This is a genomic window from Sphingobium sp. Ant17 (assembly GCF_000588875.1).
GTDB lineage: Bacteria > Pseudomonadota > Alphaproteobacteria > Sphingomonadales > Sphingomonadaceae > Sphingobium.
The window spans coordinates 1-89,563 of record NZ_JEMV01000015.1; the positions used below are offsets into that span (position 1 = coordinate 1).

The window sequence follows — 89,563 nt, forward strand, 5'->3', positions numbered from 1 at the left end:
CCGATGCGACCGCATCGCTGACGCAGATGTTCGGGCGATGTGTGGGAATGGACCGGCAGCGCCTATCACGCCCCCATCCAGGTTCAAGGCAGCGCCGGCGCGATCGGCGAATATAATGGCAAGTTCATGTCGGGCCAGTTCGTGCTGAAGGGCGGCAGTTGCGCTACGCCGCGCGGGCATGTGCGGGCGAGCTACCGCAATTTCTTTTACCCCCATCAACGCTGGCAGTTCACCGGACTGCGCTTGGCGAAGGATCTGTAACGACCATGCTGCTGACAGACGACGCACCGACCGCAACCCAAGCGGTCGATCCAGCCTTTCGCCGCGACATCGTCGATGGCCTGTCTCGCCAGCCCAGCGACGCCACCCATCTGTCTATGACCGGCATGGGTCGGAATTGTTCGAGGCGATCACCGACCTGCCCGAATATTATCCCACACGCACCGAAACGGCGCTGCTGGAGCAGCATGGCCCGGACTTTTGCCGAGGGCATGGGGAGAAGGCCGCGCGGTCGTGGAGTTCGCGCGGGGCAGTTCGCGCAAGACCCCGCATCTGCTGCGCGCCATCGCGCCGGGGGCCTATGTGCCGATCGACATCAGTGGCGATTTCCTGCGGGCGAGCAGCGCGACCCTGGCGCAGGCTTTCCCCAATCTGCCGGTGATCCCGCTGGAAGGCGATTTCAACCAGCCGCTGACGTTGCCCCAAAAGCGATCGGGGGCGATGCCCCCGGCTTGGCTTTTTTCCCCCGGATCGACCATCGGCAATATGGAGCCGGACGCGGCGGTCGATCTGCTGCGCGCGATGCGCCGTGTGCTGGACGATGCGTCGGTCGCCGATGGCGCGATGCTGCTGATCGGGATGGACCGGATCAAGGATCAAGACCGGCTGATCGCCGCCTATGACGATGCTGCGGGCGTGACAGCGGCGTTCAACCTCAACCTGATTACGCGGATCAACCGCGAGTTGGAAGGCGACCTGCCCATTGATGGCTTCGCCCACCGCGCGCGTTGGAACGATGCCAAGGCGCGGGTCGAGATGCATCTGGAAGCGGTGCGGCCGCTGCACTTCCATGTTGCGGGCCAAGCGTTCCGCATGGCGCGGGGCGAGACGATTCACACGGAAAGCAGCCATAAATATGGCGTTCGCGACGGGCGGCTGTTGCTGCGGTCGGGCGGTTGGGAGCCGGTGCGGGAGTGGACCGACGCCGATGGACTGTTTTCGCTGATTCTGGCGCGGGCGGGGTAGTGGTCGGCCTGGCGGGCGAAAAAGATCGCATATTTGGTAGCAAAGAGAAAAGACTTCGACAGGCTCAGCCCGGACGGATGTAGGATTGATGCGTCGGGTAGAGTTTTAGCGAGGAAACTGTCTCAATCGGCAACCTGGGCCGTCCAGGTCGGAATCCAGTGCCATACCCCCCGACATTCGCCCATGCTGGTAGCTTCGACCAGGCGGAAACGGGTGCCGTCCCAGACATAGGCTTCGCTGCCGCCACAATCGCCAATGCCGCGCCCTTTGGCGAAACTGTCGAGGCGGGATTTTTCAGGCGTCCAGCCGACATTGACCAGGGTGGGATGCGTGTCATCGCCAAGCCAGCCGGGCGCAGCGTCGAAGGGAGCGAAGCGGAAGCTACGGCGACCGGCTATGCCGCTGGCGATGACCGGAACCGAGGTGGCGTTATAGGCACCTGATCCGCAGGGGACGAGAACCAGCGTTTCGGTCTTGCTGAGGCGATGCAACTGCGGGCTTTGGTCGCTGCGTATCTCCCCAGTGCATCGGGTAAAGGTCAGAAGTTTGGCCAGTTCCTCACGCCAGAGGGGTGCTGGCGCTGCGCCGTTCGGCACGGGTGCGCGGCGGATGCGTGGGGCGGCAGGCGCGGGCTTGACCGCAGCCGGACCCAAAGGGCCAGTTGCGACCAGGGCGGTCATGGTGCCCGCCCTACCCTGGCGCGCATCCATATAGCGCAGCGCCGCGGCCGATCCGGCGAGCGAGGGCGTGCCCCATGATTTGCTGCCGGCGCGGACTGTCATCGTCGATCCGCGTGCCATCGCAATGGCGAGGGCTGCGGCCTGTGGTCCCCGAACCTTTGCTTCGCCATCGCTTGCGCGGGCCGTCGCGATCGTGCGCCATCAATCTGGAAGCTGACATCGGTCAGGCCCCTGCCTTCCCGGCTGATCCAGATTTCGGCGGAAGCCTCCGGTCCGGCATCGCGCGCAACGCCGATCATCAGCGGGACGTCCGGCCAGTCGGCCCGTTCGGGCATCAGCGCGACCGCTTCGCATCGGTTGCGATTGTCGCAGCCGATGGTCCAGTCCTTGTAGGTTTCAAGCGACCCCGGCTTTGGTGCCTGCGCCAGAACAGGCGGTGATGCCAACAGGGCCGTCAGCGCTGCCGCGAAAACTGTCTTTGCTTCCATGGGTTAACCATAACCGACTTGCGGACTCGGCGGTAGTATTTTCGTTACGATAGCAAAAGGACCGGCATCAGCGCAGACTGAGCATCAGTCCGGCGAGCGCCGCGCTCATGAGGTTGGCGAGACTGCCTGCGACGAGCGCTTTCAGCCCCAACCGTGCAATCATCGGTCGTTGGTTGGGGGCCAGGTTGCCAGTCACCGCCATCTGGATCGCGATCGAACTGAAATTGGCGAAGCCGCACAGCGCGAAGGTGACGATGGCGATCGTCGCGGGCGACAAGGCGTCCTGCACCTGTCCAAGGTTGATATAGGCGACGAATTCGTTGAGCACGACCTTCGTTCCGAACAGGCCGCCAGCCACCTGTGCTTCTTCCCAAGGGATGTTGAGCAGATACATGATCGGCGAGAAGACATAGCCAAGCAGCATCTGGAAGCTGAGATCGGGATAGCCGAACCAGCCACCGATACCGCCCAATATGCCGTTGGCGAGCGCGACCAACGCGACGAAGGCCAGCACCATCGCACCGACCGCGACGGCGAGCTTCACCCCGGTCTGCGCGCCCTGGGCGGCGGCCATGATGAGGTTGGCGGGTTTTTCTTCGTCATGGCTGGCGACGGGCATGGGTTCACCCGGCGTACCTTCGGGCAGCAGCGCGGCCGGGCCGACGCCGCTGATCCGCATTTCGGGCAAGGGGACGTCGGGCGTGTCGCCCAGTGGCAATTCGCCCTGCACCGGCACATGCGGGTCGGGCATCATGATCTTGGCCATCAATAGCCCACCAGGCGCGGCCATGAAGCTGGCGGCGAGCAGATAGTCGATGCGGATACCCATGGACGCATAGGCAGCAAGGATGGTGCCTGCGACCCCGGCCATGCCGCTGGTCATCACGGTGAAGAGTTGCGAGGGGGTGAGCGCGGCCAGATAGGGGCGGATCACCAGCGGACTTTCGCTTTGTCCCACGAAGATATTGGCCGCCGCGCAGAGGCTTTCGACCTTCGACACGCCCGTCACCGCCTCGATCGCGCCGCCGACCCAACGGACGATGAATTGCATCACGCCCAGATAATAGAGGATCGACACCAGGCTGGCGAAGAAGATGATGACTGGCAACGCGGCGATGGCGAAGCTGGCACCGCCGATTTCGGGGCTGGCAAGCGGGCCGAAGATGAAATCGGTCCCCGCCTGCGCATAGCCCAGCAGGTTTGACACCCCCTTCGACATGCCAGCGATGATCGTGCGCCCGGCGGGCACATAGAGCACCAACAGCGCGATCCCCGCCTGCAACAGGAACGCCGCGCCGACGACGCGCGGTTGATAGCGCGGCGATCGGACGAGAGGGCGAGAGCAACGGCGAGAATGAGCAGGATGCCGGCAAGGCCGATGAGAAGATGCATGAGGCGCTTTCGGCAGGTGGAGGATGGTCGGGGCGACTATATGAGCGGGGCAGCGGCATGGCCAGCCGCTTTGCCAGGCAACGCGATCAGGGGAACTGCGCGCCTATTTGGCCTTGCTGGCGTCCTGCTTCGCCTTGTGCGCGGCCAGCAGCGCGTCGATTTCGACGATGCGCAAGCGTTGGGGGGTATCCTTGGCCAGCCCCTTGAGGCGGCATTCGGCCCAGAGGGCGCGGCGTTCGGCGGTCAGCGCCTTGAGGTAGAGGTCGGCCATATGGGATTCCTTTCAATAGGAAAAGGGCGGGAGCGCTGTAACGCCCCTGCCCCTCCACCATCGGCTTTGCCGATGGTCCCCCTCCCCGAGCTTGCTCGGGGAGGATTGATCAGGCCGCCTTCGAGCGGCTCATGCGCTTGCGCTCGTTCGGGTCGAGCCAGCGCTTGCGCAGACGGATGGTCTTGGGCGTGACTTCGACGAGCTCATCATCGTCGATATAGGCGATGGCCTGTTCCAGCGTCAGCTTCCATGGCGGGGTCAAACGAACGGCGTCGTCCTTGCCGCTGGCACGGAAGTTGGTCAGCGCCTTCGACTTCATCGGGTTGACTTCGAGGTCATCGGGCTTGGCGTTCTGGCCGATGATCATGCCTTCATACAGCGCTTCGCCCACGCCGACCATCAGGATGCCGCGTTCTTCGAGCGGACCCAGCGCATAGGCATTGGCTTCGCCCGACCCGTTGGAGATGAGGACGCCATTCTTGCGGCCTTCGATCGTGCCCTTGTGCGGGCCGTATTTCTCAAACAGGCGGTTCATGATGCCGGTGCCGCGCGTGTCGGACAGGAATTCGCCATGATAGCCGATCAGGCCGCGCGAAGGCGCGGAGAAGGTGATGCGGGTCTTGCCACCGCCCGAGGGACGCATGTCGGTCATCTCGGCCTTGCGCAGGTTCATCTTCTCGACGACCGTGCCGGAAAATTCATCATCGACGTCGATCATGACGGTTTCATACGGCTCGGTCTTGTTGCCGTCCTCGTCGGTGCCGAACAGCACGCGCGGGCGGCTGATCGACAGTTCGAAGCCTTCGCGGCGCATCGTTTCGATGAGCACGCCCAGCTGCAATTCGCCGCGACCCGCGACTTCGAAGCTGTCCTTGTCGGCGCTCTCGGTCACTTTGACTGCGACGTTCGATTCGGCTTCGCGGGCGAGGCGATCGCGGATCATGCGGCTGGTGACCTTGGTGCCTTCACGGCCGGCCATCGGCGAATCGTTGACGGCAAAGCGCATCGAGAGCGTTGGCGGATCGATCGGCTGCGCCTGGATCGGTTCGGTCACCGAAATGTCGCAGATGGTGTTGGCAACGGTCGCGACGGCAAGCCCCGCGAGCGAGATGATGTCGCCAGCCTTGGCTTCATCGACGGGCACGCGATCGAGACCCTGGAAGGACATGATCTTCGACGCACGACCGGTTTCGATGACCTTGCCGTCCATGTCGAGTGCGTGGATCGCCTGGTTCACCTTGACCGAACCGCTGGTCACGCGGCCGGTGAGGATGCGGCCGAGGAAATTGTCGCGGTCGAGCAGCGTCACCAGGAAGGTGAAGGGCACGCCGTCGACTTCCACGGCGGGCGCGGGCACGTGATCGACGATCTTCTGGAACATCGGACGCAGTGTGCCCTCACGACGGGTCGGGTCTTCGCTGGCATAGCCGTTGCGGCCCGAGGCGTAGAGGACGGGGAAGTCGAGCTGTTCGTCGGTGGCTTCAAGGCTCACGAACAGGTCGAACACTTCGTCCAGCACTTCCTGGATACGTTCGTCGGGGCGATCGACCTTGTTGACGACGACGATGGGCTTCAAACCCAGCGCCAGCGCCTTGCCGGTCACGAACTTCGTCTGCGGCATCGCGCCTTCGGACGAATCGACCAGCAGGATCACGCCATCGACCATCGAGAGAATGCGTTCGACTTCGCCGCCGAAATCGGCGTGGCCCGGTGTATCGACGATATTGATGCGAGTGCCTTCCCACTCGACCGAGGTCGGCTTGGCGAGGATGGTGATGCCGCGCTCTTTTTCAAGATCGTTGCTGTCCATCGCGCGCTCTTCGATGCGCTGATTCTCGCGGAAGGTGCCGGACTGGCGGAAAAGCTGGTCGACGAGGGTGGTTTTGCCGTGATCGACGTGCGCGATGATGGCGATATTACGCAGGGACATGTCTTGCCTTCGGGATATGTGTTGGCCCACGCCGACACAAGGTCACGCAGAGGCTTCGGCCGCGCCCCTACAGGAAATGACGCGTTGCGGCAAGAGCGGGGCAGTAGCCAAGCCAACGGGCCGGTGCCTTCGCGCTTCCCATCGTGGGGCGCGGCCCCTATCATTACGACGACGATTGCGCCTTGAAGCGCAGGTGTTCTATATCAATATAACACCCAAGGAGATAGCATGGCTACCACTGCGCCCACCGCGACCCAGACCGCGACTGCCGATATGTTGAACCTGACTGCGCCCGATCCGGTGCCCGTCGTCGCGGCCGACAAGGCGGCGGGGCTGGTGCCGATCGACGAGGCGAAGAAGTCGAAGCTGGACGAGAAGGTCGATGCCTTCATCGACGATCTGGTGGCGCAGGATGCCAACAGCCCGGAATTCGGGGTGCGGGTCGACCAGCTGACCAATATGGGACGCAAGGAAATCGCCGAGGCGGCGGGGCATAGCAATCGCTTCCTCGACCGGCCCGTGCGCGCAATGGACAGCGACACCAAGGTCGGCGCGGACCTCGCCGAACTGCGCCGCACGGTCGAGGATCTGGACCCCGGCAAGCGCGGCAATCTGCTCGCGCCCAAGAAGCTGTTCGGCATCATCCCGTTTGGCAACAAGATGCGCGACTATTTCGACGGCTATAAAAGCGCGCAGGGGCATATCAACGCGATCCTGGGGTCGCTGGCCAGCGGCAAGGACACGCTGATCAAGGATAATGCCGCGATCGACGTCGAGCGGCAGAATATGTGGCAGACCATGGGTCGGCTGGAACAGATGATCCATATCAGCAAGACGATGGATGCGCGGCTGGAGGCCAAGGCGCTGGAGCTGGATTCGAACGATCCGGCCAAGGCCAAGGCGATCCGCGAAAGCGCGCTCTTCTACATCCGCCAGCGGACGCAGGATCTGCTGACCCAGATGGCGGTGACGGTGCAGGGCTATCTCGCGCTCGATCTGGTGAAGAAGAATAATATCGAATTGGTCAAGGGCGTGGACCGCGCCAGCACGACCACGGTCGCGGCCCTGCGGACGGCGGTGACGGTGGCGCAGGCGCTGGCCGGGCAGCGGCTGGTACTGGAACAGATCAGCGCGCTCAACACCACGACCGCCAACATGATCGATCGCACCGGCGAATTGCTGAAAAGCCAGACCGCACAGATCCACGAACAGGCCGCGTCCAGCACGATCCCGATCGAAACGCTGCAACGGGCGTTCCAGAATATCTATGACACGATGGACAATATCGACGCATTCAAGATGAAGGCGCTGGAGAATATGAAAACGACGGTGACCACGCTGTCGGGCGAGGTGGAGAAGTCCAAGGGCTATATCGCGCGGGCGCAGGGCCAGGCCGAGGCAGCGCGCGACGTGCGGGTGGACAATTCGCTGTTGAGCGCGATCGAGGGGTGAGGATGATCCGCCTCCGTCTCCATTCGCTTCGAGCGTGTCGAGAAGCGGCTCGTGCAATGCCTGTGTTTCTCGACTTCGCTCGAAACGAACGGAGGTTGCCGCTATGAGCCGGTCCGATCGCGTCTTAGCCGATGCCGAAGCCGTGCTGCGCCGCCATAGCGAGCGCGGGCAGAGCCTGACTGCGCGGGCGCGGCAGCGGCGCAATGCGGGGCTGATGCGCAAGGTCAAATATGCGTTCTGGGCTGTGCTGGCGGTGGTGCTGGGCAGCGCGGTCGCGGGATTCGTGCTGCCGCTTGGCATAACGGGCGTCATGATCGCGTTGGGCGTGATGATCGCTGCGCTGCTGCTGATCGCCCTGTTGCCGACGGAAACACGGGTCAAGTCCGAAGCGCTGGCGCAGACACCGCTCACCGCCCTGCCCCTCCAGACCGAAATCTGGCTGGAGAATCAGCGCAAGGCATTGCCTGCGCCCGCCATCACGCTGGTTGACAGTATCGGCGTCAAGCTGGAGACGCTGGCACCGCAGTTGGAACGGCTCGACCCGCAAGACCCGGCCGCGCAGGATGTGCGTCGCTTGCTGGCCGACCATCTGCCCGAGCTTGTGACCGGCTATCAATCCATCCCCCAGCCGATGCGGCGCGCAGAGCGAAACGGGCGGGTGCCCGAACAGCAGTTGGTCGACGGGCTAGGCGTGATCGACGCGGAAATCGCGCGGATGAGCGAACAGTTGGCGAGTGGCGACCTCAACAAGCTGGCGACGCAGAACCGGTTTCTGGAACTGAAATATCAGGAGGCGAAGGAATTGGGGGCGTAAGGCCCCTGTCCTTCCCCCATGATCCACCTTACCCTTATCATCGTCGATTTTCTGACGGGCCTGATCGCGGCCGGGGCATGGGCACTGGCATCGGCGGGTGGCGCGATCGCGGCGGTGGTCGCTAGTGGGGTGTTGGGGGTATCTTTGTTCCGGCGTTGGCGGCGAAGGGGCTAGTCCCCGCGCACCACGCGATCGACGGTGAGCTGCGGCAGGGGCAGGTCGAAATGGATGCCGAAGCGTTTGGCGCGCACCCACATGACCCGGGCCGCGACACCCAATGTGCTGGCTTCGATCAGGACATGGTCGCCCACGCATGGCGGGCTGTCGCAATGCGCCAGCGCGCCGGTTGCCGACAAGTCGAGCAAATGCGCCCGTACCGCGTGCCCTTGGATACGCAGCAGAACAGGTTCAAACAATTTGAGCCGCGTCGCACGACGCGCCGCGCCGAGATGATGATTTTCCAGCAATCCTATGCCTCCCGGTGGGGGACACAACCAAAGCATCGGCCATCCGTTCCCTCGCAATCAGCGTCAGGAGAGCATTAACCCTCTTTACCCCTCATTGAGGGCGCAGGGGACGATGCTCGCCGGATCGGGGCGCGCGGCAATACGGCGGAAACGGGCGAAATAACCACCCGCAGTTGGCTTGGGAATCAATTCTTCCATGCGGAACCCCATGGCCGCCAGTTCGCAGGCGAGCAGGCGGGGCGGTGTCCCATGCTGGTCGGTCGGCCGATTGGCATCAACGACGATCAGTTCGCCATCGTTTTTGAGCGCCGGAGACAGGTGCCACAGGAAGGCATAGGGCTCGGCGATCTCATGATACATATGCACCATGAAGATGCGGTCGAAGCTGTTTTCGGGCAGGCGCGGATCTTCGGGCGCGCCGAGTTTGACGCTGACATTATCCCATTTTTCGCGGGTGATACGGCGCGACAGCGCCTCGATCACTTCAGGCATGATGTCTTCGGCCAACACGCGGCCTTCCGCCCCCACGCGCGCCGCGAGGCGCACGGTATAATAGCCCTCCCCGGCGCCAATGTCGGCTACGGTCATGCCGGGGCGGATGCCCGCCCGGTCCATGATATCGTCCGCCTCATGCACGCGGTCGCGCGCTTCCTCGCTGGACCAGCGGGTCGAAACGATCGGCGCAACCGGCCGATCGGCCTGGGGAAAGGGTTGGGCGGCGGCGGCCCGCTTGGTCCCGTCGCCCGGCGACAGCATGTCGCAGGCGGCCAGCAGGACGGAAATGCCCACCAGCGCCAGGCGCATCATCAGTCGACATCCTCCACATCGACCGTCTCGCCTGTCACCTTTTGCGACAAAGCGGCAGCCATGAAGGGATCGAGCGCGCCGTCCAGAACATCGTCGGGCGCGGTCGATGTGACCCCGGTGCGCAGATCCTTCACCAGCTGATAGGGTTGCAGGACATAGGAACGGATCTGATGACCCCAGCCAATTTCCGTCTTGGCCGCATATTCACCCGCCGTGACGGCTTCGCGCTTGGCCAGTTCAGCCTCGTAAAGGCGCGCCTTGAGCATGTTCATCGCGGTGGCGCGGTTCTTGTGCTGCGACCGGTCATTTTGCGACGCGACGATGATGCCCGACGGGACGTGGGTGATGCGGACGGCCGAATCGGTGGTGTTGACGTGCTGACCACCTGCGCCCGATGCGCGATAGGTGTCGATCTTGAGGTCGCTTTCCTTGACCTCGATATCGATATCGTCGTCGATCACCGGATAGACCCACACCGACGAGAAACTGGTGTGGCGGCGCGCGGCGCTGTCATAAGGGCTGATGCGGACCAGGCGGTGGACGCCGCTTTCGGTCTTGGCATAGCCATAGGCATTTTCGCCCTTGATCAGGAAGGTCGCGGACTTGATGCCCGCCTGATCGCCGGCCTGATAATCGACCAGTTCGACCTTATAGCCGCGCCGTTCCGCCCAGCGGCGATACATGCGCGAGAGGATTTCGGCCCAGTCCTGGCTTTCGGTGCCGCCAGCGCCGGCGTGAATTTCGAGATAGGTGTCGCTGGCGTCGGCTTCGCCCGCCAACAAGGCCTTGATCTTGTCCACATCGGCGCGGTCGGCCAGCGCCTTTAGCGAGGCGATGGCTTCGCTCACCATATCCTCATCACCCTCGGCCTCGGCCATTTCGATGAGTTCGGCATTGTCGGACTTTTCAGAAGCGATCGCGCGGGTCGCGCCGATCGCGCTGTCCAGCCGGGTGCGTTCGCGCATGACTTCCTGCGCCAGCTTCGCATTGTCCCACAGCGTCGGATCTTCGACGCGGGCGTTCAACTCGTCAAGGCGGCGCAACGCGCGGTCCCAGTCGAGGAAGCGGCGCAACAGGTCCAGCGCGGCGTCGATACGATCGATATATTGCTGCGCTTCGGCGCGCATAGTCTCATCTCCAAGTGACGGCGGCCCGGCCGACGCTGCACGCTCCTTAGCGCGTCGCGGCGGGCTTGTCGAAGCGCGCTTCCTTCCCGATGCCGGGCCGGTTCGTCAAGCACTTAGCCCTGGGTCACGCTCTCCAGCACGGCGGCGCGCAATTCGGGGATGCCCATGCCCTTTTCCGCCGACGTCGCGATGATGTCAGGATGGGCGGCGGGACGCTTGCGGATCGCGGCGGCCGTATCGACGAACACCTGTTCCAGTTCGCTCGCCTTGATCTTGTCCGCCTTGGTCAGGATGATGCGGTAGCTAACCGCAGCACCATCGAGCATGTCGAGCATGTCGGTATCGACCTCCTTGATGCCGTGACGGCTGTCGATCAGGACCAGGGTGCGCTTGAGCGCGGCGCGACCACGCAGATAGTCGTTCACCAGGAACTTCCATTTGCGCACCACGTCCTTGGGTGCCTTGGCATAGCCATAGCCCGGCATGTCGACAAGGCGGAAGCGCAGCGGTTCGCCGACGTCGAAGAAGTTGAGTTCCTGGGTGCGGCCCGGCGTATTCGATGTGCGCGCCAATGTGTTGCGGTTGGTCAGCGCGTTGAGCAACGAGGATTTGCCGACATTGGAGCGGCCCGCAAAAGCGACTTCGTTCACCGCCATGTCGGGTAGGAATTCCAGGGCAGGCGCGGATTTGAGGAAGGCGATCGGGCCGGAAAAGACCTTGCGCGCTTCTTCGATGATGTCGGCGTTATCCATATCAGTCATCTTTCATTCCTCCCCCGCAAGGGGAGGGGGACCGGCGAAGCCGGTGGAGGGATGTCCCGCTATCGAGAGGGCGACACCCCTCCGTCTGGCCTGCGGCCAGCCACCTCCCCTGCCAGGGGAGGATGGGCGTCATGGTCACTTCGCGACTGCCACGCTCAGCGCGGGGTGGCGTTTGTAGAGCCACCATTGTTGCGCCATCGACAGACAGTTGTTGGTGATCCAGTAGACCAGCAGGCCTGCCGCGAAGGGGGCCATGATGAACATCATCATCCAGGGCATGATCGAGAAGATCTGCTGCTGCATCGGGTCCATCTGGGCCGGGTTGAGCTTGAACTGCAACCACATCGAAATGCCGAGCAGCACCGCCAGCACTCCGATCGCCAGGAAGGACGGCGGGGTGAAGGGCAGCAGGCCGAACAGGTTGAGGATGTGCAGCGGATCAGGCGCGGACAGATCCTTGATCCACAGCACGAAGGGCTGGTGCCGCATTTCGATCGTCAGCATCAGCACCTTGTAGAGGGCGAAGAAGATCGGGATCTGAATGAAGATGGGCAGGCAGCCCGCGAGCGGGTTGACCTTCTCCGTCTTGTAGAGCGCCATCATCTCCTGCTGGAGCTTGGGCTTGTCGTCCTTATACTTCTCTTGCAGCAGCTTCATCTTGGGCTGCACCGCGCGCATCGCGGCCATGCTGGCGAACTGACGCTGGGCGACGGGGAACATCAGCGCCCGGACCACGAAGGTCAGGCAGATGATGGCGACGCCGAAATTGCCGAGCGTTTCGAACAGCCAGTGGAGCAGCGCGAAGATCGGCTGTTCGAACCAATAGAACCAGCCCCAGTCGATCGCACGGTCGAACAGCTTCACGCCATCGCGCTCATAGGCCTGGAGCGTTTTGACTTCCTTGGCCCCGACGAACAGGCGCTGGGTCTGCGTGACGGCCTTGCCGGGCGCGAGCATGGTCGAGCCGAGCGCGACATCGGCCTGATATTGGGTGCCAGCCCCTTTACGGAACTGGCCCGCGAAATCGGCATCCTTGCCCGGCACGAGCGCGGAGAGCCAATATTTGTCGGTAAAGCCGATCCAGCCACCCTTCGACTGGAACTCGCGGGTCGAGGGGCCTTCGTCGAGATCGCTATAGTTGACGTCGTAATTGGCAGCGTTGTTGAACACGCCCATCGGCCCGATATGGATGGTCCAGGTGTCGGGATCCTTGGGCACGCCGGTGCGGCTGATATAGCCATAGGCTTCACGCCAACCGTGCCGGCACCGCTGTTCGACACTTTCTGCGCGGCGGTGATCATGTAATTTTCATCGACCGACAGACGGATTTCGAAAAGCTGGCCCGCACCATTGTTCCACGTCAGGGTGACGGGGCTGGTGGGCGTCAGCGCGCTACCCTGGGCGGTCCAGACCGTATCCTTGTTCGGGGTCTTGAGCCCCTCCCCCTGCCAGCCGAAGCCAGCGAAATAGGCATCCTGCGTTCCGGCCGGGCTGTAGAGACGGACGTCGGCGGAATCCTTGGCGATCGTTTCCTTGTAGGTCGGCAACACGATGTCATCGATGCGCGCGCCCTTGAGGTTGATCGAGCCAACCAGCTTGGGCGTGCGGATGGGGACGCGCGGGCCTTCCTTCAGCACGACGGCGCGGTCGCGAATCGCGGCGGGGCTGTCGGCGGCCGGGTCCGCAGCGGGGTTGGCGACCGGGGTGGTCTTGCCCCCTTCGATCCGGGTGACCGGCGGATTGGCGGTCGGAAAGAAATAGCCCGATACATAGGGCCAGCCAAACAGGATCGCTGCGGTCAGCAAAACCGCGAGAATGATATTCTTCTTGTCGTCCACGCTATTCGGCTCCGCCGTCTCTTGTGTCTTGGGTCAAGGAACCGGGTCATAGCCCGACCCGCCCCATGGGTGGCATCGCATTAGCCGCTTGCCCGCCAGCCAGCTACCCTTGATCGCGCCATATTTGCGGATCGCGAGAATCGCATATTCCGAGCAGGAGGGCGCGAAGCGGCAGGAGGGCGGCAGGATGCGCGACGGGCCAAGTTGCCAGGCGCGCGCGATCAGGATGAGCAGGCGGCCGATCACGGGACTTTGCCCCGGTCGCCGCCCTCGCCCCCGCCCTTGCCCCGGCCATGCCCCGCCCGCGCGCCATGGCGCGGCGGGCTGTCACCCGCTTCCGGGGCGCGCGCGATCTTGCCCAGCGCCTTTTGCAATTCGGTACGCAGCAGGGTGAAATCGCGCTCGATCCCGCCATCGCGGCCGATCAGCACATGGTCTGCTCCAGCAAAGCCATGGAGCGGCAATAATTCGCGCGCGAGAACGCGAAAGCGGCGCTTCATCCGGTTACGGATGACGGCGCCGCCCACTTTTTTCGTGACCGTGATGCCGAATCGCATCGCCGGATCGCCATCGGCACGGTCGCGCACCAGCAGGACGAAGCCCGGCATCGGTGCGCGCTTGCCGCGATTGGCCGCCAGAAAATCGGCCCGCCTGCCCATAATGGCAGGCGCGGTCGACGGCGGCCGCTCGATCAGGCGCTCAGGCTCTTGCGACCGCGCGCACGACGGGCGCGGATGATGTTGCGGCCGCCGGGGGTCGCCATGCGGGCGCGATAACCGTGACGGCGCTTCCGAACCAGATTGCTCGGCTGAAAAGTGCGCTTCATCGTTCATTCCTCAAAAAACAACTAGAGAATCGGGCGTGACAAAAAAGGGCCGCCAAAGCAGCGGCCGCAAGTCAGGGTGCGTCCGATAGGCAAAGGAGGGGTGGAAGTCAATGGTGGAGCTTGGTGCCGGTTACCGTTCGGTTCGAGCTTGTCGAGAACTCTGGCGCCAGAGTTCTCGACAAGCTCGAACCGAACGGAGACACGATTATTTCCCGCGCGCGGCTGCGACGCCGTTCTTGAGCGCGTCATAGCCGACCGCACCGTTCAGCACCTGGCCGCCGATCACGAAGGTCGGCGTGCCGCTCGCCTGCAGTTTCTGGGCAAGCGCGATGTTGGACTGGATTTCGGCGTCATATTTGCTCGATGCGATGGCGGCTTCGGCGTCGGCCTTGCTGATCTCCGCCTTGCCCGCTGCATTGATGATGCTGTCACGCGTCACCCGGCCCGCGCCATACAGCGCCTTATGATAAGCCATATATTGGCCGCGTTCGGCGGCGAGCAGCGAGACCTTGGCCGCGTCGCTGCTTTCTTCCGACAGGATGGGGAGTTCGCGATAGACGACCTTCACCTTGGGGTCGGCGGCGACCAGTTTGGCAAGGTCGGGCAGCGAGGCACGGCAATAGCCGCAGGCATAGTCGAAAAATTCGACCACGGTGACGTCGGCATTGGCCGCACCTTCCCACGCCCCGGCATAGGGTTTTTCAAGCGCGGCGCGGTTGTCGGTGATGGTGGTCGACATCCGGTTGGCCTGCAATTTTTCGATCGCCTGCGGAATGATTTCGGGATGGTCGAGAATATAGTCGTGGACGATCTTTTCGATCGCTGCCTTATCCGTAGCGGCAACGGTCGCGGGTGCCTGCACAGCGAGCGCGGTGCCGGCGGCCGCCGCGATAAAGGCAAAAGCGCCAAGGGTCATCTGGATCGTCCTGTTGGAAAGGGCCGCGCGAAAGCTGGGCCGGGGCTGGTCTGTCATCTTTATCTTTTCTTCCGCTGCTGCTCGATCACCGCGCGCGAGGTCATGGCGATATCCTGCGCCCGCAGATAGTCAACCGTGCCCTGCTGCAACCCCTGCATCGCCGCGTCGGCGCTGCGCAGCGCCATGGGATGCTGGCCCATCATCGCATAGCGTTCCGCCGTCGCCAGCGCAGCGCGCGGCGTATCACCACGGCGGGCATAGACCACGCCCAGCTGATACCAGGCGAAGGGATTTTCCCGGTCGCGCGCCACCGCAATGCGGAGCACATCTTCGGCTTCGGCGAAATTGGCTTCATCTTCCGTCGCGATCAGCGCATGGGCGAGCAGGACGGAGATAAGCGGCTGGTTGGTGAGCTTCACCGCTTCGCGCAAGGGGCCTACCGCGTCCTTTGGACGACCGCTTTCAAGCAATATCTGGCCCTTGAGCTCCAGAAAATAGGGGTCGTTCGGCGCAGCGGCGAGCAGCGCATCGGCCTCGTACAAGGCGCGCTGTGGGTAGGCGCTTTTGTGCCAGGCATAGGCCCTGGCATAATGGGCCGGGATCGACTGGTCGCTTTCGGGATATTTGATCAATGTCTGCGTCGGTTCGGACACGAAGCCGACCAGCTTGGCCTTGATCCGTTCGAACCGGGCTTCAAGCTGCGGGTCGATCGGCTTGTCCCAGGCGGGATCGACGGTATAGACTTCGCGCAGCACATTGATGCGCTCGCCCGACAGCGGATGGGTGCGGCCGTAGCTATTGTCCTGCGGAATCGCGAGGCGATATTCCTGATTTTGCAGCTTCTTGAAGAATTCCAGGCTGCCTTTGCCACTGACACCCGCAGCGCTCAGATAGCGGGCGCCCGCCAGATCGGCCGAGCTTTCCTGCCCGCGCGAAAAGGCCAGAAACTTGCTCATCGCCGCCTGCTGGCCAAGGCCCATGATGCCCAACCCTGCTTCCGCGCCGCCCGCCGCGATCGCGGCCGCGCCCAGCACGAGGCTAAGCAGCGTCACGCCAGTGGCTTCGCGCATGCCTTCGCCGAAGCGGACGATATGCCCGCCCTCGATATGGCCCAGTTCGTGCGCGACCACGCCCTGCACCTGGTTCACATTGTCCGCCTGCGCGATCAGTCCGCTATGCACCCAGACATATTGGCCGCCCGCGACGAAGGCGTTAATTTCGGGGTCGTTGATGACCATGATCTCGACATTGCGCGGCTGCATGCCTGCCGCCTTGACCAACGGAGCGGACATATCCGCCATGAAGGCTTCGGTTTCGGCATCGCGCAATATGCTTTGCGCCAACGCGGGACGCGCGACGCTGGCAAGGGCCAAGGCCGCGAGCGCGACGAGTTTCAACCGGCCCCGCATCAGCAGTGACCGTGGCATGTGGGAGAGCAGACCATCACCGCCGCGCGGTGCCATGGTCGCCCTGAACGGCGCGTGAAGCGGGGCGAAATGAAAAGCGCCGCTGCGCTCCGGTCGGGACCGGCAGGGCAGCGGCGCTTGTTCATGGCTGTGGCGTCCCGTCCGGCTTATTGGCCGAAAGTGCGCTGCCACCAGCCGCGACGGGGCGTACCGTCTTCATTCTGGCCGTCTTCATTCTGGCCGCCTTCATTCTGGCCGTTGTCCCCATCGCCTGCAGCGGCGACGGGTTCGGCAGCGGGTGCCGGTTCGGCCGGCGTCGACTCGACAGGCGCAGGCGTTTCAACTGCGGCATCGGGTGCCGCATCCTGCGCGACGGTGTCCGCCTTCTTACGGCGGGTGCGCTTGGGCTTGGCCGGCGCTTCCTCGGCAGCAGGGGCCTCGACGGCGGCAGCCGCTTCGATCTGCGCTTTGGTGCGGCGGGTGCGCTTGGGCTTAGCCGGGGCTTCGGCTTCGACAGGCGCTTCCTCGGCAACAGCCGGTTCGGCCGGTGCTGCGACGGTCTCCGCAACCGCTTCGACCTCAGCCTTGGGCTTGCGGGCGCGCGGGCGACGGCGGGTCTTGGGGGCTTCCTCTGCGGCAACCTCCTCGACGGGCGCTGCCTCGACCGGCGCATCTTCCGCAACCGGCTCGGCATCGGCCGATTCGGTGGCTTCCGCGCTCACCGCTTCTTCACCGCCTTCGCGACGGCGACGACCGCCACGACGACCGCGACGACCGCGACGACGTGCGCCGCCTTCCTCTTCGTTGCCGTCATTGGCTTCGACGGGCTCGGCTTCGGCTTCACCCTCTGCGTCGGCATCGGCTTCGCTATCGCTATCGACAGCATTTTCGTCCTCGGCAGCGCCTTCGGTCTGGCCATCTTCGCGCGATCCACCACGACGGCGACGACGGCGGCGGCGGCGGCGGCCGCCGTCGCGATCCTCACCCCGATCCGCGCGATCGGTCGCTTCAGCCGGGGTTTCGGCTTCCTCGGCCTCTTCTTCCTCGACTTCGGCTTCTTCCTCGTCCTCGACAACATCGAAATCATCTTCGTCTTCGGGAAGCGGGGCGTAGCTTACGACGCGCTCGGGCCGCGGGCCGCTCGCCTCGACCGACATGCGCGCACCTTCGACTTCGCCATCGGGCAGGATTTCGATCCGCACGCCATAGCGCTGCTCGATCTCGTCCAGTTCGCGACGCTTGTTGTTAAGAACGTAGAAGGCCGCTTCCTGGCTGGCACGCAGCGTGATGCAATTGCCGCGACCACGGGCCGCTTCCTCTTCCAACATGCGCAGCGCCGACAGGCCTGCCGACGAGGCGGTGCGGACAAGGCCAGTGCCTTCGCAATGCGGGCATTGGCGGGTCGAGGCTTCCAACACGCCGGTGCGCAGACGCTGGCGGCTCATTTCCATGAGGCCGAAGCCCGAAATGCGGCCGACCTGGATGCGGGCGCGATCGTCGCGCAGCGCTTCCTTCATCGCCTTCTCGACCTTACGGATGTTGGAGTTATTCTCCATATCGATAAAGTCGATGACGACGAGGCCCGCCATGTCGCGCAGGCGCAACTGGCGCGCAATTTCGCGCGCGGCTTCCAGGTTGGTGGCGACGGCGGTCTGTTCGATGCCATGTTCGCGGGTCGAGCGGCCCGAGTTGATGTCGATCGACACCAAAGCTTCGGTCGGGTTGATGACCAGATAGCCGCCCGATTTCAGCTGGACGACTGGATTATACATGGCGGCCAACTGATCTTCGACGCTGGCGCGCTGGAACAGCGAAACAGGGTCGGCATATTGCTTCACCCGGCGCACATGGCTCGGCATCAGCAGGCGCATGAAGTCCTTGGCGGCGCGATAGCCTTCCTCGCCTTCGACGATGACTTCCTCGATATCCTTATTGTAGATATCGCGGATCGCCCGCTTGATGAGGTCGCTGTCATTGTGGATCAGTTCAGGCGCAGCGGCCTGCAGCGTCTTTTCGCGGATCTCGTCCCACAGGCGGGCAAGGTAATCGAAGTCGCGCTTGATTTCCGGCTTGGTGCGCTGAAGTCCGGCGGTGCGGACGATGCAGCCCATGGACGACGGCAGTGCCATTTCGGCGATGATCGTCTTCAACCGCTTGCGATCGGCCGCGTTGCTGATCTTGCGCGAAATACCGCCGCCATGGCTGGTGTTCGGCATCAGCACGCAATAGCGGCCGGCCAGCGACAAATAGGTGGTCAGGGCCGCGCCCTTGTTGCCGCGTTCTTCCTTGACGACCTGGACCAGCAGCACCTGACGGCGCTTGATGACGTCCTGAATCTTGTAACGGCGGCGCAGCGCCATGCGCTTGCGGCGCAGTTCTTCGGCAGCGTCATCGCCGGGCTTGCCGCGACGGCCCCGGTTCGGGCGACCGCCTTCGGACGCCTCGCCCTCAGCGGCGTCACCCTCGGGTGCGCTGTCTTCATCATCGTCATGATGATGGGTCGCCTCGACGATCTCGACGCCCTCGCCATCCTCGTCCTCATCGTCGAAGTCGGCGCGCAGCGCGGCCTCTTCTTCGGCATGCTCACGCTCTTCGCGCAGCAGGGCTTCGCGATCTTCGCGCGGGATCTGGTAATAGTCGGGGTGGATTTCGCTGAAAGCGAGAAAGCCGTGGCGGTTGCCGCCATAATCGACAAACGCTGCCTGGAGCGAGGGTTCGACCCGCGTCACCTTGGCCAGATAGATATTGCCCTTGAGCTGCTTGTGCTCGGAGGATTCGAAGTCGAATTCTTCGATCCGGTTACCTTTGACGACCGCGACACGGGTTTCTTCCCGGTGGCGCGCGTCGATCAGCATACGCATTGTCATTTATGATTCTCCGGCGATGGCGGTCGACGGCGCTGGGCCGGGCCACCATGCGATAGTGAAGGGACGGCCGCCTGCGCGCCGGTGAGGGCGCGGATGTCGGCATCGTCCGGGTTAGATGGAAAAATTGCGCGTCTGCTGCGTCGGCAGGGCCGGACATGGCACCGGGCCGAACCAACCACGCCGCGACGCCCGTTGCCGGGGTCAGCGTGGATGGAAATTCATGCCTCATGCAGCGTCAACCTGTTCATAACATCGGCGCGGCGGCGCGGATCGCGCCAACCAGCCGTCTTCTTGGGCCTGCGCTGCGCCGTATCGAAACGGCGGACATTGCAGGAATGTGAATGGGTAGCAGCCAAAGCGGTAGGGAGCAACGGTTGCGGGAAATATTATGTCGTGGAACCAGCCCGCCAGCCGCCTTCTGCCTCACCATGGTGAAAATCGCGTTAACCTTGTCATTTTACCGGGCCACAAGACGTCAATGCTTAATCGGATGTTTAGCGTGGGGACGCTGGACGGATATGAGCAGCATGAAATTTGGCTGGACGGCTGACCGGGCGGCGTTGCACAAGCGGCGCATGTCCCTGAGCTTTGCCCTGGCGAGTATGATCGCCCTGTCGGCTCCCGGTATCGCCGGTGGTATTGCCGGTGTGATCGTGCAGGATGATCGGGTCGTCGTCCGCTTCGACGATCGGGTGAACGGCGCGTCGGCCTTCCTGCTGGATACGCCGCGTCGGATCGCGCTGGATATCGACGGCGCGCAGGTGGGACGCAACCAGTTCGCCCCCGGCGGCAGCGCGGTTGCGGCCGTGCGGCAGGGCCAGTTGAACGACGACACCGCCCGCGTGGTGCTCGACCTCGTCGGCCCTGCCACGGTGGGTCAGCCACAGATCGCGGCAGACGGCAAATCTTTGAGCTTCGCGCTTCAGGGCGTGACCGATAGCCGCTTCCGCAGCGAAGTCGGCAGGGGCCGGATGCGGTTCGGCGCGCCTGCCGCCATGGCGGCGCGCCCGCAAAAGCGCCTCCATTCGATCACCGTACCCATCCCGCCATCGGCGCGGGGCGTCGCCCTGCCCCCGGTCGAAGGATCGCGCGATGGCGCGCGACCGCTGGTGGTGATCGATGCGGGTCATGGCGGTCATGATCCGGGTGCCGTCAACAAGGAACAGGGCAAGCGCGAGAAGGATGTGACGCTGGCGATCGCACAGGCGATCCGTGATCAGCTCGTTAAATCGGGCCGGGTGCGCGTGGCACTGACGCGCGACGATGACAAATATCTGATCCTGCAGGAACGCTATGGCATTGCGCGCAAGCTGGGCGCGGACCTGTTCATCTCCATCCACGCCGACGCGGCGGAGAATACGCAAGCGCAGGGCGCGACCGTCTATACCCTGTCGGAAACCGCATCCGACCGCGAGGCGGCACGACTGGCGGCGCGGGAAAACAAGGCCGACATCCTCAACGGCGTCAATCTGGGCGGACAGTCGGGCGATGTCTCCTCGATCCTCATCGACCTGACCCAGCGCGAATCGCTCAACATTTCGGCCAGCTTCGCCCGACTGCTCCAGCGCGAAGCAGCGCCCTATGTGCCGTTCCGCAGCAGCTATCACCGCTTTGCGTCGCTAATGGTGCTCAAGGCCCCGGACACGCCATCGATCCTGTTCGAGACCGGCTATATCAGCAATGCCGACGACGCGGCGTTTCTATCATCGCGCGAGGGCCAGTCGCAGATCGCGCGCGGTGTGGCCCGCGCGATCGAGGTCCATTTCGCCCGCAAGCTGGCGATGCGCGGCGGGACGGCGGGTGGGTAAGACCATCGCGCGTCGATCCATACTGGCGTTGCCCGCGATTTGACCCTAGAGCCTCGTACCCATGGAAGAGGCCAGCCCCGATACCGCCCCGTCATCCTTTGCCTATCGCCTGCGCCGCGACGCCAGTGGCGTGACGGACGTGTTGCGTAGCCTGTGGCAGCGCCGCCTGGTCCGCTGGGGCGCGATAGTGCTCGGCGCGTTTCTGACCGCCTGCCTGTTATTCTGGCTGATCTTCGCACGCGGTCTGCCCGATGCGGCGACGCTGCTGGAATATGAGCCGCCGCTGCCGACCATCGTGCGCGACATTAATGGCCAGCCGGTCCACAGCTATGCCCGCGAACGGCGCGTCCAGCTGCAATATAGCGATTATCCGCCGCTGCTGATCCGCGCCTATCTGGCGGCGGAAGACAAGACCTTCTTCGAACATCATGGCGTCGATATTCCGGGCTTTGCGGGCGCGGTGGTCGATTATGCGAGCAAGCTCGGCTCCGGCCAGCGCGCGCGCGGCGGTTCGACGATCACCCAGCAGGTCGCCAAGAATCTGCTGATCGGCGATGAATATTCGCCCACGCGCAAGGTGAAGGAGATGATCCTCGCCTACCGCATGGAAAATGTCCTGAGCAAGCAGCAGATCCTGGAACTCTATTTCAATCAGATCTTCCTTGGCCGGAACGCTTACGGCGTGCAGGCGGCGGCGCGCGCCTATTTCAACAAGGATGTCGCCGACCTCGCCCTGCATGAAATGGCGTATCTGTCGATCCTGCCCAAGGGTCCGGCCAATTATCGCCCCGAGAGCGAAAGCGGCATGGCGCGCGCGCTCGACCGGCGCAATTGGGCGCTGGGCGAGATGGTGAAAAGCGGCTGGATCACGCCTGCGCAACGCGATGCGGCGGCGGCGCTGCCGCTGGGTACCGTCGCCACGCATAGTTCGAGCTTTGATGCGCGCGCGGGCGGCTATTATATGGAGGAAGTGCGTCGCCGCCTGATCGGCCTGTTCGGCGAGAAGGCGGAGGATGGCCCCAACAGCGTCTATGCCGGTGGCCTGTGGGTACGCAGCCCCTATGATCCAGTGGTACAGGACAGCACCGCCAGCGCCCTGCGCAACGGCCTGCTGCGCTTCGATGCCGGGCGGGGCTGGTCCGGGCCGGTAGCCAAGATCAAGATCGACAATGGCTGGGAACGCGAATTGGCGGCGAGCTATATCGACGTCGATTATGCCGAATGGCGCGTCGCCGTCATCATCAGTCGCACGTCGTCGGAAGCGCAGATCGGCTTTGCCGACGGCAGCACCGGCACGTTGCCCGCCGCCCAAGCGCAAATGGCTTATCGCAAGAGCGGTGGCCCCGCCTTTTCCGCGATGAAGCCCGGCGACCTGATCGTGGTGGCGCGTAACGGTGCCAACTGGGCGCTGCGCAACATTCCCGAAGTGTCGGGCGGCATGGTCGTGGAAGAAGTTCATTCGGGTCGTATTCGCGCGATGCAGGGCGGGTTCGACGCGCGCCTCTCTTCCTACAACCGCGCGACGCAGGCAATGCGCCAGCCCGGATCTACGATCAAACCCTTCGTCTATGCCGCCGCGCTGGACAGCGGAATGACCCCCGCCTCCATCATCGTCGATGGCCCCTTATGCGTCTATCAGGGCGCGGGCTGGGGCAAAAATGCTTCCGCAACTTTTCGGGCGGCAGCGCCGGGCCGCAGACGATGCGCTGGGGCGTGGAGCAATCGCGCAACCTGATGACCGTGCGCGCCGCAAGCCAGACCGGCATGGAAAAGGTCGTGCGCACCATCAAGGGGATGGGGATCGGCGATTATCAGCCTATCTCTCCTTCGCGCTCGGCGCGGGCGACACGACGGTGGAGAAAATGGTCAACGCCTATGCCGCACTCGCCAATCAGGGTCGGCAATTCCCGTCCAAGGTCATGGATTATGTGCAGGACCGGCGGGGCAAGGTGATCTGGCCCGAGCGCTGGCGGCCGTGCGACGGGTGCAACATGGCGAACTGGGACGGCAAGCCGATGCCGCGCTTCGGCATGGAGGGCAAGCAGGTGATGAACCCCATGACGGCCTACCAGGTCGTCCACATCACTGAAGGCGTGGTCCAGCGTGGCACCGCGACGGTGCTGGCGGATTTGAAGCGCCCGCTATTTGGGAAGACCGGCACCACCAACGGCCCGACCAATGTGTGGTTCGTCGGCGGATCGCCAGACCTCGTCGCGGGGGTCTATATCGGCTATGATCAGCCGCGCAGCTTGGGCGGTTGGGCGCAGGGCGGCCGCATCGCCGCGCCGATCTGGAAAGCGGCGATGGCCCCGATCTTGGAGACGATGCCCAAGACGCCCTTCGTGGCACCGGCGGGCATCCGCATGGTGCCTATCGACCGGCGGTCGGGCAAGCGCGTCTATGGCGCCTGGCCGACCAGCGAGCCGAAAGCCGCCGTCATCTGGGAAGCCTTCAAGCCCGAATCGGAACCGCGCCGCACCATCCGCAAGGAAGAGGCCGAGGCGCAGGCCAAGGTCGCCGCTGCCAAGGCCGCGTCCAGCCAGCGCCGCCACCGGACCGACAGCGACTTTTTGCAGGATCAAGGCGGGATTTACTAAGGGTGCAGCGGGACAGCCGCGCCCGGCAGATTGCCCGCATCGTCCTGGCGCTGGCCTATTTCGTGGCAGGCGTGGCGCATTTGCGGTCACCGGATGGCTTCATCGCGATCACGCCCGATTGGGTGCCCTTCCCCGCCACCATCATCTGGCTGACCGGGATGGCGGAAATTGCCGGCGCAGTGGGCTTGATGCTGCCGCCGCTGCGCCGAGCCGCCGGTATCGGGCTGGCGCTCTATGCCTTGTGCGTGTGGCCGGCCAACATCCACCATGCGCTGAGCGACATTCCGCTGGGCGGGGTGCATCTGAGCTGGTGGTATCATGGGCCGCGTTTGGCGTTGCAACCGGTGTTGATCTGGTGGGCCTTGTGGGTTGGCGGCGTCACCGATTGGCCGTTCGCGCGGCGGCGCTGACCTCCTACTATCAGGCGATTGTCTTTTGAGGGCAGCGCCCTACTGTGCGCTCCCCTGACCGACGATCATAAGAGAGAGCGATGACCCGGCACCTCCCCTGGATAGCAATGGCGATCATCGGCGCGGTAGCGCTGAGCGTGGTGGCGGTGTCGCGGGGCGAGGCCGTCAATGCGCTGTGGATCGTGGTCGCGGCGGTCAGCAGTTTCCTGGTCGCCTATCGCTATTATGCGCTGTTCATCGCACGCCATGTGATGCGGCTCGATCCGTCGCGGCCGACGCCCGCCGTGCGCCGCGCCGATGGGCTCGATTATGTCGCAACCGACCGCAGCGTGTTGTTCGGCCATCATTTCGCGGCGATCGCGGGCGCGGGACCGCTCGTCGGCCCAGTGCTGGCGGCGCAGATGGGCTATCTGCCCGGCACACTGTGGATCATCGTCGGCGTCGTGCTGGCGGGCGCGGTGCAGGATTTCATGGTGTTGTTCATCTCCATGCGCCGCGACGGCAAGTCGCTGGGCGAACTGATCCGCATGGAAATGGGCCAATGGGCCGGGACGATCGCGCTGATCGGCGCGTTTATGATCATGGTCATCATCCTCGCGGTGCTGGCGCTGATCGTCGTCAAGGCGCTGGCCGAGAGTCCTTGGGGCATGTTCACGGTCGCGGCGACCGTGCCGCTGGCGATGTTCATGGGCGTCTATACGCGCTGGATCCGGCCGGGCAGGATCGGCGAAGTGTCGCTGCTGGGCCTTGTCGGGCTGCTCGCCGCGATCGTCTATGGGCAGGCGATTGCCGCCTCGCCGGTCTGGGGGCCGATCTTCACCTTTACGCCGGTGCAACTGTGTTGGATTTTGATCGGCTATGGCGCGGTGGCATCGGTGCTGCCGGTGTGGCTGTTGCTGGCGCCGCGCGATTATCTCTCGACTTTCCTTAAGATCGGGGCGATCGCGGCGCTGGCCATCGGCATCGTCATCATGGCCCCGCCGCTCAAAATGCCCGCGCTGACGCAGTTCGTCGACGGCGGCGGGCCGGTGTGGTCGGGCGGCCTCTTCCCCTTCCTGTTCATCACCATCGCCTGCGGCGCGGTGTCCGGTTTCCATGCGCTGATTTCCAGCGGCACCACGCCCAAGCTGATCGCCAGCGAAGCCCATGCGCCGATCATCGGCTATGGCGCGATGCTGATGGAGGCGTTCGTAGCGATCATGGCGCTGGTCGGCGCGTCGATTTTGGACCCCGGCATCTATTTCACGATGAACAGCCCCGGTGCGATCATCGGCACTGATGCGGCGAGCGCATCGGCCGCCGTCACCGCCATGGGCTTCCCGATCTCGGCCGACCTCATCACCCAGACGGCGAAGGATGTCGGCGAGCATAGCATCATTTCGCGCACAGGCGGCGCGCCGACGCTGGCGGTGGCGATGGCGGAAATTTTCAGCCATGTCGTCGGCGGCCCAGCGATGAAGGCCTTCTGGTATCATTTCGCCATCCTATTCGAGGCGCTGTTCATCCTGACCGCGGTGGATGCGGGCACGCGCGCCGGGCGCTTCATGCTGCAGGATTTGATCGCGCTGGCGGTGCCGTCGTTCAAGGAGAGCAAGAGTCATGTGCCGGGCATCGTCGCGACCGCGATGACGGTCGCGGCCTGGGGCTTCTTCCTCTATCAGGGGGTCACCGATCCGCTGGGCGGGGTGAATACGCTGTGGCCGGTCTTCGGTATTTCGAACCAGATGCTGGCGGCAATCGCGCTGATGCTGGCGACGGCCGTGCTGTTCCGCATGAAGCGCGACCGCTTCGCCTGGGTCACGATGATCCCGACCGCCTGGCTGCTGGTCTGCACCCTGTCGGCAGGATGGCTCAAGCTCTTCTCGCCTGACCCTAAGCTCGGCTTCCTGGCCCATGCAGCCAAGTTCGGCGCGGCGGCGGACAAGGGCGAGGTGTTGGCCCCGGCCAAATCGATGGCGGAGATGGAGCGCATCATCTTCAACGACCGGATCGACGCGGCGCTGGTCGCGCTATTCCTCGCGGTGGTCTTGTCGCTGCTGGTCTTCACGATCCGCACCTGCCTCGCCGCGCGCCGCAGCACGGAGCCGACCGCGCAGGAAATCCCCGCGCAACTGGCGCCGACGGCATGAGCGGGTTGCTCGACACGCTGCGCCAGACCGCACGGCTGATGGTGGGGATGCCCGACTATGACGCCTATCTGCGGCATCGCGAGGCGCATCATCCGGGGCAGCCGGTGATGGACCGAACGGCGTTTTTCCGGGACCGGCAGGAAGCGCGCTATGGCGGGAAGAATGGGGGGCGGTGTTGTTAGGGGGGTGAAGCGCCGAATTGCAGACGTTATATTGTTACAGTTTCAGGAGGTAAGGCCCGAGATGCATATCAACGCGAAGGCTCCTGCCAAAAAACAATAGAAGCCAATCGCGAACCAAAAGGCAAAGGGCCGCGCATCACGGTAGATCCAAGGCGTATCTATGAAATTGCGCCAATAAACCTTGCGCTCTTTGACGGCTATACATGCATAAATCGCGAGAGCGATAGACACGCCTGCCCCAAATATGAAGGCGACGATATGTTCTAACGGTTCAGACACATCCGCATGATTAGCATCAAATTCGCTCTTGGTCGAGCGTCGGCTTCCCACCACTTGCAGCCATGCCGGGCTTGACCCGGCATCCATTGGCTCTTGGGTCCGGCGTAATCGAGGGGTCGAGGCTAATGGACCCCTGTGAGTTCACAAACGAAGTGCAACACCTCACACAGGTGCTGCCATGTCGAACTACAGCCAGTTATCGATTGAGGAGCGATGTTCGATTGCCCGGCTTCGCGAAGCCGGGCAATCGATCCGCAAAATCGCTGCAACTCTGGATCGCCAGCCGTCGACCATCGCGCGGGAGTTGAAGCGCAATGCCGGTTCCAAGGTCGGCTACCAACCTGCCTACGCGCAAGCGCAGGCAAATGCCCGGCGCTGGTCAGGGACCAGGCTGGAGCGCGACGATGCCTTGCGCGAGACAATCCTTGATCGCCTCGCCCAAGGCTGGTCACCCGAGCAGGTCGCCGGGCGCCTTGCTCATGAAGCAGGGCGCAAAGTCATCAGTCACGAGACAATCTACCGCTTCGTCTACGCCCAGCTCAAACGCACCAATGACCGGCGATGGCGCTTCTATTTGCCGCGCGCCAAGTACAAGCGCGGCTGGAGAACCAAGGGCGGCTGGCCCCGCTACGCTGACCGCCCATCCATTCACGACCGCGATGAAAACATCGCAAGCAGGCTGGAGGCGGGTCATTGGGAAGCCGATGCCATGCTCTTCTCGATAGCTGGGCAGGCCATTCTCGTCGCCCACGAGAGACATTCACGCCTCACCATCGCCGTGCAGCAGAACAGCCTGAAAGCCGATCCTGTGGCAGCTACCCTTGTCCGGATGCTCCGCCCCATGCCCGCCGATCTGCGACAATCGATCACCTTCGACAACGGAACTGAGTTCAGCCGCCACCAGTTCATTGCTAGCCAACTCGGCCTCAACGCCTACTTCTGCGATCCCCGCGCACCTTGGCAGAAAGGCGGCGTCGAAAACGCCATAGGTCGCCTGCGACGAAATCTACCCCGCAAAACAAACCTCGAAACCTTGCCTGGCAAAGCCATCGACGCCATCATCGCAAACTACAATAACACACCCAGAAAATGCCTCGGCTTCAAAACTCCAGCCGAAACATTCATCCCGTTGCACTTCCAATGTGAATCCACAGCCGGGTCAAGCCCGGCATGACGGCGTGCGGGGAGGCCTCCTTCGCGCCCCTCATCGCATCCGATTGAACCCCGCCACCATGCCGGCCGTGATCGATAGCGCAATCTCCGCGGCGCCGATCGCGCCGATGTCGAGGCCTGCGGGGCCGTCGATGCGGACCAGATCGTTTGGACCGAAGCCTTGTCCCGCCAATCGCTCCAGCCTTGCCGCATGACTTTTGCGCGAGCCGAGCGCCGCGATGTAGCCGGTCGGCGCGCGCAGGGCGGCGGCCAGCGCGGGGTCGTCGATCTTGATGTCGTGGCTGAGCGTGACCACGGCGGTCGATTCGCCGGGGAAGCGCGCGACGATGGCGTCGTCGGGCCAGCGGTCGTCCAGTTCGACGCCAGGGAAGCGTTCGGCGGTCAGGAAGCGGCCGCGCGGGTCAATCAGCACCGGGGCCACGCCGATCGCCTGCGCCAGCGGCACGAGCGACTGGGCGATCTGCACCGCGCCGACGATCAGCAGGCGGCGGGGCGGATCGTAGCGGTTGAGGAACAGTCCCTCCCCGCTCCCTTCCTGCGTCGCGCCGGTCGCCAGGTCGGTCACCAGCGTGACCGCGCGGCCGCGCGCGCTGGCCGTGTCGATCCGGTCGAACAGGTCGGGGGGAAAGCCACCCTCCCCCACCGGCTGGACCAGCACCGCGATCTCGCCGCCGCAGGGCAGGCCGACATCCCACGCATCGCCATCGGCCACGCCATAGGTTTCGACATGCGCCGCGCGGCCTGCGATGACTTCGGCGGCGCGCTGGAGCACGTCGGTTTCGACGCAACCGCCGGAAATGCTGCCTTCGAACCGGCCGTCTTCATGGACGATCATATGGCTGCCGCGCGGGCGCGGGGCCGATCCCCAGGTCGATACCACTGTCGCCAGCGCCAGCCGCGCGCCGTGCCATTCCAAGCCCTTGCGGATCACCGCGCCATTGTCGTTCACACCGATACTCCTTTGGCGCACAGATAGGGTGGCCTCACCACCTACACCAGACGCCTGCCGGTCCAGACGACGCGGCCGACGATGTCCACCAGCGCCGGGTCGATATCGGCCCAGTCGGGATAATGGACATTGTCGCTGACCACGCTGAACCGGCCCCGCAGCGGTCCGATGGCGATCCGCTTGACCATCAGAACGCCGTCGAGCCGCAGCACATAGACGCCATCGCGCAACCGCAGCGCGTCATCATCATGATCGACCATGATGTCATCGCCATCGCTGAGCGTCGGGGCCATCGATTCGCCATCGACGCGGATGATGGACACGCGCTGCGGCCGCACGCCCAGATGCCGCAGCCACTGCGCGTCGAACGCCATGACACCCGCTGCGCGCTCATCCTCATCCAGCGTACCACCGCCCGCCGACGCGCCCAGCGCCAGCCGGGGCACGGCGACCACGGCAGGCAGACTGCGCATCCGAGCGGCGGCGGCTATGGGCACGGCCGCGCCGCCCAGCATCTGTTCGGAGACGCCGAAATAGCGGGCGAGCACACGGCGATCATCCTCGTCCAGTTTGCGCGGTGTCCCGCGCTTGATGAACTGCTGGATATAGGCGGGATTGCGGCCGATCAGGCGGGACAGATCGGCATAATTCTCCCCCCGATCGGCGATCAGCCGTTCCAGCGCGGTGCGAGCGTCCTGCGAGTCATCCATGGACCATCCATTACTGATAAGATTTTTCCTAGACAAGTAGGAAATTGCCTTTGAAATAGGAATATACCTAGCGGTTCGCGAGGGGTGAGTCGCCATGACAGGGGAGATTGAGGCGAATGTTGTTGCGTATGATCGAGAAATTCCTTCGCCAGCACGAGATGCCGCCCACGACCTTCGGGCGGGCGAGCGTGCGCGATCCACGGCTGGTCTTCGACCTGCGTGGCGGTCGCGAGCCGGGCGATCGGATCAAGAGACGGATAGAACATTTCATGAACACGTATCGCAGGAGCGTCGGTCAATGACAAGTATCGATCCGCATTTCGGCGCGGCAAAGCTGGTGCGAAATCAAGCGATAGAAAAAGGTGCGGCCGACCCGCTGCCGCGCCTGCTGGCGCAACTGCTCGCGCGGGCGGGTGACGGTGCGCGCGTCGAGCGGGCAACGAGCCGCCCCTGGGCCAGTGCCTTGTTCGAAGGGCGACGCCATGTCGTGCGGCTGGCAATCGGCGGGGCGGACGCGGCGGCGGACAAGGCGCGCCTGCTCGATGGGCTTAGCGAAGCGCAATGGGTGCTGCCCCGCCATTTCGTCGCCGATATCTGCGTCGATGAGGCGGGCGAGCGCGCCGACGGCCTTTGGGTGGAACTGTCGGCGCTGACGATCGAGGAGTGGTAGGTTTCCTAGCGCGCCCGACCCGTCATGCTGCGCAGGGTGCAGAGCGCCGCGCGCAATGCGGCGTCAGTGTCGGTGTCGGGCGTCGCGCGCACCGGCACCGGCGTGGCGGGCGGCATATCGGCGAGCACCCGGATGCCATCATTGGGCACGGCGCGGCGACGGTGCGTCAGCCCCCGTTCCAGCCGCTCGGTCAGTTGGCCGACCGTAAGGCCATGGGTCGAGGGCAGCGGTGCGGGACTTGGCGCGGGCGCAGGGGACGCTTTGGCTTCGACGATCGGCGCGGGCTCCCCAGTTTCCGGCTCGGCCGCTGGTGCGGGAGGGCGCAGAAAGGCGGGTTGCGGCAGATCGGCCTCCGCGCCCGCCAATGGCGCAGCAGGCAAAGGAAAATCGGGCATTGGCCGGATTGCAGGCGCGTCCACCGCCCCATGCGCCATCATTCCGCGCGTCCCGATTCGGGCCGCGCGAAAATATCGACGCCGTTCAGATCGCGACTGGCAAAGATCGGCGCACGCGCCGGGGCGTCGGGGTGGGCGTCGGCACGGCGTAGCGTCGGCGGCGCGCCGTCGATCGATTCAATGGAACGGCCCCGTGCCAAAGCGGCCCATTTGGAAAATGCGAAACCCATTTTACGTGCTCCCTTGGCGCGTTTGACGCGCGGCTTCTCTTCAATTGCTTCGGCCGCCACGGTTACGTCGCGCCGCATCGTCAATATGATCCCCACCACCATTATAGCGGCGAACAGGGCGATCAGCAGGCGGGCCTTGAGGCCCAGTGGCGGCGCGGCGGCGGGCAGCGCTTCGCTCAGCCCACTCGATGCCACCAGCATTTCGATCAGGCCCACCGGGGTCAGAATCACGGCCAGCGCAGCGACGATGCCGCCCAGCGCCGCCATGACCATGGTCCGATCAGGTCTTGACCGTTCCGTCTTCATGGCCGGTCAGGCCGCCGCTCGCGCGCCAACGGGGCACGCCAACAGCCGTTGATAGACGGGTTCATACCGCAGGATATTCGCCGACCAGTTGCGTTCGCGCTCGACAAAGGCGCGCGCCACGACGCGGCGCTCGTCCCACGGCGCGCGATCGGCAAGCAGGTCTGCCAGAGCGCGGGCGATGCTTGCCGGATCGTCGGGTGCAAAGAGCGTGCCGGTGACGCCATCCTCGATCAGTTCGCGATGCCCCCCGACGCTCGACGCGGCGACGAGTCGTCCCTGCGCCATCGCTTCCAAAGGCTTGAGCGGCGTCACCAGGTCGGTAAGCCGCATCGCCTTGCGCGGGTAGGCGAGGATGTCGACCTGCGCATAATAATGTTCGACCTTGTCGTGCGGCACGCGGCCGACGAAGACGATATGATCGGCAAAGGGCGACGCCATCGCTTGTTCGCGCAACGCCGATTCGCGCGGGCCACCGCCCACCAGCAACAGCTTCGCCCTGGGCCGGGCGCGCACGAGTCGCGGCATTGCGGCGATCAGGTCGTCCAAACCTTCATAATCGTAGAAGCTGCCAATGAAGCCGATCACATCGGCTCCCTGCAGTCCCAGCTTCGCCGCCAGCGCGGGATCGCGCGGGACGGGGTCGCCGAACTGTTCCATGTCGACGCCATTGGGCGACACGATGATCTTGGCCGGATCGATGCCGCGCGCGATCAAGTCGCCCCGCAGTCCGTCGCAGATCACCGCGACCGCATCGGCGGCGCGCACGGCATGGGTTTCTAGCTGGCGGGTGAGCCAATAACGCGGACTGCCCTCCGTTCCGGTTCCGTTGCCGACTGCAGCATCTTCCCAAAAAGCGCGGATTTCATAGATTATCGGGATGCCATGCCGCTTGGCGACGCGCTGCGCCGCGATGGCGTTGAGCACTGGCGAATGGGCGTGGATGATGTCGGGTCGCCAGTCGCGCACCAGCGATTCAATCGCGTCGGCATGGGCGGCGATATCGCGCCATTCGCGAATCAGCGCGTTGCCGGTCGCGGGTTGCCCCGGCGTGCGGTGGAAATGGAGGCCATCTACCTCCTCTTCCAGCAGCGCCGTGCCGTCCAGCGGCTTTGGCGCGACATGGCGATGGCCGGTGATGCCACGCACCGCCCAGCCCTTCGCCATCTGCGCGCGCAGGATCGCACGGGTCCGAAAGGTGTAGCCGCTGTGGAGCGGGAGGCTGTGGTCCAGCACATGAAGGATGCGAGTCATAGCCAGCCCTGTTTGCCGGAAAAGGTTTAACGCCCCGTCAACTCTGTCTTGCTAGGAGAATCACGCGACTACCGGGAACCTTAAAAACGCCATGATCGACACTTTATCCCTGCTGGTCAGTCATGGCGTTATCCTGCTGGCGGCATGGCGGCTCTTGTCGCGCCCGGACCTCGACCGCGATCCTGCGCCGGAGAGCGAGACGGGCGATGCGTGACCTGTTCTTCCTCGCCTTTCTGGGCGTATTCTTTCTGATGGGGTTTCGGCGGCCGTTCCTGCTGGTTGCGGTCTATGCCTATATCGATATCGTCTCACCCCAGCGTTTGTCCTATTTCCTGCTTAATTCTATTCCCATCTCCTTCATTGCCTTTGGCGCGATGGTGGGTGCCTGGCTGGTGATGGACGACAAGAAGGATTGCCGATTCTCGGCGCGACAGGCGCTGATGCTCGTGCTGCTCGCCTGGTGCGGCTACACGACCATGACCGCCGATTTCCCGGTCGAGGCGCTGACCAAATGGAATTGGGTATGGAAGGCGATCATCGCGGGCGTGTTCCTGCCGCTGGTGCTGCGCACCCGGTTGCGAATCGAGGCGATGACCGTCTTCATGATCCTGTGCGCCAGTACGATCATCATCAATGGCGGCCTTAAGACCGCCTTGTCGGGCGGCGGCTATGGCGTGCTCAACCTGATGGTCGACAATAATAGCGGTCTGTATGAAGGCTCCATCATCAGTTGCGTCGCCATCTCGCTGATCCCGCTGATCCTGTGGCTGACCAAACATGGCACCATCTTTCCACCTGACTGGAAAGTGAAGGCATTCTGCTATTGCCTGTGCCTTGCCTGCCTGTTGATGCCGATCGGCACCGAAGCGCGCACCGGGCTGGTCTGTATCGTGGTCCTTGCGGGGCTGATGCTGATGCGCTCGCCCCGGCGCTTCGTCTATGGGCCGCTGATGCTGCTGGCGGCGTTGGTATCCATCCCCTTCCTGCCCGCCAGCTTCACGCAGCGGATGCAGACGATCGAAAATCATCAGGGCGACGAAAGCGCCTCCACCCGCGTCGCGGTGTGGATGTGGACGCTCGACTATATAAAGGATCATCCAGGCGGCGGCGGCTTCGACAATTATCTGCAGAACAGCTTCACCTATGTCGCGCGCAGTACGGTCAGCGACAGCGGCGGCAGTCGGTTGGAAACCCGCATCGTCACCGACAAGGGTCGGGCCTATCATAGTGCCTATTTCGAACTGCTGGGCGAGCAGGGCTATTTCGGCTTTGCGGTCTGGGCGTTGATCCACCTCATCTGCTTCATCCGCACCGAATCGATCCGCCGCTTCTACCGCAAGCGTGACGGGCCGCAGGAGGCGTGGATTTCGCCCTTCGCGCTCGCGCTGCAACAGGGGCATATCATCTACATGATCGGATCGCTGTTCGTCGGAATCGCTTATCAGCCCTTCATCTTCATGATGCTGGCGCTTCAAATCGGCCTCGACACCTATCTGACCCGCAAGCGCAAGACGGCGGCTCAGGAGAATTTGGCCGCAGCACTGGTCGCGCGACAGGGCGTTCCGGCGTGAGCGGAGAATTGCGGGCACTCGGTCTGGTGCATGGGTTGATGCTGGGGCTGCTGCTGGCGTCGCCGATGATTGCGCCGGGGCTTTTTTCGGCGGGTGTCGGCGCGCTGTTCGTCATGGGCGGGTTTCAGTTGCGGCTGGCGGATCGACGCGGCGACAGGCGCGGCGGCGTGGGACATTGGGTCAGCCATATTCGCATGGCCCCGCGACGGCTGATCCCCTGGGGCGCGACGGCGACCGTGGCGCTGATCGCGCGGCGGCCGGACCAGGCGCAGGCAATCGTGCTGGCAGCGTTGATATGCGAACTACTACTCTATCCACTGATCGCCCCAGCGATGGCGCGGCTCACGCGCGGCGGGGTCGTGGCGTTCGTGGCGCTGATGTTGCCATTATGCGGGGCGGACGATGGCACATTGCGGTATGCGAGCGCTTTCCTGATCGGCGTGGGTGGATGCGTCTTCTGGCTGCGCGGACCCGATGGCGATGGCCGGGCCTTGGGATGGGCGGTCGCCGGGCTAGGTAGCGCCATGCTGATCGCCATCCCCTTGCCTCAAGCGCGTCCCTTCGCGCTGATTGGCGGGACGTTATGCGCGACGCTAGCGCTCGCGCATTTGTCGGTGCTGCGCCGCCGCCCGGTGCCGTGGCACGGCGGCGGCGACGCATCGGTCAGGCCGCTACGCTGGCACCTTCGGTCACGGCCTTCGTAAAGGCGTCGACAAAGGCGGGGATATCGTCGGGATTGCGGCTGGTGATGATGTTGCCGTCGATCGCGACGGGCCGGTCGACGACGGTGCCCCCGGCGTTGGTCAAATCGGTGCGCAATGAGGGCCAGGACGTCACGGTACGCCCATCGACAACGCCTGCCTCAATGAGCAGCCAGGGACCATGGCATATGGCGGCGACGGGCTTGCCCGCCTCGGCAAAGGCGCGGATGAGGGCGATCGCTTTGTCATTCACCCGCAATGTATCAGGATTGGCAACGCCGCCGGGCAGGATCAGCCCGTCATAATCGTCCATGGACACGGCATCGAGCGTGATGTCGGGGGTGATGGTGTCGCCCTTCTCGTCATGCTTCATACCCTGGATCGGATCACTCTCGGGCGAGGCCAGGGTCACCTTGGCACCGGCTTTCATCAGTATGTCGCGCGGATCGAACAGTTCGGATTGTTCGAAGCCGTCAGTCGCGATGATGAGAATATGGCTGTTTTCGATGGTCGACATGGTCGTCTCCTTCATGGGGGAATGGTCGCTGAACGGGTCGGAGCCACCATGGTTGCGGAACGAAGCGACGAACGACGGGTTTGGGGAGACGAGAAGGACGATATGCCCCATTCCTCTATAGTTCACGCCAATGACAGCACCCCCGGTATCACGCGGCGCGCGCTGAAACGGGGTTGGGCCTATCGCGATGTCGATGGCGCGCGGATCACCGACCGGAACGAGATCGACCGGCTGAACGCAATCGCCCTGCCGCCTGCCTATCGCGACTGCTGGTTCTGCCCCTCCCCCTATGGCCATATCCAAGCGACTGGCTATGACGATAAGGGGCGCAAACAATATCGCTATCACCTCGATTTCCGGGCCGCGCGCGAAGCGGAGAAATATGCAGGATGCCCCAATTTCGGTCGCGCCCTGCCCAAATTGCGCGCCCGGCTGGAGGCGGACCTGTCGAAGCGCGGATTGCGCAAGGATCGCACCATCGCTGCGGTCATCCGCCTGCTCGACCTCGCCAAGTTGCGCGTCGGCAATGAACATTATGCCACGACCAACAAGAGTTTCGGCGCGACAACGCTCCGCCGCCGTCACCTTGACCTTAGCGGCAAGTCGCTGACGCTGCGCTATCGCGCCAAGTCGGGCAAGCAGCAGCAATTGACCGTGACCGACAGCCGCCTGCTGCGCTTCGTGCGGCAGGTGCAGGATCTGCCAGGCCAGCACCTGTTCCAATATCTGCATGAGGAGGGCGAGGCACGGCCGATCACGTCGGGCGACGTCAACGCCTATATCGCCGATGCCATGGGCGGGCCGTTCACCGCCAAGCATTTCCGCACCTGGGGTGCGTCGACTATTGCCTTTGAAACGCTGGCGGCCGGGCATGTGTCATTGAAGGAAATGATCGACCCGGTAGCGCTGGCGTTGGGGAATACCCCCGCGATCAGCCGTAAATCCTATATCCATCCCGCGCTTATCGCCCTATGTAAGGAGGGGCAGGATGATTGGCGCGAGGGGCTTCGCCTTCCACGCCGCACCCGCTATCTTTCGCGAGAGGAACGCGGCCTGATCGCTTTTCTCGATGCCTTGGAGGCTTGCGCCCCGCTTGCGGCGGCCGCCTGAACCACGCTCACCAAGACTATAGGACAGCATGGCTATTATCAAAAACTCCGCCGTTTCGACCATAACCGTGCCTGCGCCCAATTTAGGCGCGATGTGGCGATCGACCAGCGACTGGCTGGCGATGCATTATATTCAGATATTGATCGCGCTCGGTGTGGGCATTGCGATCTATCTGACGCTGACCGCGCTGCGGGGTATCGGGAAACGGCACAAAGGGAATCGCGGCGATCCGCTGGGGTACACCAATGTACTGGGTAGGGCCGCTGCGCGCACGACCCATTTCTTCATGGTTATGGTTTCGGCACGGCTGGTCGTTGGCTATGCCGATGCGCCTGCCCCCCTCTACAAGACGATTGCCTTCCTCTTCACCATCGCTGCCGTACTGCAATCCGCCTTGTGGGCGCGCGAAATCATATTGGGGCTGATCGAGCGCAAGACGCTGGCGGAGGATGGCGGCGGCGAAACGCTGGCCAATGCGATGGGCCTTATCCGCATCTTGGTGAGCTTTGCCCTGTTCGCCGTGGCCACGATCGTCGTGCTCGATAATCTGGGGGTCAACGTCACCGGTCTGGTCGCCGGTCTGGGCATTGGCGGCATCGCCATCGGCTTGGCGGCGCAAGGCATATTCTCCGACCTGTTCGCAGCGCTGTCGATCATCTTCGACAAGCCGTTTCGCCGGGGGGAGACGATCAATTATGACCAGACGACCGCCACGGTGGAAAAGATCGGCCTCAAATCCACCCGGCTGCGCGCACTGACGGGCGAGAAGAAGGTTATTTCCAACGCCAATCTGCTGCAAAAGGAAATTACCAGCTATTTCACGCTGGACCATCGCCGGATCAAGTTCGCGATCGGCGTCATCTATCAGACCCCACCGGATGTGGCCGAGCAGATCCCGGATATATTGAAAGCGATCATCACCGATCTGGGCGGGAATTTCGTGCGATCCGGCTTCATCGGATTCGGCGCGTCCAGTCTGGATTTCGAGGTCGAGTTCGACGTCTATCTGCCCGACTGGGACTCTATTTACGTCATTCGCCACAAAGTGGGCCTTGCCATCCTGCGCCAGTTCAACGAGCGCGGGATTGAATTCGCCTACCCGACCCAGACCAGCTTCACGGCTGCGCCGGACGGACGGATGGTTTTACCCTATCCAGATGTTCAGACCGTGCGGCAGGTCGAGACGGGATAAAGCCGACAGGGCGGATCAGCCCAAACCCCATAGCGTGCCGGGTTGTAGCAGTCCTTCCTGCAAGACGCAGGCGCCAGGGCGATCACGGGCGAGCAGCAACGCCCCGTCCAGGTCGATCCAGTCTGCCCCCTGCGCCACCAGCGCGGCGGGTGCGATGCCCAGTGACGTACCGAGCATGCAGCCGACCATCAGCCGGAAGCCGCGCTCTTTCGCCTCGCGCGCCAGAGCGAGGGCTTCGGTCAGCCCACCCGCCTTGTCGAGCTTGATATTCACCGCGTCGAAATCGCCCAGTCGGTCGAGATCGGCACGGGTGTGACAGCTTTCGTCGGCGCACAACGGCAGGGGGGCGTGAACACCCGCGAGCCGTGTTTCCTCACCATGGACCACTGGCTGTTCGACCATCTCCACCCCCAGAGCGGCCAGAGCGGCCGCTTCGGCAGCGATATCGCGATCATGCCAGCTTTCATTGGCATCGACGATCAGCCGCGCGGTGGGTGCGCCGCGTCGCACGGCAGCGACCCGGTCGCGGTCCCCCTCGCCCGTCAGCTTGCATTTGAGTAGCGCGAAGCCGCGTGCCGCCGCCGACCGCGCATCGGCCTCCATCTGATCGGGATCACCCAGACTGATGGTGAAGGCTGTCGGCAAAGGCGCAGGCGCAGGCGCTGCCAGTCCCGCCAGTTGCCAAACCGGGACGCCCGCCTGCTTCGCCGCCAAGTCCCACAAGGCGCAGTCGAGCGCATTGCGCGCCGCGCCGCGTGGCATGGCGGTCAGCAAGGCTTCGCGGTCCAGCGGTCCGGTATAGGCTCGCAAGGCCGCGACGCAGCCTTCCGCGCTTTCGCCCTCATAATAGATGGCCGTGCCTTCGCCTTGGCCGAAATGGGTGCCGTCGCCCACGGTGCAAACAACGACATCAACATGGGTCTTTGCCCCCCGACTGATGACGAACGCCCCGGCCACAGGCCAGCGTTCAGCGGTCGCGGACACTATACGGATCATCGTGCTTTCCTGCGTCATCGGTTGACCATGAACGAGACCGTCATATGAGCGAAACATAAAGTCCGGCATAGTCCTGCGATTCAACAAGGAGCCTATTTTCCGTGACATCCCGCGACCTGACCGGTTTCCTGCCTCTGAACGAAGCCAACACGGCACACAGCGACTGGCCCCGCCGCCTGTCGGACATGGCATGGCGCATCGGCTTTGGCGCCATCGGCTGGCCTTGGCTGCTTGCCAGCCTGTCTGGCGGACGCCCGGCGGACAAGCGCGCGTTGCTGGACGAGTTGGGCCTGCCCCATGATGCGCTGCCACATCTGGGCAGTTGGAAGGCCGATGTCGGCTTTCTGCGGCATATCGTGCGGGAGATTGCCCGGGTGCGGCCCGCCCATGTGGTGGAACTGGGTGCGGGCGCTTCCTCGCTGATCGCGGCGCGGGCGTTGCAATTGCATGGTGGTGGGCGCTTGCACAGTTTCGACCAACATGGCGGCTTCGTCGACGCGACGCGGCAATGGCTGGGCGATCATGCGATCGATGCCGACATCCGCCATGCGCCACTGACGCATGAAAGCGCGGATTGGCCCGGTCGCTGGTATGCGCTGGAGGATGTGCCCGAGCGCATCGACCTGATCATCATCGACGGTCCACCGTGGAGTGTGCATCCACTGGTGCGGGGCGCGGCGGACAGCCTGTTCGCACGATTGTCGCCCAATGGCGTGGTGTTGCTGGACGATGCCGCGCGCCCCGGCGAACGGATCGTCGCGCGGCGCTGGCGCGAGCGCTGGCCGCATATCGACTTTCGCCTGATGCATGACGGGACGAAAGGCACCCTGGTCGGCCGCCGCCGCGACCTGACAGCGCCGGTTGCCAATGATAATGACGATGGACGGTCGTGGCGGCACATGCGCCGTGCGGCGGCGATCGCCGCGCTCCTGGGCATCGGCTGGATCGCGCGGGGCGAATTGGGGGAATTTCCCCAGAGCGCGCAGGCGAGCAGTTTTCTCGATGAAGCGGCGGCTTCGCGCCGCGCCGGGCTGTTGCGACAGGACATGGCTTCCCAGGTCGAAAGCGCGACCTTCGACCCGGCGGAAATCGAGCGGTCGACCGGGATTGTCCTGCCCCTTTTGCCCGGCGACTGGCGCGTGACCGACGTGCAGCTTTTCCCTACGAGCGACAGCCCCGCCATAGCGATGACGATCGTGACGCCCAAGGACGAAACGCTATCGCTCTTTGCCGATCGGGCCGAGACGCCCGCCGAAGCCACGCCGCTGGTCGCACGCCGCGCCGATGAAGTGGTCGCCTATTGGGAAGTCGGCACCATGGCCTATGCATTGACGGGCCGGGGCGATACACGCCGCGTCCTGCAACTGGCTGGCACCATCGCACCCATGGGCCGGACGCCCCATTGAGGCTTTAGGGGCAGCCTGCTAAGCGCCGCGCATGGAGGATGCCCCGCACACCACCGCCCGCGCCGACGCGCGCCCCGCCCTTGGCAGCCTGGCGATGCTGTGGCGGTTTGCGCGCCATTATCCAGGACGGATCGCCGGGGCATTGGCCGCCTTGATCGTGTCGTCAGCGGCGACCTTGGGTATCCCAAGCGGCTTTCGCCTGGTGATCGACAAGGGGTTCATGGGCGGCGGGGACATCAGTCGCTGGTTCGAATATCTGCTGCTGATCGTGATCATCCTCGCGCTGGCGAGCGCGCTGCGCTTCTATTTCGTGTCCTGGCTGGGCGAACGGGTCGTCGCCGATATTCGCAGCGCCACGCAAGCCAATCTGCTGCGGCAGGCACCACGCTTCTTCGAGGAAAATCGTCCGTCCGAAATCGCATCGCGCATGACCGCGGACACCGCCATCGTCGAGCAGGTGGTCGGATCGACCGTCTCGGTCGCACTGCGCAATCTGGTGACGGGCGTGGGTGGCCTCCTGTATCTATTCGCTCTGGCCCCCAAGCTCGCCGCATTGCTGTTGCTGGGTATTCCGGTCATCCTGGCGGTGCTCATAGGCCTGGGCCGCAAGGTGCGCGGCCTGTCGCGCGCGAGCCAGGACCGGTTGGCCGATGTCGGCAGCGTCACCAGCGAAGTGCTGGGCGCGATGAAGATCGTCCAGGCCTTTGGCCAGGAAGCGCGCGAGGCGATGCGCTTCGACGCCACCGTCCAGGCGGGTTTTGCGACCGCGCGCCGCCGGATCGCCCTGCGCGCGATCATGACGCAGTGGTGATCGCTTTGGTGTTCGGATCGATCACCGCCGTCATGTGGCAGGGCGCGTTGGACGTGGCGGCGGGGCGGCTGTCGGGCGGAAGCATCGCGGCGTTCGTGCTGACCGGCGGGCTGGTCGCCGGTGCGTTCGGGTCGTTGTCGGAAAGCTGGGGCGACCTGCTGCGCGGCGCGGGGGCAGCAAGCCGCCTGCATGAGCTAATGAGCGCCACGCCGGATATTCTGCCGCCTGCCGTGCCCCTGCCCATCCCGGTGACCAGCAATGGCGCGCGCCTGACCTTCACCGACGTCCATTTCCATTATCCGACCCGGCCCGACCAGGCTGCGCTGAATGGAGTGTCGCTGGACATTGCGCCGGGGGAAACCGTGGCGGTCGTAGGTCCGTCGGGCGCAGGCAAGACGACGTTGATCCAATTGGCGCAGCGCTTCTACGATCCCGACCAGGGCGTCGTTCGGTTGAATGGCGTGGCCCTGCCCGATGCCGACCCCGCCGCTGCCCGCGCGATGATGGCGATAGTGCCGCAGGACAGCGTGATCTTCGCCGCCTCCGCCCGCGATAATCTACGCTACGGCCATTGGGACGCGAGCGACGCGCAGATATGGGACGCCGCCCGCGCCGCCAATGCGGAGAGCTTCCTGCGCGCCTTGCCGCAGGGGCTCGACACATTCATGGGCGAAGGCGGCGCGCGCCTGTCGGGCGGACAGCGTCAACGGCTCTCGATCGCCCGTGCGCTGCTGCGCGATGCGCCGATCCTGTTGCTGGACGAAGCGACATCGGCGCTCGACGCGGAGTCCGAACGGCTGGTGCAGGACGCGTTGGGACGGCTGATCCAGGGACGGACGACGATCGTCATTGCCCATCGCCTTGCCACTATCCGGGCGGCCGACCGGATCATCGTGATGGATGAGGGCCGGATCGTCGAACAGGGCGATCACGCCGCGCTGGTGGCGCAAGACGGGCTTTATGCGCGCCTCGCCAGCCTGCAATTTCAAGATACGCCCGCGGCCTGACCAGGCAACACGGCCATCGCTTCACGTTCGGACGCTGGCCTCGTGCAGCTTCACGACATGATCCAATATGGCGGGATGGAGCGGCTGTTCGAAAGCGCACCCCGCCTCGTGGCCGCGCGTCCAGAGTATCCGCGCACGACGCCCCTCGAAACTTGGCAGCATGATCCACAATTCGCCGCCGGGCAGGAGTTTCATGAAGCTTTGCAGGCGAAATCCGGAGACGGACAGATCCGCAATTGCGCTTTTGACCCAGGTTTCACCGGGACGTCGGACCTTCACGCTGATCCGCACATGACGGCGTTCGGCGGCGCGTGCCTTCTGGCTGGCTTGATTTGGTCGGTCGATACCCATGGTGTGCGCTTCATTCCATCCAGACACCATTGTCGTGGATTGAGGTAAGGAAACGGTTAAATTCTCGATCTTCTGAGCGTAGGCACTCCGCCTTGACGGCCGTATAGGAACAAAAAAGGGGCCGCCCAACGGCGACCCCTTGATAGTCCGGCATAGTCATAAAGCCTGTCCTCAATCCCCGGCCCGCCAAAACGGGAAGCCCTGATCCAGGCAAGGAAAGAAGGATCAGCCTTTAGAAATTGCCATATTGTTCATTGCCGACGAAACCCAATTTGGTGACGCCCGCCCGCTTGATCTCCGCCAGCACTTCATCAACGGTCACATAGCGGGTCTGCGCATTCGGCTGGAACTGAAGTTCCGGCTCGACGGGCAGACGCAGCGACTGTTGCAGATACTGGCGCAAGGTCAGCAGGTCGATAGGCGCGCCGTTCCAAGTGATGATCCCGGCTGCGTCGATCGCAACCTTGTTCTTCACCGGATCAACCATGGGGGCGTCGCTTGTCGAATTCTGCGGCAGGTCGATCTTCACCGCATGGGTTTGGATCGGGATGGTGATGATGAACATGATGAGGAGCACGAGCATGACGTCGATCAACGGCGTCGTGTTCATTTCCATCATCGGTTCGCCATCGTCGTTACCGGCGCTCATTGCCATGGGGCGTACTCCTAGAAATCACTTGCCTGTCGATATTACGAGCGACAGTTACATACGAACATTGTTCTGGCCCGGTTCAGGCTCGGAAATGAAGCCCACCCGCGGGAAACCAGCGCGCTGCATCGTGTAGATCGTACCACCAATGCACCGATAAGGCGTATTGATGTCGCCGCGGATATGCACTTCGGGCAGATCCTCAGGCGTCATATTTTCGATGCCGCCCACCTTCTTGATGTCCGCTTCCAGCTTGGCAACGGCACGGTTGAGCAGGTCTTCGGAATTGACCTTCGTCATATTCCAATACACCGCACAGCTGCCGTCTTCTGCTGGCATGATGGACAGCGAAACGTTTTCCGGCTTGGTCGTCGTCGGTTCGAACCGGACCTTGGGAAGATCGAGATCGACCGTCTGAAGCACGACAGGGACGGCGATCAGGAAGATGATGAGAAGCACCAGCATGACGTCGACGAGCGGCGTCGTGTTGATATCTGTGATCGGCTTTTCTTCGCCGGAGCCACCAACGCTCATTGCCATTGATCAGTATCCTAACATGTCTGTCATTTTAGACCGCAAACGACGAGCGGGCGGTCTTGGGAGCCGAAGATGCGCGATGCATTCCCGGCTCCCATCCTTGATCAGGCCTTGGTGGCGGTCGCAGGAACCGGCTTGCCAACCTGGGCAGGAGCAGGCGAACCGACAACCGGCTTCACCGCACCGTTCGAGACCATGTAACCCAGCAGATCGGTCGAGAAGGACGAGAGATCCTCGGCGATCGCCTTGTTGCGGCGCTGCAGGAAGTTGTAGGCGAGAACGGCAGGAACCGCGACGACCAGACCCAGAGCGGTCATGATCAGCGCTTCACCAACGGGACCGGCGACGGCGTCGATCGATGCCTGACCCGAAGCACCGATCTTGATCAGCGCGCGGTAGATACCGATAACCGTACCGAACAGACCGACGAACGGCGAGGTCGAACCAACGGTCGCGAGGAAAGCGAGACCGCCGCCCAGCTTCCAGTTGATGGCGTTTTCCGAACGCGCCAGCGAACCGTGCAGCCAGTCATGGGCTTCAACGGGATCGGTCAGCTTGCTGTGCTGTTCCTGCGCGGCGATGCCATCATCGACGAGCTGCTTGTAGGCGCTGTTCTTTTCCAGCTTGGCGACGCCTTCCTTGAGGCTGTTCGAACGCCAGAAAGTCGTACGGACCTTCTTATACTGGTTGATGACCTTCTGCTGTTCGATCAGCTTCGTGAACAGAACATAGAAGGTGCCGACCGACATGCCGACCAGGATGATGAACACGGTCCAGGCGATGATGCCGCCCTGTTCGAGGGCTTCCATAAGGCCATAGGGGTTCGCGGCTTCCGCAGCGGGTGCGGCAGCGGCCGCAATGATGGAGTTCAACATGATCAAGACTTCCCTCTCAATGAGATCAAGCGAGGAGAAGGCGGCGCGGTGCGCCCACCTTCCCGTTCTGAATTATTCCGGCAAACGCCAAGTGATACGACCATTGTACGTGTCAGGCATTGCGTTGCATCCGAACCCTTGGCCGGGCTGAACCGCGCACGGCGGGGCAGCAGGCGGCAGGTCGCCTCGTCGAGATCGGAATGACCGGTCGATGAGGTGATGGTGCAATCCGTGACGCGGCCATCAGGCCCGATCTGCAGACGGAACCCAGCCGTACCCGAACGTTCTTCGCGCTGCGCACGGCTCGGATAGTCGGAGTCCGTCAACCAACCGCCTGGGTTACCGCGCGGCTTGGCCCGCGACGCAGCCTGAGGCGGCGGCGGCGGTGCAGCAGGCGGCGGCGGCGGTGCAGCAACCGGAACGGGATTGAACACCGGTGGGGGCGTCCGAACCGTCTGGATTGGTGGCGCAGGCGCCGGGGTGCGCACGATCGGCGGCGGAGCAACGACCGGCGGCGGCTCGATCGGCTGATCTGGCGGCGGCGGTGGCGGCTCTTCGTCCGGTGGTGGCGGTTCTTCCTTCACGTCGATCACGTTCAGCTGTTCTGCCGCTTGTTTGACATATTTCATGCCAAGGCCGGAGACGAAGGCATAGCCAAGAACAGCGTGAATCAGGCGACGATGATGATCGATATCGTGCGACTCGATCCTTCCGAGTGGTCAGCATAGGCCATTCAGCAACGACACTCCTTAACTCATCTTACCAATGGGTTCTACAAATCAGCCAAAAACGACCCCAACCGTCCGGGCTCCCCCCGGTCAGCTTTGGCCCCTGTCCTTCTATTTGCTACCGAATGAACTCCTATCGCGGTGCAACGCGCCACGCAAACGCTTTATCGATATGTTCATTTGCGGTTACCACTTCATATAGGAATGACTTGCCTGTGACATCCTTGCCACGGGCCAATAACACAGGACGAAGCTGACCATGAAACCCGCCACCCTGATCCGCAGCCTGCTGTCGCCATGCCTCATTTTGGCCGCAAACAGCGCCATTTTTCCGGCGTCGGCGCAGCAACGTCCTGTGATAGCGCAACCAGTTGGAGCCGCCGCCGGACTCACTTACGCCGACATCGTGGACCTGGCCGACGCGGCGCCGATGGTCGCAATTGTGCGAATCCGCAACATCATCGCCTTGAAGCCCGACCAGGCCACCGGGGTGGCGCCGGGTCATAAACGGCTCTTTGTAGAAGCCGATGTGACGAGTCTGATTCGGGGCGAGGCGGGAATCAGTCCGCTTGTGACCTATCTTTACGACGTCCGGCTCGACGCGCGAGGCAAGATACCCAAGCTCAAGAAAGCGCAGGTCATTCTGTTCGCGCGCCCAGCCGCCCGCCCTGGCGAGGTGCAGTTGATCGCCCCCGACGCCCAAATCCCTGCAACGCCGGTTCAGATCGACAGGGTCAAGTCCGTCCTGTCAGCGCTGGTCGCCCCCAATACGCCGCCGCGCATATTAGGCCTGGGCGACGCCTTCCATGTCGCGGGCACGATTGCCGGGGAAGGCGAGACTCAGATTTTCCTGCGAACCGAAAATGGCGACCCGGTATCGCTGTCGGTACTGCGCCGCCCCGGCCAGCCGCCGCGTTGGGCCGTTGCACTTGGCGAAATCGTCGATGAAGCCGCGCGGGCACCTGAACCCGGTACGCTGCTATGGCATCGACTGGCGTGCAGCCTGCCCCCTGCCCTGCCCCCACGCGCGGTTCGGACCTTGGCCGTCGCCGACGCCGAGGCCGCGCGCGCCGATTATCGCCTGGTGATCGACGCGCTGGGGCCATGCGAACGGACCCGCGCCTCTTCCTGAGCCACAGACGGCAGCTTTTACTTGGACGCATGAGCACAGGCCGCTATCAGCCCGGCATTCATCATCTTCGCCAAGAAAGTGACGCCACCATGACTAATCTGCACCGCCATGCCCCGTTGCGCGTCGCGCTCGTCGGTCTCGGCACGGTGGGCGGCGGGGTCATTCGGTTGCTCAACACCAATGGCGACCTGATTGCCCGGCGCGCGGGGTGCCCGATCCAGATCGTCGCCATTTCAGCGCGGGACCGGAACAAGGATCGTGGTGTGGACCTGTCGCCCTATGAATGGGTGGACGATATGAACAGCCTCGCCACCCGCGACGATGTGGATGTGGTGGTGGAACTGATCGGCGGGTCGGATGGCCCTGCCCTCACCCTGGCGCGCCAGTGCCTGATCGCGGGCAAGCCGTTCGTCACCGCGAACAAGGCGATGCTGGCGCATCACGGCCTGGACCTCGCGCGTCTTGCGGAAAAGGGCGGCATTGCGCTGAAATATGAAGCGGCGGTCGCGGGTGGCATCCCGGTCATCAAGGGGATGCGCGAAGGGGCTGCCGCCAACGAGATCGCCCGTGTCTATGGCATTCTCAACGGCACCTGCAATTATATCCTGACCACGATGGAGAAGGAAGGCCGGGGCTTCGACGAGGTTTTGAAGGAAGCACAGGATTTGGGCTATGCCGAGGCGGATCCTGGCGTTGATATCGATGGGGTGGACGCCGCCCATAAGCTGACCATCCTCGCCAGCCTGGCGTTCGGCACTGAACTGGATTTCGACGCGGTCGCCACCACGGGCATCCGCCACGTTATCGCTGCAGACATCGCCGAAGCCGCAGCGCTAGGCTTCCGCATCCGGCTGGTAGGCATAGCGCAAAATGGTGCCGATGGATTGTTCCAGCGGGTCCACCCGATGCTGGTATCGCTCGACCATCCGCTCGCGCATGTGGACGGGTCGCTGAACGCCGTCGTGGCTGAAGGGAATTTCGTCGGACGCCTCTTCTTCCAGGGACGGGGCGCGGGCGATGGGCCGACCGCTTCGGCCGTGGTCGCCGACCTGATCGATGTGGCGCGCGACGAATATGGCGATGCCTTTGCCATGCCCGTGGCGGCCCTGACCCCGCAAAACACAGCCGACGCGGGCGCGCGCATCGGCCGCACCTATCTCCGCTTCATGGTCAAGGATCGTCCGGGCGTGCTGGCGGAGATCGCCGCGGCCACGCGCGACGCGGGCGTGTCGATCGAAAGCATGATCCAGCGCGGCGCGCATCAGGATGACGGCGTGCTGGTCGCCATCGTCACCCATGCGGGCGAGGAACGCTGCATCCGCGATACGCTCGAACGGCTCGCCGGGTCGGATAGCCTGCTCGGCACACCGATGGTGATGCATATTCTCGACTGATTGCCGCTCAATGTTGCCCGGCGCCCTTGAAGCGATCGAGCAATGGTGGTGGCGGGGCGAGGTCGGCATCGGGGTCGACGATGGCTGTGATGCTCTTCCCGATTATGTTGGCGGCTTTGAGGACGGACAGGCCACCCACGCAGCCGGCACCCTGCCCACCGGATACGCCGCAACTGCCCTGCTTCACCGGCGCGGCGGAGGCGCGTGGCGTGTCGCCGCGCATTGATGCGCCGCTGTCCGCCTCTTCACGCGGGAGTGGCAGCCGCTCGCGCGCGTTGCGGTCCGCCTGGCTCTCGCCGCAGACCACGATGGCGTCGCCGCTTCGGTCGCATCGCCGAATCGCCTGCGTCTTGGTGCGATACATCGCCATCAGCGATTCGGTGTCACGCGCCAGCGCTACGCCGGGGTAGCCAGCGACAAGCAAGGTAGCGGAGAGGGTCAGGCGGACCATGACGATAGAAGAGCAAGCAATCATGGCGGCATCATGGCCGGTGTTGCTCGACAAGATTGGGGCGACCGCCTATCGCCTGCGCCCATAAGAAAAGGCAGAGGAATGATGATGGTGCAGGCAAGTTCGCCCCTTGATCGGGTATTGGTGTTGGAAATGGTCCGCGTCACCGAAGCAGCCGCGATCGCCGCGTCGAAGCTGATCGGCCGGGGCGATGAAAAGGCCGCCGATGCCGCCGCCGTCGAAGCCATGCGCCTGGCCTTCAATGACCTGTATATGGACGGCACCGTCGTCATCGGCGAGGGCGAACGCGATGAGGCGCCGATGCTTTATATCGGCGAAAAGGTCGGCAATGCGATCGGCACGGGTCCGCGAATCGACATCGCGCTCGATCCGTTGGAAGGCACCACTATCACCGCCAAGGCCGGGCCGAACGCGTTGGCCGTCCTCGCCATTGCCGAGGAAGGCGGCCTACTCAATGCACCCGACGTTTATATGGAGAAGCTGGCGGTCGGCCCCGGCTATCCCGACGGCGTCATCGATCTTAATCGGTCGGCCAAGGAGAATGTCGAGGCTGTCGCCGCCGCCAAGGGTGTTGAACCAAGCGACATCATCGTGTGCGTCCTCGACCGGCCGCGCCATGAGAAGCTGATCGGCCAGCTGCGCGCCATTGGCTGCGGCATCATGCTGATCCCCGATGGCGACGTGGCGGGCGTGATCGCCACCACCGACCCGGAAACGACGATCGACCTCTATATGGGGTCAGGCGGCGCACCCGAAGGCGTGTTGGCCTGCGCGGCGCTGCGCTGTGTCGGTGGTCAGTTCAAGGGTCGGCTGCTGTTCCGCAACGAAGATGAAAAGCAGCGCGCGCGCAAATGGGGCATCACCGACCTCGACAAGATTTATGACCTGAAGGAATTGGCCAAGGGCGATTGCATCTTCGCTGCCACAGGAGTCACTGACGGATCGCTGCTCGATGGGGTCAAGCGCTTGTCCGGCGGCAGGCTGACCACAGAAAGCGTAGTGATGCGCGCCAGCACCGGGACGGTACGCTGGGTGAAGGGCGAACATCGCAATAACCAAAAACCGCTCTAAGTGCAGCGGTTCAGTGAGGGTGGCCCGGTCTTCTAACGCCCGGCGCGGTGATTGAGATCATGGCCCAGCGCGAGGATGGCGACGCCCACTAGCGTATAGATGCTTTCCTGCCAGCCATGGTCCATCGTCATCGCACCCGCCATGACGCCAAGCCCAAGCGAACCGATCGCGGCGGGCATCATGAAGCGGTGGACCATGGCACCATGGCCAAGCGCGATCGCGCCCAACAGGATCGCCAGCACCAAGCCCACTTCATGGAACAGCGGGCTTTCGAAAATGCCGCCCGCGCTGGCCAGTACGCCGAGTACGACGGCGGTCAAGAAGCAGTGGGCCACACAAAGCCCAGACAGCGCCATCGCAATGCGATCGACGCGACCGGTCAGAAGGGATTGGCGGAGGGTCGAGGACATGCTCTCCACATAGGCCAAGCCAGCGTAGGTTACAACATTACATTGATATTTTTTACGCGACGATGATGGCGCCCTTAGGCAGCGAGACGGAAACAGTTTCGACCGCTATGTTTGGCGCGATACAAAGCCTTGTCCGCCGCTTCCAACATGGCCGACCGAGTAGAGCTGCCGTCCAATTCGACCAGCCCAGCGCTGAAGGTGATGACGACATGCTTGCCGCCCGATACCGGGATTGGGTCGGCCAGTCGCGCGCGCAGCTGTTCGCACAACTGGCTCGCGCCATTGATGTCGCGGTCGGGCAGCAGGATAGCGAATTCTTCGCCCCCCAGTCGTCCGATACTGTCCCCGGCATGCAGGCCAGGCTTCAACCGATCGACAAAGGCGGTCAGCACCTCGTCGCCCACACCATGACCATGTTGGTCGTTGACCGCCTTGAAATGGTCGATGTCGATCAGCAGCAGGCTGGACCGCACACCCGTACCCGCGCGCAGGATTTCCGCTTCCAGCTTTTCCAGAAAGGCGCGGCGGCTGTCGGCACCGGTGAGCGAATCGCGGGCGGCGACCTGTTGCAGTGCGCGCTGTCGTGCCTTGTGACGCGACATATCGCGGATCGTGCTGATGACGCCGCTCGGTTGGCCCCGTTCATCGACAACCGCGCGTGTCACCATCTCACACCATTCCATCGCACCGATGGATAGGAGCGGTCGAAACTCCACCGTGTGGATCGACCCCGGCCGTGTCAGCGCCCGACGGTGTGCGGCGACCACCTGGGGCCGGTCCTGCGGGTCCACCAGCTTGGCGGCCAATTGCCCCACCAGCAATTCCGGTGCGCACCCGATCTGTTCCATCGCTGAGGGCGAAGCATATTCGATCGTCCCGGTGACGCCGATATTGAGAACCACGTCGCCACTATGTTCGGCAATGGCGCGATACCGCGCTTCGCTGTCCCGCAACAATTGGTACAGCCGCCGTCGCCCGTTCAATTCAGCGGCGACCGGCATCGACAACAGGAAACTGAACGCCAAATAAAATTGAAATGCCTGCACACGTTCGCCCATATCCGCGGATATAATCGTCAATGGCCCAACACCGGACAGCGTCGCCATACCACCGATCAACGCCAAGATGACGATGGAGGCGGCCGCACCCATATGCCCGATGCGAAAGGCGATCAGTACCAGCGGCAAAAGCGGCGCAAAAAGCATCGGATACCGTGCCCAATAGAAGATATGCACGGTGACCAGCGTGAACAGTGCGAGCGTGCCGATCGCCTCAATCTTTTCCGCCCTGGACTTGTCGCGGCGCCAGCGGCGAAACTCCCCCTGCATCAACATCACCAATATCGGCGCACAGATCAGTCCGCCCAATGCATGGCCCGTGTACCATTGCAGCCACGCCGCGCCGAACGACACTGGAGTCAACAGCGATGCCACTGCTGCCGCAGGCACGCCCGTCACCACATCGGCAACGACGCACAATGCCAGGATGAAAACCATCAGCGGTCGGGTTGCCCCGATTGCCGGGCGGCCTGATAGGAAATGACGGCAGATCAGCGCTACGATCAGTGCTTCGGCCATGTTGATGATGGCCATTGGAATCGCCGCGAGCGGCCCCATGCCAAACAGGCTGGTGGACAGGGCACTCGCCGTCGCGCACGCCAGGACTATAGCGGGCCAGCGCCGGACCCTGGTGGTCAACAGCTTGGCCATCAAATAGGCGTTGGCGCCCCAAATGAAGGCCAACCCACCCTCGAAGCGCGAGAGCAACAAAGCAGAAGTTGCTGCGACAAAGTAAAGGCAACCGGTCGAAACCAGTGAAAACAAGGTCAGGGAAAGTCGAGAAGTGGAACGTTGCATGTTCCAACCTCTGATAGAGCGAGATTGTTAAAATTTACTCTCGGTTCGTCGCACGCCCTGAATGGTCAAAGAAAACCCCCGGCGCAGATGCACCGGGGGTCAGGCTTGTGTCCGCGATCCAGGTGTCAGGCGGACGCGTCGGCCATGGTCTGATCGGTCGGGGCCGAAATGGCGGGATTACGATTCTTGATCGCCACCCGCGCCGACCGCACACCCGCACCATAGTCCGGGTGAACCTGGTCAAACAGTGCGCACTGACGCTCTTCGATGAAGTCGGGGATGTCGCCCATCGCAGCAGCGATGTTGGCGAACAGACGTTCTTTCTGTCCGTCGTCAAACAGATTGAACAGCGCGCGGGGCTGGCCGAAATCGTCATTGCCCTCGCGGTGGTTCCATCGATCCGCATCGCCGGAGATTTTAAGCGGCGGCTCGTCGAAGCGATGATCCTCGACCGGCCCGCCAAAGCTGTTGGGCTCATAATAGGCGGCCGGGTTGGGATTATTGGCGAAGAAACGCATCGCCCCATCCTTGTGATAATGATTCACCGGACAGTGCGGGGCGTTGATCGGCAATGCTTCATAATGGGTGCCGATGCGATGGCGATGCGCGTCGGCATAAGCGAAGATCCGCGCTTGCAGCATCTTGTCGGGCGAAAAGCCGATGCCGGGCACGATGTTGGACGGGCTGAACGCCGCCTGCTCGATTTCAGCGAAATAATTGTCCGGGTTGCGGTTCAATTCCATCACGCCAATGTCGATCGGCGGATAGTCGGCATGCGGCCACACCTTCGTCAGGTCGAACGGGTTATAGGGCGTCTTGTCGGCGTCCGCTTCTGGCATGATCTGGACCTGCATTTTCCATTTGGGAAAATTGCCGGTCTCGATCGCCTCGAACAGATCCTCCTGCGTCGATTCGCGGGTACGGCCGACGACCTGCGCCGCTTCCTCATTGGTCCAATGCCGATGGCCTTGCATCGTCTTGAAGTGGAATTTGACCCAGAAGCGTTCACCCGCGTCGTTGATGAGCGCGAACGTATGGCTGCCATATCCGTTGATGTGGCGAATATCGGTCGGCAGGCCACGGTCGGACATCAGGATCGTCACCTGGTGCAACGATTCGGGCGACAGCGACCAGAAATCCCACATTGCCGTGGGGGAGCGCAAATTGGTGCGCGGATGGCGCTTCTGCGTATGGATGAAGTCCGGGAATTTCAGCGGATCGCGCACGAAAAACACAGGCGTGTTGTTGCCAACGAGATCCCAATTGCCTTCCGGCGTATAGAATTTGAGCGCAAAGCCACGGACGTCACGCTCAGCGTCGGCAGCGCCCGCTTCGCCTGCCACCGTGGAGCAACGCAGGATCATCGGTGTCTGCGCGCCAGGCTGCAGCACCTTGGCTTTGGTATATTGAGAGATATCGCCGGTGATGGTCAACGTGCCATGCGCGCCCCATCCCTTGGCATGCACGACTCGCTCCGGCACCCGTTCGCGATTCTGGTGGGCCAGCTTCTCGATCAGCTGATAATCCTGCAACAGCAAGGGGCCGCGCGGCCCTGCGGACAGGCTGTTCTGATTGTCGGCAATCGGCGCACCAGCGCTCGTCGTCATGGTCGGCTTGTCGGCCATAGTCATCCTCCTCGTCTTGGATGAGGAGAAGGATACGCCGTCAGGCAGTTCTGGCAAAACAGTATAAAGTGCGATGAATGATCGATTTTATCGATCAATAGACAGCAACTGATCAACCACCAAGATGGCGGCAGACGTCAGGCCTTTTCCAGCGTACATTGCAATGGATGCTGGTTCTGCCGGGCGAAATCCATCACCTGGTTCACCTTCGTCTCGGCCACTTCATAGCTGAAGATACCGCAGACGCCGACGCCCCGCTGGTGGACATGCAGCATGACGCGCGTGGCCTGCTCCATATCCATGCGGAAGAAATGCTGAAGCACATGGACGACGAATTCCATCGGCGTGTAATCGTCGTTGAGCATCAGTACCTTGTAAAGCGAAGGCTTTTTTGTGCGCGTACGGGTACGGGTGGCGATACCGACGTTTGGACCACCTGGACCTTCGCCCTGGTCGTCCTGGTCCTGGCCCGCCATCGTCGCAGGGTCCGCATGGGCTGAGATGATGCTGTTCATGATGTAAGGGAATATGGCGATTTGTCCGGCCATGGCAAGGGGCCGATGGGGCAGGACGGGTGAGCCGCCCAGATTAGGGCATCAACGCGAAAGGGCACCCTTCTCATGAGAGAAGAGCGCCCTTTGCATTATAGGCGGAAAAACGCGGGCGCTTAGGCGGCCAGCGACTTCACCTTGTCGGTGACGAGCGTCACGCGCGCGGTCAGCGGTTGGGCGATGTCGCCAGCAACCTTCATCATCGCTTCGCTGTTCTTCGCGGCTTCCTTGGTGAACTCGTCGAAGCTGCTGGAGAGCATCTGGCTCTGGAGCTGGAAGAATTCGGTCGGCGTCTTGACGGTCGCGAAGCTCTTGAGCGCGGCGGTGGCCTTCTCGAAGTTCTTGCGGCTGTAGTCGACGGCTTCCTGGCTCATCGTTTCCATCGCCTTGGCGGCGATCTTGCTCGATTCGACCATGGCTTCGACATTGCCCTTGGCGATGTCGCTCATTTCTTCGATCGCCTTGGTCGACTTCTCGACGCTGGCCTTGGCCTTCTCGTTCATGTCGGCATAGGCGGTTTCGAACTTGGCCTTGGTGTCCTCGGCGAACTTCTTACCGTTTTCCATCACGTCATTCATGATCTTCGTTCCTTCTACAGCCGGCAGCGGCTTGGTTGCGGTCGTCTTGGCCTTTTTGTCGAGGCTCTGTGATGTATCAGCTTTGGGGGCAGCATCAGCGACACCCTCAATCTCCGGCTCCGGCATGGCATCCGCCGCCGTCGTCGCAGCGACGATCGCTGCCGGACTGGCTTCCTTAGCCTTCACGGATTTCGCGGATGGATTGGCATCCATTGCAGGCACCGACTTCGCGGGGTTGGCGTCCATCGCCGGAACGCTCGATACAGCCTTGCGCGGCGGGGCAGGCTTCCGGGCAGCGGGCGTGGGCTCGATAGCCGCTTCAGCCGCCTTCAACGCTTCGCTCGCCGACAATGTCGCCGATCCGCTTTTACCGGGCTTGGCAGCGGCTCCAGTCTTTGGTGTAACAGCCATGACCATCCTCCGTTTGTTGCACTGCACAATAAGCCCGCATATATGAAAATGCAAGAATTATTGTGCAGTGCAACAAAAGCGACATCTGCCGCCTGTCGCAGGAAAGGACCGCCTCACCGTGGGTTGTACAGGAAGCGGCTTATCCGCCCTTCACATAGCGCCCCGGCGCATCCTCGATGGCCTTGAGCCGCCCTTTGCCAGGCTGCCGCGCGCCCTTGACCGGCACGGTGCGCGAATCGATCGTTTCGAGCCAGCCGCGCCAGTCCGGCCACCAGCTTCCCTTCGTTTCCCTGGCCTGCGCGATGAAGGCGTGCAGGGTGGGCTGAGTATCGTCGCAGACCCAATATTGATATTTATTGGCGGCGGGCGGATTGATGACCCCGGCAATATGCCCCGATCCCGCCAGCACGAAACGGATCGGACCGGACAGATTTTCGGTCAGCTTCCACACGCTTTCGAGCGGCGCGATATGATCTTCCTTGCCTGCCTGGACATAAGCGGGCGTTTGGACCGTCTTGAGGTCGATCGGTGTGCCATCGACACTGATCGCGCCCGGCGTGACCAGCAGGTTATCGCGGTAGAGCTGGGTCAAATAATCGCGATGCCAGCGCGCCGGCAGGTTGGTCGTGTCGCCATTCCAGTAGAGCAGGTCGAACGGAGGATAATCCTGCCCCAGCAGGTAATTGTTGACGACATAGTTCCAGATGAGGTCGCGCCCGCGCAGCAGGTTAAAGGTCAGCGCCATATAGCGCCCATCAAGAAAACCGCCGGTCGATAGCTTGTCCACCAGCTTCATCTGTTCATCGTCCACGAACAGGGTGAGGTCGCCTGCCTTGCTGAAATCGACCTGCGCGGTGAAGAAGGTCGCGCTTGCCACCTTGTCCGCTTCGCCGCGTGCCGCAAGCAGCGCCAGCGTTGCCGCCAGCGTGGTCCCCGCCACGCAATAACCGATCGTGTGGACGCTCTTGACCTTGAGCAGATCACGCACGGTATCGATCGCATCGACTTGGCCGCGCAGGATATAATCGTCCCAGATCAGATCCTTCATGTCGGCGTCAGCGGATTTCCAGGATACCAGGAAGACGCTGATCCCCTGATCGACCGCCCATTTGACGAAGCTTTTTTCCGGGCTGAGATCAAGAATGTAGAAGCGGTTGATCCACGGCGGGAAGATGATGAGCGGCGTTTCCAGCACCGTGTCCGTCGACGGCGCATAATGGATCAGCTGGTAGAGCGGGGTTTCATGGATGACCTTGCCCGGCGTCGCGGCGATGTTGCGCCCCAGTTCGAACTGGGTGCCATCAGTATGGGTCAACTGCCCCTTTTCCATGTCGGCCAGCATATGCTGCAAGCCCTTGACCAGATTCTCGCCGCCGCTTTCGATCGTCTTTTGCACGACGGCTGGATTGGTCAGCGGGAAATTGGAAGGCGACAGAGCGTCCAGCATGCCACCCGTCGCAAAGCGCAGCTTGGCCTTCTGCTTGGGGTCCACGCCATCCACGGCATCGGCCAACCGGGTCATATAGTCAGACACCAGCAGATAGCTTTGGCGGATGATGTCGTAGAAGGGATTTTGCGTCCAGGCCGGGTCGGCGAAGCGGCGATCCTTGCGTGCGGCGGGGCTGTCGGCCGGGACGGGCACGGGTTCATCGCGCCACATGCCGCCCGAATCGAGAAAGCGCTGCCACATTGCCAGCCCTTCGTCGGCGAAACCGGACTGGATACGCGCCACGGCTTGCGGGTCGAAGGGCAGCGTCATGCCGGATGCACCCGCCGCCTGCTCCAGCATCAATTGCTGGGCGCGGCCGATCGCGTGCGTCCATTGCTGCATCTGGTCCAGCGTCGGCAGATGCGGCTCCATGATATCGACTTTATCCATGGCCACTCTCCTCTTACCTGGTATCATTGCGTCGCACCGCTTTTTCTGGCGTGGCGCAGATTGCCCGGTTATAGCCAGATTGTGACGCGACAACGGCGTGCGCCGCACTATTCCCTACCGAGAGCTTTCAGGAAAGCCCCTATAATGTCCGAAGAATTCTACCGCATGAAGCGCCTGCCCCCTTATGTCATCGCCGAAGTGAATGCGATGCGGGCAGCGGCGCGCGCGGCGGGCGAGGATATTATCGACCTGGGCATGGGCAATCCCGACCTGCCGCCGCCGCCGCATGTCATCGACAAACTGATCGAGGTGGTGCGCAAGCCCGACGCCCATGGCTATTCCCAGTCCAAGGGCATCCCCGGCCTTCGCAAGGCGCAGGCCAATTATTATGGTCGCCGCTTCGGCGTTGATGTCCACCCAGAAACCGAGGTCGTCGTGACCATGGGGTCGAAGGAAGGATTGGCGAGCCTCGCCACGGCGATCACGGCTCCGGGCGATGTCGTGCTGGCCCCCAACCCCAGCTATCCGATCCACATGTTCGGCTTCATCCTGGCAGGCGCCACGATCCGATCTGTGCCGACGACGCCGGACGAGAATTATTTTCGTTCGCTCGACCGGGCGATGGCTTTCACCGTGCCGCGCCCGTCGATCCTGGTGGTGAATTATCCGTCGAACCCGACGGCCGAGACGGTGGACCTGGCCTTTTACGAACGGCTCGTCGCCTGGGCGAAGGAGAACAAGGTCTGGGTCTTGTCCGACCTTGCCTATTCGGAGCTCTATTATGACGGCAAGCCGACGCCTTCGATCCTCCAGGTGCCCGGCGCGAAGGACATCGCGGTCGAGTTCACCTCGCTCAGCAAGACCTATTCGATGGCGGGCTGGCGGATCGGTTTCGCGGTCGGCAACAAGCAGCTGATCGCGGCGATGAGCCGGGTGAAATCCTATCTGGATTATGGCGCATTCACGCCGATCCAGGCGGCAGCCTGCGCGGCGCTCAATGGGCCGCAGGACATCGTGCAGAAGAACCGCGAATTGTATCACAAGCGCCGCGACGTACTGGTCGAAAGCTTCGGCCGCGCCGGGTGGGACATTCCTGCCCCGCCCGCGTCCATGTTCGCCTGGGCACCGTTACCACCTGCGCTCAAGGAGATGGGGAGTTTGGAATTTTCCAAGCAATTGCTCACCCATGCCAAGGTCGCTGTCGCGCCAGGCGTGGGCTATGGCGAGGATGGCGAAGGCTATGTCCGGATCGCCTGGTGGAAAATGAGCAACGGCTGCGTCAGGCGGCCAGAAATGTGAAAAAATACCTCCAGTCGATGGGCATCAACACCCCGGCCAAGGGCGCAGCCTGATAAGCAGGCGGACAGGATCGTGATGAACGGCTTTATCTCCCTGCCCCAGGTTTCGCAGGTCGCCCAGACGATCCAGCTAGCGGTGGCACCCGTCTTTCTGCTCGCCGGGATCGGCGCGTTCCTCAATGTCTGTGCCGCGCGTCTGGCGCGGGTCATCGATCGCGCCCGCGTCATTGAAAAAGCCGTCATGGTGTCGCGTGGCGAGGAGCATGACCGCTTGGTCGGCGAAATCCGTGTGCTCGATCGGCGGATGAGCGTGGTCAATGGCGCGATCTTCCTGTGCGTGGCGTCAGGCTGCGCTATCTGCCTGGTCGTGATCTTGCTATTCGCCTCCGAACTGGTCGATGCGCACCTCGGCACGGCGATCGCGATCCTGTTCATCCTGGCCATGTTGTTACAGGCAGCGGCATTCGGCACCTTCATTCAGGAAATCCGGCTGGCCGCCCGCACCATCCATATCCGCAATGAAGTTCTCTATCACAAGGCAGAGGCGGAGGAGGAAAGCGGGGCATGACCCGCTTCACCGTCAATGATCGGCCGGTGCAATATCGCATGGACCCGGAAACCCCACTTCTGTGGGCATTACGCGATGCGTCGAACCTGACCGGCACCAAATATGGCTGCGGCACGGGCGATTGCGGTGCCTGCACGGTGGATATCGATGGTGAAGCGGTCCGATCCTGCCAGGTGACTATCGGCAAGACCGAGGGCCGGTTCGTCACCACGATCGAGGCGTTATCGCCCGATCGCGGCCATCCGCTGCAACAGGCCTTCGCTGCCGACAATGTGTCGCAATGCGGCTATTGCATCCCTGGTATGATCATGGCGGCGTCGGTGCTGCTGCGCCGGACCAGTGATCCGGGCGACGAGGAGATCGATGCGGCGATCACCAATATCTGTCGGTGCGGCATCTATCCCCGGTTGCGCGGCGCGATCAAAAGGGCGGGACGGATCATGCGCGGGGAAGAGCGGGTCGCCGCTACACCGCCCCCTGGCATCACGCCGGAAAATGCTTCAAAGACAGTGCCAGCGCTCGGCAAACCCTGAATGTTTAGTCGGACGCCGCGATCATCGGTCCCAAAGCCTGGGCGAGCGTCGTGCCCGAATAGGGTTTCTTGACCAGCACGATGTGCGCGAAGCGTTCGGGCAATTCCAGTCCGTCGCCATAGCCGGTGGCAAAGAGGAAGGGGATGCCCTTCTGTGTCAGCAAATCCGCCACCGGCAAGCTGGTTTCATGACCCAGGTTGAAGTCCAGTACGGCCAGATCGATCGACTGAACCAGGATCGCTTCATGCGCGCGACCGACGCTGGCGACGGTTGAGACGTCGGCTCCCAGATCGCGCAACGCATCCTCGCCGTCCATGGCGATAATCATATTATCCTCGACCAGCAGGACATTGCGTCCCCGCAGCAAGCCGGGCGTCACGGCAGTTACCGGCTTGGCCCGGTCCCGCGTCACGGCTTCGGGCAGGACCGAGACGATATGGCGCGCCGGAATGCAGAAATGCGCTTCGATCCCCGCCAGCCGATAATTGATGTCGGCATGGCCCTCCAGATCATAGGGGATGGAACGTTCGATGACGGTCGAGCCGAAGCCCCGGCGTGTCGGCGCGACCACCGCCGGGCCACCGCTTTCGGTCCAGTCGAGCAGCAGGCTGCCATCTTCATCCACGCGCCAGTCGATCGTCACCGTGCCACTATCCGACAGCGCACCATATTTGGCGGCATTGGTCAGCATTTCATGGATGACCAGCGCCATGACCGTGAAACAGCCGGGCGTCAGCAACACATTGGGACCGGACAATTGCACCCGATCGCGGCGCTCGCCGAGATAGGCGCCCGCTTCCACCTCTATGAGGTCGTATAGACGCGCGGGACTCCAGCGATCGGCGGTGATCTGGTCATGCGCACGCGCCAGCGCATGGACGCGGCTTTCGAGCGTTCCGATAAATTCCTCGACCGTCGCTGCACTGTCGCGGGTCTGCGACAGCAGCCCGCGGATCAGAGAAAGGATGTTGCGGACGCGGTGGTTGAGTTCCGCGATCAGCAGTTCCTGCTTCTCGTTCGCGCGCTGCCTTTCCTGATCGGCTGAGTCAGAGAGGCGCAGAACGACTTCGAGCAAGGCAGTGCGCAGCGCTTCGGCCACGCGCAATTCGGCAGGCGCAAAAGGCAGCGCTACGCCCTTGACCAGTTGCGACCAGCTTTCGAAGCTCTTGCGGGGGGACAGGCGAGGGCCGTTGGGGCCATATTCAATATGCTTGTCCGGCTGCCCGGCCCAGCGCACCGAGCGCAGTTGTTCAGCCCGGAACAGCACGACATAATCGCGCGGGCGACGCGATAGCGGAATCGCCAGCAGCCCGGCAGCGCGATCCGCATAAGCCGCCGCCTCTGGTAGCACCGAAGAGAGATTATCGGTGGTATAGACCTGACTGGCGGCGACCCTGTTCATCATCGTGACGATCGCCGAAAAATCCGCAGGTTCGGGTGCCAGCCCGGAAAAAGTCATCTGCCCGTCGATATAAACACCAACCCCATCTGCAGGGATGGTGTCGAAGATAATGTCGCCAAGCCAGCGGGCATTGGACAACAGGTCATGATCCTGCGCGACGGCCGCCATAAGCCGGTCGGCGACCTGCCGCGCCTTACCCTCGTAACTGGCGGTTTCGGCGCGTTCGCGGCTTTCGAGCATCATCGAGAAGATCTGGCCGAACAATTCGGCCGCGCTGCGCTGAGCGAAGGTCGGCAGGCGCGGGGCATAATGGTGGCAGGCGAACAGCCCCCATAGCTTGCCTTCGACGATGATCGAGATGGAGAGTGATGCCCCTACCCCCATATTACCCAGATATTCGATATGGATCGGCGACACGGCGCGGGTGAGGCAAAGGGACATGTCGAGCGCCGCACCAGTCGGATCAAGCGCTGGTACGACCGGGACCGGGACCGCTTTCACGTCGGCGATCACGCGGAAGATGTTGCGCAGATAGAGCGCGCGCGCCTGCACCGGAATGTCCGATGCAGGGTAATGGAGACCATAGAAACTATCGACGCCCAAACGCAGCGCTTCGGCTACGACCTCGCCGTCTCCGCCCTCGGCAAAGCGATAGACCATGACCCGATCAAAGCCAGTCAGCGCCCGCACCTGCCGCGCACCATCGCGCAGGAACGGGGCCATGCCTTCCACCTGGGACAGCCGAGAGACCATCGAGCGGACGATGCTGCTCGCCTCCATCTCATCGTGGGCGGCAGGCTCGCCCTCGATCACGACCAACTGGCCGGAAAAATGCACGGCGATGTCGAACGCCGGGCCGCCGTCCATCAGGGACAGCGCGAAGATGCGCTCAACCGAATCGGGTCCGCGCAGCAGGGTGATGCGGTTGCGCAACGTGTGGATCGCGTCGGCGGAAAAGATGGTGCTGATCGGCCGACCCAGCATGCCGTCGGGTTCATGGCCGATAAAGGCAGCGCTGTTGGCCGACACGCGCGACACCAGCCAGTCGGCGGTCAGCGCGATCAGGAAGCCGAACGGCTGGATCGCGCCGAGCACATGGATCGGCTCGCGGTCGCAATTGGTGAGATCGACGGCGAAGCCGGTCGCGGCATCGGCGTCAGCCATGCACAGCCGCCTGCTCTGGTGCACCGGCCCGCGCGAAGATGGAAAAGGCTGCCCTCGCGCCCTCCACGGCGTCGTCCAGCCAAGCGTCGTCGCCTTGTGGCGCGGCACTGTCGAGCGCCTGCTGGAACGCGATCCACTCGCCCTTGCCATGGACGGCGGAGAGATAGGCTGTCGGCAGGCCTGGCGCGACCTTTCGCGCCAACATCGCGCCGCCTAACCGCGATCCTTCGAGCGCATAGAGCAGCCCCCAGCGATAGCCCTCGCCCGAGCGATCCTCCAGCGGCAGGGGTTCGGGCATGGCTTGTCCCAGCGCAGCAATGTCCGATGCCAGCAGCGGCAGGCGCGGTGCAGCGGGACATGCAACCGGTTCCAGCGCACCCAAAGCGCGGGCATGGGCGGTCAGGAAGGCGCGATAGCCATCGGGCGAGTCAAGCGAATGGTCGGCGAACAGCCCATCGACCTGTCGATGATTGCCCGCCGTCGCATCGCGCAGGGCCAGGCGGATGTGGCCGACATGGGGAGATTTCTTCACGCGGCAGTCCTAGTGGGAGTTCATGACCGCTGCACTGATCTGGATCAGCTTTTTGGCCGATGCAGCACTAAACGCATGTACGGCGCAGGATAATGTGGATGATAGCAAGATGAACCATTGTGCATGGTTGCGTGCGTCCGATTCTTTCAAATGGCTGACGAACGGGTTCAGACACGCGACACACCGAACCGCCTAATCATAAGTCATCAGGGCGCAGTTTGTGCCCCCATAAAGAAAGTCGGGACGATGTTCAGGAAGATGATGCTGGCGGGGTTGATGAGTGCGACATTGCTGAGCGGCATCGCGCCCGCCTATGCCCAAAATGAGCAACGCGAGCGCGGCAATCGCAGCGAGCGGATGCAACGTCCCGATCGTGGTGGTGGCGAGATGCGTGGCAACCGCATGGCACAGCAGCGCCAGATGGTCGAACAACAGGCGCAGCGACCGCGCCGTGACATGGCCCGCCCGACCATGGCGCAACGAGCCCAGCAGCAGCGCGATCAACAGGCCGCCTCGCCGCGCACGGCCAATGCGATGGAACCCTATCGTCAGGATAGGCGAGAACAACGGCGCGCAGACCCAAGGGTTCGGGCCATGCCTGACCGCAATCTTCCTAACAGGGCCGTGACAGTTGGCCAACGCGAAGGCTGGCAGGATCGGCGCGAGGAAAGACGCGACGTGCGCCGGGACGTCCGCGATGACCGGCGCGTCGATCGCCGCGACGTCCGTGACGACCGCCGCGATGATCGCTGGGACGGGCGCGACGACCGCCGAAACGACCGACGCTGGGATAATAATCGCGGCTGGGTCGGCGGCGTTGGCAACAGCAACTGGAATAATGGCCGCCGCTATGATGACCGCACCCGTTGGAGCAACCAACGCCGTTGGGACAATGGCTGGCGGCAGGACCGGCGCTACGACTGGAACAATTATCGCAGCCGCAACGGCAACCAGTTCCGCATGGGCCGCTACGCCGCACCGCGGGGATGGGATTATGGCTATCGGCGCTTTTCGGTCGGGATCACCCTGTCCAGTCTGCTCTATGCCAATAATTACTGGCTGAACGATCCCTATGCCTACCGCCTGCCGCCCGCTTACGGCACGCTGCGCTGGGTGCGCTATTATGACGACGCCATGCTGGTGGATGTCCGCGACGGCTATGTCGTCGACGTGATCCACGGTTTTTTCTGGTGACGTGACGAGACTTCCTGATATGGCCTTCAGGAACCCCTGACCCCGGAGCGGCGACGCTTCGGGGTCTTTTCATGTGCCTGCGCTCTGTGGCAGGAGGCGGGCATGACGGACATATTGGATGATGGCGGCATTCCCTCCCCTGCCCGCGCGCAGATCGGCGCAGGGGTGCGCGCGCGGTTGGAGCGCAATCCCATGGTCAGCCGGATCGACAGCGACCGGCTCGACATTTTTGGACGACAGGGGTTTTTGAGCCGCGAGGAATGCGCGGGCCTGCGCGCCATCATCGATGCGGGCGCGCAGCCATCGACATTGTTTTCCGGGAGTGCGAGTGCGGATTATCGCACGAGCCATAGTTGCAACCTTGATCCGTTCGATAACCTGGTGCGGACGGTGAGCGATCGGATCTGCGCGCTGACCGGGCTATCAAGCGACCATGGCGAAACCTTGCAAGGGCAGCGCTATGCGGCCGGGCAGGAGTATAAGGTTCATTGCGACTATTTCCCGGTCACCGCCGATTATTGGCAGCGTATGCGCACCAGTGGCGGGCAGCGTAGCTGGACTGCGATGATCTATCTATCGACCGTGGAAGCTGGCGGCGAAACGCATTTCCCGCATTGCGAATTCATGGTGCCACCGGTTGAAGGCATGCTGCTGGCGTGGGACAATATGGACCGCACGGGCGCGCCCAACGCCATGAGCCTGCATGCGGCACGGCCAGTCGAGCAGGGCACCAAATATGTCGTCACGAAATGGTTTCGCGAACATCGTTGGGGCGCATGATCGCCGTTACAGTTTGCGACATAAATGACTGAAAACTGACAGTCTCATTCTCACATCGTTCAGGCGCGGAGCGGCATATCTCTGTGTGTTGGCAGCGGAACTGGAGCTTCCCCCTTCGGTTCAGCCGCCAGGCAAAATGGAGACGAGATATGCGTAAATTGATCATTCTGGGCCTGTTGGCCGCAACGGTTGCGCCGGGCGTTGCATCGGCGCAGTCCGCCCGCGAAGTCCGCCAAAGCCAGCGCGACCTGCGCGAAGAACAGCGCGACCTGCGTCAGGCGCAACGCTATGGCGACCGCCGCGACGTGCGGGACGAACGGCGCGACGTGCGCGAGGCACGCCGTGAAGTACGTGAGGATTGGCGCGATTACCGCCGCAGCCATCGCAGCGTCTATCGTGCCGGCAACTGGCGGGCGCCCTTCCGCTACAATCAATGGAATGCGGGTGCCCAGCTTCGCCCGGCCTATTACAACTCACGCTATTATATCAGCGACCCTTATCGTTACCGCCTGCCCCGTCCGGGCATGAACCAGCGCTGGGTGCGGCATTATAATGACGTGATGCTGGTGAATGTGCGCAACGGCCGCGTGATCCAGGTACATCGCGGCTTCTTCTGGTAAGACGCTAACCAAATGGAATACGGCCCCTAACGCCAGGCGTTGGGGCCGTATTTCCGTGCTACCCCCTTGGCCGCGCCGCTCGTTGCCGGGCGGGCGCGGCCGATGGCGCGCAAGGCGCACCATCAGTCCGAAAGGGGGAACGGACTGACCCGCAAACCACCGGTTCGGGTAAATGTTCCAGCATCCTGAGGCTGTGCCCTCTCAGGTCGCGAGGGCCTCCGCGATCAGCGCCCGACTGTTGGCGATGCCGTAGAGCGCGATGAAGCTACCCATGCGTGGCCCTTGGTCCGCGCCAAGCAGCGTCTGGTAGAGCGCCTTGAACCAGTCGCGCAGTTCGGCGAAACCAAAGGCCTCATCCTTGCCGATGGCATAGACGATATTCTGGATATCCTCCGCCGATGCGCCTTCGGGTAGCGCGGCAAGTTCGGCGTCCAGTCTCTCAAGCGCCGCCGCTTCATTGGCTTCAGGTGCCCGGCGCTGCAGCGTGGGAGCAACGAAATCCCGATGATAGGCCAGTGCGTGGCCGATCAGCGCGTCGAGTTCCGGGTAGGTTTCCGCATTGGCGTCGGCGACGTAATTTTTGAGATACGCCCAGACCTGATCGCGGCTGGCGTCGCCCATTACGCCGACAAGGTTCAGCAACAGACCGAACGTGACCGGCAGCGTGCCATCGGGCAGCTTGCCATCATGCACATGATGGACCGGATTGCCGAGTTGCTGCTCGATCGCCTGCTTCGCGTAATTGCCGCGAAACTGCCAATATTCATCGACCGCGCGCGGGATGACGCCCATGTGCAGCTGCTTCGCCTTCTTGGGCTCGCGATAGGCGTAGAAAGCCAGGCTTTCCTGCGGACCATAGGTCAGCCATTGTTCGAGGCTGAGGCCATTGCCCTTCGACTTGGAGATTTTCTCGCCCTTTTCGTCGAGGAACATCTCATAATTAAAGCCTTCGGGCGGCCGTGCGCCCAGTGCGCGGCAGATTTTGGACGATTGGGTCACCGAATCGATCAGATCCTTGCCCGCCATCTCATAATCGACGCCCAGCGCGACCCAGCGCATCGCCCAATCGACCTTCCATTGCAGCTTGGCCGCGCCCGACAGGATCGATTGTTCGATCATCTCGCCCTCATCCTCGAAACGGATGAGGCCCGCGTCCGCATCGATCACTTCGACCGGGACTTGCAGGACGATGCCGCTCTTGGGACTGATCGGCAGGACGGGCGAATAGGTCGCCTGCCGCTCCTTGCGCAGGGTCGGCAGCATGATGTCCATGATGGCCTGATAATGGCGCAGGACATTCTTGAGCGCATCGTCGAACGCGCCCGCCTGATAGCGGTCGGTGGCGGACACGAATTCATAATCGAATCCGAAACGGTCCAGAAACTCGCGCAGCATCGCATTATTGTGATGCGCGAAACTTTCGAACTTTTCGAACGGATCAGGCACTTGCGTCAGGGGCTTGCCAAGATGTTCGGTCAACATCGCCTGGTTGGGCACATTATCAGGCACCTTGCGCAGGCCGTCCATATCGTCGCTGAACGCGATCAAGCGGGTCGGGACATCGGACAGCGCATGCCAGGCATTGCGGACCATCGTGGTGCGCAGCACTTCGTTGAACGTACCGATATGCGGCAGGCCCGATGGACCATAGCCGGTTTCAAACAGGATGTGCCCCTTGGCCGGGACGCCGCCGTCCGGCCCATGGGGCGGATAGCGTTTGAGCAGCTTGCGCGCTTCTTCATAGGGCCAGGCCTTGGCCGCTTGCGCAGCGGTACGGAGCGTGTCGGATACGGTCATGCCCGGCCTCTACCGTCCCGCACTGCGAAAGGGAACGGCTTTTGCTGACAATGGCTGTTAGCTTTTGGTCGCCTTTAGCGTTCATTAACCCTGATTAGGGATAAGGATGGGGGTGATTGGAGGCGATATGCAGGTTCAGCGCAGCCGTGAGCGCATCTCCGTCGAGATTCCCATCGTCGTCACGACGGTGCTCGACAGTCTACAAGGTGTAATCGTCGATCTGAGCGAAGGTGGCGCGCAGGTGACGGGTTGCACGCTGCCGCCCAAATCGCAGTGCCAGATTGACCTGGATGGTTATAGCGTATTCGGCACGGTGCGCTGGTCCGAGCAGGACCGGATGGGCATCCGCTTTCCCTACGAGCTTACCGAGGGGCCGCTATTCGACAAGCTCGCCAAGGCCAAGGCCGCACGCCGCACGCCCGTCACCTTTCAGCCACGCCCGCGAGCCATGGCGGTGGGAGGCGGCGGATTTGGCCGCCGCGCGGGTTGATAGCCGCCTGAAACAGGTTTTCCTTTTGTTCCTGTTCGCCTAAGCCGGGTCTGTGATCGACCCCGCCGACCTTCCCGCCCTTCACGCCAGCCATGGCGGCATCTGGTTACGCGATGGCGGCCGCACCCAAGGGCTGGCCAAAGGGCGGGCAATCGCCCGCGCGGCTGAAACCCCGGTGCTCCTGCTTAACGCCCCCCTGACTGGGCAGCGGCTTGGCTATCCCGAGTTAAACGGCCTCGATCTGCTGGAATTATGGGCATTTCTTCATCCCGCCCGCTTTCTGGTGCCCACGCCCAAGGGGCTGGCGGCCGCGTTAAACCTGTCGGTTCCGGCGAGCGAAGGCGATATTCCCGGCCTGCTGCAACAGGCGGCGCAGGTGATGCTCGACCGGCTGGGATCGACCGAATGGACCGAGCGCGAAGGCGGCTGGACGTCGGCGCAATCGTTGCACCGGCTGCGCTGGACCTGGGCACCTTTGGTTGCCCCGCGCATCGCCAAGCCCAAGGAGGCGGAGCGTTGGCTCTTTTCCAAATTGCCCGAATGGGAGGAAGCGCAGCCCCGCCCCGCCCCGCGCACGATCGCACTGGATGAAGGGCAAGTACTGGCCCGGCTCGACGCGCTGACCGGCGCGGGGGCCGAACCGCGCCCCGGCCAGCGCGCCTATGCCGCCGCCGCCAGCGCCGCCTTCCTACCGCGCCGTCATCGCGACCAGCCCAATATGCTGCTGGCGGAAGCGGGAACGGGCATCGGCAAGACGCTGGGCTATCTCGCGCCCGCTTCGCTCTGGGCCGGACAGGCGCAGGGGACGGTCTGGGTATCGACCTATACCAAGGCGCTACAGCGCCAGCTCGATCGCGAATCACTGCGGCTCTTTCCCGACCCCACGATCGCTGCCAAACGAGTCGTTGTGCGCAAGGGGCGCGAAAACTATCTCTGCCTGCTCAATCTGGAAGACGCGTTGCAAGGCGGCTTTACCGGGCGTGCGGCGATATTGGCGCAACTGGTCGCGCGCTGGGCCGCGTTCAGCAAGGATGGTGACATGGTGGGCGGCGACCTGCCCGGCTGGTTGCCAACCCTGTTCCGGCGCAACGGATCGACCGCGCTGACCGACCGGCGGGGCGAGTGCATCTATGCGGGCTGCCCCCATTATCGCAAATGCTTCATCGAGCGGTCGAGCCGTGCGAGCGCGGACGCAGACATCGTCATCGCCAACCATGCGCTCGTGATGATCAACGCCGCGCGCGGGCGGGAAACCGGCCAGCGACCACAGCGGATCATCTTCGACGAGGGCCATCATCTGTTCGATGCCGCCGATTCGACTTTTTCGGTTGCGCTGTCGGGGCAGGAGGCAATCGAACTGCGCCGCTGGATCATGGGCCCGGAGGGTGGATCACGCGGGCGGCGGCGCGGGCTGGCGGCACGCCTGTCCGACCTTGCCAGCTATGACGAGGAAGGCGGGCAGGCGATCCGCGCGGCGATCGATGCGGCGCAGGCGTTGCCTGCCGACGAATGGCTGAAACGTGTCGTCGCGGGTGAGCCGTTCGGAGCGCTGGAAGCCTTGCTGACTGCCGTGCGTTCCACCGTCTATACCCGCGCCGCCGATGCCGGTGAAGCAGACGCGGGCTATGGCATGGAAACCGAACTGGCCGAACCAGATGGCGCGCTGGTCGAGGCGGCGCAGGAAGCGGCGCTGGCGCTCGACGCCCTGATCAAGCCGCTGGTACGGCTGGGACGGCGACTAGAAGCGGTGGTCGAAGATGCGCCCGATTGGCTGGACAGCGCGGCACGGGCGCGGATCGAAGGCGCGGTGGCTTCGCTTGGCTGGCGGCGCGACCTGATCGCGGCCTGGCTGGCGCTGCTGACGCGGATCGGCGGCCCGGCGGATCCTGATTATGTCGACTGGCTGGCGGTCGACCGGATTGAGGGGCGCGAGTTCGACATCGGCATTCACCGTCACTGGCTCGACCCCAGCCGCCCACTCGCCGAAGCCGTGCTGAAACCTGCGCAAGGGGTGATCGTCACCAGCGCGACGCTGAAAGGCGGCGGCGAATGGAGCAATGCGGAGGGACGCAGCGGCGCGGTCCACCTGCCCCATGGCGCGGAACGGTTCGAGGCGGCGAGCCCCTTCGACTATCCGGGACGCGCCGAAGTCCTGATCGTCACCGATATCAAGCGGGGCGACATCGCCGCCTTGTCCGGTGCCTATGGCCGATTGATCGAGGCGGCGGGCGGCGGCACGTTGGGCCTGTTCACCGCGATCCGGCGGCTGCGTGGCGTTCATGCGCGCATTGCCGACCGGCTGGCGCGGGCGGGCCTCCCGCTTTACGCGCAGCATGTCGACCCGATAGACACCGGCACCCTGGTCGATATTTTCCGCGATGATCCGCGCGCCTCATTGCTCGGCACAGATGCCTTGCGCGATGGCGTGGACGTGCCGGGCCATTCGCTGCGGCTGGTGGTGATGGAGGGGGTGCCCTGGTCCAAGCCCACCGTGCTGCACGCGGCGCGCAGGCTGGCGGGCGGCGGCAATGCCTATGACGATCGGCTGATCCGCGCGCGGCTGGCGCAGGCGTTCGGGCGGCTCATCCGCCGGGCCGAGGACAAGGGCAGTTTCGTCATCCTGTCGGCCGCCATGCCCAGCCGGTTGTTGAGCGCCTTTCCGCCCGGAACGCCGATCCGCCGCCTGACGCTGGACGAAGCGATCCTGGCGGTCAACGCTAGCGCCCGAGCCGAAACGCTTGGCGAAGCGGTCGCTTTGGGGCATCAGGGGGCCGAATCCGGCATGCCCCCCCAGGAGACAGAATGAAACGGCTGACCCTGTTGCGCCACGCCAAGTCGGACTGGGACGATCCGGTGGCTCGGGATTTCGACCGGCCGCTGAACCGTCGTGGTGAAAAGGCTGCCATCCTGATGGGCCAGTTCGCCGCGCGCCGCGCCATGCAGTTCGACATGCTGGTCGCCTCCCCCGCCGTCCGGGTGGTGGAAACGCTGGACGTCTTCTTCACCGGCTATGGCCAGATACTCGACGCGCATTGGGACCGGCGCATCTACCTCGCCTCCTCCCCCATCCTGTTCGATGTCGTCCGCGACCTGCCCGACAAGGCCGACAGCGTGTTGATGGCCGGGCATAATCCGGGCTTGGAGGAATTGATCCTCGACCTCGTCCCCGATGATGGCAGCAATGACTTGCGCGAAGATGTGGAAGCGAAATTCCCGACCGCCAGCATCGCGGTGCTGGACCTGGCCATCGACCGCTGGCGCGATGCGAAGGAGAATGTCGGGACGCTGACCAGCTTCACCCGGCCGCGCGACCTCGATCCTGCGCTGGGGCCAGGGTCGCGGTGACGCCGATCGCGTGGCGCAGGGCGGAGGCGCGCGACGCCCCCGCCCTCTCCATATTGGGCGGGGCGACCTTCCTCACCAGCTTTGCCCATGATCATCCGGGCGCGGCACTGACCGCCCATATCCGCACCGCGCACGGAGAGGCCTATTATGCAGCGGCCCTCGCCGATCCGACGCAGACCGTGATGATCGGCGAAACTCCGCTTGGCGCAGCGGTGGGCTATGCGATGATCACGCCGCCCGACCTGCCGATCGCGACCGACCCGGCGCATGATGTGGAGTTGAAGCGCATCTACCTGCTGCATGGCTGGCAGGGCGGCGGGCATGGCGATGCGATCATGGCGCTGGTGGTCGAGGAAGCACGCCGGCGCGGAGCGTGCCGGTTGCTGCTCGCAGTCTATCCACAAAATGAACGGGCGCGGCGCTTCTATGCGCGGCATGGTTTTGGCGAAATCGGCGAATTGACCTTCATGGTCGGGGACGTGCCGTTCCGCGACCTCATCTACGCCCGGACGCTATGAGGCGATCGCGCGGGCCAGTGTGGCACGGATGGTTTCGAGGCGCGTCAGCAGGTCTTCTTCGGCCTGCTGCGGCGAAACCGCAAGAGCAGCGCTATCGCCCTCTTCCAGCGCCTTTTGCGCGCCCTTGACGGTGAAACCTTCGACATTGAGCAGATGATGGATGCGGCGGGCAAGATCGACGTCGGCAGGGCGATAATAGCGCCGATTGCCCGCGCGTTGCAGCGGTCGTAACTGAGGAAAGCGGGTTTCCCAATAACGCAAGATATGCTGGGCCAAACCCAATTCACCGGCCAGTTCGCCGATGGTCAAAAATGCCCCCTCCGTCTTGTTCATGACAATGATGTTGCACCCATAGCCGGGCGCAGGTCAACCATCGCAAATGACGGAGAAAGAAGAAAAAGCCTTGCTGCTGGCAGCGGTGTCAGGCGACCCGATCGCGCATCGTCTGGCTGGCGCGGAACGTCAACACCCGGCGCGGCTGGATCGGCACTTCGACGCCGGTCTTGGGATTGCGGCCCATGCGCTGGGTCTTGTCGCGCAGGACGAAGGTGCCGAAGCTGGAAATCTTCACATTCTCGCCGCGCTCCAGCGCAACCGACATATGGTCGAGGATCGATTCGACCAACGCGGCGGCTTCCGCCCGCGACAAGCCGACATGGCGATTGAGGCTTTCCGCCAGATCCGCGCGTGTCAAAGTGCCCATGCCGCTCATATCCCGTCTCCCCGATGACAGAAAGCGAGGCTGACGGATTCGCGGCGATTATGCAAGCATTGCCTGCCGTTACGTCACAGGCGAATGACGCAGGCGCCCCAGGTGAAGCCGCCGCCCATCGCTTCCAGCACGATCAGTTCACCCGGCTTGATCCGCCCGTCGCGCACGGCGAGGTCGAGCGCCAGTGGCACCGAAGCGGCCGACGTGTTGGCGTGGCGGTCAACGGTGACCACCACCCGGTCGGGCGAGAGCTTCAATTTACGCGCGGTGGCGTCGAGGATGCGGGCATTGGCCTGATGCGGGACCAGCCAGTCGATGTCGGCATTGGTCAGACCCGCCATCGCCATGACTTCGTTGAGGACTGACGCAAGATTGACGACCGCATGACGGAACACTTCCTGCCCGCGCATGCGCAGTTTGCCCACAGTCTGCGTGGTCGATGGCCCACCATCGACATAGAGAAGCTGGTTGTGGCGGCCATCGGCGTGGAGCTTCGACGCCAGGATGCCACGCGTGCCATCGGCACTTTCCTCCGCACCCAGCACCACAGCGCCTGCGCCATCGCCGAACAGCACGCAGGTAGCGCGGTCTTCCCAGTCGAGAAGGCGGCTGAAGGTTTCCGCGCCGATCACCAGCGCGCGTTTCGCGACGCCCGACCGGATCATGCTGTCAGCCACGGTGATGGCGTAGAGAAAGCCCGAGCAGACGGCCGCGACGTCGAAGGCGACGCAATCGTCGATGCCAAGCGCTGCCTGGACGGTCGTGGCGGTGGCAGGAAAAGTCTGGTCCGGCGTTGCCGTTGCCAAGATGATGAGATCGATATCCTGCGGCGCGACACCCGCCGCGTCGAGCGCGGCGCGGGCGGCATCGGTCGCCAGCGTCGATGTCGTCTCACCCTCACCCGCAATATGGCGGTTGCGGATGCCGGTGCGCTCGACGATCCATTCGTCGCTGGTATCGACGGTCTCGGCCAGTTCGGCATTGCTGACCGCGCGAACGGGCAGGGCCGAGCCAGTGCCCAGCAATATCGATCGACGGATCACTTGACGGGCAGCTCCAACTTGGCGGCAGCGGCAGCCGACAGGCCCGCAACGCCTGCCATATCGGCGGCGATGCGGCGGGTAATGTCTTCTTCCAACAGCCGCGCGGCGACATGGACCGCGTTGGCCACGCCCTTGGCATCGGCACTGCCATGGCTTTTCACGACAACACCGTTGAGGCCCAGGAAGACCGCGCCATTATGGTTGTTGGGGTCGAGATGATGTTTGAGCAGATGCATGGCAGGCTTGGATATCAGGAAGCCGATCTTCGAACGGATCGAACTGGTGAACGCCTTGCGGAGCACGTCGGTGACGAAGCGGGCAGTCCCCTCCGCCGTCTTGAGCGCGACATTGCCCGAAAAACCGTCGCACACGATCACGTCGGTATCGCCGCGGCTTATCTTGTCGCCTTCGGTAAAGCCGTCGAAGCGCAGCGGCAGCGTGTCGGCGGCGCGCAAGATGGCGGCGGCGTCGCGAATCTCGTCGGTGCCCTTAAGATCCTCGGTCCCGATGTTGAGCAGACGCACGCGCGGCCGTTCAAGGTCGAAGGCGATGCGCGAATAGGCCGCACCCATCACGGCGAACTGGACGAGGTTGCGGGCGTCACATTCGGTATTGGCGCCCAGGTCCAGCATGATGACGTCATTATCGCCCAGCGTCGGCAACATCGCGGCCAGCGCAGGGCGATCGACGCCCGGCATGGTGCGCAGAGCGACCTTCGCCATCGCCATCAGCGCACCGGTATTGCCCGCCGATACGGCGGCCCCGGCCTGGCCCGATTTCACGGCCGCAATGGCCATGCTCATCGAGCTGTCTTTCTTGCGGATGGCAACGCCGGGCTTATCGGCTCCGTCGACCACCGAAGCGGCGTGGACCACATCCGACGCTGCGCGCAAATTGGGATGCTGGTCGAGCGCGGATTTGATCTGCGCTTCGTCACCGAACAGGGTGAAAAGGAGTCCGTCGTGCCGGTGACGGGCGAGCGCAACGCCCGCCATCATCACGCGCACGCCCTCATCCCCGCCCATCGCGTCGATTGCGATTCGCGGTTGGCTGGACACGCTGATCACCCCTTTGCGGAGATCGAGACTGGCTTACGCCCCGACAGCGACGATTTCGCGACCGTTATAATGGCCACAGGCACCGCACAGATTGTGCGGGCGCTTGAGTTCGCCACAGTTGGAACATTCCTGGAATGCTTCAACGCGCAGCGAATCGTGGCTACGGCGCATGCCGCGCTTGGAGGGGGACGTTTTCCTTTTGGGGACAGCCATGTCGGCACCTTGTTCCGTAAATTATCTGGTTGTGCGACTGGCCGGTTTCCGATGGAGACGCGGACGCCACAAGGCGCCGCAGACCCATGCGGCCCGGGTGATCGCGAAGCCCTGCGCCTATAGCGGTTTTTGTTCGGGGTGCAAGTCCTTCCTTGCCGATCCCGCCTCGCACCCTAGACTGGCACCTTACCGCAAACGGGGGAATTTCCATGCTGTTGCCTATTACGCTGACCTTTGCCGCAACCTGTGCGCTGCTCAACTTGTGGCTGGCGATTCGGTGCGTCAGGCTGCGCGCAAAGGACAAGGTACTGCATGGCGATGGCGGCGACACGCTGTTGGCGCGGCGGATTCGCGCCCAGGCCAATTTCATCGAATATACGCCGATTGTGCTGATCCTGTTCGCCCTCGTCGAACTGGCGGTGGGCGGATCGCTATGGCTGTCCATCGCGGCGCTCGTCTATGTGCTGGCGCGGGTATCGCACGGCTTCGGGATGGACGCGGACAAGCCTAGCCTATGGCGGGCCGCTGGGGCATTGGTCACCTGGCTGGTGATGGTCGGCCTCGCCATTGCCGCGCTGACGATCGCCTACAGCGGCACGCGCGAAATGCCTGTGCCGCCCGCACTGGCGGCGCAGGTGTAGGCTCTACCCCGCCAGCACCGAATCGGCGACGAAGGGGTTGGTGCGGCGTTCATGGGCAAAGTTGCTCATGGCGCCGTGACCGGGCACGAAGGCGGTATCGCCCCCGAGCGGCCAGAGCTTGCCGGTGATCGCGTCGATCAGATCCTGATGATTGCCGCGCGGGAAGTCGGTGCGGCCGATCGATCCCTGGAACAAGACGTCGCCGACGATGGCAAGCTTGCTCGGCGCATGGTGGAACACGACATGGCCCGGCGTATGGCCGGGGCAATGGAGGACGTCAAACGTCAGGTTACCAACGGTCACCTGTTCCCCATCCTGCAACCAGCGGTCCGGCTCGAAACTCTCGCCCGGCACGCCCCAGCGTTCGCCATCTTGCGCCAATCGATCGATCCAGAAACGATCATCCTCATGCGGCCCCTCGATCGGCACGCCAAGGTCGCGGGCGAGAACGCCCGCCTGGCCGCAATGGTCGATATGGCCATGGGTGACGAGCAGCTTCTCGATCGTGACGCCCTGCTCCGCCGCCGCGCGTTTCAGCACCGGCAGGTCACCGCCCGGATCCACGAAGGCGCCGCGCATGGTCTGGGTACACCAGAGGAGGGTGCAATTCTGCTGGAGCGGGGTGACCGGGATCAGCATGGCTTTGAGCGGAGGTGTCGTCATGCCCCCGATGTGGCGAAGCGACGCGGCGGGCGCAAGGCTCTAGACCGCCTCATCCAGCGCGGCGAAGGGCTCGGCCAGGCTGATGCTGTCGAGCACCTTGGCGGTTTCATCGCGAACGCGCAGCATGACGCGGTGCAGGCGGCATTCCGATTCGGGCAGGCAGTTGGTACAGCTTTCATGCGCGAAGCGGCTCGCGCAGGGGGTCAGCGCCAGCGATCCGCGCGTCATCCGCACAATGTCGCCATAGCTGATGTCGACCGGTGCCAGCGCCAGCCAATAGCCCCCATCCCGCCCGCGCTGGGTCGCCACCAGCCCCTCGCGCGACAATTCGGAGAGGATGACGGTCAGAAATTTCGCCGGGATATTTTGGCGTGTGGAAATCTCGCTGAGCGGCACTGGACCCTGGCGGTAGCGATCGGCAAGATGTTGCAGCGCGCGGATGGCGTAACGGGTCTTCTGGGACAACATAGCGTCGTTATTCGCCCCCGCGGCCGATTTTACAACCCGCTCAACGCGCGGGCGTCAGTGCCGCCCGCGCCTGGCCCGGAAAGTCGCTGAACAGGCCGTCTACCCCGGTGGCTGCGATGGCGCGGACATAGCCCGTGAAATCACCCAGCCCCTGCAGATCGTCGAGCCGCTGATATTGCGGCGGCAGGAAGCTGTTTTCCATCCGCATCGTCCAGACATGGACCTGCAAGCCCGCGTCATGTGCGCGACCGACCAGCGCAGTCGCCCCTTCGGGTGCGATGACGAGCGCGGCGGACGGCCCGATCCCATCGGCATAGGTCGCGATATCAGTCAGCCCCTGGACGGTGAGCATCTCGGCATAGCTGGTGCCGGGCAGGTCGGCAGGGCCGCCTTCAGCATCCACCAGCTGGATGAGGCGCAGGCGCGAGGTTGCGCGGATCGCTTTCAGATTGCCGACCTCGAACGACTGGATGAAGACCGGATCGACCTCGGTCTGATAGCCATAGCGGCTCAGCAGATCGAGCAGCGCGGCCTGGTGTGGCAGGCCCAACCCCGCAAAATAGCTCGGATGCTTGGTTTCAGGATACAGGCCGATGCGGCGGCTGCTCTCGGCCTCCTTCGCGCGCACCAGTTGCACTATCTCTTCGAAAGTGGGAATCGGATAAAGGCCGTCGAACCGCTTGTTGGCGGTGCGCAGGTCCGGTAGCCGCTCACGCGCGCGCAGCGTGCGCAGCTCGGCGAGGGTGAAATCCTCGGTGAACCAGCCCGACATTTCGATGCCGTCGATCGTCTTGCTCGTCTTGCGATCGGCAAATTCGGGATGATCAGCAACATCGGTGGTGCCGCCAATCTCATTTTCATGCCGGGCGACGAGGACGCCGTCCCTGGTCAGGACCAGGTCGGGCTCGATATAGTCCGCACCCTGGTCGATCGCCCGTTCATAGCTGGCTAACGTATGTTCGGGCCGCTCCCCACTGGCACCGCGATGGGCGATGATGAGCGGATCGGCCCGCGCGGCGGAAAGGGGGATGAGGCTCATCAGCAACAGCAGGCCGATCCGCACCACATCCCCGCCCCTCAAGCCGAAACGCCTTGCAGCGCGTTTTCGTAGGTCGTGGCCTTAAACCCGATGATCGTGCCTTTGCCCGTGTCGAGGATCGGCCGCTTGATCAGCGAGGGGTTGGTGATCATCAAGAGGATCGCCTTGTCCGCGTCGATATGCGCTTTATCCCCGGCGTCGAGCGCGCGGAAGCTGGTGCCGGAACGGTTGAAGATGGTTTCCCACCCATGTTCCATCACCCATTCCTCCAGCTTGGCCTTATCCACGCCCGAAACCTTATAGTCGTGGAAGCTGTAGGGAACACGCTCATTATCCAGCCAGTTACGGGCCTTCTTGATCGTGTCGCAATTTTTGATGCCGTACATGGTGATCATGGCGACTTATCCTTTGAAGGCGGTGACTTCGATTTCGATCTTCATTTCCGGCTTGATGAGCCGGCGACGACGCAGCTGGCGGCGGGGCGAATGGTGCCGAAGACCGGCGCGGTCGCCTGGCCCAGATCGTCCCAATAAGCCGGGTCGGTGATATAATAAGTGACGCGCACGACGTCAGCAAACGAGAAGCCTGCGTCATGCAGTGCCTTGCCGATGACCTTGAGCGCATTGGCGGCCTGATCGGCCACGCTGTCGGGCATCACCTTCGTTTCGGGGTCCGTCCCGGTGGTTCCAGCGACGAAGCACCAGTCGCCCTGGACGACGGCGCGCGAATAGCCGACCTGCGCCTCAAAGGGCGAGCCGGACGAAATGAGCTGGCGAGGCATGAGGATTCCTGTTGCAGTGCGAAAAGGATCGCCTGGGCCTTTGGCCTTTTGGCCCCGCCCTGTCCAGTGGTTTCCGGGGCCAGTGGTTTCCGGGGAACGGGCCGCGATGCCGACCGTTGAAGAGCAATCGATCCTCAAAAGGAGACCGGCCATGGACCGCCCTACCCCCGACACTGCAATGCCCGACACCGACACGGAAGAAAATAGCGAGCAGGCCGAGGTCGGCACGCAGGCGCAGGATGTCGCCGCCGACGCGCGGGTGCGCACCACCGACCTATCGGAAGATAGCGACCGCGGCGGTCACGCCAACCCGGCGCAGATCATCCCGGACGATGTGCCGGATCTGGTCGAGCGGATGAATGAAATGAACCGGTCGGGCCGGATCGACATGGACGCCTATGCGGGCGAACCGCAGATGGATGATGAGGATGACGCGTTCGGCGTAACCGAAGACGACGAATAACCGGTCAGGCGGCGGCGCTGCCCGGCAGCCCGAAATTGATCATGCCCCGCGCCATATGGCCAAGCGCCTGCGTCATCGAATCGGCGATGACGGGGTCGATATCCTCCTGCGCGGCGATGGCACAGGTCATCGCCAACGCCCATTGATCCGCCAGCGCCGGGGTGATTGGAAAGGCGCGGTGCAGCGACATGATGCACGGCCCGCGCTCGAACCAGTCGCGCGGACCGCCGAGCCAGCCGGTCAGGAAGCGGGTCAAGCCATGCCGTACAGGATCGAGGTCCGCCGCATGGACGGCGCGCAGGTCGGCGTAGCGCGCCTCCTGCTCCAGCAAGTCATAGAAGCGTGTGACGATGGCACGAACCGCCGGTTCACCGCCGATACGGGCATAATGAATGGGTGGCGCGGCGGCGTTCATGGGAGATGGCTCCGTTTCGGATAACCCTTCCAGCATGGCGTTGGCGCGCGCCCTGTCCTTGATCCCGGTCAAATCGCGCCGGATCGGTGCGAAGATGGCGGCGCTTTAACCCGCTGTTTGCGACTGGCCGCTTAGGCTCACCCCATGGCAAGACAAGTATATAGACGCGGCAAGCCGCGCGGCGGGGGTATTGGCGGACCGGCCCTCGTCTATACTTTATGCTTGGGGCTGCTGCTGGGCTGGTATGGGCCGGGTTTGATCAACCGGCCGACGCTGCCGACAATCTCAGCAACAGAGCAAAGTCCGAGCGGCGACACGCTATCGGCGCAGTTCGGCTTTTGCCACAGCGGCGGCGGGATCGATTGCGTCGTGGATGGCGATACATTCTGGTTCAGTGGCGCAAAATATCGGATCGCCGACATCGACACGCCCGAAACCCACGGGCCGCGCTGCGCCGCCGAGGGCGCATTGGGCGCGCAGGCAACCCAGCGGCTGCAAGTCTTGCTCAATGCCGGCCCCTTCACGCTGGAAAGCGTGGATCGCGATGAGGACCGCTATGGCCGGTCGTTGCGGGTCGTGACGCGCCGCGGCAGTTCGATTGGCGGAATGCTGGTGGCCGAGGGGCTGGCGCGGGAATGGGGCGGGGCGCGCCGTCCCTGGTGCTGAAAGAGGCGGGTGCCGAGCGCCCGCCCCTCTCTCGTTCACATCAGCGGCAGTTCAAGCCGCCACGGTCGATTTCGCGGCCCAGCAGCGCGCCCGCGCCGCCGCCGATCAGGATGCCCGCGATATTCGACTGGCCCCGGTCGATCTGGCCGCCGAGCAATCCGCCCAGCGCCGCGCCGACGATCAGGCCAGTGGTGCCGTCCGAACGGCGGCAATAATAGCGATCGTCATAACCCCGATAGATACGGGTGCGGCGATCGACGCGGATCGGCTGGTAGCCGCCACGATAATAGCGGTCGGGCCGATAGCTGCGGCCATAGCGCGGATCAGGACGGTTCCAGTCATAGCTATAGACCGGACGGCCGGGGCGGCGATAGGTGACGCGCTGGTCGTTCCGGCGATCCTGACGCCAGTCGCGGCGATCATCCCGACGATCCCCCCGGCGGTCCTGGCGATCATCGCGCCGGTCGGCCCGGCGATCCTGACGGTTGTCGCGACGGTCATCCTTGCGATCGGCACGGCGCTCCTGCCGGTCATCACGGCGATCCTCGCGCCGCTCGCGATTGTCGCGGCCCGGCTGCGCAAAAGCGGGCGTCGCGGCAAGCCCCGTCAGCGTCATCGCGCCGAGCGACAAGGCGGCAATGACCTGTTTGAAGGTGAATGTCATGGGCGGGTCCTTCCCTGGGGTCGTGTCTCTGCTGTCAGAACCCCAGGGCGTACAGGATGTTGCATGAACGGAACAAAACACGCCGTTCATCTTGGGTTTGGTCGATGGGGAATGGCTGCGGTAGCGAGAACAGGTTTATTGCAGGATCATCACGACACTGGCGCGTCGCGTCGCAATCAGGCAGCGACTTTGCGCGCATGGGTCTGGTCGCCCCGGCCTGCCAGCAGGCCCGCGATCGAAATATCCTCGTCCAATTCTTCCCAATGCAGGCCCGCACGGCTGAGTTCGACCTGCGCGCGTTGCTCCATCGTCGCATGCAACAGACGCGGAAACCAGGCGAGGGGCACGCCCAGCGTACGACCATCATCAAGCTCGACCCAGAAACTGTCCGCATCGAACCGGACGGCGAGGGGTTCAGGGGAAAAAGTCATTCCAGGCGCTCTCTATTTCTTCGCGTCTTGCCTCTATAACATGGGAAAGCTGCGAAAGCATATGGGCAGGAAAACCTCGGCTTTCAGCTACGACCACTTCGGGCCAGAGCCAGAATTTCGCATTGTCCCGTCCCTTGCGAACATGGACATGCACCGGCTCACGCGGATCGCCTTCGTTAGCGAAGAAGTGGAAGCGATAGCCGTTCCAGTCGAAGACTTTGGGCATTGGTCAAGACTTTGCGCACATTGGGACGTCGGTATCCGAAGCAAATTGCACACAGAAATCTGGATACGGCATACTCATTGTTTATCCGAACTGGTTGGGCAGGCGACAAAATCGCCTGCCCTCACAGCCGGATTTTAAGTGAAAGTAATGGAACAACGGATCAAGCAAGTTCGCTCGTCACAATCGTCACGGGCATCGCACTTGTGCGCGAAGCGTCGCTCTGACCGCAGATAGACATCCTTGCCGTCCATAATGACCCAATGCCAATCGCCAATCCGATCTGGATAAATAATGCCTTGCATCATTGTCCATATCCTTAGGACGAATTTATTAAATCCGATTCAATCTTAATAACCGCCAAGGGCTGTGGGATATAAGGTTGCAATAAAGGAACCCAATAAGAACCAAACAATTGTAACGGCACTTGTCTCCACGGATCATGATTAACACATTTCAACAACTACGGCCCCATCTTGACCTCCCTATGCTTTAGAAAAATTACTCCGCCGCGATCCCCGCAGCCCTGAACATGTCCGGGTCCACTTCATCCGCATTGGCGGGCACGGCGCGGGTCTTGCGGCGGTCGAAGGCGTCCCACACGTCGTTCCATTGGCCGCGTGTCGCGCCCTTTGAATATTCGGTGGCGCGGGTTTCGAAGAAATTGGCATGCTCCACGCCGTTGAGCAGCGGGCTGAGCCAAGGGAGCGGATGCTCTTCGATCATGTAGATGGGCTTGAAGCCAAGCTGGCCCAGCCGCCAGTCGGCGATGTAGCGGACATATTTCTTGATGTCCTTCGCCGTCATGCCCGGAACCGGCCCCATTTCGAAGACCAGATCGATGAACGCATCCTCGATCCGTACCGTCTTCTGGCACATGTCCATGATATCTTCCCTGACCGCGGGGGTCAGGCAGCCGCGTTCGGCGCAGAAGGCGTGGAACAGCTTGATGATGCCCTCGCAATGCAGCGTCTCGTCGCGGATCGACCAGGTGACGATCTGGCCCATGCCCTTCATCTTGTTGAAGCGCGGGAAGTTCATCAGCATCGCGAAGGACGCAAAGAGCTGCAAGCCTTCGGTAAAGCCGCCGAACATCGCCAGGGTGCGGGCAATATCCTCGTCGGTATCGACGCCGAACTGCTGCAGATAGTCATGCTTGTCCTTCATCTCCTTATATTGGAGGAAGGCGCTATATTCGCTTTCGGGCATGCCGATCGTGTCGAGCAGATGCGAATAAGCCGCGATATGCACGGTTTCCATGTTGCTGAACGCGGTCAGCATCATCTTGACTTCCGTGGGCTTGAACACGCGGCCATATTTTTCGTGGTAGCAATCCTGCACTTCCACGTCCGCCTGGGTGAAGAAGCGGAAGATCTGCGTCAGCAGGTTGCGCTCATGATCGGACAGTTTCTGCGCCCAATCGCGGCAATCCTCGCCCAGAGGCACTTCTTCGGGCAGCCAGTGCAGCTGTTGCTGGCGCTTCCAGAAGTCGTAGGCCCAGGGATATTCGAACGGCTTATATTGCTTGGAGGCTTGAAGAAGAGACATAGGGTAACTCCGGGAAATCTATATTGGCCTTTCTCTCCTCTTTGGGAGAGAGGCTCACAAAATCACTGACAGGCCAGACACTCGTCATAGTCGGTGCTTTCGATCTCGAACTTGGGTGCGTCGATCGTGTTGTCGGCTTCCACGCCGCCCGCAAAACCGGCGCGCTGCACGCTCTTCGACCGCAGATAATAAAGCGACTTGATGCCCAGTTCCCAGGCACGGAAGTGGAGCATGAGCAGATCCCATTTTTCCACATCAGCCGGGATGAACAGGTTCAGCGACTGCGCCTGATCGATATAGGGGGTGCGGTCGGCCGCGAGTTCGAGCAGCCAGCGCTGGTCGATTTCGAAGCTGGTCTTGAACGTGTCCTTTTCTTCCTGGCTCAGGAAGTCGAGATGCTGGACGCTGCCGCCATGTTCGAGGATCGAGTTCCAGACATTGTTGCTGTCCTTCGCCTTCTCGATCAACAGCTTTTCGAGATAGGGATTCTTGATCGAGAAGCTGCCCGACAGAGTCTTGTGCGTATAGATATTGGCCGGGATCGGCTCGATGCAGGCGGATGTGCCGCCGCAGATGATGGAAATCGACGCGGTCGGCGCGATCGCCATCTTGCAGCTGAAACGTTCCATCACGCCCTGGTCGGCGGCGTCCGGGCAAGGGCCACGCTCGATGGCGAGTTGCATCGAGGCTTCGTCCACCTGACCCTTGATATGCTTGAACATGCGCAGGTTCCACGACTTGGCCATCGCACCCTCGAACGGGATGCCGCGCGCCTGGAGGAAGCTGTGGAAGCCCATGACGCCAAGCCCGACCGAACGTTCGCGGCTGGCGCTGTACTTGGCGCGCGCCATTTCGGGCGGGGCGCGATCGATATAATCCTGCAGCACATTGTCGAGGAAGCGCATAATGTCTTCGGCGAAGAGCTTCTCGTCCTTCCACTCGTCCCAGGTCTCCAGGTTCATCGACGACAGGCAGCAGACCGCCGTGCGATCATTGCCGAGGTGATCGCGCCCGGTCGCAGGGTGATTTCCGAGCAGAGGTTCGACGTCGAGACCTTCAGCCCCAGGTCGCGATGATGTTTGGGCATCATGCGGTTCACCGTGTCGTTGAACACGATATAGGGCTCGCCGGTCGCCAGACGGGTTTCGACCAGCTTCTGGAACAGCGCGCGCGCGTCGATGGTGGACCGGATCGACTGGTCCTTGGGGCTGCGCAGATGGAATTCGCGGCCGTCGCGCACCGCTTCCATGAACTCGTCGGTCAAAAGGACGCCGTGATGCAGGTTCAGCGCCTTGCGGTTGAAGTCGCCGCTCGGCTTGCGGATTTCGAGGAACTCCTCGATTTCCGGGTGCGACACGTCGAGATAGCAGGCGGCCGAACCGCGACGCAGGCTGCCCTGGCTGATCGCCAGCGTCAGGCTGTCCATCACGCGGACGAAAGGAATGATACCTGAGGTCTTGCCGTTGAGGCCTACCGGCTCGCCGATGCCGCGCACACTGCCCCAATAGGTGCCGATGCCGCCGCCACGCGAAGCGAGCCAGACATTCTCGTTCCAGGTGTTGACGATGCCTTCCAGGCTGTCGTCCACCGAATTGAGATAGCAGCTGATCGGCAGGCCGCGCCCGGTGCCGCCATTGGACAGGACCGGGGTGGCGGGCATGAACCAGAGTTTCGAGATATAGTCATAGACGCGCTGGGCATGAGCCTGATCGTCGCAATAGGCCGACGCGACGCGCGCGAACAGATCCTGATAGGATTCGCCGGGCAGCAAATAGCGGTCGTTCAGCGTATCCTTGCCGAATTCGGTCAGCAGCGCATCGCGCGACGCATCGGTCACGATGTCGAAACGACGCTCCACCACGGTCGATGACGTCAGGGGTGCCGCCTCTTTAACCGGGGCCGCTTTGTTCGTTGCCGCCACCGCGTCCAACACTTCATCCATCACAGTCGCCACGTCGCCGGTTCCACCTTGTCCACTATCTCGAAAGTCCATCTAAGCCCCCGAATGTTCCTGTTCCGTTCGATTCGGTCAAGCCCCGCTTCGTCCAGTCGCGCATCAGCCGCAAACCGTGTCGTACCGGGACCGGAACGAGGCCCACCAAACCGTAATCGCACGGACATAAAGCCCTTCAAGCCGAACCAAGGTTCCGCGACGCAATCACAATCTGTTGGGTGACCCCCGTTAACCCGATACAAGGGATAGTGCCATAGCCCCTATTTCACGCAAGAGGATAAATGACCGTTTGGAGACTCCATTCGTCGCTCATCCGATTCATTTCGTCGCCGCTTTTGGGTCTCGCCATGCAGCGACGCATGGACTTCCCTGGCCCTTGCAAAAGGCAAGAGGGACCAGAGGGCCAAAAAAAATATATAGGGGCTTGCCACGCAAATACGTCGATGACCGGAGTCGCGCTTCGCACCTATGTACCTGTGTGCCTACACTGGACTTGAGAACGGGGATGCGTATAGCCCCAGCGCATGCAGAAACCCGCCGTGCAGGGCCGGGCCGCAGATATGGGGACATAGGGTAAGATGACGCTCATCAAAACCGCCGACCTGATCGACAGCGTAGCCGACGCGCTCCAGTTCATCAGCTATTATCATCCGATGGATTATATCCGCGCGCTCGGCAAAGCCTATGAGGCAGAGCAGAGCCCGGCGGCCAAGGACGCCATCGCCCAGATCCTGACCAACAGCCGCATGTGCGCGGAGGGGCATCGCCCGATCTGCCAGGACACCGGCATCGTCAACGTCTTCGTCAAATGGGGCATGGAATGCCGGTTGGACGATAATAGCCGGTCGATGCAGGACGTGATCGATGAAGGCGTGCGGCGCGCTTACCTCAACCCCGAAAACCGCCTGCGTGCCTCGATCCTGCGCGATCCCGCCTTCACCCGCCAGAATACCAAGGACAACACGCCTTGCGTCCTGTCGGTCGAGATGGTGCCGGGGAACAAGGTCGTCATCGACGTCGCGGCCAAGGGCGGCGGATCGGAAAACAAGACCAAGTTCAAGATGATGAACCCCAGCGATTCGATCGTCGATTGGGTGCTGGACATGATCCCGCAAATGGGTGCCGGCTGGTGCCCGCCCGGCATGCTGGGCATCGGCATTGGCGGGACCGCGGAAAAGGCGGTGGCTCTGGCCAAGGAAAGCCTGATGGAGCCCATCGACATGGGCGAACTCAAGGCGCGCGGGCCGCAGACCGAAATCGAGAAGATGCGCGTCGAGATTTTCGACAAGGTCAATGCGTTGGGCATCGGCGCGCAGGGTCTGGGCGGCCTGTCCACCATCCTCGACGTCAAGATTTACGACTATCCCTGCCATGCGGCGGGCAAGCCCGTGGCGATGATCCCCAATTGCGCCGCGACGCGCCACGCGCATTTCACGCTCGACGGCTCCGGCCCCGCCTATCTGGAAGCGCCCAAGCTGTCCGAATGGCCCGACGTCAACTGGACGCCCAGCAAGGAGGCGATCCACGTCGATCTCAACACGCTGACGCCGGAGATCGTCCAGAGCTGGAAGCATGGCGACCGGCTGCTCTTGAACGGCAAGATGCTGACCGGTCGTGACGCCGCGCATAAGCGGATCAAGGATATGCTGAGCCGGGGCGAGCAGCTGCCGGTCGATTTCAAGGGCCGCGTCATCTATTATGTCGGCCCGGTCGATCCGGTCGGCGACGAAGTGGTCGGCCCCGCCGGTCCCACCACCGCGACCCGGATGGACAGCTTCATGGACATGATGCTGGAACAGGGATTGCTCGGCTGCGTCGGCAAGGCGGAGCGCGGCGTCGCGGCGACCGCCGCCATCGCCAAGCATAAGAGCGCCTATCTGATGGCGGTCGGCGGCGCGGCCTATCTGGTCGCGCGCGCGATCAAGGGCGCGAAGGTCGTCGGCTTCGAAGACCTCGGCATGGAAGCGATCTACGAATTCGACGTGCAGGACATGCCGGTAACTGTCGCCGTGGATAGCGACGGCCAGAATGTCCACCACCTCGCCCCGCTGGTCTGGCAGGAGAAGATCAAGCGCGAAAAGTTGCTGGAGGGGGTGTGACCTCTATCTCGTGACGGGGATGAACGGGGTGCTTGCTTCGCGCGCACCCTGTTCTTCGCCATGCTGCTGATGATGGGGTGACGGAAACGCGCCAAAGCCTATAGCAGCGCGATGATTACATCTCCGATATGGTTGCCCGCGACCCTGCTGGCGGGTGGGGTGCAGGCGTGGCGCACGGCCGTCCAGCGGCGGGTGAGCCAGTCGCTGTCGCTCAATGCGGCGGGGCTGGTGCGCTATCTCTATGGCGTTCCGTTCACGCTGATGCTGCTGGGCGGATATCGGCTGGTCTTTCCCGCCCCCCTGCCCTCGGTCGGGCCGCTATTCCTGCTCTTTTGCGCGGCGGGCGGGCTGGCACAGATCATCGCGACCAATTTGCTGATCCTGGCCTTTACCCATCGCAATTTCGTCGTCGGCACTGCCTATTCCAAGACCGAGGCAGCGCAGGGCGCGGTCCTTTCCTTCCTGTTGCTGGGCGAACGATTATCGGCTCTGCCTGGGCGGGGATAAGCTGCGGCGTTGCAGGGGTCATGCTGTTGTCGACCGGGGGTAAGCGGATGGGGCCGGGGGATTTTCTCCGGGCGCTGGGCCAGCCTGCCGCGCGGGCGGGCATCGCATCGGGCTTCTTCTTTGCACTCACCGCGATCGGCATTCGCCGCGCGACGCAGACGGTGGAGACGGATGACGCCGTGCTGGCGGCGCTGATGGTGCTGGCAGTGACGGTCCTGCTTCAGACTATGATGCAGGGCACCTATCTGCTGCTGCGCGAGCCGGGCGAGATGCGGCGGGTCTTTGCCAGTTGGCGGGTGTCGGGCCAGGTCGGGCTGCTCTCCGCGCTGGGCTCGGCCTGCTGGTTCACCGGCTTTGCCACAGCGCCGGTCGCGCTAGTGCGGATCGTGGGGCAGATCGAGGTCGCCTTCACCATGGCGTTCGGCCATTTCTACTTGAAGGAAGCGATGCGGCGGAGCGAGTTGGTCGGGCTGCTGCTGGTGGTCGGCGGCGTCGTGCTGGCGCTGGCGGGGGCCTTGTGACGGCGCGCTAACGCTTCCTTTACTATGGCGCGATAGCGTCATGGTGGTGGGAAACGCAGCAGACATCGGAACCGTCGCCAAAGCGGTCATGAAGGTCGCCAAATTGTCGGGCGACCTGGGCATCCGCACGCTCGACCTGCAGGCCGACATCAGCGAACTGGCCGACCGGGTGACGCAGCAGGCGCAGATGATCGAGGCGATCAGTGGTGCCGCTGGGCAATTGTCGCGCGATGGCGACAGCGTGGCGCTGGCCGGGCAGGATGCGCGGGAACAGGCGATCGCGGCGCGCGCCATCATCGATGATTCGGGCCGCCAGCTCTCCGCCGCCAACAGCAATTTCGTCGATCTGATCGACCAGGTCAGCCATATCCATGCGCGGCTCGACGGCTTTGGCGAGGCGCTGCGCACCGTCGCCCATGTCACCAGCATGATCAGCGGCATCGCCAGCCAGACCAACCTGCTGGCGCTCAACGCCACGATCGAGGCGGCGCGGGCGGGCGATGCGGGGCGCGGCTTTGCCGTGGTCGCGGCCGAGGTCAAGAAACTGGCGCAGGAAACCGCCGCCGCCACCCAGACCATCGAACAGTCGATCGCGGCGCTGACCGGCGAGGCGGGCGGCATGCTCGCCAGCATCACCCAGGGCGCGCAGACCGCGCGCACCGCCCAGTCGGACACGCGCAACATCGAAACGCTGGTCGAGCGGCTCGCCGCGCTGATGCTCGACCTGTCGAGCAATAGCGAGACGGTGGCGCGGCGGATCGCGTCGATGGTCGGGTCCGCGGGCGAGATCCGCACCGGCATCGCGACGCTGGCCAGCACGTCGAGCGACAATGCCGACGGGCTGCAACGGCTGTCGGGCCGCGTGTCGACCGCCAGCAGCGATACCAATATGCTGCTGCAATATCTGGCCGAAAGCGGGGTCGATATTCCAGACTCGCCCTATATCCGCTTCAGCCTGGAGTCCGCGCAAAAGGTCGCGGACGCCATCGAGCAGGCAATCGAGCGCGGTGAGGCAAGCGAAGCGGCGATCTTCAGCGACGATTATGCGCCGATCCCCGGCACCAACCCGCCGCAATATACGCACCCCGTGCAGGCAGTGATCCTGCCCGTCGCCCGCGCGCAGCAGGAACGGGCGCGCGGCTTTACCGGGCTGTTCGGCATGACCTTCACCGACCGCAACGCCTATGGCGCGGTCGCCATGCCCGAACGCGCGCAGCCGCAGCGGCCGGGCGACGACCTGTGGAACGCGGAACATGCGCGGCAGGGGCTGATCTTCGACTTTGCCGACACGCGCGAACAGGCGCGGACCACCCAGCCCTTCTGCATCAAAGCCTATCGCCGCCTGACCGCGAGCGGCGAAGTGCTGCTGCTCAAACAGGTGATCGCGTCGATCCATGTGAAGGGGCGGCACTGGGGCATTTTGCAAATGGCCTATCAGGACCAAGCTAAGCGCGGCCTGGCCAAGCGGCCGCCGCGCCCTTGCCAAATCTGTGAAGTTCACACCATCGCAGGCCACGCAATTGCGGGCGAACGGACGCGTGGCGTCAATTTCGCAATAGGAGAATTTTTGCGAAGTGGGCGCGCGCGGAAACGCGGGGGACGGACGGCGAGAAAGAGCGGGGCGAGCATGGCATGGATTGGGGGATGTAGGACAGGGGGCTTGTTGGCCGATAAGCGAATTTCTGGTCTGAGTTGGGATGTGGCGATAGTTGTCGTTCGCGCCCGTCCCTTGCCAGCCAGAACAGGACGTTTACCTGCAGGTTCGCGAACGACTATTTTTTCAAGACCCGCCGCTCGCTCAATGTAAACCTGAACAGCCAAAACCCGCGCCCAAATATGGAAATCACGCCGCAAATTACATTACCACAAGTTTTGTAGATTTTACCTGTATGTGTATTATTTAAATAATTTTATCAAAAATAACTTATAGAAATATAAGATATATATTATTAAATTTTTGAAAATCACATCAATATCGCCTTATTAATTGCAATTTTCATTGCATTAATGCTATAAGGCTTTTCAAGATATTGAATTCTTGAATTACAAAGCATGTCAGTTATATCGTTGCTGGCGTCTCGACCTGATGAGATAACTACCGATACATGCCGATTATTGTCCATTACTTCTTGAACTATGTCTAAACCAGACCCATCAGGTAATCCAAGATCAGTAACTACGACGTGGAAATTCTGCAGAGAGAGCTTTTCTTTCGCTTCTCGTATCGTGCCCGTTCCGACCACTCTATGGCCCAATTCTTCCAGCATTTCACTCAGGATCTTCCGGACCAAGATTTGGTCTTCTACGATTAGAATGGACTTACAATTGAGAGCATCGCCTTCATCGTGATTGGCAACTTCGCAGGTTAGCGGTGCAGAAGGCATCGGTGTAGATGCAGAAGGTCTTCCAAGGTCCAAGACATTGCGAATTTTCTGCGCAAGCCCTTCTCGCGTGAAAGGCTTCGCGATCAGTTCGACGCCTTCGTCCAGCCGACCGGCGTGAACGATGGCATTCTGGGTGTAACCAGAGGTAAAAAGCACTTGGATAGATGGCAGCTTCTGTTTAGCACGACGCGCCAGCTCCTGGCTTTTAAGCGCGCCCGGCATAACCACATCAGTAAATAATAGATCGATTTTAGCCCCGCTGTTAACGATAGCCAGACCGTTATCCGCGTTGCTGGCTTCCAATATTGTGTAGCCCAGATCTGAGAGAAGTTCGACAGAAGTTGCCCGTACGGTGTCATCATCTTCGACGACCAATATTACTTCATTCGCCATAGATTGAGGAGCCGTCGGTGTCTCGGAAGCCAGGATCTCTTCATTTTGGCGAGTGTGCGGCAAATAGATGCGAACCGTCGTGCCCTCACCCACCTCGCTGTAAATATTAATGTGTCCGTTGGATTGCTTGACGAACCCGTAGACCATACTCAGCCCCAAGCCAGTGCCTTGCCCTGGGTCTTTGGTCGTAGAAGGTAGGATACACTTTTGAGGATATGGTGGGGGATGCC

Annotated in this window: 81 protein-coding genes and 13 pseudogenes; 39 read left to right on the forward strand and 55 right to left on the reverse strand. The window is 62.9% G+C overall.

What is annotated here, in order from left to right; translation table 11 throughout:
* Both BF95_RS08710 and egtD read left to right on the forward strand, forming a co-directional pair.
* Positions 1-261: pseudogene (locus tag BF95_RS08710) on the forward strand (SUMF1/EgtB/PvdO family nonheme iron enzyme); the annotation flags it as partial.
* A 5-nt stretch (positions 262-266) separates the two neighbouring features.
* Positions 267-1,245 (forward strand): annotated as a pseudogene (egtD, locus tag BF95_RS08715) (L-histidine N(alpha)-methyltransferase).
* Positions 1,246-1,367: 122 nt separating this feature from the next.
* On the opposite strand, the pseudogene BF95_RS08720 reads toward egtD, so the two are convergent.
* From BF95_RS08720 to typA, 4 genes and pseudogenes are all read right to left on the reverse strand, one after another.
* Positions 1,368-2,413: pseudogene (locus tag BF95_RS08720) on the reverse strand (DUF1176 domain-containing protein).
* 67 nt (positions 2,414-2,480) lie between these two features.
* A pseudogene (locus BF95_RS08725) lies at positions 2,481-3,805 on the reverse strand (NupC/NupG family nucleoside CNT transporter).
* 103 nt (positions 3,806-3,908) lie between these two features.
* Positions 3,909-4,076 carry a hypothetical protein gene (locus BF95_RS28210; protein WP_200866920.1) on the reverse strand — a complete coding sequence of 56 codons (168 nt, stop codon included), beginning with the start codon at positions 4,074-4,076 and terminating at the stop codon, positions 3,909-3,911.
* 109 nt (positions 4,077-4,185) lie between these two features.
* Complete coding sequence (gene typA / locus BF95_RS08730) at positions 4,186-6,006, reverse strand: translational GTPase TypA (protein ID WP_043150894.1); 1,821 nt, start codon at positions 6,004-6,006, stop codon at positions 4,186-4,188.
* Positions 6,007-6,234: 228 nt separating this feature from the next.
* Between typA and BF95_RS08735 the strand changes: the two genes are divergently transcribed.
* From BF95_RS08735 to BF95_RS28215, 3 genes are all read left to right on the forward strand, one after another.
* A complete protein-coding gene (locus tag BF95_RS08735; protein WP_043150896.1) occupies positions 6,235-7,458 on the forward strand; it encodes a toxic anion resistance protein in 1,224 nt (407 codons plus the stop codon).
* A 103-nt stretch (positions 7,459-7,561) separates the two neighbouring features.
* Entirely contained in the window at positions 7,562-8,272 is a 711-nt protein-coding gene (locus BF95_RS08740; RefSeq protein ID WP_043150897.1) for a hypothetical protein, read from the forward strand.
* An 18-nt stretch (positions 8,273-8,290) separates the two neighbouring features.
* On the forward strand, positions 8,291-8,446 hold the full coding sequence (locus BF95_RS28215) for a hypothetical protein (RefSeq protein ID WP_200866921.1): 156 nt from the start codon (positions 8,291-8,293) through the stop codon (positions 8,444-8,446).
* Here the strand turns inward: BF95_RS28215 and BF95_RS08745 are convergent.
* The 11 genes and pseudogenes from BF95_RS08745 to BF95_RS08795 form a co-directional block, all read right to left on the reverse strand.
* A complete protein-coding gene (locus BF95_RS08745) occupies positions 8,443-8,739 on the reverse strand; it encodes a PilZ domain-containing protein (protein WP_043150898.1) in 297 nt (98 codons plus the stop codon). The two genes, BF95_RS28215 and BF95_RS08745, sit on opposite strands and share 4 nt — an antisense overlap.
* A gap of 84 nt (positions 8,740-8,823) precedes the next feature.
* Positions 8,824-9,546, reverse strand: coding sequence for a class I SAM-dependent methyltransferase (locus BF95_RS08750; protein ID WP_043150899.1), 723 nt, complete (start codon positions 9,544-9,546; stop codon positions 8,824-8,826).
* On the reverse strand, positions 9,546-10,673 hold the full coding sequence (gene prfB / locus BF95_RS08755) for a peptide chain release factor 2 (protein ID WP_043150901.1): 1,128 nt from the start codon (positions 10,671-10,673) through the stop codon (positions 9,546-9,548). Before prfB ends, BF95_RS08750 begins: the two co-directional genes overlap by 1 nt.
* A gap of 113 nt (positions 10,674-10,786) precedes the next feature.
* On the reverse strand, positions 10,787-11,434 hold the full coding sequence (gene yihA / locus BF95_RS08760; protein WP_043150902.1) for a ribosome biogenesis GTP-binding protein YihA/YsxC: 648 nt from the start codon (positions 11,432-11,434) through the stop codon (positions 10,787-10,789).
* Between the two features lie 135 nt (positions 11,435-11,569).
* Positions 11,570-13,272, reverse strand: a pseudogene (gene yidC, locus BF95_RS08765) (membrane protein insertase YidC).
* A gap of 33 nt (positions 13,273-13,305) precedes the next feature.
* Positions 13,306-13,518, reverse strand: a complete 213-nt coding sequence (yidD, locus tag BF95_RS08770; RefSeq protein WP_043150905.1) for a membrane protein insertion efficiency factor YidD — start codon at positions 13,516-13,518, stop codon at positions 13,306-13,308.
* Positions 13,515-13,931: a ribonuclease P protein component gene (gene rnpA, locus BF95_RS08775; protein WP_043150906.1), complete on the reverse strand. Its 417-nt coding sequence runs from the start codon at positions 13,929-13,931 to the stop codon at positions 13,515-13,517. Before rnpA ends, yidD begins: the two co-directional genes overlap by 4 nt.
* A gap of 32 nt (positions 13,932-13,963) precedes the next feature.
* Entirely contained in the window at positions 13,964-14,098 is a 135-nt protein-coding gene (gene rpmH / locus BF95_RS08780) for a 50S ribosomal protein L34 (protein WP_006959075.1), read from the reverse strand.
* Between the two features lie 205 nt (positions 14,099-14,303).
* On the reverse strand, positions 14,304-15,071 hold the full coding sequence (locus tag BF95_RS08785) for a DsbA family protein (protein WP_051519930.1): 768 nt from the start codon (positions 15,069-15,071) through the stop codon (positions 14,304-14,306).
* 2 nt (positions 15,072-15,073) lie between these two features.
* Positions 15,074-16,423 (reverse strand): M48 family metalloprotease, encoded by a 1,350-nt coding sequence (locus BF95_RS08790; protein ID WP_152542626.1) that lies wholly within the window; start codon positions 16,421-16,423, stop codon positions 15,074-15,076.
* A gap of 164 nt (positions 16,424-16,587) precedes the next feature.
* The gene (locus BF95_RS08795) at positions 16,588-19,287 is read right to left on the reverse strand and encodes an Rne/Rng family ribonuclease (protein WP_043150908.1); all 2,700 of its coding nucleotides are present in this window, start codon (positions 19,285-19,287) and stop codon (positions 16,588-16,590) included.
* A 527-nt stretch (positions 19,288-19,814) separates the two neighbouring features.
* Here BF95_RS08795 and BF95_RS08805 point away from each other — a divergent pair.
* The 5 genes and pseudogenes from BF95_RS08805 to BF95_RS08825 all read left to right on the forward strand — a co-directional run bounded on the left by BF95_RS08805 (position 19,815) and on the right by BF95_RS08825 (position 26,413).
* Positions 19,815-21,095 carry an N-acetylmuramoyl-L-alanine amidase gene (locus tag BF95_RS08805; RefSeq protein WP_043150990.1) on the forward strand — a complete coding sequence of 427 codons (1,281 nt, stop codon included), beginning with the start codon at positions 19,815-19,817 and terminating at the stop codon, positions 21,093-21,095.
* Positions 21,096-21,156: 61 nt separating this feature from the next.
* Positions 21,157-23,692, forward strand: a pseudogene (locus BF95_RS08810) (penicillin-binding protein 1A).
* Positions 23,693-23,694: 2 nt separating this feature from the next.
* On the forward strand, positions 23,695-24,102 hold the full coding sequence (locus BF95_RS08815) for a DoxX family protein (protein WP_200866922.1): 408 nt from the start codon (positions 23,695-23,697) through the stop codon (positions 24,100-24,102).
* An 80-nt stretch (positions 24,103-24,182) separates the two neighbouring features.
* Positions 24,183-26,231 carry a carbon starvation CstA family protein gene (locus BF95_RS08820; RefSeq protein ID WP_043150914.1) on the forward strand — a complete coding sequence of 683 codons (2,049 nt, stop codon included), beginning with the start codon at positions 24,183-24,185 and terminating at the stop codon, positions 26,229-26,231.
* Positions 26,228-26,413: a YbdD/YjiX family protein gene (locus tag BF95_RS08825; RefSeq protein ID WP_043150916.1), complete on the forward strand. Its 186-nt coding sequence runs from the start codon at positions 26,228-26,230 to the stop codon at positions 26,411-26,413. The genes BF95_RS08820 and BF95_RS08825 overlap by 4 nt, the downstream gene beginning before the upstream one ends.
* Before the next feature lie 42 nt (positions 26,414-26,455).
* Here BF95_RS08825 and BF95_RS08830 read toward each other — a convergent pair whose 3' ends face one another.
* The gene (locus BF95_RS08830; RefSeq protein WP_043150917.1) at positions 26,456-26,779 is read right to left on the reverse strand and encodes a hypothetical protein; all 324 of its coding nucleotides are present in this window, start codon (positions 26,777-26,779) and stop codon (positions 26,456-26,458) included.
* 91 nt (positions 26,780-26,870) lie between these two features.
* On the opposite strand from BF95_RS08830, the gene BF95_RS08835 reads away from it, so the two are divergent.
* Positions 26,871-27,866 (forward strand): IS30 family transposase, encoded by a 996-nt coding sequence (locus BF95_RS08835; RefSeq protein WP_043150919.1) that lies wholly within the window; start codon positions 26,871-26,873, stop codon positions 27,864-27,866.
* A gap of 30 nt (positions 27,867-27,896) precedes the next feature.
* Here BF95_RS08835 and BF95_RS08840 read toward each other — a convergent pair whose 3' ends face one another.
* Positions 27,897-28,814, reverse strand: coding sequence for an XdhC family protein (locus BF95_RS08840; RefSeq protein ID WP_043150920.1), 918 nt, complete (start codon positions 28,812-28,814; stop codon positions 27,897-27,899).
* Positions 28,815-28,855: 41 nt separating this feature from the next.
* Positions 28,856-29,524 carry a S24 family peptidase gene (locus tag BF95_RS08845; protein WP_043150922.1) on the reverse strand — a complete coding sequence of 223 codons (669 nt, stop codon included), beginning with the start codon at positions 29,522-29,524 and terminating at the stop codon, positions 28,856-28,858.
* 116 nt (positions 29,525-29,640) lie between these two features.
* Here BF95_RS08845 and BF95_RS08850 point away from each other — a divergent pair, with 116 nt between their 5' ends.
* Together BF95_RS08850 and BF95_RS08855 are read left to right on the forward strand one after the other, a co-directional pair.
* A complete protein-coding gene (locus tag BF95_RS08850; protein WP_043150923.1) occupies positions 29,641-29,826 on the forward strand; it encodes a hypothetical protein in 186 nt (61 codons plus the stop codon).
* The gene (locus tag BF95_RS08855; protein ID WP_043150926.1) at positions 29,823-30,194 is read left to right on the forward strand and encodes a hypothetical protein; all 372 of its coding nucleotides are present in this window, start codon (positions 29,823-29,825) and stop codon (positions 30,192-30,194) included. The genes BF95_RS08850 and BF95_RS08855 overlap by 4 nt, the downstream gene beginning before the upstream one ends.
* A 5-nt stretch (positions 30,195-30,199) precedes the next feature.
* On the opposite strand, the gene BF95_RS28935 is transcribed toward BF95_RS08855, so the two are convergent.
* The 3 genes from BF95_RS28935 to BF95_RS08865 are packed head-to-tail and all read right to left on the reverse strand — an operon-like array spanning position 30,200 to position 32,376.
* Complete coding sequence (locus BF95_RS28935) at positions 30,200-30,631, reverse strand: hypothetical protein (RefSeq protein ID WP_235209650.1); 432 nt, start codon at positions 30,629-30,631, stop codon at positions 30,200-30,202.
* Entirely contained in the window at positions 30,628-31,125 is a 498-nt protein-coding gene (locus BF95_RS28940; RefSeq protein ID WP_235209651.1) for a hypothetical protein, read from the reverse strand. Before BF95_RS28940 ends, BF95_RS28935 begins: the two co-directional genes overlap by 4 nt.
* 6 nt (positions 31,126-31,131) lie before the next feature.
* Positions 31,132-32,376 carry a TIGR04063 family PEP-CTERM/XrtA system glycosyltransferase gene (locus BF95_RS08865; protein ID WP_043150929.1) on the reverse strand — a complete coding sequence of 415 codons (1,245 nt, stop codon included), beginning with the start codon at positions 32,374-32,376 and terminating at the stop codon, positions 31,132-31,134.
* Between the two features lie 91 nt (positions 32,377-32,467).
* On the opposite strand from BF95_RS08865, the gene BF95_RS30315 reads away from it, so the two are divergent.
* From BF95_RS30315 to BF95_RS08875, 3 genes are read left to right on the forward strand one after another with little or no spacing between them, the layout of a single operon-like run.
* Positions 32,468-32,590 carry a hypothetical protein gene (locus BF95_RS30315; protein WP_268747156.1) on the forward strand — a complete coding sequence of 41 codons (123 nt, stop codon included), beginning with the start codon at positions 32,468-32,470 and terminating at the stop codon, positions 32,588-32,590.
* Positions 32,583-33,947, forward strand: coding sequence for a putative O-glycosylation ligase, exosortase A system-associated (locus BF95_RS08870; RefSeq protein ID WP_043150930.1), 1,365 nt, complete (start codon positions 32,583-32,585; stop codon positions 33,945-33,947). Before BF95_RS30315 ends, BF95_RS08870 begins: the two co-directional genes overlap by 8 nt.
* Complete coding sequence (locus BF95_RS08875) at positions 33,944-34,651, forward strand: hypothetical protein (RefSeq protein ID WP_043150932.1); 708 nt, start codon at positions 33,944-33,946, stop codon at positions 34,649-34,651. Before BF95_RS08870 ends, BF95_RS08875 begins: the two co-directional genes overlap by 4 nt.
* Here the strand turns inward: BF95_RS08875 and BF95_RS08880 are convergent.
* On the reverse strand, positions 34,611-35,165 hold the full coding sequence (locus tag BF95_RS08880) for a type 1 glutamine amidotransferase domain-containing protein (protein ID WP_043150995.1): 555 nt from the start codon (positions 35,163-35,165) through the stop codon (positions 34,611-34,613). The genes BF95_RS08875 and BF95_RS08880 overlap by 41 nt on opposite strands.
* Before the next feature lie 102 nt (positions 35,166-35,267).
* On the opposite strand from BF95_RS08880, the gene BF95_RS08885 reads away from it, so the two are divergent.
* Entirely contained in the window at positions 35,268-36,275 is a 1,008-nt protein-coding gene (locus BF95_RS08885; RefSeq protein ID WP_043150997.1) for a DNA topoisomerase IB, read from the forward strand.
* A 28-nt stretch (positions 36,276-36,303) separates the two neighbouring features.
* On the forward strand, positions 36,304-37,467 hold the full coding sequence (locus BF95_RS08890; RefSeq protein ID WP_043150935.1) for a mechanosensitive ion channel family protein: 1,164 nt from the start codon (positions 36,304-36,306) through the stop codon (positions 37,465-37,467).
* Positions 37,468-37,482: 15 nt separating this feature from the next.
* On the opposite strand, the gene dgcA is transcribed toward BF95_RS08890, so the two are convergent.
* On the reverse strand, positions 37,483-38,463 hold the full coding sequence (gene dgcA / locus BF95_RS08895; protein WP_043150998.1) for an N-acetyl-D-Glu racemase DgcA: 981 nt from the start codon (positions 38,461-38,463) through the stop codon (positions 37,483-37,485).
* Positions 38,464-38,564: 101 nt separating this feature from the next.
* On the opposite strand from dgcA, the gene BF95_RS08900 reads away from it, so the two are divergent.
* Both BF95_RS08900 and BF95_RS08905 read left to right on the forward strand, forming a co-directional pair.
* Positions 38,565-39,869 (forward strand): class I SAM-dependent methyltransferase, encoded by a 1,305-nt coding sequence (locus tag BF95_RS08900; protein WP_043150936.1) that lies wholly within the window; start codon positions 38,565-38,567, stop codon positions 39,867-39,869.
* Positions 39,870-39,900: 31 nt separating this feature from the next.
* Positions 39,901-41,687: pseudogene (locus BF95_RS08905) on the forward strand (ABC transporter transmembrane domain-containing protein).
* 21 nt (positions 41,688-41,708) lie between these two features.
* Here BF95_RS08905 and BF95_RS08910 read toward each other — a convergent pair.
* The 5 genes and pseudogenes from BF95_RS08910 to BF95_RS28945 form a co-directional block, all read right to left on the reverse strand.
* Complete coding sequence (locus BF95_RS08910) at positions 41,709-42,038, reverse strand: PilZ domain-containing protein (RefSeq protein WP_043150999.1); 330 nt, start codon at positions 42,036-42,038, stop codon at positions 41,709-41,711.
* 232 nt (positions 42,039-42,270) lie between these two features.
* Entirely contained in the window at positions 42,271-42,693 is a 423-nt protein-coding gene (locus BF95_RS08915) for an ExbD/TolR family protein (RefSeq protein ID WP_043150939.1), read from the reverse strand.
* A gap of 48 nt (positions 42,694-42,741) precedes the next feature.
* Entirely contained in the window at positions 42,742-43,227 is a 486-nt protein-coding gene (locus tag BF95_RS08920; RefSeq protein WP_043150941.1) for an ExbD/TolR family protein, read from the reverse strand.
* A gap of 101 nt (positions 43,228-43,328) precedes the next feature.
* Complete coding sequence (locus tag BF95_RS08925) at positions 43,329-44,099, reverse strand: MotA/TolQ/ExbB proton channel family protein (RefSeq protein ID WP_043151001.1); 771 nt, start codon at positions 44,097-44,099, stop codon at positions 43,329-43,331.
* Between the two features lie 72 nt (positions 44,100-44,171).
* A pseudogene (locus BF95_RS28945) lies at positions 44,172-44,832 on the reverse strand (energy transducer TonB).
* Between the two features lie 254 nt (positions 44,833-45,086).
* On the opposite strand from BF95_RS28945, the gene BF95_RS08935 reads away from it, so the two are divergent.
* Both BF95_RS08935 and BF95_RS08940 read left to right on the forward strand, forming a co-directional pair.
* Positions 45,087-45,959, forward strand: a complete 873-nt coding sequence (locus tag BF95_RS08935; protein ID WP_043150943.1) for a hypothetical protein — start codon at positions 45,087-45,089, stop codon at positions 45,957-45,959.
* Positions 45,960-46,048: 89 nt separating this feature from the next.
* Positions 46,049-47,353, forward strand: a complete 1,305-nt coding sequence (locus BF95_RS08940; protein ID WP_043151003.1) for a homoserine dehydrogenase — start codon at positions 46,049-46,051, stop codon at positions 47,351-47,353.
* 7 nt (positions 47,354-47,360) lie between these two features.
* Here BF95_RS08940 and BF95_RS08945 read toward each other — a convergent pair whose 3' ends face one another.
* Entirely contained in the window at positions 47,361-47,858 is a 498-nt protein-coding gene (locus BF95_RS08945) for a hypothetical protein (protein WP_235209652.1), read from the reverse strand.
* A 54-nt stretch (positions 47,859-47,912) separates the two neighbouring features.
* Between BF95_RS08945 and glpX the strand changes: the two genes are divergently transcribed.
* A complete protein-coding gene (glpX, locus tag BF95_RS08950) occupies positions 47,913-48,896 on the forward strand; it encodes a class II fructose-bisphosphatase (RefSeq protein WP_043151005.1) in 984 nt (327 codons plus the stop codon).
* 32 nt (positions 48,897-48,928) lie between these two features.
* On the opposite strand, the gene BF95_RS08955 is transcribed toward glpX, so the two are convergent.
* The 6 genes from BF95_RS08955 to BF95_RS08980 all read right to left on the reverse strand — a co-directional run bounded on the left by BF95_RS08955 (position 48,929) and on the right by BF95_RS08980 (position 56,206).
* A complete protein-coding gene (locus BF95_RS08955; protein ID WP_043151007.1) occupies positions 48,929-49,306 on the reverse strand; it encodes a MerC domain-containing protein in 378 nt (125 codons plus the stop codon).
* Positions 49,307-49,380: 74 nt separating this feature from the next.
* Positions 49,381-51,162: a sensor domain-containing diguanylate cyclase gene (locus BF95_RS08960; RefSeq protein WP_043150945.1), complete on the reverse strand. Its 1,782-nt coding sequence runs from the start codon at positions 51,160-51,162 to the stop codon at positions 49,381-49,383.
* A gap of 125 nt (positions 51,163-51,287) precedes the next feature.
* A complete protein-coding gene (locus BF95_RS08965; protein WP_043150946.1) occupies positions 51,288-52,787 on the reverse strand; it encodes a catalase in 1,500 nt (499 codons plus the stop codon).
* A gap of 137 nt (positions 52,788-52,924) precedes the next feature.
* Positions 52,925-53,302 (reverse strand): ATP-dependent Clp protease adapter ClpS, encoded by a 378-nt coding sequence (clpS, locus tag BF95_RS08970; protein ID WP_235209653.1) that lies wholly within the window; start codon positions 53,300-53,302, stop codon positions 52,925-52,927.
* 152 nt (positions 53,303-53,454) lie between these two features.
* Positions 53,455-54,327 carry a phasin family protein gene (locus BF95_RS08975; RefSeq protein WP_043151008.1) on the reverse strand — a complete coding sequence of 291 codons (873 nt, stop codon included), beginning with the start codon at positions 54,325-54,327 and terminating at the stop codon, positions 53,455-53,457.
* 139 nt (positions 54,328-54,466) lie between these two features.
* A complete protein-coding gene (locus tag BF95_RS08980; protein ID WP_043150949.1) occupies positions 54,467-56,206 on the reverse strand; it encodes a PHA/PHB synthase family protein in 1,740 nt (579 codons plus the stop codon).
* A 144-nt stretch (positions 56,207-56,350) separates the two neighbouring features.
* On the opposite strand from BF95_RS08980, the pseudogene BF95_RS08985 reads away from it, so the two are divergent.
* The 3 genes and pseudogenes from BF95_RS08985 (at position 56,351) to BF95_RS08995 (ending at position 58,605) form a co-directional block, all read left to right on the forward strand.
* Positions 56,351-57,558: pseudogene (locus tag BF95_RS08985) on the forward strand (LL-diaminopimelate aminotransferase).
* A 22-nt stretch (positions 57,559-57,580) separates the two neighbouring features.
* Positions 57,581-58,072, forward strand: coding sequence for a DUF2721 domain-containing protein (locus BF95_RS08990; protein WP_043150952.1), 492 nt, complete (start codon positions 57,581-57,583; stop codon positions 58,070-58,072).
* Positions 58,069-58,605 (forward strand): (2Fe-2S)-binding protein, encoded by a 537-nt coding sequence (locus tag BF95_RS08995; RefSeq protein ID WP_043150954.1) that lies wholly within the window; start codon positions 58,069-58,071, stop codon positions 58,603-58,605. Before BF95_RS08990 ends, BF95_RS08995 begins: the two co-directional genes overlap by 4 nt.
* 4 nt (positions 58,606-58,609) lie before the next feature.
* Here BF95_RS08995 and BF95_RS09000 read toward each other — a convergent pair whose 3' ends face one another.
* Both BF95_RS09000 and BF95_RS09005 read right to left on the reverse strand, forming a co-directional pair.
* Positions 58,610-61,171: an HWE histidine kinase domain-containing protein gene (locus BF95_RS09000; RefSeq protein ID WP_043150956.1), complete on the reverse strand. Its 2,562-nt coding sequence runs from the start codon at positions 61,169-61,171 to the stop codon at positions 58,610-58,612.
* A complete protein-coding gene (locus BF95_RS09005; RefSeq protein ID WP_051519932.1) occupies positions 61,164-61,703 on the reverse strand; it encodes a biliverdin-producing heme oxygenase in 540 nt (179 codons plus the stop codon). The genes BF95_RS09000 and BF95_RS09005 overlap by 8 nt, the downstream gene beginning before the upstream one ends.
* A gap of 246 nt (positions 61,704-61,949) precedes the next feature.
* On the opposite strand from BF95_RS09005, the gene BF95_RS09010 reads away from it, so the two are divergent.
* From BF95_RS09010 to BF95_RS09020, 3 genes are all read left to right on the forward strand, one after another.
* Complete coding sequence (locus tag BF95_RS09010) at positions 61,950-62,897, forward strand: RcnB family protein (protein WP_043150958.1); 948 nt, start codon at positions 61,950-61,952, stop codon at positions 62,895-62,897.
* A gap of 102 nt (positions 62,898-62,999) precedes the next feature.
* Entirely contained in the window at positions 63,000-63,677 is a 678-nt protein-coding gene (locus BF95_RS09015) for a prolyl hydroxylase family protein (protein ID WP_043150960.1), read from the forward strand.
* A 149-nt stretch (positions 63,678-63,826) separates the two neighbouring features.
* On the forward strand, positions 63,827-64,297 hold the full coding sequence (locus BF95_RS09020) for an RcnB family protein (RefSeq protein ID WP_043150962.1): 471 nt from the start codon (positions 63,827-63,829) through the stop codon (positions 64,295-64,297).
* A gap of 201 nt (positions 64,298-64,498) precedes the next feature.
* Here the strand turns inward: BF95_RS09020 and BF95_RS09025 are convergent, their stop codons facing one another.
* Positions 64,499-66,094: a lysine--tRNA ligase gene (locus BF95_RS09025; protein ID WP_043150963.1), complete on the reverse strand. Its 1,596-nt coding sequence runs from the start codon at positions 66,092-66,094 to the stop codon at positions 64,499-64,501.
* Between the two features lie 127 nt (positions 66,095-66,221).
* Here BF95_RS09025 and BF95_RS09030 point away from each other — a divergent pair, with 127 nt between their 5' ends.
* Genes BF95_RS09030 through BF95_RS09045 form a run of 4 tightly spaced genes read left to right on the forward strand, consistent with a single transcriptional unit; the run spans position 66,222 to position 70,447 of the window.
* Positions 66,222-66,584, forward strand: coding sequence for a PilZ domain-containing protein (locus tag BF95_RS09030; protein ID WP_043151011.1), 363 nt, complete (start codon positions 66,222-66,224; stop codon positions 66,582-66,584).
* A gap of 52 nt (positions 66,585-66,636) precedes the next feature.
* Positions 66,637-69,390 carry an ATP-dependent DNA helicase gene (locus BF95_RS09035; RefSeq protein ID WP_043150964.1) on the forward strand — a complete coding sequence of 918 codons (2,754 nt, stop codon included), beginning with the start codon at positions 66,637-66,639 and terminating at the stop codon, positions 69,388-69,390.
* On the forward strand, positions 69,387-69,929 hold the full coding sequence (locus tag BF95_RS09040; RefSeq protein WP_043150965.1) for a SixA phosphatase family protein: 543 nt from the start codon (positions 69,387-69,389) through the stop codon (positions 69,927-69,929). Before BF95_RS09035 ends, BF95_RS09040 begins: the two co-directional genes overlap by 4 nt.
* Positions 69,926-70,447: a GNAT family N-acetyltransferase gene (locus BF95_RS09045; RefSeq protein WP_043150967.1), complete on the forward strand. Its 522-nt coding sequence runs from the start codon at positions 69,926-69,928 to the stop codon at positions 70,445-70,447. The genes BF95_RS09040 and BF95_RS09045 overlap by 4 nt, the downstream gene beginning before the upstream one ends.
* Here BF95_RS09045 and BF95_RS09050 read toward each other — a convergent pair.
* The 5 genes from BF95_RS09050 to rpmF form a co-directional block, all read right to left on the reverse strand.
* Positions 70,442-70,780: a MerR family transcriptional regulator gene (locus BF95_RS09050; protein ID WP_043150968.1), complete on the reverse strand. Its 339-nt coding sequence runs from the start codon at positions 70,778-70,780 to the stop codon at positions 70,442-70,444. The genes BF95_RS09045 and BF95_RS09050 overlap by 6 nt on opposite strands.
* Positions 70,781-70,868: 88 nt before the next feature.
* On the reverse strand, positions 70,869-71,159 hold the full coding sequence (gene ihfA, locus BF95_RS09055) for an integration host factor subunit alpha (RefSeq protein ID WP_043150969.1): 291 nt from the start codon (positions 71,157-71,159) through the stop codon (positions 70,869-70,871).
* A 74-nt stretch (positions 71,160-71,233) separates the two neighbouring features.
* Complete coding sequence (locus BF95_RS09060; RefSeq protein WP_043150970.1) at positions 71,234-72,202, reverse strand: beta-ketoacyl-ACP synthase III; 969 nt, start codon at positions 72,200-72,202, stop codon at positions 71,234-71,236.
* Complete coding sequence (gene plsX, locus BF95_RS09065) at positions 72,199-73,227, reverse strand: phosphate acyltransferase PlsX (protein ID WP_043151014.1); 1,029 nt, start codon at positions 73,225-73,227, stop codon at positions 72,199-72,201. Before plsX ends, BF95_RS09060 begins: the two co-directional genes overlap by 4 nt.
* Positions 73,228-73,293: 66 nt before the next feature.
* Complete coding sequence (gene rpmF, locus BF95_RS26275; protein ID WP_006957677.1) at positions 73,294-73,473, reverse strand: 50S ribosomal protein L32; 180 nt, start codon at positions 73,471-73,473, stop codon at positions 73,294-73,296.
* A 209-nt stretch (positions 73,474-73,682) separates the two neighbouring features.
* Between rpmF and BF95_RS09070 the strand changes: the two genes are divergently transcribed.
* Positions 73,683-74,114 (forward strand): MAPEG family protein, encoded by a 432-nt coding sequence (locus tag BF95_RS09070; protein ID WP_043150971.1) that lies wholly within the window; start codon positions 73,683-73,685, stop codon positions 74,112-74,114.
* A 3-nt stretch (positions 74,115-74,117) separates the two neighbouring features.
* On the opposite strand, the gene BF95_RS09075 is transcribed toward BF95_RS09070, so the two are convergent.
* From BF95_RS09075 to BF95_RS09095, 5 genes and pseudogenes are all read right to left on the reverse strand, one after another.
* Entirely contained in the window at positions 74,118-74,777 is a 660-nt protein-coding gene (locus BF95_RS09075) for an MBL fold metallo-hydrolase (RefSeq protein WP_043150973.1), read from the reverse strand.
* A 39-nt stretch (positions 74,778-74,816) separates the two neighbouring features.
* On the reverse strand, positions 74,817-75,245 hold the full coding sequence (locus BF95_RS09080) for an RrF2 family transcriptional regulator (protein WP_043150974.1): 429 nt from the start codon (positions 75,243-75,245) through the stop codon (positions 74,817-74,819).
* 40 nt (positions 75,246-75,285) lie between these two features.
* Positions 75,286-76,284: a glycerophosphodiester phosphodiesterase gene (locus BF95_RS09085; RefSeq protein WP_443018350.1), complete on the reverse strand. Its 999-nt coding sequence runs from the start codon at positions 76,282-76,284 to the stop codon at positions 75,286-75,288.
* Positions 76,285-76,322: 38 nt separating this feature from the next.
* The gene (locus BF95_RS09090; RefSeq protein WP_037473222.1) at positions 76,323-76,679 is read right to left on the reverse strand and encodes an ArsC family reductase; all 357 of its coding nucleotides are present in this window, start codon (positions 76,677-76,679) and stop codon (positions 76,323-76,325) included.
* Positions 76,680-76,685: 6 nt separating this feature from the next.
* A pseudogene (locus tag BF95_RS09095) lies at positions 76,686-77,065 on the reverse strand (RidA family protein).
* Positions 77,066-77,216: 151 nt separating this feature from the next.
* On the opposite strand from BF95_RS09095, the gene BF95_RS09100 reads away from it, so the two are divergent.
* Entirely contained in the window at positions 77,217-77,528 is a 312-nt protein-coding gene (locus BF95_RS09100) for a hypothetical protein (RefSeq protein WP_043150977.1), read from the forward strand.
* Positions 77,529-77,532: 4 nt separating this feature from the next.
* Here the strand turns inward: BF95_RS09100 and BF95_RS09105 are convergent, their stop codons facing one another.
* Positions 77,533-77,943: a group II truncated hemoglobin gene (locus BF95_RS09105; RefSeq protein ID WP_043150978.1), complete on the reverse strand. Its 411-nt coding sequence runs from the start codon at positions 77,941-77,943 to the stop codon at positions 77,533-77,535.
* A gap of 144 nt (positions 77,944-78,087) precedes the next feature.
* On the opposite strand from BF95_RS09105, the gene BF95_RS09110 reads away from it, so the two are divergent.
* A complete protein-coding gene (locus tag BF95_RS09110; RefSeq protein WP_081764096.1) occupies positions 78,088-78,609 on the forward strand; it encodes a thermonuclease family protein in 522 nt (173 codons plus the stop codon).
* A gap of 40 nt (positions 78,610-78,649) precedes the next feature.
* On the opposite strand, the gene BF95_RS09115 is transcribed toward BF95_RS09110, so the two are convergent.
* The 5 genes and pseudogenes from BF95_RS09115 to BF95_RS09130 form a co-directional block, all read right to left on the reverse strand.
* Positions 78,650-79,273, reverse strand: coding sequence for a glycine zipper 2TM domain-containing protein (locus tag BF95_RS09115; RefSeq protein WP_043150979.1), 624 nt, complete (start codon positions 79,271-79,273; stop codon positions 78,650-78,652).
* Positions 79,274-79,449: 176 nt separating this feature from the next.
* Positions 79,450-79,704 (reverse strand): DUF2442 domain-containing protein, encoded by a 255-nt coding sequence (locus BF95_RS09120; protein WP_043150980.1) that lies wholly within the window; start codon positions 79,702-79,704, stop codon positions 79,450-79,452.
* Positions 79,688-79,930 carry a DUF4160 domain-containing protein gene (locus BF95_RS26280; protein WP_081764097.1) on the reverse strand — a complete coding sequence of 81 codons (243 nt, stop codon included), beginning with the start codon at positions 79,928-79,930 and terminating at the stop codon, positions 79,688-79,690. Before BF95_RS26280 ends, BF95_RS09120 begins: the two co-directional genes overlap by 17 nt.
* A gap of 498 nt (positions 79,931-80,428) precedes the next feature.
* Positions 80,429-81,475, reverse strand: coding sequence for a ribonucleotide-diphosphate reductase subunit beta (locus tag BF95_RS09125; RefSeq protein ID WP_043150983.1), 1,047 nt, complete (start codon positions 81,473-81,475; stop codon positions 80,429-80,431).
* Positions 81,476-81,537: 62 nt separating this feature from the next.
* Positions 81,538-83,417: pseudogene (locus tag BF95_RS09130) on the reverse strand (ribonucleoside-diphosphate reductase subunit alpha).
* A 590-nt stretch (positions 83,418-84,007) separates the two neighbouring features.
* Here BF95_RS09130 and BF95_RS09135 point away from each other — a divergent pair.
* From BF95_RS09135 to BF95_RS09145, 3 genes and pseudogenes are all read left to right on the forward strand, one after another.
* Complete coding sequence (locus BF95_RS09135) at positions 84,008-85,528, forward strand: fumarate hydratase (protein ID WP_043150985.1); 1,521 nt, start codon at positions 84,008-84,010, stop codon at positions 85,526-85,528.
* Between the two features lie 111 nt (positions 85,529-85,639).
* Positions 85,640-86,556: pseudogene (locus BF95_RS09140) on the forward strand (EamA family transporter).
* A gap of 88 nt (positions 86,557-86,644) precedes the next feature.
* Positions 86,645-88,000 (forward strand): annotated as a pseudogene (locus tag BF95_RS09145) (methyl-accepting chemotaxis protein); the annotation flags it as partial.
* 520 nt (positions 88,001-88,520) lie between these two features.
* Here BF95_RS09145 and BF95_RS09150 read toward each other — a convergent pair.
* A partial coding sequence (locus tag BF95_RS09150; RefSeq protein ID WP_152542624.1) for a response regulator occupies positions 88,521-89,563 on the reverse strand: 1,043 nt, incomplete at its 5' end.

Coding starts and splice junctions, on each gene's coding strand:
- BF95_RS28210 (WP_200866920.1), bottom strand. CDS start 4,076: ATGGCCGACCTCTACCTCAAGGCGCTGACCGCCGAACGCCGCGCCCTC.
- typA (WP_043150894.1), bottom strand. CDS start 6,006: ATGTCCCTGCGTAATATCGCCATCATCGCGCACGTCGATCACGGCAAA.
- BF95_RS08735 (WP_043150896.1), top strand. CDS start 6,235: ATGGCTACCACTGCGCCCACCGCGACCCAGACCGCGACTGCCGATATG.
- BF95_RS08740 (WP_043150897.1), top strand. CDS start 7,562: ATGAGCCGGTCCGATCGCGTCTTAGCCGATGCCGAAGCCGTGCTGCGC.
- BF95_RS28215 (WP_200866921.1), top strand. CDS start 8,291: ATGATCCACCTTACCCTTATCATCGTCGATTTTCTGACGGGCCTGATC.
- BF95_RS08750 (WP_043150899.1), bottom strand. CDS start 9,546: ATGATGCGCCTGGCGCTGGTGGGCATTTCCGTCCTGCTGGCCGCCTGC.
- prfB (WP_043150901.1), bottom strand. CDS start 10,673: ATGCGCGCCGAAGCGCAGCAATATATCGATCGTATCGACGCCGCGCTG.
- yihA (WP_043150902.1), bottom strand. CDS start 11,434: ATGACTGATATGGATAACGCCGACATCATCGAAGAAGCGCGCAAGGTC.
- rnpA (WP_043150906.1), bottom strand. CDS start 13,931: ATGGGCAGGCGGGCCGATTTTCTGGCGGCCAATCGCGGCAAGCGCGCA.
- rpmH (WP_006959075.1), bottom strand. CDS start 14,098: ATGAAGCGCACTTTTCAGCCGAGCAATCTGGTTCGGAAGCGCCGTCAC.
- BF95_RS08785 (WP_051519930.1), bottom strand. CDS start 15,071: ATGACAGACCAGCCCCGGCCCAGCTTTCGCGCGGCCCTTTCCAACAGG.
- BF95_RS08790 (WP_152542626.1), bottom strand. CDS start 16,423: ATGCGGGGCCGGTTGAAACTCGTCGCGCTCGCGGCCTTGGCCCTTGCC.
- BF95_RS08795 (WP_043150908.1), bottom strand. CDS start 19,287: ATGACAATGCGTATGCTGATCGACGCGCGCCACCGGGAAGAAACCCGT.
- BF95_RS08805 (WP_043150990.1), top strand. CDS start 19,815: ATGAAATTTGGCTGGACGGCTGACCGGGCGGCGTTGCACAAGCGGCGC.
- BF95_RS08820 (WP_043150914.1), top strand. CDS start 24,183: ATGACCCGGCACCTCCCCTGGATAGCAATGGCGATCATCGGCGCGGTA.
- BF95_RS08825 (WP_043150916.1), top strand. CDS start 26,228: ATGAGCGGGTTGCTCGACACGCTGCGCCAGACCGCACGGCTGATGGTG.
- BF95_RS08830 (WP_043150917.1), bottom strand. CDS start 26,779: ATGGATGCCGGGTCAAGCCCGGCATGGCTGCAAGTGGTGGGAAGCCGA.
- BF95_RS08835 (WP_043150919.1), top strand. CDS start 26,871: ATGTCGAACTACAGCCAGTTATCGATTGAGGAGCGATGTTCGATTGCC.
- BF95_RS08845 (WP_043150922.1), bottom strand. CDS start 29,524: ATGGATGACTCGCAGGACGCTCGCACCGCGCTGGAACGGCTGATCGCC.
- BF95_RS08850 (WP_043150923.1), top strand. CDS start 29,641: ATGTTGTTGCGTATGATCGAGAAATTCCTTCGCCAGCACGAGATGCCG.
- BF95_RS08855 (WP_043150926.1), top strand. CDS start 29,823: ATGACAAGTATCGATCCGCATTTCGGCGCGGCAAAGCTGGTGCGAAAT.
- BF95_RS28935 (WP_235209650.1), bottom strand. CDS start 30,631: ATGATGGCGCATGGGGCGGTGGACGCGCCTGCAATCCGGCCAATGCCC.
- BF95_RS28940 (WP_235209651.1), bottom strand. CDS start 31,125: ATGAAGACGGAACGGTCAAGACCTGATCGGACCATGGTCATGGCGGCG.
- BF95_RS08865 (WP_043150929.1), bottom strand. CDS start 32,376: ATGACTCGCATCCTTCATGTGCTGGACCACAGCCTCCCGCTCCACAGC.
- BF95_RS30315 (WP_268747156.1), top strand. CDS start 32,468: ATGATCGACACTTTATCCCTGCTGGTCAGTCATGGCGTTATCCTGCTG.
- BF95_RS08870 (WP_043150930.1), top strand. CDS start 32,583: ATGCGTGACCTGTTCTTCCTCGCCTTTCTGGGCGTATTCTTTCTGATG.
- BF95_RS08880 (WP_043150995.1), bottom strand. CDS start 35,165: ATGTCGACCATCGAAAACAGCCATATTCTCATCATCGCGACTGACGGC.
- BF95_RS08885 (WP_043150997.1), top strand. CDS start 35,268: ATGCCCCATTCCTCTATAGTTCACGCCAATGACAGCACCCCCGGTATC.
- BF95_RS08890 (WP_043150935.1), top strand. CDS start 36,304: ATGGCTATTATCAAAAACTCCGCCGTTTCGACCATAACCGTGCCTGCG.
- dgcA (WP_043150998.1), bottom strand. CDS start 38,463: ATGATCCGTATAGTGTCCGCGACCGCTGAACGCTGGCCTGTGGCCGGG.
- BF95_RS08910 (WP_043150999.1), bottom strand. CDS start 42,038: ATGGGTATCGACCGACCAAATCAAGCCAGCCAGAAGGCACGCGCCGCC.
- BF95_RS08915 (WP_043150939.1), bottom strand. CDS start 42,693: ATGGCAATGAGCGCCGGTAACGACGATGGCGAACCGATGATGGAAATG.
- BF95_RS08920 (WP_043150941.1), bottom strand. CDS start 43,227: ATGGCAATGAGCGTTGGTGGCTCCGGCGAAGAAAAGCCGATCACAGAT.
- BF95_RS08925 (WP_043151001.1), bottom strand. CDS start 44,099: ATGTTGAACTCCATCATTGCGGCCGCTGCCGCACCCGCTGCGGAAGCC.
- BF95_RS08935 (WP_043150943.1), top strand. CDS start 45,087: ATGAAACCCGCCACCCTGATCCGCAGCCTGCTGTCGCCATGCCTCATT.
- BF95_RS08940 (WP_043151003.1), top strand. CDS start 46,049: ATGACTAATCTGCACCGCCATGCCCCGTTGCGCGTCGCGCTCGTCGGT.
- glpX (WP_043151005.1), top strand. CDS start 47,913: ATGGTGCAGGCAAGTTCGCCCCTTGATCGGGTATTGGTGTTGGAAATG.
- BF95_RS08955 (WP_043151007.1), bottom strand. CDS start 49,306: ATGTCCTCGACCCTCCGCCAATCCCTTCTGACCGGTCGCGTCGATCGC.
- BF95_RS08960 (WP_043150945.1), bottom strand. CDS start 51,162: ATGCAACGTTCCACTTCTCGACTTTCCCTGACCTTGTTTTCACTGGTT.
- BF95_RS08965 (WP_043150946.1), bottom strand. CDS start 52,787: ATGGCCGACAAGCCGACCATGACGACGAGCGCTGGTGCGCCGATTGCC.
- clpS (WP_235209653.1), bottom strand. CDS start 53,302: ATGAACAGCATCATCTCAGCCCATGCGGACCCTGCGACGATGGCGGGC.
- BF95_RS08975 (WP_043151008.1), bottom strand. CDS start 54,327: ATGGCTGTTACACCAAAGACTGGAGCCGCTGCCAAGCCCGGTAAAAGC.
- BF95_RS08980 (WP_043150949.1), bottom strand. CDS start 56,206: ATGGATAAAGTCGATATCATGGAGCCGCATCTGCCGACGCTGGACCAG.
- BF95_RS08990 (WP_043150952.1), top strand. CDS start 57,581: ATGAACGGCTTTATCTCCCTGCCCCAGGTTTCGCAGGTCGCCCAGACG.
- BF95_RS08995 (WP_043150954.1), top strand. CDS start 58,069: ATGACCCGCTTCACCGTCAATGATCGGCCGGTGCAATATCGCATGGAC.
- BF95_RS09000 (WP_043150956.1), bottom strand. CDS start 61,171: ATGGCTGACGCCGATGCCGCGACCGGCTTCGCCGTCGATCTCACCAAT.
- BF95_RS09010 (WP_043150958.1), top strand. CDS start 61,950: ATGTTCAGGAAGATGATGCTGGCGGGGTTGATGAGTGCGACATTGCTG.
- BF95_RS09015 (WP_043150960.1), top strand. CDS start 63,000: ATGACGGACATATTGGATGATGGCGGCATTCCCTCCCCTGCCCGCGCG.
- BF95_RS09020 (WP_043150962.1), top strand. CDS start 63,827: ATGCGTAAATTGATCATTCTGGGCCTGTTGGCCGCAACGGTTGCGCCG.
- BF95_RS09025 (WP_043150963.1), bottom strand. CDS start 66,094: ATGACCGTATCCGACACGCTCCGTACCGCTGCGCAAGCGGCCAAGGCC.
- BF95_RS09030 (WP_043151011.1), top strand. CDS start 66,222: ATGCAGGTTCAGCGCAGCCGTGAGCGCATCTCCGTCGAGATTCCCATC.
- BF95_RS09040 (WP_043150965.1), top strand. CDS start 69,387: ATGAAACGGCTGACCCTGTTGCGCCACGCCAAGTCGGACTGGGACGAT.
- BF95_RS09050 (WP_043150968.1), bottom strand. CDS start 70,780: ATGAACAAGACGGAGGGGGCATTTTTGACCATCGGCGAACTGGCCGGT.
- ihfA (WP_043150969.1), bottom strand. CDS start 71,159: ATGAGCGGCATGGGCACTTTGACACGCGCGGATCTGGCGGAAAGCCTC.
- plsX (WP_043151014.1), bottom strand. CDS start 73,227: ATGGGCGGGGATGAGGGCGTGCGCGTGATGATGGCGGGCGTTGCGCTC.
- rpmF (WP_006957677.1), bottom strand. CDS start 73,473: ATGGCTGTCCCCAAAAGGAAAACGTCCCCCTCCAAGCGCGGCATGCGC.
- BF95_RS09070 (WP_043150971.1), top strand. CDS start 73,683: ATGCTGTTGCCTATTACGCTGACCTTTGCCGCAACCTGTGCGCTGCTC.
- BF95_RS09075 (WP_043150973.1), bottom strand. CDS start 74,777: ATGACGACACCTCCGCTCAAAGCCATGCTGATCCCGGTCACCCCGCTC.
- BF95_RS09080 (WP_043150974.1), bottom strand. CDS start 75,245: ATGTTGTCCCAGAAGACCCGTTACGCCATCCGCGCGCTGCAACATCTT.
- BF95_RS09085 (WP_443018350.1), bottom strand. CDS start 76,284: ATGAGCCTCATCCCCCTTTCCGCCGCGCGGGCCGATCCGCTCATCATC.
- BF95_RS09090 (WP_037473222.1), bottom strand. CDS start 76,679: ATGATCACCATGTACGGCATCAAAAATTGCGACACGATCAAGAAGGCC.
- BF95_RS09100 (WP_043150977.1), top strand. CDS start 77,217: ATGGACCGCCCTACCCCCGACACTGCAATGCCCGACACCGACACGGAA.
- BF95_RS09105 (WP_043150978.1), bottom strand. CDS start 77,943: ATGAACGCCGCCGCGCCACCCATTCATTATGCCCGTATCGGCGGTGAA.
- BF95_RS09110 (WP_081764096.1), top strand. CDS start 78,088: ATGGCAAGACAAGTATATAGACGCGGCAAGCCGCGCGGCGGGGGTATT.
- BF95_RS09115 (WP_043150979.1), bottom strand. CDS start 79,273: ATGACATTCACCTTCAAACAGGTCATTGCCGCCTTGTCGCTCGGCGCG.
- BF95_RS09120 (WP_043150980.1), bottom strand. CDS start 79,704: ATGACTTTTTCCCCTGAACCCCTCGCCGTCCGGTTCGATGCGGACAGT.
- BF95_RS26280 (WP_081764097.1), bottom strand. CDS start 79,930: ATGCCCAAAGTCTTCGACTGGAACGGCTATCGCTTCCACTTCTTCGCT.
- BF95_RS09125 (WP_043150983.1), bottom strand. CDS start 81,475: ATGTCTCTTCTTCAAGCCTCCAAGCAATATAAGCCGTTCGAATATCCC.
- BF95_RS09135 (WP_043150985.1), top strand. CDS start 84,008: ATGACGCTCATCAAAACCGCCGACCTGATCGACAGCGTAGCCGACGCG.